Genomic DNA, 91,030 nt, shown 5'->3' with positions numbered 1-91,030 from the left:
CAGCTGCTGGTGGACAATTTGTTGCCAAAGAAGTAGAGTGGAAATGTTATCCTAGAGCGTATTGATAAGAGTAGGAATGTGTGGATTGCCTAAGGTTAAAATGTGTAAAATATAAAAATCTATATGGCATTCCATCCTAATTTAAGCCCATTATCTCCAAAAATATTTATAAAAACTGCTTTGAGTTTTTTTGAACATTCTGGGGATATCTGCAATACCACAAGTTTTGTCTTTAGATTTTGTTAATTCTACTTAAATTCTTGCATAGACATATTATAGATTTTAAGACTATAAGCTGGGTTTTACATGTTAAGTCTAGAAAGTCCAAAAATGTTGCTGTTTTAGTATGTTTGTATTTATAATTGAAACATTTGGCTTTAGCCCTTTTATAAAAAGTAATTATAAGGAACAATTTTATTGAAATTGAAGTATAATATCTAAATTCTTATTTAAAGGGGTCATTATGCCTAGATGGAATCAGTTTGACACACGTTGGATGCTTTCTTTATTTGGAACAGCCGTTGGTGCAGGAATTTTGTTCTTACCTATTCGTGCTGGAACGGGTGGATTCTGGCCTGTTGTTGTAATGAGTATTCTTATTTTTCCAATGGTTTGGCTTTCCCATCGTGCGTTAAGTCGCTTTGTGTTGGAGGCAAGTTCTGTAGACAATGATATCACTCATGCAGCCGAAGAATATTGGGGCAGGGGTGTGAGTATGGGTATTACACTACTTTATTTTTTTGCGATTTATCCAATTTGTTTGGCTTATGGCGTGGGAATTACTAATACTTTCGGGAGTTTTATTATTCACCAGTTGAATTGGACGGATTATCTTGAAGTTGTAAAGAATGCTAAAGGTGTGCCTGTGCTTGATGAAAAAGGTAATGAAGTTAAGCAACTTCTGCCTGGAGTGCGTGCAGTTTTGTCTATTGTTTTGGTAAGTGCGATGATGGCGGTAATGTTTTTGAAAGAAGAGTGGATAACAAAAGCTTGTAATGCGTTAGTGTATCCTCTTTGCTTTGTGCTTTTTGCTTTTTCACTTTATCTCATTCCGCACTGGAAAATTGAAGCTGTGCAAAGTGTGCCTAATTTGAAAGAATTTTTAACGGTTGTTTGGCTGACGCTCCCTGTTCTTGTATTTTCCTTTAACCATTCTCCAGCTATTTCAACATTCAGTATGAGTGTGCGACGAGAATATGGAGAATATGCAACTTATAAAAGTAATCAAATTTTATTTTCTACAGCAACAATGTTGCTAGTTTTTGTAATGTTTTTTGTGTTTTCTTGTATTTTATGCTTGAGTGCAACAGATTTTGAGGCAGCTAGGGTAGCAAATATTCCCATTCTTTCTTATTTTGCAAATCAGTTTGAAAACCCTATTATTTCTTATGGTGCTCCTTTGGTTGGATTTTTAGCAATAGTAAGTTCTTTTTTTGGGCATTATTTTGGGGCTTATGAGGGGCTTAATGGTATTGTAAGAAAGGGTATTAAGCTTGCAGGAAACGAGAATCCAAACCTCAAGGCAATCAATATTTTCAGTACATTGTTTATGTATATTACTATTGTTCTTGTGGCGTATCTGAATCCAAGCATTTTGGATTTTATTGAAAGCTTAGGAGGACCAATTATTGCAATGATTTTATTCGTTATGCCAATTATTGCGATTTACTCTATCTCAAAATTCAAGAAATATCAAAATAAAGCTTTGGATGCTTTTGTTATTATTACCGGACTTTTGACTATCGCTAGTGTTGTGTATAAAATGCTTCCAGAAAATTAAGGAGTTTTGATGAGTAATTTGAGTATTTTTAAGATTGGTATAGGACCTAGCTCTTCGCATACATTAGGACCTATGTTAGCAGCAAATTTGTTCTGTAAAAAGATAGAACAGCAACTACATTCTGTTTCGCGTATTCAAGTTACACTTTTTGGTTCTTTGTCTCTTACGGGCAAAGGACACTTAAGTGATAAGGCTGTGATTTGGGGGTTGAATGCTTTAGAAGCAAAACATATTACTGCAGAGATTCAAGAATCTATCCTAAAACAGGCTTTAGAGTCTCAGTGTTTGAATCTCTGTGGGCAAAAAGAAATTTCTTTTAACTATGAAAAAGATATTGTATTTAATAATGATTTTTTACCATTACATCAAAATGCGTTGCGTTTTTGTGCTTATGTTTCTGATGGACAGATTCTTTGTGAAGAAACTTATTATTCTGTAGGTGGTGGATTTGTATGCGATGAAGCACAAATGCAAGCAGGCAACAAAGAATCCACCCAAACAAGGGGTTTTAGTATTAATTCAGCAAGTGAGCTTTTAGAGATGAGCCAAAAAAGTGGCAAGCAACTTGCACAAATTTCTTATGAATATGAATTGCAATTTCATACAAAAGAACATATTCGTGACTATTGCTTGAGTATTTGGGAAGTTATGCAAGAATCTTATTATCAAGGTTGCTATCCTAAGCAAAGTAATTTACCAGGACCTTTAAATTTGCATCGTCGTGCAAAAGGGCTAAAGGAACGTATTCGCCCAACTGCTGATCCTTTTGGCATTATTGATTATATTAGCCTTTATGCCATTGCAATTGCTGAGGAGAATGCGGGTGGAGGTAGGGTTGTGACTGCACCAACAAATGGTGCTTGTGCCGTAATTCCTGCTGTAATGTTATATTTGAAGAACCATACTGTGGGCTTTAATGATGAATTAGCGATTGATTTTTTATTGTGTGCAATGATGATTGGTTCTTTTTATAAAAAAAATGCTTCTATTAGTGGAGCAGAGGCGGGTTGTCAGGCTGAAATTGGTTCGGCAAGTTCTATGGCGGCAGGAGCGATGGCTTCTGTTCTTGGTGCGGATACACTTCAGGCGTGCAATGCGGCTGAAGCAGCAATGGAACATCATTTAGGTTTGACTTGTGATCCGGCATTTGGGTTAGTGCAAATTCCATGCATTGAGCGGAATGCATTTGGTGCGATTAAAGCGATTTCTGCTGCAAGAATGACAATGAATCGCAAGAGTCAGCCAATCGTTAGCCTTGATGAAGTGATTATGACAATGTATCAAACAGGCAAGGATATGAATGCAAAATACCGCGAAACTGCGTTAGGGGGGTTAGCAAAAACCCTTAGCCAAAGCGTTTGCTAGGAGAAGTTATGGACTTCTGTTTAGAAGAATTGACTAAGCAGAAAGCTAACTGGTTGCATATACTTAAAATACACATTTGTGGTCAGCTAGGTTGTTGTTTATGCTGCAGCATAAAATGTGTAAATAGAAGAATCTGAAAAATCGTAGCAATTAGATTTAGAATAGGAATAAGGCTAATAAAATAGATGAGAAATAAAAAGAAATAAATATCTTTCTTATGTGATTGGAGAATTTGTTCTCTGCCTTGTTGAGAATAAACTGCATTTAAGATGTCTAACTTCATGCTTGCGGTAAATAAATAAAAAAGTGGGATAAAAAAAATAAAAATACCGATGACGGGAATAAAATAGAGTGGAATACAGCAAAAAAATAGAATAAAGAAAATTAATAAAGATTTAAGTGTGCCGAGCAATGAAGAAAGTAAATTATCGGCACTTTCTAATTGAATAGAGGGATAGTGTTTTTTATGTACAAAGGCGATAATAATGGGTGCATAAAAAACAGAAAGTAGCACTTGAACACTTAAAGAGGAGATAATGAAATAAATAACCATACCTACCCACTCTAAAAAAATACTAAAAAAACTTATTACTTTAGCAAGAATAGAAGCAAAAAAACCAGCATTCGCATCGATGCTAAGATAAGGTGTAATTAGCTCATTTATTTTTGAAAAAAGATAATCATAACTTAGAAAACAAATTAGCCCACCCACAAGAAAGGGAAGAATAGAGAGTAGAATCATTTTGCCTGTGATGGCATCTCTAAATGCACGTGTGAAAGAATTTTGTATTAGGGTGTAGTTGTTTTTTGCCGAAGATAGAGTTCCCATTATTGATGCCTTTAATTATTTATTCAATTATAGCATACTATCTTTAATGATTATGTCTGAGAACTTCATAAGAATTACTCCTTGCTATTGTGTGTAGGTAGTTTATATGGATTGATTTTAAGCAGTAATATTCAGTATTCTATTGTATCGCAATCTTTGCAATATTGATTGCAGAAATAAAAATCCTGAAGCTTGTTTGATATAAACAATGAAAATTCAATCGCCATAAATACAATTGCAATTAAAATAATCACTCCACAAATAATATATAATTGATTCGGCTTTAAAATTTAGTTTATCAAAAATAATCTTGACCAATTCGATTGCTTGAGTAATGATATTTGCAGGTGTAACATCTCTCCCCTGATTTACACCTGTAGCGAGTTGTGAGAATGATTGCCAAATGGGATCAACCCATAAATGTGTATTAAACAAAAACAAAAAAATACCAAAAATCATAATTTTTCGAATAAGTAAAATTAAAAAATCAGAAAACTCTCCGCCCCTAAGAGCAGAGAGGGAGAAGCTCCAAGCAAGATCAATGACAGCAAGAGTATAAAAGACCCATAAACAAGCACTTTTAATGCCACTTTCCCAAGATTCTAACCCAAATTGAAACAAGCTCATAATGCTTGTGGGTTGAAAATTATTCGCAAATGTTATGTTAAAAAAAATAATATTATTATGAAATAGCTATCCTTTAATGAAGTCACTTTTACGGTGATGATATGCACACTCCGCATTTTCACAATTTCTCTGTTGGCTATCGCTAAGATTACCTTCTTTAAGATATTGTTTAACCACTGCTTTAGTCTCTTCAAGATTTTTTGAATAGTATGTTGTTTTAATCTTTTGAAATAGAATGCTTTGTCTGTACATAATACCAGAATGTGGTGGCAAACGGCCGGTAGTTTATGTCTTTTAATAAGATTAATTCTGCCTGAATTTTTATTCAAGCAGAATATTTATAGCTTGTCCCTTTGCTTTTATCGTTTCAATCCAATCACGGTTTGCAACATAGAATCAGAGGTTTGAATGCTTTTTGAGTTTGCTTCATAAGCTCTTTGTCCTGTAATTAATTCTGTCATTTCCTCAACCAACTTCACATTACTTCGCTCTAAAACACCGTTAAGAACTTGTCCTCTTGATTCTTGGTTGGGTGCACCCACAACAGGATCTCCAGAAGCATCTGTATTAACAAAGAGATTATCTCCTAAAGAGTGTAAGCCAGCAGGGTTGATAAAGTTTGCTGTCTCAATTTGCCCAATCTCTTGTACTTGGTTATCCCCCGCTAAGGTTACTGTAACAATTCCATCTTTAGAAACCCCAATCGTCCCATCTTGCCATTCTTCAGGAATTGTCATATTAGGAATTAGTAAATAACCTTGAGAGTTAACAATATTCCCCTCACTATCAAGCTTAAACGAACCATCTCTTGTGTAAGCGATTGTTCCGTCGGGTAATTCAATCTGAAAGAATCCGCGTCCATCAATCATCATATCTAAAGGATTCTCTGTTTGCATAGGTGTCCCATTTGTCATGATTTTCTGAACAGAACTTGGGCGTACACCCACACCTACTTCAATTCCTGTAGGGCTTTGTGTTGTTTCTGAAGTGTTGCTCCCTGCATACTGCAAAGTTTGAGAGAACAAATCCTGAAATTCAGCCCTTTGTTTTTTGTAGCCATTTACATTCACATTTGAGATATTGTTGGAGACAACATCAATTTGCATCTGCATTCCTATCATTCCCGTTGTTGCGGTATAAAGTGATCTCATCATAGCTTATCCTTTAGTTTTTATTATGCTTTTTGAGCAAGTTTATTAATTGCCTCATTGTTGAGGTCATCCATATGCGTATTGATGACTTTAGAATACATCTCTACTAGCCTTTGTGTTTCAATGAGCCCTGTCATCTCAAGCACTGCATTCACATTACTTTTTTCTAGTGCGTATTGCATAACTGTCCCATTTCCTTCATTAAATGTTCTTTCTGCGTCTCTCTCCTCTGGGTACTTATATAAGTTTCCACCTGTTTTTTCTAGGTATTGAGGATTTTCAAATCCGACAACAGCAAGATTACCTAAAGGAATTGTCTCGTTCAATGTTTCATTCGTTAGGATTTTAACATATAAATTGCCATCTTTATCAGCATTCACAACGGCTTCCTCTGGAATGTCAATATATTGTGGTCCGTCAACATATTCTTTTGGCAAAACAGGAAAACCCTCTTTTGTAACAAGCCTTCCTTCATGATTGAGCGTAAAAGATCCATCTCTTGTGTAACGCACTCCTTCTGGAGTCTCAATCATAAAATAAGCATTTGGTTGCAATAGTGCAAAGTCAAAAACATTATCTGTTGTTTGCACTGCCCCTGCAGAAATGTCTGTATATTCTTCAACGACATGAGGAACACGTGTTAAGGCACGATTCAGATATTTTGCCGCCTCTTTGGTTTGGTCGTCGATGGGAAGCTCATTTTTCTTTGTTTCATATAGACGCACGAAATCACCAATCACGACATCATCGCGTTTAAAGCCACTCGTATTGAGATTTGCCAAATTATTGGAAATCACATCAAGGCGGTTCATCTGGGTTACCATACCGCCTGTTGCATTATAAAAGCCTGTTTGCATCTTTCATCCTTGATTAGGGTTCTATCCGCTATTCTTCTGCAGATAACTAGTGATGTTAAAGCAATTAATGTTCCATATTTCACTATTTCCCTATTTTAGGTGTGTAGAGGTAAATTTTACGAAAATAAAATGCTAGAATTTTATCGATAGATATCCAAATTCTAAAAATAGTTGCACAAGGGCAATTTACCGCCTCGTTAATGCCCCTGTTCATTTAAGAATTTATAGCCATCGCAACCTTTTTGTCTACCCATATCACAAGCCTTACCAAAGTATTCCTTTGCTTCTTCAAAGTTTTGTCGAACGCCTTGACCGGTAAGATATGAGTATCCTAAATTATGATAGCCTATACTATCACCCAAATCACAAGTTTCTTGAAATCTTCAATCTCACTCCCAAAGCCCACAGCAAAAAAACAGATCATCACGAGCAAAAAATTTAAGATTTTCATGAAACTCCTCACAGCATAAAAATATTGATACTAAACAGCTTACTCAGCCACTTTTTAAATCATTTTATAGCTACGATTTCTACTCTAAAAACTCTTGTTCTGATTCTTTTCGTCTGCTAATTTTGATACGTTGGATGCGGTTACCCTCCATTTCTAACACTTCAAAATGGGCGTGCGAGTCGCTGATTTTATCTCCAACACTAGGAACAGTTCCAATAAGGCTGAAGACATAACCACCAATACTGACTTCATCGCGATGTTCTTCAAATTCTATGCCAATTTCTTCTTCTAGCACGAAGATTTCATATTTGCCATCAACTTCAAAGTTGTCTTCATCAATTTTTGTCAAACCATCACTTTTCTTATCATCATGTTCATCGCTAATATCGCCCATCACTTCTTCAATGATGTCTTCCATTGTAATCATTCCGGAAGTTCCGCCGTATTCATCAATAACGAGGGCAGTGTGGATTTGATTTTTATTCATATTGGTAAGAATCTTTGCAATGGGTGCAGTTTCAGGTACGATAATCATTGGGCGGACAATTTTTTCAAAATCAATCTGTTCCTTTTTGTATGCAATCTCTAAAATATCGCGTATATGAATCATTCCTTTAATATTGTCTTTGCTGTCCACATAATACGGGAAACGTGTAAAACCTGAATGGATTATGGTATCCATATTTTCTTCCGCATCAGCATTTGCATTCAGACAAATCATATCTTTGCGAGGTGTCATTACTTCTTTAGCGATTGTGTCGGAAAAATCGACTGCATTCTTAATGATTTCACCTTCAAGAATGTTAATGTGCCCACCTTTGAGAGATTCCCCAACAATGATTTTTAGTTCCTCTTCTGAATGTGCAAGATCACTTTCCTTAGCAGGTTCAATTTTCATAAGCTTTAAAAAGAGGGAAGCAGTTAAGTCAAAAAGGCGGATAAGCGGATAAAATAAAAGCCAAAAAATATGCAACGGACGTGCGATGAGTAGCACAGCCCTTTCAGTTTTTGCGATGGCTAATGATTTGGGAACAAGCTCACCCAACACAACATGTAAGAATGTAATAATTACAAAAGTTATAACGACGCTAACCGCCTTAGCTGTTGCTTCATTACCACCTGAAAGAAAAGTGATGGGTCCAATTAATAAGTGTTCAATAGCAGGTTCTGCAATCCAGCCCAATGCAAGAGAAGCAAGGGTGATACCAAGCTGGTTTGCACTTAAGTAGGTATCTAAGTTGCCAGAGATTTTAAGGGCAAGTTTTGCGGTATTATTTCCCCTCTTGACTAATTCTTCAAGTCGAGACCTCCGCACTTTTACAATAGAAAATTCTGAAAGAACAAAAAAAGCATTCAATGCTACAAGCAAAAATGCTAAAATAAGCATCATTATACTATACGGGTCCAATAACCGCTCCTTTACTAATACAAAATTAAATGTGGGAATTCTAGCATTTTTGTATGAATTTTATCCTTAAGCTTAATCATTGGCCGTAAATTACTATTCTTAATGGGATTTTTACCAAAATGGGTTTAAAATACGATTTAAGAGATATAGAGAGAACTACAGATAAAGGCTAAAGAGATTATGAAAATACGATTAACGCATACGCCCTATATTGCTAATAAAATTGCCCTTGATCTTGTAAATTCGGGTTTTATTGAATTGGATTCTACATTAGAACATTTAATTGAAGTGGCAAGAAGTGTTTTGGATAAAAGTGTCCATGAGGAGGATTCTCTTGATGAAGAAGTTAGGGAAATTTTGGAAAATAAAATTGATGAGATTGAATTTTTTCGTGCCGATGAAAGGCAGCTTTTTTGGTTAGTAAAAAGAGAAATTGCACTTTCAAAAAATATTCCTCTCAATAAAGAAGATCGTTATAATCATATTTCGCATGCCATTTTAAACCAAATGAAAGAAGAGGAACTGTTTTACTTTGATGTTTCTGAAAATGTCTTAAAAAATACAATTTATAAAGCGATTAGCAATTATGCAAAAACCTATGAGTCATTAGAAGAGATTGTTGAAGAAAAAATTAAGGGCTATAAACGTCGCATTCTACCCGGCAGTGAAGAATATGACATTATTTTTGAAAAACTTTATGAAGAAGAATTACGCAAACGAGGTTTTCTATGAAGTCTGCATATCTTTATTTTGAGAATGGGCTATTTTTAGAGGCAAAGAGTTTTGGTGCCGATGGTTGTTGTGTGGGCGAAGTTGTCTTTAACACTTCAATGAGTGGGTATCAAGAAATTATAAGTGACCCTAGCTATGCTGGACAATTTATCACTTTTAGTATGCCAGAGATTGGCATTGTTGGCTGTAATCCACAAGATATGGAGAGTCGAGGTGTTTTTGCTAAAGGTGTTTTGGTAAGCCATTATAGTGACCACTTTTCTAATTTTCGTGCTCAAGAGAGTTTGAGTAGTTTTCTGAAACATTTTAATGTGATGGGGATTTGTCGCTTACCTATTCGCGATATTGTGAAGATGATTCGCCTTGAAGGGGCGATGATGATGGTTGCTTCAACAGAGATTAGCGATGTTGGGGAGTTGAAAAAAATATTACATTCTTCCTTGAGAATCGAGGAGATTAATTATGCACAAGATGTAAGCACAAAAGAATCTTATACTCACAAACAGGGTGTATTTAGCTTTGAGTGTATGGGTTACCCAACTCTCCATACACGCAAAAAAATCGTTGCGATTGATTTTGGCATTAAGCGCAATATTTTAAATAACCTAGTAGAGTCAGGTTTTGAAGTTGAGGTACAACCACATTCTTTTAGGGCTGATACCTTGATTCAAAGATTTAAAAAGGGTGAATTACATGCAGTGTTTCTCTCCAATGGGCCAGGAGACCCCAAATTTTTGAAATCTGAAATTGCAGAAATCAAAATTTTGGTGGAATCTGATATTCCGATTTTTGCGATTTGTTTGGGCCATCAGTTGCTTGCTATCGCACATGGATACCCAACATATAAGCTGAAATTTGGGCATCATGGCGGTAATCACCCCGTAAAGAATCTATGCAATCAAGCGGTTGAAATCACTGCACAAAATCATATTTATTCTGTTCCTGAGAATATCACAGAAATTGCTGATATAACCCATCAAAATCTTTTTGATGGAACGATTGAGGGATTACTTTACCATCGTCGCAAAATTTATTCTATTCAACATCATCCAGAATCTTCACCAGGCCCAAAGGAGGCAAATAGCATTTTTGGTGAGTTTGCCAGAATGATTGAGTGAAGGTTTGTTTTATGTGTTTTTAAAGATTTAAGAGTATAATTTGACTCTTTGTTTGGCTCGATAGCTCAGTCGGTAGAGCAAAGGACTGAAAATCCTTGTGTCGGCAGTTCGATTCTGCCTCGAGCCACCATTCCGAATACTCTACATATTATTTAATTTTATGCAATCTTGACCGACACATTTGAACTGATAAATTCCGTCTTCTTGCACAAGTCTGATTTCTCCTGTATATTGATTTAAACGGAATATGAGAGCATTATTTTTAAGTTTTAAGGCACAATTTTTTTCATCAAAAAGGGCATTTTGTGTTGATTTTGCAAAATCAATTGTGCCGTAAGAATTGAGCAAAAACTGTGTATTTTGTTGGTTGGCAATTTGTGAAGAAATCATAGATAAAGAGGCATTAATACGTTGTCGGCAAGTGTTCTGTGTGCTAACAAAAATTTGTGGAATAAAGAATGTGGCTAAAATTCCAAGTAACATAATGATGATAACCATTTCAAGCAATGTAAAGCCCTTGAGCGATTTAAAATGAAATGCCATAGCCTGAAAGATTGATGACTTGCGTGTAATCTGTATTGCTTGTGTGGAATAAGCGGTTAAGTTGTAAACAGGCAGGACGTGCAAGAATACTTAATTCTAAGATTTTATCGCCCATCTTGATATGTTCGCTTGGGCGATTCTGCGTTGCGTTTGTGTATTCAATTTTTACACATGGGCTGTTGTTATCGTGCAATACACTTGTGAGGGTTTGATTGTTTTGTATCCATCGGCTAGAGTCGACATTGATGGCTTGAGAAAAATCTTTCAGATTATCCCCTTGACTCATATATAAAGCTGGCATTGCTTGCATAATTGTTCCGATATCTGCTTTAAGCGATACGGCGATGGCATCATCTCGGCTTGCTGCGAGTCTTGGAATAGCGATAGATGCTAGAATGCCAATAATAACCAAAATAAAAACAAGTTCAATCATTGTAAAAGTCGGTAGCTTTCTTTTTTTCATTGCAACTTTCCTTGCAATTTATTGCTTAACTCTGTTTGATTGTAGCTTGCATTTAGGGCAGATTCTTGAGTGATAACCCCTTGCTGTAAAAGTTTTTTTAATGCATCATTTTGTGTTTGCATACCTAAAGCCATTCCTAACGACATTTGTGCCGGAATTTGGTGAAATTTTGCTTCACGAATGAGATTAGAAATCGCTGTTGTGTTGCAAAGAATCTCTAATGCACACACACGCCCACCACCATTTTTAGGTAGTAGAGTTTGTGCAATCACCATCAACAAGGAATCAGCAAGAGCAGAACGAATTTGGGCTTGTTCATCTCCTCTAAAAGACCCCACAATTTTCAAAATAGCACCTAAAGCTGAATTTGTGTGAAGTGTTGAAAAAACCAAATGCCCTGTTTGTGCAGCATGAATTGCTGATTCAAAGGTTGTGCAATCTCGCATTTCACCAATATGGATAATATCCGGATCCTCCCTTAGTGCGGCTTTAATTCCTGTTTGATAACTTGCTGTATCTTTACCGATACAACGATATGAAAAAAGGGATTGTTTTTGGGGGTGGATAAATTCTGTAGGATCTTCTAATGCGATAATATGCTTTTGCTGTGTTTGATTAATGTGGTCAATCATTGCTGAGATTGTGGAGCTTTTACCACTACCTGTTGCCCCGCAAACAAGAATTAAGCCACGATCTTTTTTTAGGATGTCGTAAAATATTTTGGGTAAATTTAAAGATTCTAATGTAGGTGGGGTGCTGGAGATGGCTCTAAAGGCAGCTGCAAAATGTTGTTGTGTATGGTAATAATTTGCACGAAAGCGTCCAATTTCTAGTAATTCAAAGGAGAAATCTACTTCTTTATTTTTTTCAAATTCAGCTTTTGAATGAGAGTCTAAAATATCCATACATAAGGAATGCATTTTTTCATAACTGATAGGAAAATTAAAGGTTTGGAGTTTACCATCAGTGCGAATGAAGAATGGAGAGTGATGTGTGATATGTATGTCTGTAGCATTGAGTTGTAAAGCATGGGAAAAGAATTCACTTAGGTGTTGTTTGGTTTCAATATTCATCGGTTATCCTTTGTATCCGCATTTAAGGCGTAATACTCGTGTCGCATTTTAACGCAGGGCTAATTAACTTTTCCTGATATAAAAGGGCTGAATCGTGGTGATTCAAGAGAGTTCCATTAGGTAATATAACATTAACATAGGTTTCAATACAAATCAAGAAATCAGAAACTTGCCATAAATTGAAGGAGATGTGATAGTTTGGTGTAAGGAAGGGTGTAAATAATGTATCGTTTGTTGTGGGAGTTTTTGTAGCCTTTAGAGTTTTATTTTGAATGAGTGCAACAATAATGCGTTGGCTACTTTTTGCATATTGGGCTAATTGTGCACTTGCTTGATTGCTGATATATTCTCCACTAATTCTGTGCGTAAGGTAGCGGGTTGTGAGTAGCATTGAGCTAAGAATGATAAAGGCGATAAGAATCTGTAAGAGCAAATAAGCATTCAGAGGTTTTGTTGTCATAAGTTTGTTGTCCACGCTCGGCATTGCCCTTGCGTGCAAATGGATAATGTTGGGTCTTCTTTGCAAAAGATTTTTTCAATATTTTTATCACGCATACAGAAAGAAAAAGAGAGTAGGTTTTGGTTTAGGGAGGCTTGAAACGATTGCAAGGGAGAAGTGAGAATGTAATTTGAATGTGGTGTTTGTAATTTTAGGCGTTGGTCAGAGGCATAGAGAATCTGGATTCTTTCTTGTGTGAGCAAATAACCGTATTCACATGATTGAGGTAGTGTTTCTTTTAATTGGAGTGAATGGGAAGTGATTTGTGTGATGCGATGATAGGTTTTTGTGTTAACGCAATAAAGCTGTGCGTTTATATTGGGTAAAGAATGTGGGTAGAGAATTGTCAATTCTTGTGAGGTTTGTGCTGGGTCAAAAACTAAGGGGTAGGGTAGGGCATATCGATAAAAGCTAAGCGTATTTGGTGTGATTTGTAGACTTGGGCGAAAAATATCCTTAATGTGTCTATCTACTTGTAGCATAATATTATTGAGAATAGAGGCATTAATTTCTATGGCTTTTTGTTGCGAAAAACGTTGGTATTCTGTGAAGGAGATTTGTGCAAATAATACAATAACTAAGGAGGAGATTGTTAAAGATAATATTAATTCAAGGAGTGAAAAGCAGGGGAGAATCCTATTTTTCATAAAAATTCTTTCTGTATGGTTGTGCTATAAGTTGTCAGCACGGATAAAAGCCTTTTGTCTTTAGTAATAAAAGCCTCTATTTTATAAATGGTTGTTGGATGGTGTTTGATGGGCGAGATTTTGTATGATAGTGAAAATGGAGGTTGGTTAAATGGTGGAGGTGTTATTGGAGATTGGGCATTGCTGATGTTTTCTGCAATTTGATTGAGAGTGGAATCAGCAATGAATAAAATCTCCTTTGAGGAAACCAGAGACTGGCTTTCTTGTTCGTTGCGTTGAAAAAGTGGCAATAACAAGACGATTGCACTCAAAAGCAACAATGCAATAATCGCTTCAAATAAACCAAAACTATAAAGATTCTTCAACCCATTCCTTTTTCCTAAAGAGGGTTTATGTTAGAGCCATCTGTTTTTTGGCATTACTCAACATTAGTTTAATACGATTCTCCTGGTTGACTTTTGTCGCACCTGGATCATAATCGATTGAAACAATATTGCTTTGTGGATTTTTCTCTTTGATGACTTTCATCATTCCTCGTCCAACAATGTGGTTAGGGAGGCAACCAAAGGGCTGTGTGCAAACGATATTATTTACACCTTGCTGAATCAACTCTAGCATCTCTGCAGTAAGCAACCATCCTTCACCCATATTCATTGCTTGGGAAACATAGTCGTTTGCAAGAGATTTTGTATGCTTAAAGCTGGAGGGTGCTTGGAAAAATCCATGTTTAACAATGGCTTTAATCATATCTGTTTGTCGCTTCAAAAAATAAGCATATACAACCTTGTAAATCATCATTGTTGTTAGTTTTCCGCCATATAAACGTCCCTCGACAAGGCTATCATTAATGCAATATAGACAAAAATCTAAGAATCCAGGAATGACAACTTCACAATTCTCACCTAATAAGAAATCTTCCAAGTTATTATTGCCAATCGGAGAAAATTTAATATAAATCTCCCCAACAATACCTACCTTTGTTTTTTGTTTGCGTTCCATAGGAATGGAAGCAAAATCTTCTAAAATAGCTTTTGTATCTTTTTTGAGGGCTTTATAGCTAATTAATCCATCGTTTGTGCCGGGTGTGGTGATTTTATCAATCCATTTACTGACCATCGCATCAGTATCTCCCGCATTTTTCTCGTAAGGTTTGCATTGATTAGAGATGTGCATAAGTAAATCGCCATAAATAACTGCTGAAAGCATATTTTGTAGCATTACACGACTCACGCTAAAACCTTGATCGTTCTCTAGTCCACTAAAATTCAGCGAAATAACAGGAATACTCCCATATCCCGCCTTATTTAAAGCTTTTCTTAAGAGGTAGATATAGTTACTTGCTCTGCAACCTCCACCAGTTTGTGTAATCATCAAAGCAACTTTGCTTAAATCCCACTTTCCACTTTTGAGTGCGTCAATCATTTGTCCAATAACAAGTAGTGCTGGATAGCAAGTGTCATTATGTACATTTCTCAAGCCCTCATCAACAATACCCTTGCCATCATTATGTAATAGTTCCGCCTTGTAGCCATGTAAATGTAAAATATTAACTAGAAAACGAAAATGAATGGGTAGCATCATTGGGACCAAGATAGTGTGCGTTTCTTTCATCTCTTTTGTAAAAGGAATTTTCGTTATCTCCCTTTCTTTAAATCCGATTTGTTCCTTTTGTTGTTGCGTTTGCTTCCAAGAAACAACATTTGCTGAGGTATATTCCATTTTTTCTCCTTAAGATATTGTTGAAGCAATGTCTGCTAATCTTTGCAGATTGACATTTTTAAAAATTAGACTATTTTCAAAACGTTTAGGGGTTTCTAGCCTTCTTTTTTCTACCATTTTTTCTTCCATTGCTGCTAGTAACGAACGGATTCTGATTTTTACTGCACCAAGATTGCTAATCTCATCAATCTTGAGTTGAGTATAGAATCTACCTTTAGATTCTAGAATAGAACGTACTTCATCGGTGGTAATGGAATCAATTCCGCAACCAAAACTGACAAGCTGGACAAGTTCGATATTTGGATAATTGCACACAAATTCTGCAGCATTATAAAGTCGTGAATGGTAGCTCCATTGATTGAGAATTTGTAAATCTTTTGCTTCTGTTAAGTGAGCAATTGAATCTTCACTTAAAACAACCAAGCCTAAAGAGTTAATGAGTTTATCAATGCCGTGGTTAATTTCTGGATCGATATGATAAGGTCTTCCGCAAAGCACGATTGCTTTCAGATTTTTTTGATGAATAATGTCTAAGACTTTTTCTCCATACGCTTTAATATCATCAAGCCATTGATGGCGAAATTCGTACGCTTTTTGCAAAGCCTCCCTAAATTCTTTCTCGCTTGCTTTAAGCCCTTTTGTGAAGAAATCTAAGGATTTAGAAATTAAATTTTGTTTATGTAGCGGATTCAATTCCTGTGTAAAAAATTTTACAGATTTTTTATAAAAATCATCTTTTTTATGTAGCCCCATATAAGGATACAAGAATCTGACATTTTTTAGTTTGTCCACATTTGCATTCAGAAGCTCTGGATAATAGGCAACAACAGGGCAATTATAATTGTTTGTGCTATTGTCTTGATGTTGGTCTGTGCTTTCAAAATTATAGCTCATACAAGGATAGAATAGAGTGTCTACCCCCTTTTCTAGTAGGTTTTCAATATGTCCATGCACAAGTTTTGCAGGATAGCAAACTGTATCGCTTGGAATGCTATATTGTCCTTTCGTAAAAGTGTCTCTTGTTGTAATATCTGAAACGACAACCTCATACCCAAGTTCACTTAAAAGCTTATGCCAAAAAGGGAGATTTTCATACATATTTAGGGCAAGGGGAATGCCGACTTTTCCTTTAATGTTTTTAGGCGGGTCATATTCTGCATATTCTGTTAAAGATTTGAGTTTATTGAGTTTATATTCATAGAGATTAGGTAGGAATGTGAGTGTTTTTAAACCTAGAGGTTTATCACAACGATTTCCAGAGATAAACTTCCTTTTGTTTCCTGAATCATCACTAAAACGATTGATGGTTAAGTTGCAATTATTGCCACAGATTTTACATACAGTCGCTTTTGCTTTATGTGAGAATTGTTGTAATGCTTCTTCTTGAATAATATTTGATTCAAAAAGATTTAGGCTTTTTGCGTGTAAAGCTGCACCAAAAGCCCCCATCAGTCCGCTAATTTTGGGGCGAATTACATCCCTGTTAATTTCTTTCTCAAAACTTCTCAATACGGCATCATTTAAGAATGTTCCACCCTGCACGACGATTTGTTGCCCTAAATCATCAGCATCTCTTGCACGAATTACTTTGTATATAGCATTTTTTACAACACTTATTGATAGTCCTGCACTAATGTCTTCAATACAAGCACCCTCTTTTTGAGCTTCCTTGACGGAGCTGTTCATAAAAACGGTGCAACGGCTACCTAATTCAACGGGGTGTTTTGACTTTAGCCCAAGCTTTGAGAATTCAGAGACATTATAGCCCATTGATTTTGCAAAAGTTTCGATAAAACTACCACAACCACTAGAACAAGCCTCGTTCAATAAAATGGAATCAATGCTGTTGTTGCGGATAAAAAAGCATTTAATATCTTGTCCACCAATATCGATGATAAAGTCTACGCGTGGGTTGAAATATTGTGCCGCTTTTAAATGTGCCATTGTTTCCACAATTCCCGCATCAAGCCCAAAACCTGCTTTGATTAATTCTTCCCCATAGCCGGTCACTGCACTGCCTCTGATATTGATTTTATCCCCAAGGTGGCGATAGATATAGTTTAGTTGGTCTTGAATTACACTTGTTGGGTTGCCTTGATTGGAGTTGTAGTATTGATAGAGAATATGGTTGTTTGAATCTAAGATAATCAGTTTGGTTGTCGTAGAACCACAGTCAATGCCGATGTAGGCGTCAAGTTTTTTGTACTGATTTTGAATAAATGCGACATCAATGTCAATTTCATCAACAGAGGCATTTTGATGACGTTTTGTGAATGCACTGAATTCTTGCTCATCCTTAAAAAGCGGTTCTAAATATTTATTACGCGAAGCAGCATTTTTAGATTCAATTAACTTTGTGATGAGACTATCGCAAGTGAATGTTTTTTCGCTCTCTCTTGCACATAGACTTACCCCAATAGCGACAGAATATTGTGCGTAATCTGGAAAAATAGCTGATGTTTTGTCTAGTTTGAGAGTTTGGGTGAATCTTTCTTGCAAACCCTTGTAAAAAAATAAAGGCCCTCCTAAAAACATTACCTTTCCACCAATCTCTCTTCCTTGTGCTAAGCCAGTGATGGTTTGGTCGACAACAGCTTGAAAGATACTCGCAGTGATATCTTCTTTATTAACACCTTGATTTAGGAGGGGTTGTACATCGGTTTTTGCAAAGACGCCACAACGTGAGGCAACGGGATAGATTTTTTTATGTTTTAAGGAGATAGCGTCAAATTCTTCAGCAGAAATAGCAAGTAGGGTAACCATTTGGTCGATGAATGCCCCTGTTCCCCCGGCACAAGATCCATTCATTCTTTCTTCAGTTCCTCCACTCAAAAATAAAATTTTTGCATCTTCACCACCCAATTCAATAACAACATCTGTACTTGGCTCTAAGAATTTAACAGCTTCTGCGGTGGCAAATACTTCTTGTACAAAATCAATACCTGCTACTTTGCAGATTCCAAATCCTGCTGAACCTGATAAAGAAACTTTAAACTCCCTATCTTGAATAATGTTTTTTAAACCTTCTACAATTTCAATACTTTTTTCACGCACTTTTGAATAATGACGTTCATAACGTTTGTAGATGATTTCGTCTCCATCAAGCAAGGCAACTTTTGCTGTTGTGCTTCCGATATCAATACCCAGCGTCAAGCCCATATCTATTCCTTAATATTTTAAATTATTGTAACTCTAGCAGAAAAATAGATTTCAGTCAACAAAACTATTCTTTACTGAAAATATAGCTAAACCATACAAGCGAGTTAATTTAAATTATTGTATAGTTTACGACAAAAACTTGACATTTTCTTTGCACTTCTTTGTTACACTTTTGTCAGTAATACTTAAGGAGTCATCAATGAAAAAAATATGTATTTTACTTTTGTGTGCAACAATGAGTCTTTTTGCAGATTGGGATATTAATGGCGAGATTATCGCAATTGATAACCAGGCAAAAACGATAACTTTAGGTGGCTGGGGAAGCTCTGTTGTTGTGAAGGTTTTACCTCATACGCGTATGGAAGGCGATGATTGCGGTTGGTTTGGGCTTTGGGATAGTAATGGTTCATTTAAGGATTTATATATTGGACAGCTTGTTGAAGTTGATGTTTTGCAGGGCTATGTGCCACCACAAGGGATGCAAGACCCAAACACTATACCGCAAATTCCGCAGGTAACTGCAAGAAAAATTGAATGGAAGTGTTATGGTAATCGTGCATATTAATTATCCTAAAAGTCTCTCTTGTCCTATGCGATAAAGGGCGAAGTCATATTTAATTGGATCGCTAGAATCAAGCTGCTTGAGATTGTGGCTGACTTCTAGCACAGCTTTTATGTCGTTACTTTTTCGTTTTAGCAAGCCAAGTTTTCTTGCTATACGTGAAGAATGTGTATCAAGTGGGAGTAAAAGCTCACTGCAAGGAATAACCCCTTCCCAAAAACCAATATCTAAGCAATCTTTACGCACTGCCCAACGCAAAAATAAGTTCCATCGTTTGAGTGGAGATTGACCATTAATCTGCCCAATTAAGAATGTAAACCCTCTAGTTGAGTAATGCGGTACAGCATCGTATAGGGATTTTTGCATATGAGAAATTCCTGTGAGAATATTGTGTGACTGAATTCCATGGATAAATGCTTGTTTGAGATTAATTTTTGAGAGTGCAATGAAAAGCATTTGAATGTCTTGTTGAGTTTGGAAGCGATAATAAGGAAATTTTGTGCTGAGAATCTTTTTATCAGATGCAACCAATAAAGAAAAATCTAAAGATTCAAGTGTGCGAAGAATCTGATGAACATTACCATAAGCGAGTAAGGCACAAACGAGGGCAATTTTATCAATATGCGGTTCTTTTTTGTATTGATGGACAATTTTTAAAGGGTCAGCTTTCTGTAATTCTTCTGTATGGTTTCGTTTATATTGTTCTTTTATGAGTTGTTTGATGGATTCAGAAATCATTAGCAATCTTTTGAAAAATGAAGAATAAAGCAATTAGAATGGGGAGTGGTTTGGACTTCTATTTGAATGTGGCATTCTTCACAAATGCTTTGAACAAGGTTTAGCCCAATCCCAAAACCACCTTGTGTATGGTCATATCGTTCATAACGTGTGAATATTCCTTGCGTATCCGTGATGGGTTGTCCACTATTCTCAATGCTTAAGATGTGTTCTTGAATGCAAATATGGATAAAACCATCTTTGTGATTATATTTAATGGCATTGCTGATGAGATTATCTATCAATTTGCTAATTTTTTGTCTATTAAGACACAGATTCAAGCTCTGTAAATGAGTTTGGATTTGAATATTTTTCTGTGCGATATGTAAAGCAAAGAATTCGAGACGCTCTTTAATGAGGGAATCAAGGCTGAAGTTTTGTATTTCTGTGGAATGTGTATGTGGAAAATTCAAGTATACAAGGTCATCGTAGATGTGGGCTAATGTTTTTGCTGCAAGTGTAATGTTAGTGAGTTTTTTACGATTCTTTGGGGATAACTCTTCTGTATCAAAACGTTCAATACTCATTATGATAACACTAAGAGGAGTGTTGATTTCATGGGTAGAATCTTTTAAAAAATGCTCTAACCATTGAATTTGGCTTTCTAAGCGACGTAGAAAAAGTCGTACTAGAAAATATGCAACAACTGCCATTAGCACCATTGCACAAAGAAAAAGTACAATATAAGTAAGAGTCAATTTGTGTAATTGTGTGGAGATGTTATTTCCTTCTAAAATAAGTAGGGTTTTTTTGGGTAGAATTTTCCTTATTTCTGGCGTGGGTTTAAAACGTAAATGAGAAAATAAAAATAAATGTCCATCTACAATATATGTTTCCTCCTGTCGTTTGGGTACTGGAAGTGATATAACTTTTTGATGAGAAAGATTAGATAAAAGTATATTTTTCGAAGAATCGATAAAGGCGATTCTAACGCCGTAATCTTCCGCTATTTCGATAAAATCCTGTAATGTGAGTGATTCTTTATGACGTGCCATAAAATGAATCGCACCCCTAGCATCATAAATTCTTTTTGTTTCTTCTTCAATAAGAATGCGTTTTTGGAGAGTATAGGTAACACTTAAGGTAATCATTAAAAAGAAGCCAGTACTGATTAAATAGAGTGTTAGAATTTTTAAAATTACTTTATGATTGAGCGTCATACAAATAGCCACTACCTCGTTGATTAATAATGCGTTCCTTGCCTAATAACTTACGCAGATTTTTAATATAGGCACGTAAGCTTAATTCACTTGGCGTTTCTTCATAAGCCCAAAGGCGTTCAAAAATTTCTTCAACACCGACAAAGCGATTTTTATTTTGCAATAAGAGAGTTAGTAACTCTAACTCTTTGTGGGGGAGAAGAATTTTTTCTTGGTGGCGAAAGAGTGCCTTTTGCTGATAAGAAAATAAAATTCCATTACCTAAATCCTCATAATCTTCATTTTGGTGTGAAAAATTTCTCTTGAGTAGCCCATTGATGCGAATTAAGAGTTCTTTGAGTTCAAAAGGCTTTCTAAGGTAATCATCGCAACCACTTCTAAAGCCCTCCTCCAAGTCTTTTATGCTACTTAAAGAGGTCGTGTAGATGGCAGGAGTATTTTTTCCTAGTCTCCTAATTTCTTTAAGGAGTGTAAACCCGTCCATAGAGGGGAGCTTAACATCTAAAATGTAAAGATCAAAACTCTCTTCATAAGCAAGTTCTAGTGCTTTTTTTGCATCTTCTTGTGCCTGAATGATGAAGCCCTCTTCACTTAAGAATTCTTCAATCATCTCTAGCAAAAGAGAATCGTCCTCCACCACTAGAATCTTGTAAGCCATCGTATCCTCCTAGCTTATCCTCTACTTTGGGTTTCACAACTACATATCGTGATGTCGATTGTGAGGTCCACCTTTTTTTGGGTGTTTGCCGTGCATTTTGCCACCCATCATTCCGTATTTTAGCACACCTTTTGCTCTTGCATCCTTAACAAGCATAGAATCGAGTTGGGTTTGCATTTGCGTCCTCACATCTTCTCTGTATTTTTGAAGTTCTGCTTTTGTCATTTTATCGTGATTTGCTCTCGCTTTCTCCCTTAATTGTTGGCGAAATTCTCTTGCCTCTTTGACCGTCATTTCTTCCATACGCTTATGGAGTTCCATACGATAATCCAATGCGTCTTGTGGTTTAACTTTTCCAGACATATTTTGCAAATCTGCCAAAGATGTTTTCGAAAAATCTGCCGCCGCTACAATACCTGTGCATAAAATTGCACTTGCACAAATTAAAGAGATAGTTTTCATTTTTGCTCCTTTTTGTTTATTTAAAACGATGGAAGTATATAAAAATTGTGTGAAGTATCTGTGAGTTTTGTTGAAAATATTTAAAATAATTGTTTAAATTTTAAATATTAATGTTTTATAATTCCCGCTTTCATAATTCAATCTTATAAGGATAACAGAATGGAATTCTTGGAGATACTTTTGGTGTTGATAGGTTTAATTATCATCATCAAAAAACCAGAGAAAGAGAAATTGGCTTTTGGCTTAGTGATGGTGTCTTGGGCTATTATGGCATTTTTGTTTGTGGGGCATAAATCTAGTGCATTACTCACAATTATGAATCTATAAGGAGTGGCACAATGAACGAGATGAATAAGGCAAGAAATTTTTATAGCTTGATGTGTTGGGCAGGGTTTTTGTTAATTTTGCTCCCTGTTGGTATTGCTAATTTTGTTTTTGGCTATATTTTAGGTGATAGCCCTTGTACGCTTTGTTGGGCACAGCGACAGAGTATGATTTTTATCGGCGTCATTGCATTTTTTATTGTACGTTATGGTTTGAACGGTAAGTACTTGGCAACATTGTTGGTAATGACGGCTTTTGGGTTGTATCAGAGTTTCGCTCATTATGGTAATCATGCCCATCGTGATTTAGATCAGGGCTTTAGTCTTCAAGTATTTGGTATTCATACTTATTTTTGGGCTGAAGTTGTTTTTTGGGCAGTGATTGTGCTTTTGGGGATTATCTTTCTTTTTGCACCGAAATTTAGCACTTTTGAAGAGGAAATGAAAGGTAAGAAAGTACGTGAAATGACAAAATTTACATTTATTGCTTTTGGAATTTCAGCATTTATTATTGCTTCTAATGTATTTCAAGCCTTTGTTGCGACGGGTGTTCCACCTTATACTGGACAAGGTGATCCCGTAAGGTTTACTTTGAATCCAAAATATATCATTTGGTCAACAGATGGTTGGAAAGGCACTTGGCAGAATATATCTTTTTTGGGTAAAAGAGATGTGAAGAGTCCAGATTATGCGTTTGCACCCAATGGTGCGAATCTCGGTATCCAATTTGAATCAGATTCTGCAAATTCTCCATTCAAGACTATTGATAGAAGCCTTGTGTTAACACAAACACAAAAAATTGAATATCCCTATCCAATCAATTCAATGAGATATATTAATGGTGAATGGGTTGTGAGTTCTAAATGGATAGTTTCTTTCTTGGATAACTCTTTTGCAATTAAGGGTGAATTTGAAATTGATCCTTATTTTTCAGCAACAATTGATCCTATTATTGGGGTTATTCCTTACATGGAAGATAAATATCTTTTGATGGGTTCAAATAAGACTTTTTTGCGTTTCAAGAAAAATGATGAAGCAGATGATGCGTTACAATTTGCTCATTTTGTGCGTGGGTATGACCGATTTGAGGGACAGGGCGATGGTTTAGGACGCGGAAGAATTGACACTGTTCGTTCTAAGTTCCATCATGTCGCAAGTATCACTAACGATGACGCCTATTTTTATATGGCGACCGTTCCAAATAATAAAGATAAGAAAACTTTTGTGATTAGTAAGTTTTCTTTGTATGACCGCATACTTTCAGGGGAATTCACACCTAAAGCAAACCTCAAAGAGAATCGTAGTTTAGGGGATTTATATATAACCTCTATGATGTATCATGATGGGCGCATTTATGCCTTAAGTAAGAATTACAATGTGATTGTTGTGATTGACATTAAGAGTGAAGAGGTTGTTGAGGTAATGAGCTATCCAAAAGAAATTCAAAATGCAAGAGCGATTTATTTTGATGGAGAAAAAATACAACTTGTTTCTTACCAAAACAATACAAATTTTCTCTATAGCGTTGAGTGATTGATTCTTTTAGGTGGGTATTTCGCCCACCATTAATCCTTCTTTTTCTATTTTTGCTTATTAAATATTAAGGGTAAAGGCAATTTTAATAGCAAGGAAATAAAATGATAACAACAGGTTACAACAATCATAATACTTTTGTAAGAGATTAAAACAACCACAGCAAGTAGAATCTTTTAAAGATACCTTTAATTTTACAACCAAAAAAAGGGAATAATGGACGAATTTTTAAGATGATTGACAAAAGTATTCAAACGAGGATAGACAACAAACAAGGACATTCCGCAGAAGTTGTAAAAGAAAAGGTGGTGACATTAACAGGTTTAAAAGATGCAGTTAAAGAAGTATATGGCAACAAGGATTATTTATGTTTGATTTAGTATCATTGCTTTCACAGTTATCAAAACCACCGATTGTGCTTTTCGGAGGCTCTTTTGATCCACCTCATAATGGACATTTCTTGATAATAAAGCATATTCTTGCTTATCCAATAGCGAAGTTGCTGATTGTTCCATCATTCTTGAATCCCTTTAAAACTTCCTCATTATTTTCTCCTCAACAACGACAAAGGTGGTTAGAACAAATTATTATGCAAGAAGAATTACAAAATGTGGAGATTCTTGATTTTGAGATTGAGCAGAATCGACCCACGCCGACAATTCTAACCGTAAAGCATACGCAAGGACTTTTTCCAAATATACCTATTTCATTGATTGTGGGTGAAGACCAGTTAGGGAGATTGTCAGAATGGAATCAGTTTGAAAAACTAAAAAAAGAGGTTAGTTTTATTATTTTTGGACGTTCAACAGGCTCATATGATGTAGGAATTTTAGAAGAAATTCAGTGTGCATTTGTGCCTTTTGAATGTGCCATCAGCTCTACAGATTTGCGTGAAAAAATCAAAAAGGATATAGATATCGCGTCATTTATTCCATTTGTTTTATAATGTATTTAAGGTAAAGGATCTATAACTAATTCTATGCACCGGATAGTTATGTGTCCGTATGTTTTTATGGTTTCCCAAAAGAGTTTGATTAATTTTGTTGTATTGCTAGAATTTCTAAAATTTCTGGGTAATGTGCTAGAAGTTGTTGTATTTGAATATCATTTGCTGAGTGATGGACATTTTCATAAGATAATGAAGTTTTTTGTGAAAGCATTGTGCCAATAGGGCGGTCATAGCGTCCCTCTATTCGTTTGATTTGGCGGTGTGCCAAAACTTCCATTCCCCATAACCATATATCATCGGCACTTGGGCAAATTTTGAGATACAAAGAAGAATCACAAATGTCTTTATAGAAGCAGTGTGGTGGATAGAGAACTCCGCCAATACCTGTCGCAAAATTAAAAAATGATGGATTAGGTTTACTGTCCTTGTCCAATAGAGCAAGATGCCATTGATTGTAAGGTAATAATTGCCTATTTTCATCAAAGTTAAGGTGATGAACGCGGTGAGCGTGGATATATTGCGGTTCTTTTTTGTGATTCGTGATTAATTTTTCTAGCCAATCTGAAGTGTAATAATGGTCGTCATCAGCGGTAATGATTGTTGCTTCTGGGTAACGGTTGAGAATCGGAATAATTTTGGCATATGAGCGATGGTTTTCGTTGACCCATAGAATTTCTAAACCCATCTCCTGAAAGTGAAATAATTCTTTAGGGAGTTGTTTTTCACCCAAAGGAAACTCTTCTCTCTTTAAGACAAGGATAATACGATTGGGTAATTGTGTTTGAATAAAGAACGATAGGAGTGTCCAACCAACAACATGGATACGTTCCGGAAATGTTGTTAGGGATAAAATATATTCGCTAGAAGTCGAGGGTTTAGGAAGTGTTACAGAAGAGGAAAGCAGATGTTGAAAATCCTTTCTAGCCTGTCTGATGTCGAAAAAAGGGACGCCACGCAATCTCGCACTGGCATTTTTTCTCCATCGCTTTAAGGAATCAATAAAGCCCTCTTTCACACTTCCATACTCCTTTAAAATTAATCCATCTGTTTTCTGAAAAACGAAGGTTGATCTAAATCATCGGGGTTAGTTTGAAAATAATCACTTCCACTGACACGTCTTAATTGCATGTGTTGCATAGGTGATGCAGAAAGACTTGCGGCGGTTTGTTCGCCACCACTGACCGGTTGACTAGAAAGTTGTTGCGTATTGTTTGAAATTGGTGTTGGGGATGTTACTGCAATACTCTGTTGTTCTTGCTCTTTTTCAAATCCTGTTGCAATAATTGTAACTTCAATCTTATCTTCTGGTAGTGTATCATCAGAATGCGTTCCAAAGAACACATCGGCATCTGTATCAAGACTATTGCAGATAGACTCCATAGCCGCACTAATCTCTTGAAATGGGTAATCGGGGTGTAGCCGAAAATTCACAAGCAAGCCTCTTGCACCGTTGATTGAGATATTATCAAATAGTGGCGATTCAATTGCACTTTTGATGGCTTCGTATGCTGCATTAGAGCCTGTACTCTCACCCATGCCCATCAATGCAGCACCCTGCCAACTCATTACCGTGCAAACATCTGCAAAGTCAACATTAATATCATTGCTTCCTGTTTGGAGAATGACACGACTCATTCCATCAACAGCCTTTGCTAAAACACTATCAACAATTTTGAAAGTTTCTTTTAGTCCTGCAGATTTATCAATAATGCTAAGAAGCTTATCATTTGGAATGACAACAATAGTGTCTGTCTCTTTTTTTAGCTCAACAAAACCTTCTTTTGCAAGCCTATCACGCTTTCCAGCTTCAAATTTAAAAGGCTTTGTTACAACTGCAATCACTAATGCACCCACCTCTTTCGCAGCTCTCGCAATGATAGGTGCTGCTCCTGTTCCTGTCCCACCACCTAAACCAGCAGAGATAAAAACAATATCTGCACCTTCCAAAACGGCTTTAATGTCCTCATAGCTTTCCTCTGCAGCCTTTCTGCCCTTTTCGGGCTTCATTCCTGCACCCAAACCTTTTGTTTCATTTAGTCCAAGTTGCATTTTTGTCGGTGCCGGAGACTTATGCAAAGCTTGTGCATCTGTGTTTGCAACAATTAATTCGATACTTTCGTCAATATCCATTTGCATAAGGTAGCTAATCATATTGCCACCCCCGCCACCTACACCTATAACTTTAATTTTTGCACCCTCTATTGGAGGTTGTGTCTCCATAATTTGAATGTCCATCATGCTTGTCCCCTTAGTTGAGATAGATTCACCCTTAAAATAGTTGCGTCAACCAACGCCAAAAGCGACTCATAAAATTTTCCGTTTCATGGTCGACTTGTTTCATATTTTTAAAACGACCCGAGTTTGTTTTTATCTCCTCGCTAGTCGTTTGATTTGGACTTTGTGTAGCCAAATCTTTCAAAGCATTCACTTCATGTGTTGGGTTTGCTAGTGAAATATTAACATCTTCATTATTAAATTTCCCCATTCTTACTAAAAGTTTTTTTTCTGAATCTATTTCATAGTTTGTGAAATGGCCTGCACCATATAAAATAAGCCCTACAACAGTTGAGTAGCTAGGGTCTCTCAAGGATTCAAATAGCCCAAGCACATCGTGAGGTTTTGCAATCCTAACAGGCATATTTGTAAAAATTGCACTTGCCAATTCTCTGATGCCTTCTAACTTAACCATTCCGCCTGTTAATACAACCCCTGCACCTAAATGGTCTTGTAGCGAGCTTTTTTCTAAAAACTTTGCTAAGAACATAAGTGTTTCTTCTGTTCGTGCGTAAATGATATTATAGACAACATCAGCTTCTGTTGTTTGAATGTTTTTTTCATCGTTTGTTGTTGGTAGCTCAATTTTATCCCCACTTTGAGAACTTTCTTTGCGTAAGGATCCAAAGCGAATCTTGACTTCTTCAGCTGCTGCTATGGGTGTGGAAAGAATCATAGCCAAATCATTTGTGATATGTTGAGAGCCTACGCCTAAAAAATCATTATAGCGAATTGAATTTCCAGCGTGAATGATTAAATCACAAGTGCTACCACCCATATCAATACACGCTACACCTTGTTCCCTTTCGTCATCATTCAAAACGGCAATGGCAGAGGCATAGGCTGAAAGTACAATATTGGCAACTTCCACACCTGATGAACGAACAGCTTTTTTAAGGTTGTTAAGGCTTGAACGTTGAGCACAAACAATATGAACAAATACCTCTATGCGATTTCCATTCATACCCATAGGATCATCGATAAAATCTTGGTCATCAACCTTAAAGCTATAAGGTAAAACATGAATTACTTCAGATTCTTGAGGGATTGTTGCATTGTACAATGCTGTCTGCATAACGCGGTTAATTTCCTGAGTCCCTATTTCGCTATTTGGAATATTTACAATCCCTGAACTATTGAAACTTTTTGTATACACACCCGAAATAGAAATAATTGCTTTGGAACAGTTTGTTCCAGCAACCCTTTTTGCATCATTGATGGCAGCTTTAATTGCACGACTTGCTAACTCAATATTTGCAATTGCCCCTTTACGCAACCCTTGAGATTTATGCAAACCCGTTCCAATTACATGAGGAATGCCATCTTTTACCTCTGCAATAATTGCACACACTTTTGATGTGCCAACATCAATACCCAGAATTGTCTCGTTATTCATAAACCATTACTTCCTTTAATAACTTTCTGCTCGAACAATGCGATAACGCTTTTGGAGATAGTTTAAAAAAGCATCCTCGACAATTTGTCGCTTCAGTTGTTTAAAATTTGCCATAAAAAAATCTTTTTGCTCTGGAGTTTCCCATTCTTTAAAAAGCTCTTGAGCTTTAATTTGATATAAAATCGCTTTTTCACCTTGCAAAATATAGCCTTTTGAATTTGTGCTATTGAATAAATCGGCTAAAAAATCTAAAGAATCTTCCTCTGAAAGGTTTTTGATTTTCGTGGACTCATCACGCATAATCCAACCAATTGAATCCCCACGAAAATCTTCCAGAGCCTTTTTTGCCGCATTCTCCAATAATGCCATTTGTTTTTGGTGTAAAACATCTGTTGCAACTCTTTCTTTCGCCATCTCAAACGAAAGAGGTGTTGCCTCAACTATTTCCATGAGCTTCAATGATACGAATGCATTCTTAGATTCTACCCACACGGGTTCCATAGCCGATTTAACTGACAAACCTAGTAGCTCTTGCATAAACTTATCTCCAAATTCTGTTTGTATTTGTCGCTCCGTGAATGTCTTTTCTTGTCCTTGTAGGTTAGAATTTTTCTTATATAAGATGAAACGTTCGCGTGCCTTGTTACGTGCTTCATTTGTACGATAATCTTCAATCACCCTGTCTTGAATTTCTTCCAAAGGAATTTGCCTTCCACTTTTGTCAATATAATTACTTTTAAAATCATCGTAATAACGTTCAATATCAGCTTGTGAAGTTTGAATCTCATCTTTTTTAAAAAGATCATAAATCACTTTATATTCTTTTTCTCCCATATATAAAGCTTGATTATTCTCCCAATACTTTTTAAGTTCTTCATCATTGATTTCAATAACAGATTCAGCCTGATGGTTGCGAGTTAAAATATCCATCAAGATTTGGTCTTTCATAAACAAAGAGGAGGCTGCACTCCGCTCTTCAAGGGGGGTCATAATCGGTTCTAAAATACTATCAAGTTTCTTAAGCAGTAAAGATTTGCGCAACGCTTCTTCGTAATCAGCTTTCTTTATGTTGTTTGCTTGTAGAATTTCCGTATACTTTTTTTGGCTAAACAAACCAAATTCATCATAAAAATCTTTGTCTTTGCTGATTTCTCTAGCAACTTCCTCATCGGTAGTAAACAAGCCTATATCGCTTGCATAATTAAGCATTAGGGTTAGATAAATTAAATTGTCCACTGCTCGTTTTTGAATATTCAAGAATTGGGCAGTTTTTTCATCAATATTGCTACCAGTGATTTTACTATAGACCTCGTGCAAACGACTATATTCACGGGCAAGATCACTTTTTGTGATTATAGAATCACCCACTTTCGCAACATAGCCCCCAGCACCGGAGAAACTGTAGACTCCCCAGCCAACAGAACCAGCACCTATAAAGGAAATAGCACTAATCCAAATTGTGACGACAAGATATTTTTTGTGTTTTTGCATCCATTGAATCATTCTAAAACACCCTTAGTATATTCTTCATTTATTTTATCAGACAAGGTTCTTGCAATAAAAGAACAATTATACTCAATTATAGATAAGAAAGGGTTTAAATCTTTTTTGATAGATTTATGACTTCTTTAAGCACAATATTTGTGGGATAGCTTTTAGTTTGCTTGTGTAATTTATCGCTATCCCCATAATAGGTTAAAAATTCCAGTCAGCTGAAAAATCATTAAATTTACTTTCTCCTGGTCGTTGTCCTTTGGGGTAAGCACTTCTTTCTCCTCCACTCATACCCTGCAATTCAGCAAGTTCTCTTTGCTTTGCTTCCCAGCGTTCGCGTTCGCGTTCTTGTGTTTGTATTCCGCGTGGAGAATCTGCCGGAACAGGTGTATAAAGATCATCATAAACATAAGGGTTGTGTTCCCCATATCGAGGGCGAATCTCATCATAATTAATGATATTTTTGGGGCAAGACTCATGATACATTCCTTGAGAGTCATAAAAATTTGTCATTTTTGCATTGTAATTATACGATAAGCCACATTCGTTAGGAATCATGCATCCACCCAATATAAACATTGTTCCAACCGATATTGCTAGAAGTTTAATTCGCATATTTTCTCCTTGAAATTGCCTCTCAATCCTTTGGGATTTAGGTGTTATGACAGTGTTCTAAGCACAAGGAGTTCCACTTTTGTAGTTTTATGTTAATTCTTTAATTTTCTTTGTAATGAGTTCTGTAATTCTTTCCTTAGATTCTGAAGATGAAATACATACACAAGGACAATTTAGCTTCTTTATGAACTTCTTGATTCTTGCTTGAATGTAAAGTAATTTTTCAACCCCACATTCTTCAATTCTATCAGGGATTTTCTGCGACAATCTTTGTCTTAGTTCCGCCTTATCTAATTCAAGTAAGATGACTAAATGAGGAATGTGACAGTGAATGGCGTATTGATTCATTTTTAATAATAATTCTTCATCAATATTATCTGCGTATGCTATTCCTGAAAAAAGGCTACGATCCGAAATAATTAGCTTGTCATTATGAGGGAGAATGATGCGTTCGAAATGTTCTGCACGGTCAGCAAGGAACAAAAAGGTGCGGCATAAAGGGGAAATCTGCCTATGTAAAGCGATTTCACGCAATTCTAACCCTACTTGTGTTCCACCAGGTTCCTTGGTAAAAATTGCATTTGGAAATTTCTGCTTTAAAGATTGAATTTGTGTGCTTTTTCCGCTTGTGTCAATGCCTTCAAGCACTACATACATAACCCTTCTCCTGTAAATAACGGCATACTTCAAAAGGTACTAAGTGGCAAATCTTACCTTGGTGGGTAAGAATGGAACGTACAACAGAGGAACTAATGAAAGCATTTTCTAAGCTAGGCATAAAATAAACTGTCTCTAAATCTTTATTTAATGAGGCATTGGCGTAACCGATTTGTAATTCATATTCAAAATCGCTAACCGCTCTTAAGCCACGCACAAGAACAACAACACCATTTTGTTTAGCAAAATTCGCCAGCAAACAATCAAAACTTTGTACGCTTATATTGCCATCCATGTGTTTTAATGCAATTTCAATCATTTCTTTGCGTTCTTGAAGTGAAAACATCGGTGATTTTGAAGCCGATTCAGCGACAGCAACAATCACTTCTTGAAAGATAGAACTTGCACGACGAATAATATCTAAATGCCCATTAGTGATGGGATCAAAAGTCCCCGGATAAATTGCTTTACGATACATTAACCTTCCCATCGATGAAATAAAGAATGCTCAATCCCTAAAATATCAAGCCATTTTCCAACCCAAAAATTTTCCATCTCCTCCAAAGTCTGAATACCCGCATAATATGCTGCTACAGGAGGGGAGATAATCACTCCAAGGTGACTAAGTTTAGACATATTCTCTAAGGCAATGGCTGAAAAAGGCATTTCTCGAGGAGAAAGCAGGAGTAGCCGTCTTTCCTTAATAAAAACACTTGCAGCTCTTGTTGTTAAATTATCTGCAATGCCATGTGCAATTTTTGCAAGAGTGTTCATGCTACAAGGCACAACTGCCATTGCTTGGCAGACAAATGAACCGGAGGCAACACAAGCACCGATGTCAGAATCATCAAGAAGTACATATTCACGCATAAATTCACGTTCTTTAACTTGTTTTGCACCATCAGTCTCTATGACGAGACATTCTATGTGTGGGGGAATAGCGGCAATGAGTTTACTTCCAAGCGTAACACCACTTGCACCACTTAATGCCACTAAGATTCTTTGTTTCAATCGTATTTCCTTAAGTTATCAATTCCGCTATTATAACACATTTTTTGGAGGGCTTAACATACAGAGATTAAGGAGATTATGTTACAATTACGCCGTATTTTTGTAGGATAATAAGGCTATAATGATGAAAACAATTTTTAGAGAATATGATATACGCGGGATTTATCCACACGAATTGTATGACAAAAGAGTGCAAGCAATTGGTTTTTTGCTTGGCGAACATATTGTAAATTATTTTAAGAAACCTGATTTAAAAGTTGCAATTGGTTATGATGCGAGAGTGCATTCAAAACAGCTTTTTGAGTGGTTGGCACAAGGGTTTGCAAAAGCAGGGGTGGAGGTTTTGAATCTAGGGTTAGTTGCTACGCCTGTTGCCTATTTTACTCTTTTTGAGGGGGGTAAGCAAATCGCTGCATCTGTAATGATTACAGGTTCTCATAATCCTAAAGAATATAATGGTTTTAAAATTACTCTTGATAAAAAACCCTTTTTTGGTGATGAAATTTATGCCTTAGGGGAGGAAGTTGAGAAAATCTTACAGGCAAAAATTTCTACGATTGCGATGACTCATATCACTGAAGTAAATTATTTAGAATGTTACATTCAGTACTTAACTCAAGCCTTTAAACATTTACAAGGTTTGCAAATCCCTTTAACTCTTGACTGTGGTAATGGGGTTGCTGGAGTTGGTATAGCACCCATTCTTAACCGTTTAAATATTGCCTATGATGGGCTTTATATGAATCCTGATGGGGAATTTCCTAACCATCATCCGGACCCAACAGAAGAAAAAAATCTTATTGAAATTAAGCAAAAAGTTACACAAAAAGGTGGTGTGGGTTTTGCTTTTGATGGTGATGGAGATAGGATTGCCGTCATTACACCTAAACGCGTGTTGAAAGGCGATGAGCTAGCGATTATTTTTGCAAAACATATTCCTAATCCTGTTGTAGTGGGTGAAGTGAAATGTTCTATGAATATGTATAACGAGATTAACCGCATAGGTAGGGCATATATGTATAAAACGGGGCATAGTAATATTAAAACAAAAATCAAGGAATTAAATGCATCTTTGGGGGCAGAGGTGAGTGGACATTTATTTTTTAATGACCGATACTTTGGATATGATGACGCAATATATGCTGCTTTACGGGTGCTTGAATTAATGCAAAAAGGCGTTGATTTAGATAGAGAAATAGAATCTCTGCCTGTTTTGTATTCAACTGATGAGCTGAAAATTCAGACTACAGAAGAATCGAAATTTTCTATTATTGCTACATTCAGAGAAAGATTGCATCATCCGCCCTCCTATTTTCCTCCATTTGAAGATGTTATTAATGTTGATGGTGTGAGAATTAATTTTGAGGAAGGCTGGGCGTTGATTCGTGCAAGTAATACGACACCCATGCTTGTCACACGTTTTGAATCTTATAAACAGGAGAATTTAAAAATTTATGAAAAAGCTATGCATCGCTTATTGCAAGAAATCAATAACTCAAGCCAATATAGTTAAATTAATAAATAAAGGAGAATAATTATGGATACAGTTACTCTGAATAGTCCGTGCGATATGCACTTACATTTACGCGATGGTGCAATGATGGAAGGGGTTATTGCCTTTAGTGTTTCGCAATTTTCCGCTGCTGTGATTATGCCTAATTTATTGCCACCACTTAAGAATACAAAATCTGTCAAAGAATATGAATCTCGCATTGTAACTGCTGCGAATTGTGCAGATTTTTTACCTCTAATGACACTTTTTTATCATGAAGGTTTAACTAAAGAAGAATTGACACAAGCAAAGACTGCAGGAATTAAAATTATTAAGCTTTATCCAAGAGGGCTGACAACAAATAGCGATAAAGGGCCAAAACAGCTTTTAAGTTCAAAGAATTTGAAAATTTTTAAGATGATTGAAGATGTTGGAATGATCCTTTCCTTGCATGGTGAAAGTAGTGGTTTTGTTATGGATAGGGAATTTGAATTCTTAGGCGTTTTTGAAGAGTTAGCAAAAATGTTCCCAAAATTGCGTTTAATTTTAGAACATGTCTCAGATGCACGTTCTGTTGATGTGATTGAGCGATACGCAAATACATTTGGAACAATTACGCTTCACCATCTCCTTTTTACGCTTGATGATTTGATGGGTGATAAACTCCAGCCTCATTTATTTTGTAAGCCTTCATTTAAATTGCCAAGAGACAGAGATGCATTAAGGGTTGCAGCATTTAATGCACATCCTAAGTTTTCATTTGGTAGCGATTCAGCTCCACATTTGAGAGAAGATAAAGAATGTCCTTATTGTGCTGCGGGCGTATTTTCAGCCCCTGTATTGTTGCCTGCTTTAGTAGAGTTATTTGAAAAAAATAACGCCTTGGAATTTCTGCAACCTTTTTTGTCTTTGAATGCAACAAGAATCTATCAGTTTAATCCACCTAAACGTGCCATTACTTTAGTAAAAAAGCCATTTAAGGTAGCTAGAGAATACGAGGGTGTTGTTAGTTTTTTGAGTGAAAAAGAGATAAGCTGGTCTATCCAATCATCATTTTAGTATGATTCAAAATATCGATATTGCTGAATATTCAAGTCTTGAATTTGATTGCATCCTTGATGTGCGTTCACCTTCAGAATTTGCTTATTCTCATATTCCAAAGGCAATTAATCTTGCGGTTTTAAGTGATGAACAAAGGTGTATTGTTGGTACGCAATACAAAAAAGACCCATTCTCTGCCCGTATTTTGGGGGCTTCTTATGTTTGTGAAAATATTTCAAAGCTTTTAAAAACTATCTCAGACCATATCCACCCTTCTAAAAAAGTGATACTTTATTGTGCAAAGGGTGGGCAGAGAAGTAACTCTTTAAGTGTGATTTTGAGTGAAATTGGATACAGAATCTACCGCTTGAGGGGTGGGTATAAAAGCTATCGCCAAAAGGTTTGTACTGCTTTGAATTCCCCACCAAACCTTTCTTTTATTACCCTCTGTGGTCCCACAGGTAGCGGAAAGAGCGAAATTATTGCTACTTGTGAATATGGCATCCACCTTGAAGAGTTGGCGTATCATTTGGGTTCTAGCTTTGGGGGTATTAAGGGAACACAACCCTCCACAAAAATGTTTCAAAATTCACTTTTTGAGGAGCTACATAGACAGGAAAGGACAAATGAAAAAATTGCCCTGATTGAATGTGAAAGCAAAAAACTTGGTACAATTATTTTACCCACTCCCCTTGTGGAAGCGTATCAATGCGGATTCAAGATTTATATTGAATCGCCGTTAGAAGATAGGGTTAAACGCATCGTTCAAGAATATGGAGTGATGAATCTTGAATTCTTCTCAAAAGCTATGTCCAAAATTCAAACCTATATGTCTAAAAATGCGTGGAATGCTTGTTATGAAGCTTTTAAGCGAGGGGACTTGGAATCTTGTGCAAGGATCTTATTGCTAGAATATTATGATAAAGTTTATAAGCCGAGTGATTTTCATCTTAAAATCAAGCATACAGACATACAAACAACTTTGCAAAAATTAAACCGGGTTAGGAAAGGAATCCTTAGAGAGTTAGAGCAAAGAGGATAGCGTTGCCTTGCTGTTTAGATTTTTAGTTTGCTTAATGAATAAAATAAAAAGATTCTTTGTGTTATCTAGCATTTTATCGCCGTTGATTCTAGCACAAAAATCATTTTTAGAACAAAAATATAAAATTTTAGCTAACAGAAGGCATACTATTTGAAATTTTGGATTAAGTGTACTCAATAAAGGTTCTAATTTGATAAGATGCAAGTTTGAGTCTGATCGTAAAGAACTTAGTAGACTCATATCTTTTGCTAAATTAATTGCCTAAAGAATATTTTTCTGGTGCGTAATGGCTGTGTAGCTACACAAAATGTTATTTTAAGAATCAATGAATTGTCCGCGATGGGTAGGGCTAGTTTTCTTTAAATTTTAGTTTTTTTCTGCTAGTATATTTTCACCCTTTATTTTAAGGTATCTTAAAAACAACAAGGAAGAAGGATGGAGTTAGCGTTAGAACTTATTGTTCTGTTTGGAGCAATTTTTTTGGGTGTCCGCTTGGGAGGTATGGCGATTGGCTATGCTGGTGGAATTGGCGTAATTTTGCTTTCTTTGGGGCTGGGGTTAAAGCCTGGTGCAATCCCTTGGGATGTTATCTTGATTATTATGTCCGTAATTGCAGCAATTACGGCAATGCAAGTAGCTGGTGGGTTAGATTATATGGTTCAGGTTGCAGAAAAGGTTTTGCGAAAGAATCCTAAGCAAATTAACTATCTTGCACCGACAGTAACTTATCTGCTAACTTTTCTTGCTGGAACTGGACATACGGCGTTTTCTATGATTCCTGTTATTGTTGAGGTAGCTAAAGAGCAAAACATTAAGCCCTCTGTCCCGCTTTCTATTGCAGTTGTTTCAAGCCAAATTGCGATTACTGCAAGTCCTGTGAGTGCAGCAGTTGTGTGGATGTCTGGAGAGTTGGAAAAGTATGGATGGAGTTATCCGATGTTACTTCTTGTGTGGGCAATTACGACTTATTGTGGTTGTATGATTACTGCTTTTATTGTGAGTAAGTTTTCCAATTTAGATCTTTCTAGCGATCCGGTGTATCAAGAACGTTTAAAGGCTGGTTTAATTCGACAAGTTGAAGGTGGAATTCACCAAGTTTCTCTACCTAAAAGTGCAAAAACTTCTGTGATGATTTTCTTAGCCGGTGTCGTATTGGTTGTATTTTATGCAACAAGCATTTCTAATGTAGTTAGAATTCCTATGCTGAATTTTGTGAATGATTTTGTGCCGGTGTATATGGATAAAGAATTAGAATCAGCACGTCTTAAGATTTTAGATAAAGTTCCATTAGGCAATGAACAAGGGATTGAGATTGTGAAGGCTGTGGACACACAAATTGCTTCTGCAAAGCAAAAGTTTTATGCGGCAGATTTCAAAAATGATTCCTCACAGATTGATGCTTATCAAGATGTTTTAAAGGAAACAAAAGCAAACTTGCTACCAATACTTTCAGAGAATGCTGAAGCCAGTAAGGTGATGGAAACTTCTTTAGATTATCTGATTACGAATTCTAATCAGTTTCTTACGGATTATGTGCAAAAAGATGGCATTATAGGAAGCCTTTTTGCAATTGTAAAAAGCTATATTGATCCTGTGCGCTTACCTAGAGATGGGGCAATTATGAGTTTTATGCTTGCTATTGCGACTTTGATTGTAATTTTTTGTAAAGTGGATACAACAAAACTACTTGATACAGGGACATTTAAGGCAGGGATGACAGCTTGTGTATGTGTTCTTGGTGTAGCATGGCTTGGAAATACTTTTGTTGGGGCACATGAAAAAGAAATTGGTCTTCTTGCTGGAAAAATGGTGCAACAGTATCCGTGGCTGTTGGCTGTTGCATTATTTTTTGCAAGTATGCTTTTATATTCACAAGCGGCAACTGCAAAAGCAATTATGCCAACAGTGATTGGTGCCTTGGGGATTACTGCGTTAAATCCTGGAGATTCTTACATTCTAGTTGCGTCTTTTGCGGCTGTTTCTGCGTTATTTGTGTTGCCAACTTATCCTACCCTTTTGGGTGCAGTGCAAATGGATGATACAGGAAGCACAAGAATCGGGAAATATATCTTTAATCATGCATTTATTGTGCCGGGTGTTTTAGCAATTGCAATTACAGTTGCGTTAGGATTTGTTATCGTGCCTTTCTTGGCATAATTTTTGATTGTTTCATTCTATAAATGGTCTTTTATAGAATGGGGCATCTATTTTTGTCTGCAAAATTATCTACTTATTAAAAAAGTTATTTCATTAAAGTTTAGGCGAATAAGCGTTACAATTTTAATTATTTTAATTTTGAAAGGAAAAATATGCTTCGTTTTGCTCCAAGCCCTACGGGGGATATGCATATTGGAAACCTAAGGGCAGCAATTTTTAATTATATTATTGCCAAACAACGCAATGAAGAATTTTTGATTAGAATTGAAGATACAGACAAAGAAAGAAATATTAAAGACGCAGATAGAGAAATTTTGCAGATTCTGACTCTATTTGGTTTATTATGGGATAAACTTGTTTATCAAAGTGCAAATTTGAATTATCATCACCAAATTGCCCATCATCTTTTGCAGACAGGTAAGGCTTTTCATTGTTATTGCACGACAGAATTTTTAAATTCTAAACGCGAAGAGGCACAAAAGCAAAAAAAGGCTTTTCGTTATGATGATTCATGGGCAGATTTGCAAAAAGATGCTAATCAACAACCAGTATTGCGCTTAAGAGGTGCAAATGAAGCGATTTGTTTTTCTGATGAGGTTAAGGGTGAATTGCGGTTTGAGCAACAAGAAATTGAAAGTTTTGTGATTTTACGTCCGGACGGAATGCCGACTTATAATTTTGCTTGTGCAGTTGATGATATGCTTTATGATGTGAGTTTTATTGTACGCGGAGAGGACCACACAACAAATACGCCTAAGCAAATTCTTATCCATAAAGCACTGGATTATCCTAAACAAATCACTTTTGCACATTTACCTATTATCTTGAACGAAGAGGGTAAGAAAATGAGCAAACGCGAGAAAAGTTCTAGCGTTTCTTGGCTTTTAGAAGAAGGGTTTTTGCCTCAAGCTATTGCAAATTATTTGATTGCGATGGGAAATAATCCTCCTACAGAGGTTTTTACATTGCAGGAGGCTATCACTTGGTTTGAGATTAAAAATATTGCCAAAGCCCCTGCAAAATTTGACATTAAGCGATTAAGATTTTTGAATCGTGAGCATTTTAAAAGAATTAGCAATCAAGATTTAGCGTTAATGCTAGATTGCAAAGATGCGGGTGTTGGCGAGTTAGCAAAATTTTATTTACAAGAAAGTAGCACTTTGAATGAATTGCGTGACCATATTCGGAAAATTTTTAGCAAAAAGCAACTAGATAAGCCCGAATGGGAAGAATTCAGAGATGATGCAAGATTGCTTTATTCTGCCTTAAAATCAATTATTGAAGAAAAGCATCTTTGTTTGGCGGATTTTGAGAGTTTTAAAGCAGAGGCGATGAATCGTACGCATCTTAAAGGGAAACGTTTTTTTAAGCCATTGAGAATTTTGCTTACAAATGATTTGAATGGACCGGAATTGAGTGATTTATACCCTTTGATATGGGGGTTTTTGAAAGACATTGTACAAATTGAGGATGAAAAATGATTGTTTTTGATTCATTAATTGTTGCTGTGATTAGCACAATCAGCATTTTGATTACAACCTATACTTGGATTGTTGTTATTTCTGCATTGTTAAGTTGGGTGCGTCCTGATCCTTATAATCCAATTGTGCAGATTCTAAGGAACTTGACAGAGCCTGTCTATAATTGGATTCGCACAAAAATACCAACAAATTTTGCTGGATTAGATATTGCACCCCTAATTGTTATTATTGCTTTACAGTTTATTAATACTTTTATAACATATATGGGAAGAAGTTTATGAGATTTTTTGTCTCTTTGTGCATATTTTGCGTTGTTCTATTTGCAGAAGAGATTATGCGTAACCCCTTATCATCACCACAAAAAAACACTTCTTCTTTCAATTCCAATGCAGTCCCACAACAAATTTTGGCGGACTCAAAGCATAGAGATTCTCGCTTAAGACAGAAACAAAGAATCACGCTTGATTTTTTACGTAATCAGCGCAAGGGAATCGTGCGAGATTTTTACATTTGGTTATTTTTAAAGCAAGATATTTCTAAGGCGGATGCGGATGCGGCACATAAGCTTGTTCATCGCCAAAATACACAACTTTTTGGCTTGTATTATAAAAAGGGCAGCAACCAAACATTAGGACGTAAAACGATTTGTGAGCGTATGACACTTAAAGATCTTTTAAGACAAGATGCAAAATGTATTAGTTATGCGTTGACTCTAAAAGATGCTGCAACACTCCCTAAAGGGGAGCTTGCTTCTCTTTCGCGTAAGGTTAAAAAAGTGAATCCAGAGCTTTCACAACAATTGGGTATTCTTGCTGCGAGAAATCCGATTCAGGCTTTATTAAATGCAGACCCTGCAATTTTCGCATCTGTTTTTGATGGTGTTCCGCTTGATTATCGTTTAAAGCAATTTGAAGCAAAAATCCCTGCCAATAAGATTAATCATCTTGCCAACCAAAAAAGCAAAAAATTTTGGCGACTTTTAAGAGTGATTATAATGAATCCACAATATCCAAAGTTACAGGCAAGTATTGCAGAGGTTAATAATATCACTGCACCTGATGCGATTACTCTTTTTTACTTGGGTTTGAATGCGTTTAAGCATCAGAGAAAACAAGCTGCTTTGACTTATCTGGAACGTTCTGCAAAGAAATCTCAAGACCCTATTATGCGTGATAGAATTAATTTTTGGTTTTATATGATAACACAGAATGTGGAGTATTTGCAGAAAGTTTCTCGTAGCGGTTATCCAAATATTTACTCACTGTATGCGACAGAAAAGCTGAATGTAGCACCTGCTTTTCGTATCGTATATGATATTTTACCGCCAAATGTTAAAGTTAAGAATACCCAATGGGATATTACCGACCCCTTTGAGTGGCTGAATATGCAAGAGAGAATTCGTGCTGGGGAAGATAGCCTAAAACGCATCAAAGCGACTTTGCAAACAAAAGAAACAGAGCCACATTTAGCCCTTGCTTTAAGGAGAGAAAATCAATTTAGAATTCATTATTATATTCGTCCGTATCGGGAATTGTTTGAGAGGTATAGCCAAGATAAACAAGCTTTGTTGTATGCTATTTCTTTGCAAGAGAGCTTTTTTATTCCTGCCTCTGTTTCTATATCCTATGCTTTGGGTATGATGCAAATTATGCCTTTTAATGTAGAATCCATTGCAAAAAAGTTGAATGAGACAAGATATTACACAGATATGTTTGATCCAGCGATTAATATTAAATACGCAGAATTTTTATTGAGGGATTTGGAGCAAGAATTCAAAGAGCCACTTTTTATTGCGTATGCATACAATGGCGGTTCTGGTTTTGCAAGAAGAATATTAAAGCAACCGATTTTTTCTAAGAAAAATCCTTTGGACCCCTGGTGGAGTATGGAGTTTGTGCCTTATGAGGAATCTCGAAACTATGGGCAAAAAGTGATGACAAACTATATTATTTACCAGCGGTTACTAGGAAAAAATATCACGACACAAGAAGCCTTGCAAAGGTTATTGCGATAAAATTAAGTCTTTTGTATAGCGTTGATTAAACCATTGTAAAGTTTTTTCTTATTCGTGTCTTGCTCCTGATTTCCTGTGCTTTTGAAATTTTTGAGTGTATCGTGTAGATACTCTAAAATTTCATTCTTAATTGCTTCTCGATTTGTGCCATTAAAGTAGTTTTGTGTAAATAATTGTTTATGTCCAGCAAAAGATTCTAATAACCCTTGTGCTTCTTGTAAGCTCTCTTTGACCTGCTTGAAAATAAAGGGGGTAACGATATTAATTGGTTTAATGCCCTGTCGTTGTGCCTCGTTTACCATTTCTTCAGCAATGTCCCCAGCACCTGCTTTTTGCATTTTTTCTTTCCAATCGTCAAGTAATTTATTTGATTTTTCTTGAAGTTGAATATCAATCAGAATATCGTCTTGATGTTCTTGTGCGGAGGCTTGTTGATAATGATGCTCTCTCATTGATTTAGCTCCTTTAATTGTTTGTGAATGCTTTAAAGCAAAAAATATACCAAATGATAAAATCTTTAAGGAAATTATGTCTATAATTAGAAGTAGTTTTATTATGTTAAGGAGTAGTTGTGAATTATATGATTAAAATTTTTGTGATTTGCCTTAGTGCAATGACGATGTTGTGGAGTGCTGCTCCAGAACCCAGTCATTCAAAAAAAGGAATGGTTGTGTCAAGTCACCCGTTAGCGGATAAAATTGGACAACAAGTTCTTGATGATGGTGGGAACGCTATTGATGCGGCGGTAGCTGTTGGTTACGCGTTGGCCGTTGTGCATCCTGCGGCAGGAAACATTGGTGGCGGTGGATTTGCATTGATTCATCTTGCAAATGGTGAAAGTATTGCTTTAGATTTTCGTGAAACTGCTCCTTTAGCTGCAACACGTGATATGTACTTGGATAAAAATGGAAATCCAATCGAAAATTCTAGTGTTTTTGGCTATCTTGCAGCGGGAGTTCCAGGGACAGTGGCAGGAATGAGTGCTATGCTTGAAAAATATGGTACGAAGGATTTGGGTGATTTAATCTCACCTAGTATTGATATTGCTAATGATGGGTTTATTGTTTCTTATCGTCAAGAACAGACAATGAAAGAAATGAAAAATGAATTTGCAAAATTTGAATCAAGTAAAAAATATTTTTTAAAGAGTAATGGGGAAACCTATAAAGATGGTGAGTTATTTGTTCAAAAAGATTTGGCAAGAACACTTAAACTTATTGCCAAGCAAGGTAGCGATGCATTTTATAAAGGTGAAATTGCAGATTTAATTGAAGCAGATATGAAGAAAAATCATGGAATTATCACAAAAGAAGATTTGGCACAATATAAAGTTTCCTGGAGGACGCCTGTAAAAGGAACATATAGAGGTTATGATATTGTTTCTATGCCTCCTCCTAGTTCTGGCGGAGTGCATGTTATTCAAATATTGAATGTACTTGAAAATGCGAATTTGAAAAAAATGGGCTTTGGTAGCTCTGATACTATTCATTTGATGACGGAGGCGATGCGACAAGCTTATGCTGATCGTTCTGAATATATGGGTGACCCTGATTTTGTGAATGTGCCTGTAGAAAAGCTAATAGACAAAGCATACGCAAAAAAAATCTATGCAAAAATTGGTAAAAAGGCGACCTCAAGCACAAAAATTAAACCCGGTTTGGGTAAAATTTCTTTGGAGAAGCCAAATACAACGCATTATTCTGTTGTTGACAAGGATGGGAATGCAGTGAGTGTAACTTATACAATTAATGGCTCTTATGGTTCTGCGGTGGCGGTAGATAAGGCTGGATTCTTACTTAATAACGAAATGGACGATTTTTCCATTAAGCCTGGTGTTGCAAATATTTATGGTTTAGTGGGTGGTGATGCGAATGCGATTGAACCCAAAAAACGTCCTCTTAGTTCTATGACACCAACTCTTGTTTTAAAGGATGGTAAGGTTGTTATGGTGGTAGGAAGTCCGGGTGGTTCTCGCATTATTACAACTGTTCTGCAAGTGATTGTGAATGTAATTGATCATGGAATGAATGTGAGTGAAGCAGTTTTTGCTCCTCGTTTTCATCACCAATGGCAACCTGATGAAATTCGTGTAGAGAAAGAAACCGCACCTAAAGATGTTGTAAATGCACTTAAAGCAAAGGGGCATAAGCTTTCTGTTGAACCTTATATGGGCGATGTTAACGCAATTATGTTAATGCCAGACGGGGAAACACAGGGAATGTCTGACCCAAGACGTGAATTTTAGAATATTGACGGGCAGGCTATTTATTGTCTGCCCTTCTAAGTAAAATTTCTCAAGAGGTTATATGAAAGAAGCATTGCAGGATATTATAGATTTACTAAAAAAATATAATTTTGAAGAACAAATAATCAATAATCAGGTGTATTTTTTCTTCCATCGTCGATATTATCGCTTTTTTATTGATGATTCATTTTTATGGATTCAGTGTGCAAATACGATTCAAGATTTAGAAAATGGGAATCTTGAAGAATGCGACCAGTATCAAATGAAGGGTATTTCAGCAGAGAAATTATTAGTAGAAATTAAAGAAGTGATTCTTAAAAAATATGTAATCCCTACCTTACCAGTTTACGGAAAGCGAAACCAAAGTTTTGCTAAGGCAGTGCACTTTGACAATTTTTGTCCACAAGATTATGTTATTTTGGACATTCGCCAAACGCAGGATTTTTTAGAACGACATTTACCTTATGCAGAGCACATTGATGGCTATGAGAAGTTGATAAAAGTTATTGAAGAGAATGTGGAGAAAAAGATTCTCTTGCAGTGTTACAGTGGACATACGGCATCACTTCTAGGTAATGATTTAGTGCTTTCTGGTTATAAAAATATTTATTTTCTTGATGAGTATTTGGAGGATTTTTGGACTTTATAAATTTCGATTAATGAATGCTTATTGTGCTTATGTTATAATTTAGCATTGTTTAAATCATTCAAACTAAGGGAATTAGATGAATATCGCGGTTGTAGGTAGCGGATACGTAGGGCTTGTGAGTGGAGCTTGTCTTGCAGAAATGGGCAATAGGGTCGTTTGTGTGGATACAAATGAGCAGAAAATTCAGGCTTTAAGAAAAGGGGAAGTTCCTATTTATGAGCCAGGCTTACAAGAAATGGTTGTACGTAACCAAAAACGTGAACAGATTCTCTTTACTACTTCTTTAAAAGAAGCATTGAGTCGTTGTGAAGTTCTTTTTATTGCAGTTGGAACACCGATGGGTGAGGATGGTGGTGCAGATTTGCAATATGTTTTGGGTGTTGCAAAGGAAATTGGTGTGTTGCTTGAATCCCCTTTGGTTGTTGTGAATAAATCAACTGTTCCCGTTGGAACAGCTGATAAGGTTGAATCAACAATTAGATCAGAGCTAAACAAACGCAATATAGATATTTCTTTTGATGTTGTAAGCAATCCAGAGTTTTTAAAAGAAGGTGCAGCGATTCAGGATTTTATGCGTCCAGACCGTATTGTGGTGGGGGCAAAAACAAAAGAAGCTTTCGCGTTGATGCGAGAAGTGTATGCACCTTTTATTCGTAACCATGATCGTTTAATTGAAATGAGTGTAAGAAGTGCAGAGATGACAAAATACGCGGCAAATGCGATGCTAGCACTTAAAATTAGCTTTATTAATGAAATTGCAAATATTTGCGAGGCTGTTGGTGCAGATGTGAATGAAGTTCGTATTGGCATTGGGAGTGACAATCGTATTGGCTATAGCTTTATCTATCCAGGTTGTGGTTATGGTGGAAGTTGTTTCCCTAAAGATGTAAAAGCTTTGGAGAAAATTGCTAAAGATGTGGGTGTAGAATCTAAAATGATTACGGCAACAAAAGAGACAAATCAAGCACAAAAACAGATCTTATTCCGTAAAATTCAAAGCCATTTTAAGCATTTAGAGGGACGATTGTTTGGAATTTGGGGTTTAAGCTTTAAGCCTGAAACAGATGATATGCGTGAAGCAAGTTCAATCGATTTAATCCATGCATTGTTGAATGCTGGGGCTAGGGTGGCGGTATATGACCCAAAAGCAATGAAGGAAGCACAGGAGTTTTATTTTAAAGGTTTGCAGGGCATTGAATACAAGAAGAGCAAGTATGAGACATTAGATTCTGCAGATGCGATGGTGCTTGTTACGGAATGGAAAGAATTTAGGAGTCCCGATTTTTATGAAATTAAAGCGAGATTGAAAAAACCGGTTATTTTTGATGGACGGAATCAATACAATCCGCAAAAAATGCAAAAATTTGGAATTTCTTACTATCAAATCGGCACAAAGGCAATTCTTCAAAAGGAGCATATGTGCGAATAGCTTTGTTTTGTTTTTGCTTGTTGTTTTTATCCGGTTGTGAGGTGTATCATAATGCTATGCAACCCGATGTCGTCGCAGAAAAACATATTCAATCAACGCGTAAAGGTGAAATTCTTAACGGCTTACAGACTGAGGCAGTTTTTTTGGTTACTTATTTGAATGAAGCTTACCCTAAACAGTTTGACAAGGAAGCAGAGTATTTTTTTGTGGATATTTATATCACAAGCGATTCTTTAGAATTAGATAAAAGGGGTTTAATGAACCCCTTATACTCTATTCGCCTTGATGGTATTGAACCCATTTCTATTCGACGTTTAAATCGGGACGATGTTGCACATTATGGTTTTGTAAATATCTCTCCATGGGGAGGGTATTTTCTTGTTACTTTTCCAACACAACAACAAAAAAATAAGCAACCTCTAACGTTAACGCTTTTTAAAAAGGGATTAAAGGAAAGCAATTTAATTTTTGATGTAACAAAAAACAATACTCTTAAATCCCTTAGAGGTTTATAGTGCGTTTAGACCTTTATTTAGCACAAATATATGATTTTTCGCGCCAAAAAGCAAAAGAGTTGATTGAGTCAGGTAAGGTTAAGGTATGTGGCAGAGTGGTTTTAAGACCCTCTTTTCAGATTCAAGATAAAAAGTCTGAAATTGAAATTGATGAATCTGATATCTATGTGAGTCGTGCGGCATTAAAGCTGAAAAATTTTTTACAGAATAATCCAATTGAAATTCTCAATAAACGTGTGTTGGATATTGGTTCTTCTACTGGAGGGTTTGCACAAATTTTGCTTGATTATGGGGCTTTGGAAGTGGTTTGTGTTGATGTGGGTAAAGAGCAGTTGCATAAGAATTTAAGAAATAATCCTAAAGTGTGCTTGTTTGAGCAAACAGATATTCGCCATTTTGATTCTAGCCCCTTTGAGCTCATTACTTGTGATATTTCTTTTATCTCTTTAGCTTATATTTTAGGAGATATTTATCGACTTTGTAGCCATGAGGCAGTTTTATTGTTTAAGCCACAATTTGAAGTGGGTAAGAATGTTAAGCGGAATGCAAGAGGTGTTGTGCAGGATAAACAATCCTGCTTAATTGCTTTAGAATCCATACAGAGGCAAATTTCTGCATTGGGTTTTAAGATATGTTGTACGCAATCTTCTATGTTAACAGGAAAGAATGGGAATGAAGAGACTTTTATCCATATCGCAAGATAGCTCAATTACCTCAATTGTAATTGGTAAATTCGATGGATTACATAGGGCACATAGGAAGCTTTTTTCGTATCTTGATGGGGGCGGTGCGATTATTGTTATTCATATGGCACAGGAGAATTTAACGCCCGGTGAGATGAAGCAGGAATTCACCTCATATCCTATTTTCACAATAGAATTTGATGCCATCAAGCATTTGAGCGGTGAAGATTTTTTTTCTCTTTTATTGCAAAATTTTCCTTGTCTTCAAAAAATTATTGTTGGTTATGATTTTCGCTGTGGTAAGAATCGGAGTTTTGGGGCTGAAGATATTCAAAGGGTTTTTAAAGGGGAAGTAAAGATTGTTCCAGAGATTCACTATAAGGGACGTGCTATTCATGCAACAGACATTCGCCAACTGTTAATGGAGGGCAAAATTTATGAAGCTAATGAACTTCTGGGACGTGCGTATTTGATTGAGGGAAAAATTATTCGTGGACAAGGGTTAGGTAAAAAAAAGCTGATACCTACAATTAATCTAGATATTCATACTTTTTTACTTCCTAAAGATGGCGTATATTGCAGTTATACGCAAATCAAAGATACTCTTTATTCTTCTATCACCTTCATTGGAAAACGTGTAACGACGGACCATCATTTTGCGGTGGAAACGCATTTGCTTGCACCAATGATTTTAGAAGAATTTTACCATCTTCCAGACAATGCGAGCCTATTTTTCTCTGAAGCACAATTATCAAGTTATGCAAGGGTGCATTTTCTGAAGTATTTACGGGCAAATCGTAAGTTTAGTTCTTTGAAGGATCTAAGGAAACAAATTAATGTTGATCTATTGGAAGCAAAGGTATTCCATAGGGAACATCGTTCTCTTTTTTATAATATTTGGTTCGCTAGAGAATATTAAACCTTTTCTTATGAATTTATTTTTGTTATAATAGGCTAAATTTTTAGAATCATTGGAGTTTTAATGCTAGATAAACAGCTTGTTAACTTATTGACAGACAATATGAATGAAATTTCTACTTATCGCGGTCGTTTTTATTCATTAAATTCTCTTTTGCGGAAGACAACTTTAACAGGGAAAATCAGTTCCTTAGATATTGCTGAAAATTTATTCCAATACATGGAAGAAACAGGCATTAAATTTTCTCAATTGCAAGATAGGCTTATTTCCACCCTAATGGATCAACACTTTAAAATTCTTTCAAGTGGTTTAGGTTTGACTGCATCGGTTATAGCAAGATCGATGGGGCGCGTGATTGATAACATTACTGCTACCTCAATAATTTTTCTTGAATCTTCTACTTTTAATGATCTGCTTTCTGGTATTTACACAAATGAACATAGTGTTTATCTGAAGAAATTTTTGGAAATTTTTGATTATTTTTTAGAAATCAACATTGTAAGCAAGGAGGGGGATATTATTTTCAGCACACAAAATCCGCAACCTAAAAATACTAAAACTTCTGTTGTTGCACGGGTGCTGAATGAAAAAAGTAAGATTTTTAACACTCTGGTTGCACCGGATTTTTCTGCTTGTAAAGACGCTTTGCATTTGTATATTGCGTATGATAAGAATGGGCAAAAGGGGGTTGTGCATTTTGCAATTAAGCTTGAATGCTATAGTGATTCTATCTTTAAAAGTTTTTATCATGCAAGCAATGCTTCTGTGATAATGGCGTTTTTGAATGAGAGAGATGAGGTAATCGCTAGTAGCCATCAACGTGTTTTGCCCTCATTCCAAAAGGTGGTTACCCAAAATATTGATGAACACTGGTTATTTTATATTCATAAGACTCCCTATATAGCGGAGATTTCCCCGTTACCCTATTTGAATTATGATTTGAAATGGAAAAGCTTAGTAGCAATTTCACTGAAGGGTGCTTTTGATAGTCGCCAACGAGAGAGTATTGATGCAACTTATCTGCAAGATACTGCCTTAATTACAGATGAACTTAAAGAGGTGATGGAGGAGGCGGATAATCTAAATGAGGATTTAAGCGATGTGGTGATTAATGGTGAAATTATTGCTTCAAAACGTCGTTCTTATGCCTTGAATCCAATTTTAAATAATATTCGGATTTTGAGCGAAGAAATTGGTGGGGTTTGTTTGCGATCCATTGAGGATTTAAAAATGAGCGTGTTTTCTTCTTTGTTGGTTCGAGTAGACTTTTATGCAAAGGCTGTTGTGAGCTCACTTGATGGGTTCTTGCGTAAAACAATGCGTGTTTTGTGCTGGTATGCGAATGATACGCAGTATTTAGAGTTAAAGAATTTATATGCAGATCATACATTAAAAGAATATATCGCGGCAAATGAGAGTTATATTACACTTTTTTCTTTTGATTATAATGGAATTACGCAGGAATTTTGTCGTGGAGATTTTTCTCATCAGGTGGGGGAGAGTATTCCTTTTGAACATTTGTTGAATGTTCGTTCTTTAAAAGGGGATAAAAGTGCTTATTTATCAAACTTTGACTTTTCGTCTCTCTATAAAGAAAAACAAACCTATACCCTTTATGCACCCACTTATAAACGACACGAAGAAAGAAAAGAGCTGATTGGTGGGTTAGGAATTTTGCTAAATGTTGAATCTTTATTGCATGATATTTTAAGTCAAGCTTTGCAAACTCATAGAGAAATGTTTTCCAGCCAAAGTGAGCTTTTCGGCATTGTGATTGAAAAAGGTGGTAAAATTATTGCTTCTAGCAATGAACATTTTAAGGCGGGGGAGATTTTAGAAATTGATAATCGCTACATTCTTAATCATGCAGGGGAATGCCTAAATGAAATTGCTTATTTTCAGGATAAACCTTATATGATTTCTGCACAAGCTGCACATTTTGGAGAGATTTTTAAAAGGGATAATTTGTCGGGTACAGTTGTCGCTTTAATTTTTTTGGCACTTTAATTCAGTATTAGTTATCGTATTTTAAGGAGCTAGAATGAAGTTTTATTTATTTTCTGTTATATCTTGTATTCTTTTTTTCTTTACGGCTTGTTCACAAACACAACCCCAAGCAGACCCAAATTTACCCATTGTTACTCAAGTGAAATCAATAGCGGATATTGATAGCATAGCGTTTGAGTGGCAGAGCATCAAAGAATCTGGTGTTGTACAAGGTTATTATATCTATCGTAAAGATTCAAAAGGGGGACAGTTTCATCGTGTAGCTGAAATTCCTTCGCGTTTCTCATCGCATTTTGTGGATACAGGATTATCTCCAAATACGACTTATATCTATCGCTTTGCAACCTTTAATGCACATGGCAGTCCCTCTATTGCTTCTGAACCTATTGTTGTAAAAACAGGCGTTCTTGATGCGGTTGAATATGCACAAGCGATGAGTAATTATCCAAGAAAAGTAAAGTTGCTTTGGTCGCCTCATGCCGACCCACGCGTGAATGGTTATTTGATTATGCGTGCGGAAGGGGCAAAGTTTGTTAGGGTGGCAAAGATTGAAAATCGTTTGCAGGTTGAATATATCGATGAGGGTTTGCGTGATAATACCCAATATCACTATATGATTTATGCGTTAAATGCGAATGATATTAAATCTAATCCAACATCGATTTTAACTGCAAAGACAAAACCTCTCCCTCTCCCTCCACAAGGGCTTACAGCATCAATGGACCTCCCGCGACAAATTAAAATTTCCTGGCAACCTAGCACACAACAAGATGTTGTCGGTTATAAAGTTTATCGCAAAATTTTGGGCGGAATTACAGAGACAGAAATTGCAAATTTAAATAATCATACACTGCACTTTATCGATACCACACAAGAAGATGGTGTGAGTTATGGTTATTTTGTTACAGCAGTGGATAAAGATGGATTAGAAAGCCAAATGCAACGCAATGCAATTGAGGGGCGAACACTTTCGCGTCCAGCTCCTCCAAATATTACGCGACTAGCTTATGAAAATGGGCGCGTGATGTTACAATGGAGTCCATCAGATTCAAGGGCGGTGCAGTATTCTATTTATAAACAAGAAGATAGTTTTTTTGGAAAAAGAGAGAAGTATATTTCTGTTCCTAATACTTATTTTTATGACAGCGAGGTGAGTGAGGGAGAGAGTTATTTTTATGGTGTTATTGCTATTGATAAGAATGGGCTTGAATCTGTGAGTAGTAAAAAAAGGACAATTAAAATTCCAGTGGAGGCACATTAATGCCACATATCTTGCTTTCTTCTGTTCGTCTGCCTAAAATGCCTTTTGAGCAAGAATCTTTTCAATTTTTGGGGCAATATTTTGATGAGAACACGCAAGATTCTTTGATTTTAGTCCAATATCAATGCAAGCGGTTTTTTTTGAGAATGCAACAGAAAAAGGAAGGTATTTTAGTTAAATGCGATAAACAAAGTCGTATTTCACCGGTTGGTATTTTGAAAAATGCTTTGATGCAGATTAGAAATATAAATGCAGATTTTTGCTTAAGGCATAATTTAAGCCCAAATAAGCCACGACAAGAAGAAGAGAATCCTTATTTTTACTATTCTGTACAAACGCTTTTGCAAGAGTTACACGACCATCACTTTGAGTCTGTAAATCTTGAAATTGGTTTTGGAAGTGGGCGTAGAATCTTGCAAACTGCTAAGCAAAATCCTTCTTCTTTATGGATTGGTTTGGAGATTCATATGCCTTCAATCGAGCAAGTTTTGCGACAAATAACACTCTCCCAGCTTGAGAATTTACGCATTCTTTCCATTGATGCACGTTTATTGCTGGAGGTTTTACCTAATCAGTTGCTTGATGAAATTGTTGTGCATTTTCCAATCCCATGGAAAAAGCTTCATCGTCGTGTAATTAATGATGTGTTTGTGGCGGAAGTCAAACGAGTTTTAAAGCCGTCAGGTATCTTGAATTTAAGAAGTGATGATGAGGAATATTTTAGGCAGAGTTTAGACCTGTTTTTGCAAGATTCTAAGAGCCATATCGAGATTTTTAAGAATCGTAAAATTGCGGTGTGTAGTAAATATGAAGAGCGATGGCTTAGGCAAAATAAAAATATTTTTGATATATTGTATCGTCCCGCGTTGGTCAAAATTGCACAAGAAAAAGCAGATTTTTCTTTTACAAAAGAGGAGGCACAAGGGCTTTATAAATATTTTCAAGGTTCTTTCATGCCTTTTAAACAATGCTTTGAGTCTGCTTTTTTGTCTATTCAGCAATTATTTAGTAATGCGGAATGCAAAGTAATTCAACTCTGTTTTGGTAGTGTTACACAGCCTCAAAGCAACTATTTGCTACTTTTTCCAGATTCAGCTGAATATTTTAACCCACCTTTAAATCTTGCTGCAAATCGGAGAATCCACCAGATTTTAAAGAAATATCATCAAAGTTTTATCCATTCTACTATATAATGAGAAACGGACAAAGAATTTTACAAAAAGGGGAGGAGAGTGAATAGTGTTATTGTAGCTGCAGAAAGATTAGCTTTAGGCTATAAGCGCCAAGAACCTGTAATTAAAGATGCCTCCTTTTCTATTTTGGAGAAAGAATTTATTTTTATTACCGGCCCTAGCGGTAGCGGTAAGAGCACGTTGCTCAAATCACTTTATGGCGAGATGGAAGTGTATGGCGGAGCATTGGAGATTTTGGGTATTGATATGCAATTACCTAAGGAAAAGGAGATTGAAACACTTAGACGACACATTGGTATTGTGTTTCAAGATTATAAATTGATTAAAGATTGGAGTGTGGAGCGGAATGTGATGTTGCCGATGATTATTAATGGTTTTTCAAAGGAATTGTGTCGTACGCAAACAACAAAACTTCTTAATCATATTAAACTTTCCCACAAAGCACATAACTATCCCTTAGAATTAAGTGGAGGAGAGCAACAGAGGGTAGCGATGGCAAGGGCATTAGCACATAATCCGATTATGATTCTAGCTGATGAGCCTACCGGAAATTTAGATGAACACTCAAGCGATATTATCTGGAATCTTTTGCGTGGAGCAAATGAGACTTTGGGAATTAGTGTTGTGGTTGTAACGCATATGAATCCGAAATTCTTAGGCATTCATTGTCGGCAGTTTCACATAGAAGAAGGAAGAGTCCATGAAGTCTCTTAAACGGCATATTGCATTAATTGTGCCTTTAATTGCGATTTTATTCAGTCTTGAATCTGTGTTAAGTATTATGCGTTTGCAAAGTTTGTATGAGATTAATCTAAGCAAAGCTTACTCCATTATCGTGGCTTCCTCTCGTCCATTAAAAGATGAAGATATTGCTTTAAAAATACCTGAATTTAAAAGTTTAAATGAAATTGATTCGGATATGATTGTGCAAAAACTTAAAGGGGAGGTACGCGAAGAAAATATTGAGCGTCTAAAAGGTGTTTTGCCTTATTATTACTCAATTACACTTTCTTATTTTCCAAACCAAAAAAGATTAGCACAAATTACAGAGCAGATTCAACAAATTAAGGATATTAAACGCGTAGAATCATTTAATAAAGCCCATGATCGTATCTATCGTTTATTACTTCTTTTGAAAACAACTATTATTTTTTTTGCAATTCCTATGTTCTTGGTTAGTTTGTTGCTGATGGTTAAGCAAATTGAAGTTTGGCACTTTGAGCATAGAGAGCGTATGGAGATTATGACTTTATTAGGTGCACCTAATTGGTTACGAAATGGGCTTTTGTTTCGCTTAGCAATTGTGGACTCCATTCTTGCAACATTTTTACTTACAGGTATTACAATTTATTTTGGTTCGCATGGGTTTTTGTTAACACTTTTTTCAGAGATTGGTGTGCATGGCCATGTTTTTTATCCACAGACGGATTTTTTTATTTTACTTGTTTCTTCTTTATGTATTTCAAATTTTTCTGTTTTAGCAGTTATTGCAAGAATTACGCGTGAGAGAAGAAAAGGTTTGCAATGATTAATGCAACTAAAAAGGTAAATTTATTTCTTTCCTTTTTTGCATTCCTTGTTGTCTTGAATGCCGCAAATATTGATCGTCAAATTGGCACAACAACGACAGGTATTTCAGATACAATCAGAAAAGAGAAAGCCTTACAAAGTCGATTGGAGAAGCTGGGTGTTGAGGTTAATCGCTATAATCGTCAAATTGCGGCTTTAGATAATCAAATTGCAACTTCAAGTGCTGCAATTAAACGCAATGAGAATCTCGTTAAGAAACGTATGGGTGATTTGGATATGCTTGATAAGCAACTTTTTAAATTTGAATCAGAACGTATTGAAATTGAAAGAGAATTGGTCAAATATTTATCTGAAGAATTAGCTTTAATGATTTTGCTTGATGAATTCAGTTTAGGTTCTGAAGAAGATATGATTCAGGAGGATATTTTTCGCCATTTGAGTGCGGATTCAAAGAAAAAAATTGAAGAGTTAAGTAAACAACAGGATAAGGTTGTAACACAGATTCAAGAAGCGGAGAAGAGTATTACATCCGTAAAAGAATTTATTGAGCAAGAAAATCAAAAACAAGTTAAACTTGATGAAGCAAAAAAACGACATAAAGAAACATTAATCGCGTTAAAAAGTGAATTAAAGGCTTATAACACAGAGTTAAGTTCTGTGTTGAATGAGAGAGAGAAGTTGCAGAATCTTCTTCAAGAATTAAATATTAAAAAAGAGGAAGAGGAAGATAAAAAGGCAAGAGAAAAAGAAAAGGCAATAGTGGCTGAAAAAATGAAAAGTATGCCAAAGATTGATGTGAGGCAAGTCTCGACAGCCTATCATAATGTGAAAACAACAAAATATACAGGAAAAAAGACAATCGCACCTTTAGATAAATATCGTATTGAGCAAAAGTTTGGGCAATATCAGGACCCTATCTATAATATGAAAATTTTTAATGAGTCTGTTACATTTGTACCATTGCAAAAAAATGCTATCGTTAAAAGTATTCTTGATGGTGAAGTGATTTACGCTAAAGAATCACCCTTCTTAAAAAAAGTTGTTATCATTAAACATAGTAATAATTTACATATTGCGTATGCGCAATTAGATAAAATTGCTCCTAATATTGCTGTTGGTAGAAAAGTACCTAAAGGTTATGGCATCGGAAGTGTTGATAATAAATTAATGCTTGAGGTAACGCAAAAGAATTTTCATATTGACCCTTTAGAGCTGATTAGTATTAAGTAATTTAAGTTTTTTGATTTTTAACCGATTGTGTGTTATTATACGCAATAATTGATGTAACTCTATTAAATCAAGGAGGATGTTGTTATGGAAATGACTAACTATGGAGCAGTAGGTACTATTAAGAGTTCCGTGAAAAATGGAGCTTCAGCTAATATGAGTAGTATTGATAATGGTAATTTAGCTAGGAGTGAGGGGAAAATTACAAATTTCCCTAAAGGTTTTTCAGAGGTTGCCGATATTAGTGATGAAGTCTCAGAGCAACAGCTTTCAGAGATGATTGACGAGATTAATGTAGAGTATGAGCAGTTCAATTTGAATGTTTCCTTTGCATATGATGAAGACATTGGTGCTTTATATGTTGAAGTCAGGGAGATAGATAGCGGTAGGATCATTCGTCAGATTCCTAGCGAAGAGGCGATTAACTTGATGGTTTCAATGCGAGATTTTCATCACTCACTTTTTGATTTTAATAAAGAGGTGTAGTCGTTCTAGAGTCATCATCTGAAGGGATAGCTTAAATTTAGGAGGACAAAATGGCAGGTACAATTAATGCCTTAGGGATTGGTAGTGGAATTTTAACAGGTGAATTGCTTGATCAGCTAAAAGATGCAGAGATTAATGGGATCATTAAGCCTTATACAGAAAAAATGCAAACAAATTTAAGTAAGCAAACAGCGTTAACAGAGATTGTTACATTGCTTAATACTTTCGGAAGTAGTTTTAAATCTTATTTGGATACGGATGCATACCTTAAAAGGACAGCAACTGTAACAGGTGAGGGTGTAACGGCAAACATTGGATCTGGTGTCGCAGAACAGGATATTAAAATTGAGACTCATCAGCTTGCAAAGGGCGATGTAACACAAGTAGGTAGAAAATTTGAATCGCGTGATTCTGTGTTCTCTTCTGTTGGTGGCAATATGAAATTTGTGCATGATGGGCAGGAGTATAATGTCAACATTAAGCCCGGACAAACCGTAGGTGAGGTTGCTCAAGCGATTACAGATGCAACTGATGGTAAGGTGATGGGTATTATGATGAAAACAGGTGGTGCACAACCTTATCAGTTGATGATTCAATCTAAGGATACAGGTGAAGCAAATCGCGTATATTTTGGAACATCGACGACAAGTGATATTGTCAAAGGTGGTGCAATCAAGGGTTCTTTTGATTTAACAGTTAAGGATGCGAATGGACAGGATAAAAAACTGACAATTAACCTTGATACTCCTAGCAATAACAGTTCACAGGATAATGCGGCTGCTGTGCAAAAAGCGGTTCAAGATGCCTTTAGTAGTGATCCTGATTTGAAGAGCCTTTATGATGATGGTACTTTAAGTATTGGTTTAACGGGTGATGGAAAGAAGTTTACATTGAATGACTCAAGAGGAAGTAAAATTTCTCTTGAAAATACTGACCCTAATGTGGATACTTTAAAAGATATTGGCTTAAAAGCGGGAGAGTTTGGTTCAGGGAGTGTCTTTGAATCTCAGACAACTGTTAGGGCTGGAACTGTTGGTGGAAAGATTACTCTTGGTGCAACGGGTGCAGGTAATAGTACGCTTACAATTGATCTTGATGCAGTAGTGAATCAGTCTTATACTGACCCTAATACAGGAACGGTTTATGCCGCAGGCTCAAGAGAAGCAAATCTCTACAATACAATTAATTATATTAATAATAATTCAAATGGTGAGCTGATTGCTTCTGAGAAGAATGGTCGACTTGTGATTGACACTAAAGATGGTTCGGATTTGCAGGTTACTTTTGACCAAGGCAATACAGGTAACCAAAATAATGCTATTCAAAATATTTTGGGGATTAGTGCAGGAAAACATTCTTCTAATGAATCCTTCTTGAAAGACACTTTACAACTTTCAAAGATTCAAACTGCACAGGATTCAAAGTTTAGCTGGAATGGTATGGAGGTTTCGCGTCCTACAAATACGATTGATGATGTTGTTTCTGGAATTAGTGTTGAATTAACTAAGGAGCATAGTGCAGATGAGTCGTCCATGATACGCATTAAGAGTGATACAACAGATATTTTTGACAAAATGGAAGAATTTGTTGAGTCTTATAATGCTCTAATGTCAAAGTTAGAGGAGCTTACAAAATATGACCCAGATACAAAAATTGGTGGGCTTTTTCAGGGTGATTCTGCTATACGTGATATTAAGTCGAGCCTCGCCAACATTATAAGCTATACTGCAGGCTCTGATGGGAGTTTATTGAAGTATGGAATTGAGGTTAATTCAGATGGCAAATTGACTTTAGATAAAGCGACACTTCAAAAGAAATACAAAGAAGATCCAGAAGCAGCTATGGCGTTCTTCAAGGGTGGTGAAGCATTGATTGGTGGAACAGAGATTATGACAGGTAGGGATGAAGAAGGTAATCCTGTTTATAAACGTGTGGGCGGTCATAAAGTTGAGATTGAAGGTATCTTTACACAGTTTGACAAACTCGTCAAGGGGCTATTTGATGAAAAGAATAGTTTCAGTACTCTTAAAGCTTATGAGCAATCCCTTAAGAGTGATTATGATAGACTTGACACAAACAAGAAAGCTGATGAAGAACGTATTAACAACCGCTATGAAAGCATGCAAGAGAAATGGTCAAAATATGATGCAATGATTAGTAAATATCAAATGCAGGGACAACAAATCAGCACGATGATTGGTGCTATGAGTGGTAACCAATAAGCGATAAAGTTAGGAATTTGTAAGGCAGCAAAGGAGTGGATATGCAAAAAGGAAAGGCTTATGGTGCTTATGCACAGAGTTCGGCATCTGTAGAATCGCCAGCAAAACTTGTTGAAATGCTGTATGAGGGCATTTTGCGCTTTAGTGCTTTGGCGAAAAAGGGTATAGAAGACGAAGATATCGAGAAAAAAATTTATTACATTAATAGAATTACCGATATTTTTGCGGAACTTCTAAGTTCGTTGGATTATGAGAGAGGTGGAGAGGTTGCACATTACCTCACTGGGCTTTATACGCATCAAATTAAACTTCTTACTCAAGCCAATGTAGAAGATGATGTTACAAAAATTGATACAGTTGTTCGTGTTACACGCGGACTTCTTGAAGCATGGAGAGAGGTTCATCCAAATGAGTTGTTGGGAAACGCAGTTTAAAGTCGCTATTGTAGAACGTGATCCTGAAAAGTTAATTGTAGCTTTTGAGGCATTGCCTCAAGAATTTGAAAGTCGAGAAAAAGCAGAGGAGGCTTTAAGTTATTTAGAGCAGGGAATTGAAATTTTTCAAGAAAGCAAGGGTGTTCTAAAAGAAAAGATGGATAATATTCGTAAGATTCGTCAATTTGTTAGGACTAACCCTTATGGACAATCTACTTTGCAGTTTTAGTTATTGAGAGACGATTGCCCCCGCTTATCAAAATCAAGCGATGGGGGGCAGTTATTATAGACTCTTTGCTTATCGAGTGGTGTTATTTGTAAGTCTCTTTAAGCACAATGTGCCATACAACCATTTTCACATTTAAAATTTAGCTCTTAAGCTTGGGGTATTGTTAGGTTTAGCGAAAAAAATAATATTTTAGATTATGCGAACTTGAGAGAACGACCAAACTTAAAGATAAAATCAACCCTACTGTTATTTAATCCATCACTTTTAAAAGAATCATATGTTACATTCCATGTCTACTTCTGTGGAAATAATCAAGATAAGTACTTGTTCTAAAGGCTAAAAATATTCGAGTAAATTTCAAAACATTAATCCCATCTTAGCAATAGTAAAGTATTCTAAACATTATTTGTTGGCTATATCCAAATAAGGGATTTTAAAAGGTATCGCCTACTACCCAATAGTATCCAAGTAGCTGACATTTAGGGATAAAAAAACCAACAAAGATGGATGTAGTGAAAAAGAGTGGCGGAGCGGACGGGACTCGAACCCGCGACCCCCTGCGTGACAGGCAGGTATTCTAACCAGCTGAACTACCGCTCCATAGATGGTGGTCGCTATAAGACTCGAACTTATGACATCCACCTTGTAAGGGTGGCGCTCTACCAACTGAGCTAAGCGACCAAAAAATACAGAAAATCAAATTTGCACTAACTTGGTGACCCCGAGGGGACTCGAACCCCTGTAGCCACCGTGAAAGGGTGGTATCCTAACCACTAGATGACGGGGCCACTAATTTAGCAAAAAGAATGGTGACCCGTGTTGGATTCGAACCAACGGCCCATTCCTTAAAAGGGAATTGCTCTACCAACTGAGCTAACGGGTCTAACGATTAAACAAGGATTGGATTATATCTGATTTTATTCTTTTTGTCAAGACTGCAGGTAAATTCTTCTAAAATACAAATATTTCAGAAGAATTCAGCCCTTTTATCGACTTCCTCCACCCACAAAATGCAATAATTCAATTTCATCATTTTCATGTAAAATTTTTTCTTTCCATGCATCTTTTTTCACAATTTCCATATTCACAGCAGCTGCTAAAACCTTAGAATCTACCCCCAATTTTTCAATAAGCTTTTGCAATGAAATACCCTCTTCATAGTTTGCTGATTGATTTCCGTTTACCTTAAGATTCACTTTTTCTCCTTATTAAAAAATGTATAAAAGAAATTTTCCTTATGATTTTGCTTTGTGCGAGAAATAGCCAAAGACCCTTGAGGAACATCAGTTGTAATTGTGCTTCCAGCTGCAATTAAAACATCATCAGCAAGATTAATGGGTGCAACAAGTTGTGTGTCGCTACCTACAAAAACATTTTTTCCAATTCTTGTTTGATGTTTTTGTTTGCCATCATAATTACAAGTAATCACACCCGCACCAATATTGCTCCCCTCATCAATCTCACAATCTCCAAGATAGCTTAAATGCCCGGCTTTTACACCTTTTAAAATACCTTTTTTGACTTCTACAAAATTTCCAATATGTGTATTAATCATTTGTGTTTGAGGGCGAATGTGTGCGAAGGGACCAATATCGCTATGGGCAATTTCACTGAATTCTACAACACTATGTGCCTTAATTATCGAGTCAATAATTTTGCAATTCCCAAAAATCTTTACACCCCCTTCAATTTCGCATTCCCCGATAAATTCAGCACGTTCATCGATATAAATACTCTCTTTTTGATGCATAATCACACCCTCATTTAACCAATAATTCCGAATACGTTCAAGCATAATTTCTTCTGCAATGCTTAAGTCAAGTTTTGTGTTAACACCCTTAAAATTCTCCTCTTTCACTTCTAGCGGTTGAAGTAAAATTTTTTTCTCTAAAGCTAAGCTCACAATGTCTGTTAAATAATATTCTTGTTGTGCATTGTTGTTGTTCAAGCAAGGTAGGAATCTCTGCAGCACCTCACAAGAAATAAGATACACTCCCGCATTTACAATATTGATTTTCTTCTGCTCTAATGTTGCATCTTTTTCTTCCACAATGCCCTTAACTTGCCCATTTTGCATAATAATACGTCCATAGCCATCACCTTTTTGCAAACGCAATACACTCATTACAATTTCTGCATTTGTATCTAAAAATTGTTGCAATTCTTCTGCTTGCACCAAAGGCATATCACCATTTAAAATTAACAAAGAGGGGTATCTAGGTGTATAAGATTTTAAAAAAGATATAATCGCACCACCTGTTCCGGGATAATTCTCATAATCTTGTCTGATGAAACGAATTTTTGGAAAATGTTGTTGCATAACTTCTTGTATTTTATCTGCTGAATGATAAAGTATAACGCTCACATCATCACTTATTTTTAATGCTTCTTTTAAGCTATAATAAAGCATTTCTCGCCCACAAATCTGATGCAAAACTTTAGGCGTAGAGGACTTCATTCGACTTCCCATACCTGCTGCTAAAATCACAATTGAACAATTACGCATATATTCTCCTTCTCGATAAAAAAACTCAAAAAAATTGCTCTTAGCTTTAGATGATTTTAACACAATTACCTATATAATTCCTAATTTTACACTATAATTTTTATAGAAAATTAAACCAAAGAGAGGTTTAGCGTATGGATATAGCATCAGTCATTGGTATGGTGGCGGTATGGATTCTTTTAGGTTGGGCGATGATGACTGGAGCTGGAATTGGACCCTATATTGATATTCCTTCCGTGTTGATTACTTTTGGAGGATCGATTGCCGCATTGTTGATTTCTTATAAGATGGAGCACATAAAAGGTACATTTAAGTTCTTTATGATTGCTTTTAAGCCACCACAAGTTGATGTTCCCGGACTTGTCAAAAAAATGGTGGACTATTCTACGCAAGCGAGGAGAGATGGAATCCTGTCACTTGAACAAAGTGCAAACCAAGAAGAAGATGAGTTTTTGCGCAAAGGGCTTGGAATGGCTATTGACGGTGCTGAGGCAGACACGATTCGTGAGCTTTTGGAATTAGATATGGACCAAACCCTTTCAAGACATAAAGAGAATGCAAGTATTTTTTCAACTTGGGGTGCGTTAGCAGGAGGATATGGAATGCTTGGGACACTTATTGGTTTGGTGGCAATGCTTTTGAATATGTCTGACCCTTCGGCGATTGGACCAGCGATGGCGGTGGCGTTGATTACAACTTTTTATGGTTCTTTGATTGGTAATGTTCTTGGTTCTCCGATTAATAGTATTCTTATTTTACGTGCAAATGATGAAGCACTTGTTAAGCAACTTGTTTTAGAGGGGATTATGTCGATTCAACGAGGTGATAACCCAAGAAATCTGGAAACAAAACTTCTATCTTTCTTGCCACCTTCGCAAAGAATTAGCCAGTTTGAATAATAAGGAGAAAGAATGGCAAAATGCCCGTCTTGTGATTGTCCAGATGTATTGCCTACTTGGTTAGGGACATTCGGAGACTTGATGAGTCTCCTTTTGACATTCTTCATTTTGTTGCTTTCAATGGCGTCTTTTGATGGTAAAAAGCTCTCTGAAGCAGAGGGGAGTATTGATGGTGCAATGAGCATTCTGCCAGGTGGCGTAAAAACAGAACCCGGCAAGAATCGTGTGCAAACACAAACAGAGATGATTCCATCGCCGGAATTTTCAGATGAGGTGCGTAGAGTAGAGACTCTGTATATTGAATTGCAAGAAATGCTACAAGTATCCGATGGAACTTCAGATATTAAAGGTGATGGTAGTGAGGGGTTTATTTTGCGTCTTCCTGCAGGATTGCTTTTTGATGCCGGTAAGGTAAATATTCGTAATGCTGATGGGGAGCAATTTGTCCGCAGAATTGCAGCCTTAGCAAAGAGATTTCCGGATAATGTTTATGTAGAAGTGCGAGGACATACGGATTTAAACCCATTACCCACAGAGGCGGAATATAATGACAAATTAACTCTTACTGCAATGCGTGCATTGAGTGTTTCACGCATTATCAAAGATCAAGGATTTGCTGCTGATAGAATATTTACATTTGGTCGTGGTGATAAAGATCCTCTCACTTATGCTAGAGATGCGAAAAGTAGGGAAGGTAACGAGAGAGTGGATTTGCATTTCTATCCTAAACGTCTTGATGAGGGACAAGATGTTAAGAATGTTATTCAGGAGAATATTTTACAAAAGACACTTCAAGGTTTCCAGCGATGACTATTGCAAAAAGATTCTTTAGAGTACTTTTGCTTAGTGCGGTGCTGATTAATATTTCTGTGTTTGCGGCTCCTGCTAACGCGAATCAACCAATTGTTACGCCACAGCCACCGCAACCTATTTCAGCAATGCAACAACAAGCACAGATGCGTGCACAAACTCCAGCAATGCCACCTATCGCCCCCACGCCTCCGAGTGTGAATTTAACCATCGGTGCACCAACTGACCCGGGCGATTTGGTAACAACATTAAACATTGTTGTTATTCTTACATTGCTTGTTTTAGCCCCTTCCTTAGTTCTTGTAATGACAAGCTTTGCACGGATTATCATTGTATTTTCTTTTCTTAGAACTGCAATGGGAACACAACAATCCCCGCCCACACAATTATTAGTTTCATTGGCAATGGTGCTAACTTTTTTTATTATGGAACCTGTGGCAAAGCAAAGCTATGAGGTGGGTATTCGTCCTTATTTGGATAAACAGATTTCATATGAAGTGGCTTTTGACCGTGCCGTACGCCCATTTAAGGAGTTTATGATTCGTAATACGAGGGAAAAAGATATTGCCCTTTTTTATCGTATACGACAAATGGATAATCCTCAAACAATTGATGATGTACCTTTACTCATTGCAATTCCAGCTTTTATGATTAGCGAGATTAAGACAGCTTTTCAAATCGGCTTTTTGATTTATTTACCTTTTTTGGCAATTGATATGGTTGTTAGCTCCATTTTGATGGCAATGGGTATGATGATGCTACCACCGGTGATGATTTCTCTACCTTTCAAGATTCTTATCTTTGTGCTCGTTGATGGATTTAATCTGCTTGCAGGAAACCTTGTCGCTAGTTTCAAATGACGGAATAAAGTAGAGTTCACATGAATTGTCTTCAATGGGAAACTTGTGGTGGTTGTTCTTTTAAGCATTTTAAAGGTGGGGATATTTATGAAAGGCAGTTTGCAGAAAAATGCAGAGATTTCAGAGAAATATTGTGCACATTCTTGCAAGATGTACATTTTACAGCTTTTTCTTCCCCTCACCATTCTTTTCGTGCAAGGGCGGAGTTTGGTATTTTCCATAAACAAGATAAAATTTTCTATACCTTGCGTGGTTTAGAAAATCAACCTGTTTTTATTCAGCATTGTGAAATTGTTTTGCAGCCCATTCAAGATATTTTTATGCCTTTATTGGAATATTTATCTCTTCAAAAGATACTTAGTCAACATTTATTTGGAGTCAATTTTCTTGCAACACAAACAGAAATTCTTATCACACTCCTGTATCATAAGTTTTTAAAGCCAGAGTGGGAAGAATCGGCAAAGCAGCTCCAGGTAAAATTGCAAAAATGTTGCTCACATCTACATTCCATTCATCTTATCGGAAGAAGTCGTAAACAAAAAATAGCTTTACAAAACGAATTTATTACACAGACACTACAAGTAAAATTAAACCAGCAAAGATATGATTTTGTTTATCGCTTGTATGAGGGTGCATTTTCACAACCAAATTCTTTTATGAATGTAAAGATGATTGAGTGGGTGGCGAAACAAATTTCCCAAACAATTCCCATTCAAAATTCAGATTTATTGGAATTATATTGCGGTTTAGGTAATTTTACTTTTCCGCTTTCAAGATATTTTCAGAAGGTTTTAGCCACAGAAGTTTCACGTGTAAGCCTTAAGGCTGCGATTGAAAATTGCCATTTAAATCATATTCAAAACACAACATTAGTGCGTATGCATGCTGAAGATTTACAAGCTGCCCTATTGCAAAAACGCATTTTTAAAAGATTCTCTGATATAAATCTACAAGATTTTCATTTTTCAACCCTTTTTGTTGACCCACCACGTGCAGGGCTGGGCAATAATATTGCTACATTTGCAACAACTTTTCCTTATATTGCCTATGTTTCTTGTAATCCTCGTACAATGTTGCAAGATTTAAAGATTCTTAGCCAAACTCACCGCATAATTAGCTGTGCTGTTTTTGACCAGTTTCCTTATACGCATCATTTAGAATCAGCTATTTGGTTGCAAAAAATAAAGGATTAGCAATGTTTACTGCCCTAGCTATTAAATATCGCCCAAGTGTCTTTAGTGAACTCATTGGGCAGGATTCCATATCCCAAACCCTTTCCTTAGCCCTTGATAGCGGAAGGTTGGGGCATGCATATTTATTTTCAGGGTTAAGAGGAAGTGGAAAAACATCAAGTGCTAGAATTTTTGCAAAATCTTTAAATTGCGATCAAGGACCAACAAGCACACCTTGTAATGAGTGTGCAAATTGTAAAGCGGCGGCAAACGGACGGCATTTAGACATTATTGAAATGGACGCCGCCTCTTCACGCAAAATTGATGATATCCGCGGGATTATCGAGCAAACCAAATATGCTCCTACAATGGGTAGATTTAAGGTTTTTATCATTGATGAGGTGCATATGCTTACGCGCGAATCCTATAACGCACTTTTAAAAACCCTTGAGGAACCGCCCAGTTATGTTAAGTTCATTCTTGCGACAACAGATGTCTTAAAAATTCCACCGACAATTCTTAGTCGTTCTCAACATTTTCGATTTAAAAAAATTCCACCAAGAATTGTTCTTAACCATCTGATTAATATTCTTAATAAAGAGAATATTCCTTATAAACAAGATGCTTTAGAAATGATTGTGCGTAGCGGTGGTGGGAGTCTTCGCGATACATTGACTTTGCTTGATCAAGCTATTATTTACTCTAAAAATAGTATTGAAGCGGCTTCTGTCGCACAAATGCTTGGGATTCTTGACCCCATATTGCTAGATTCTTTGTTTGAAGCATTACAAAAAGAAGATAAGGAAAATGTGTTTAAAATTGCAGAAGAGCTTGAAAGCTATGAATGTGAAATGGTTTTAGAGGAAATTGCAAACCATTTGAACGAATCATTGCGTAATGGGAACAATCTCTTTCCGCTTGTTACTATTGATAGATTTTTCCGCATTATTACAGATAGCAAACAACTTTTATACCTCAATGCTAATAGCTCCTTTGTGTTGACGCTTAGTCTATTAAAAATGCTTGAAGCACTGAAAACAATGAATATTGAAGAGATGATTAAGAATTTAGAGCATGAAATTTTTGGTAAAACAAATGCGATTAAAGCGGCAAATTCTCTGCCTACACCAGCATCTTATCAAGAATCTTCAAGTAAGAATGCAAAGCCAACACCCATCATTACCCTTCCTGTTTCAGAACCAGAAAATCTTTTTGCACAACTGAAAACAAAAATTTATGATCGCAACTTTGAGTTAGGTGAATGTTTTGAGAAGCACATTCAATTTATCTCTTTTATTGATGGAGTTTTATCGTGGCAAAGTTCTGCAACGGGGCAATGCAAGGAACGTCTTAAGAATAGCTATTCTATGATTAAGCATTTTGTGCAAGAAATTTATAGCAAAGCCAACAATGGACAGGAAGTTCGTATCCAGCTAGAACAAAATGATTCTTCCCATACAGAGTCAACAGCACAGCAAGAAGAATTTGTGTCGCATCCAGAAAAACTTATTCAAAAGATAGATTCTTCACAACAAAAGGAAATAGATAGACTCCTTAATATTCCAATTGTACAAGCCGCTAATCAATTCTTAAATATTAAAGATATTGTTATTAAGAAAGGGAAATTGGAATGAACAAAGAATATACAGAATTTGTTTTAAGTCAACAAGATTTGCAAAATCAAAACAATCCACTTTTCTTGAAAATTTTTGAATACTACCAACAAGAAGGGCGGGTTTTTTTGTTGCAGGGGGAAGTAGCGGCAGGTAAAACAACCTTAGTGCAATCTTTTGGAAAAATCTTAGGTATTGATTCCATCACTTCTCCTACATTTAATCTTCTCCAAACCTATCCTAGCACACATCAATCCATTTCCTTTTTGCATCATTATGATTTGTATCGCTATGAGCTAAATGATATCCTAGAATTAGGCATAACAGAGGAAATTCAGCAAAAAGGGATTCATTTTATTGAATGGGGTGATGAAAAAATAGAGACAATTTGTATGAAAATGGGTATAATATCATTAAAAGTTGGGATAGAAGCACTAAGGGATAAACGCAAATATCGAATAGGATTGGGGCAATGCACACTCTGAAGGCAGAGAATTTAACTAAGCAAATCAAAAAAACACAGATTGTTCGCGGTGTTTCTTTAGATGTTCATAGCGGGGAAGTTGTTGGATTGTTGGGACCTAATGGGGCAGGAAAAACAACAACATTTTATATGATTTGTGGATTGCTCAGGGCAACGAGTGGCGAAGTTTTTTTTGATGATGTTGAAATTTCTTCTCTACCTCTGCACGCAAGATCACTCAAAGGCATCGGTTATTTACCGCAAGAATCGAGTGTTTTTAAAGATTTAAGCGTAGAGGATAATCTTGCTTTGGCGGCTGAAGTTTCCTTGCCTAAACAAGAACGAGCACATCGCATTGAAGAGTTGCTGGAGGCTTTTAATATCGAGCCTATTAGAATGCGAAAAGGGATTAGTCTAAGCGGTGGTGAACGTCGACGTGTGGAAATTGCACGTGCTTTAGTGAAAAAACCAAAATTTATTTTGCTTGATGAACCTTTTGCTGGAGTTGATCCGTTGGCGGTTGGGGATATTCAACAAATTATTGAACAGCTTGTTGGATTTGGTATTGGTGTTTTGATTACTGACCATAATGTACGTGAAACATTAGGTGTGTGCCATCGTGCTTATGTGATTAAAGGAGGGGAATTGTTGGCACAAGGAAGCAGTAAGGAAATTTATAATAATGAATTGGTGCGTAAGCACTATTTAGGCGAGCATTTTAAGCTATGAAATTACGCACTTCTATTCAGAATAAAGCCAAGCTTTCTGCCACCCTTAAGAGTTGGTTGCCGATATTGCAAAGTTCTATTGATGACCTGGAAAGCACTTTGAATGAGGTTACAAGCGATAATCCCTATGTGCAAATTGATAATCCAAGACAAAATAGTCTGAATACGAAAACTAAACGCGAAAAGACTCGTAGCGGGAGTGGGATTTCTGATAGTATAGAACGTTTTTGCTTAGCTAAAAAAAGCCTCTATGAATTTTTGCTAGAACAAATTGCAGCTCCATTATTCCCGACTCCAAAGTCGTGTAAAATTGCAGAAATGATTATTGAGGATATAAATGATGAGGGTTATTTTGATGGTGATATGGAACAAATTGCCCAAGATTGCGGATGTAGTGTAGAAGAATGTGAAAAAGTCCGTAAAAGATTCTCTTATTTAGAGCCTCCAGGAATTGGTGCTTGTGACATTATGGAATCATTTTTGTTTCAGCTAGAGCAAGCAGAATGTAGTAGCGAAATTTACGCCCTCTGCTTGGAGATTGTGGCTGATTTACAAAATCATGCTCATTTCAAAAAACGCGTTCACTATGAGGAAGCCATGAAAGTGATTCAGAAATTTAAAAATCCTCCAGCAATCGATTATCTTGCCAGTGATAGAGAGGTTATCCCTGAAGTCTTTGTGCTGGAAGAAGGGGGGGAGATAGAAGTTAGTATCAATGATACTTGTTATCCCACTCTTATTATTGAAGATAGCAAGGTTAAATCCAAGGATAGTTATATACGCAATAAAATCAAGGAAGCAAAAGACTTAGTTGATGCTCTTGAGATGCGTAAAGCGACACTTTACAAAATTGGGCTAATGATTGTAGAATATCAATACGATTTTTTCAAAGGGGGGGAAATTCGCCCAATGAAACTTAAGGATCTTGCTGATGAGTTCAATCATGCACCATCAACAATTTCACGTGCTATTTCTGGAAAATATCTTGAATGCAATCGTGGAATTTTTTCTCTGAAAAGTTTCTTTGCAACAGCAATTGATGAAGATACTTCTAACGCCGCCATTAAGGATTTTATTGCTGATTTGGTAAAGAATGAAGATCGCAAACATCCTCTTAGCGATATGAAACTTTTGCAAATTGTTGAAGGGCATTTTGGCATTACTCTTGTAAGACGCACAATTACAAAATACAGAAAGCAGCTTAATATAGCTAGTTCAAGTGAAAGGAAAAAACTTTATGAAATCTCTTGTTAAACTTGTCATTCCAGCAACATTATTGCTTAGTGGTTGCTCATGGTTTGGCTTTGAAGGCGACCAGCCTCCAGCTAGTGACATCACACATCAAGAATCTAATCTCACAACGCAAGTTCCGTCTATGCAACTTCCCTCTATGCCCCCACCTAAAACGCAAGAGCCAAATCCCCCGAGAAGTTCTAATCACGCAGTTGGATTCACACGTACGGATCGTCCGTTGCGCATTAACTATGATAGCTATATTGGTTACATTCCAACATTGATTAGTATTGATTATGGAATGACACAAAACAATTATAACCGATTCGCACCTGTTGTTGAGTCTTATGCACGAATGAGTGTAGATGTTTTCAATCGAGATTTTCCGTCTTTGTTGGGGGAGAAAAGAATGCAGATTGTGAGCTATTATCCACAATACCCCATTAGCGTTGATGAGGCTAATCGTTTACCAGCAGTTTTTTATTCACGTGTTTATATTACGGTCAAAGAATTTCAAGGTACAACATTGAGTTATACGCCAGAGGAAATTGCCGCCATTGAGGCTGCAAATGCTCCACAACCTCTGCAACCTCCAAAACAACCCCAACCGCAAAATGTACAAAGCCAACAACAACAACCTAAAAAGCCAAATCCGAAGAATGCAGAGATGGAGAAAATAGCACAAAATGAAGCTACAAAAGGAGCAGATCCAGCGTTGGATTCTGCACAAAAACTCAATCATTCGCAAGCTGGACGCGGGTCAGGAAACTATAGCCAGAATCTACGCGATACGCAAGGGCAGAATTTACCGCAACAAGGGCAAGGGACTCCACAACAACAGCAAGGGCAAAATACACAACCACAACCTAATCCACTTAGAGGCATAGCCCTTCCTCCAAAAACACCCAATGCAATTACTATTTCTATGCGCGGGGAGATTTTGCTGATTGAGCCAGGTAGCGGGGAAGTGCTTTGGTCGGCAAATAGCTTGTGGAGAGAATTTACAGTCGATGTTGCACAAGGGCAATGGCAACAGGCTATTCAAGCTTATATCTATAATCATTCCATTGGTTTAAGGGACGAACTTTTGCAACATCTTATCCGTGCTTCAGCTGTGAATCTCAATGGATTTGTTGACGATATTCGATTAATGAAAGGCTTACCTAGAACACCAAATACACCTTTATGGTGAGTGTTTCAGCCTAAATTATTAGGCTAAGGATTCTTGATTATTCAGTAGTTTTTGGTAATCAAGAATCGTTTTTTGTATGTCATCTCTTAAGAGTTTTGGTTCTAAAACAATCACATAAGGTAACCAACGCAATATTTCTCCTTTAATTTCCTCAAGGCTCGATACGGCAAATTCTACAACGAGATTCTTGTTATCTTGCTCAATAATTGTTTGTAAATTTGTAAATTTTTTGTTTTTGAAGTAGTCTGCAATTTCGCTATTAATTTGTAATTTAACATTAATGCGGGATTCTTTAATGCAAAAAGATTCACCCACAATATCTTGAATATTTTTTTGCTGGGGAATATTTTGCCCCTTTTTGTCTTTTTTGGATTTTAGTTTAACGATGGAATTAATATTAATTTTGCAGATGCCATCTTGATTTGCTGCAATCAAATACCAAATACCATTTAAACATACAATCTGTATAGGCGTAACCACACATTCGATGGGCATATCGTGAAATTTATATCGAATTTTTAGAATAAAATTTTGAGTAATAGCATTCTCAATTTTATGGATTAGTGCACTTTTTGCACTAATATCATCAAGGAATAACTTTGTCGCATAAGAATCCCTTTGTGCAATCTTGAAAAGATCAAAAATTTCATCAGCTGTTTTTGAAAAATCTTCCCCAATGCCCTTACTTACCTCTTTAAGAATAGATATTGTGCGGTCATATCGGTTTTGGTGCTGGATTTGAGTATGGTTTAAAAGTTTGAAAACGCCATTTTGCTTTGTGATTTTATCCCCCAATCTTTCATACAAATCCCTCTGTAAAGTGCGTTCGCTCACACCAAATTTCTCACTCAATTCTTTGAGCGAGAACTCCTTACCCTCATAAAGTAACTCTAAAATTTTTCCCAAACGAATAGACAATTTTTCATAATTTTGCTGCATACTCCCCTCCCACTCTTATTATCAAATCATATCATATTTTATGATAAAAAAGATTAATAAATTGTGGCTAAATTAAAAAACCATCAAATTTTTCTACAAGATAAGCAGGGTGATAACTCATTTTTGCTTTTCTTAATCCTTCAATTCCTAAATCTTCTTCACGATTTACCCATTCATAATTCTGCCATTGCTTTTCTAAAAATAATTGATTTATTGCCTGATATGCACCATGATAAGAAATATTTGCTTTCTCAATATGAATCACAACACTATTGTGATTTAGCGGTTCCCCTAAACTAAAAGCAATAATTTCATCATTCACATATAAAATTCCGCATGTAAAATTCATATTTTCAAAATTTTCCAACGCATTTAAGATGCCAATATATTCATTTTTTAATCCTTGTGTTGGTTCTTGTGTATGGCTAAACCAATTATTCCATACCTCAATCAATTCAAAACGATTAGAAATGTTCAGAACTCGATAAGAAAAATTTGGATACTCCTCATAGAAACGATTAAGATGATTTTTTTTCTTATGGAATTTTCGCCCTTTTAGTTCAACTAATTCTTGAATGGAGTAGACATAGTCAGAGCGATCTCGATTATAAGTGAACGTAAAGCGATTAGGCATAATTTGTTCTAGCTCTTCTTTCATTTGTTGACTAAGAGAATGAATGGAAAAATGTAGATTTTGACTTTGATAAAAAGCAATAATTTCCTCTAAAGCTGCCTTTTTATCCCCCTTACCTAATGGAAGGAATAAAAAAGGTTTTTGTTGGGGGTAAGTGGTTTGAATGCAAAGGGTGTCGTGAATTTCACAAAAAGAGATAGAGCGCGAAAAACTCCATAAAAATAAATTTGTAAAAGAGATGTCGGATATTTCATAATCCGCCTCTTTTTGATACTTTTCAATCAAATCTTTATCTGCTAAAGAAATGGGTTTAAAATTCATTTTAACCTCGCCTGTATTTTGTTATTTGAAATTGTAGCAGGATTACACTATTTACACAATCTTATATGTGATAATTTATGAAACAAGATGACTAAGCTTGTAATAATTACACTTAAAGAGCGATAATTTTCGCAAGAAATGACCACAAACAAAAAATTAAGATAACAGATTAATAAAAATGAAAAAACCTCCTATTTCAGAATGGAGGAACTGGAATAGGAGGTTAAACTATTTAAAGGAGAAACGACGAAATTATACCAAAATATCTTGAAATATTTTTTAAATGAGGCATACATCTACTAAGCCAGAATGTCTCATAAAATACCCAAGAGGTGGCTAAAGCCCTAAGCCCTAGCCATTGAAAATTATTGCTTAAGCTGCAACAGAGTATTCAGAATTTGGTCTGAAGTTGTTACGGTTTTGGAGTTTGCTTGATAACCCCTTTGTATTACAATAAGTTGCGTAAGTTCCTCACTCAAGTCGGCTGTGGATTGTTCGCGTTTTGAGGGTTCTATATTTGCGTTTCCTGCTTTATTTGCCTCACCCACAACAATATCACCAGAGTTTGGAGAAACTCCAAAGAGGTTATTACCCCAGCTATTCAAACCAGATTCATTCGCTACCGTTCCGATAGCAACTTTTGCAAGTGCAAAATTCTTACCATTGTTGAATTCACCAATTAAAATACCATTTGCATCAAAGCTCCAATCTGTGAGTGTCCCTGATGCCCAACCATTTTGGTCGTGATTTCTCGCTGCACTTTCTTCATTTGTGCTTGTTACACCCTTGTAATCTGAATTAACTCCATTTTGTCCAAAGTCGATATCAACTTCTTGTGGAGAAGTTGCTCCTGAACGCGGATTGAAGATGAATTTGTTGGGTTGCACAGACTGAAGTCCACCATTGCGGTTAAAAGTAATGCTTCCACCTTCTAATACATTTGGCATATCAGGATTAGGTGGCGTGAATTCCGCAGGTTCTGGTAACTTAAGGCTGAATGTCCACTCTAAATCATCTTTCTTTCTAAATTCAACTGTTAGAGTGTGCTTATTTCCTAAGCTATCAAAGATATCGAAGGAAGTTGTGAGTTTAGGTACTTTAAAGCTTCCTGTTGAGCTTACTGGTCCAGCTTCTGTTAATGCACTTGTATTTAATCCTCCCATCATCTTACCAAATAAAACATTGCTTGGTACTTTCTTGCTTTGGTAATTCGCAATATTGATTTTCAAGTTGTTTGCACTATTTGGACCCGGTAGTTGTCCTGGATTTGGCACTTGTGTAATGTCTTCATCAAGCAATCCATCTTGATTGTTTTGCATAACAAATTGTCCCCATTCATTCATTGTTACACTGACAGAATTCAAACGTGTCCATGCTGAACTCTCTTGCGGGTTGGTTGCTGTCCCTTGCCCCCAAGGAGATAGTGTTCCTGCTGCTCCTGTTTGCCCCGGTGCAATAGAGTAGTTAGAGATAGTAATAGGGAAAAGTCCACCGGCAGCAGCTGCCATAGAAACAGCGTGAGAGTTCTTCTGGATATTTGCATCATATTGCATCCATCGACGCAAGTCTTCTGTAGAATTAAAGACTCTTCCTTGTGTAGAAGTCATTTGTAGGTTGCTTTGCGTTGTGTATTTGTAGTTAAATGCTGTTTCGCGTACAATATCACCATTTGGAAGCTCCTTAGCACCAAAAGAATCAAGCATAGTGACATCTTTAAAGAATGAGAACACACCATCAGCAGGTATAACAGCACCAATGCGGATATTTTTTGTGCTAGAATCCCCATCAATTGAGTTATCATTAATAAGCTGAATTCCTGTAGAACCGCTTGCATAAGCCCTAATACCTGTTTTGTCGGTATAATTATTGATTGCTTTAATTGCTGCTTCCACACTTGTTACATTTGTTGAGGTTGAGTTATTGACAAAAGAAATTTTTTGTCCGTTCAGTGTGATGCTTTGTGTAACAGTTGCAGTTGCTGATGTAATATAAGCTTGGTTGATACCTGCTGTAAGCTCTGTATCTCTATAACTGACCCAAATGCCTTGTCCATGTTGAAGTTTCATTGCATTTCCATCAGAAGAGAATAGAGTTCCCATATCATCTGGAACTTGCGTTCTATTACCTTTACTATCATAGATTCTATTATTGTCATTTGCGATGGTATGTCCACTGCTATCAAGCGCGTAAGAACAAGCTACATTATCTGTGTAGTCGCTTGAGGTTAAGCTTGCTGCAATTTTAACGCTATCTGTCATTCTTGCTGGCATAACCATTTTAGGATCGATACGAATGCCTGAAATAGGTCCGCTTGTATCCACTTGGTTTTCATTGATTGCACATGTTTTGCCAAAAGAAGAAATGTCTTTTGTCCAACCTTGCACAATATAACCTGCATTGTTTAAGAAGTTTCCTTGTGCGTCAAATCCAAATTGCCCATCACGTGTTAAGGCACGAGTGCGTCCGCCATCTCCACTAACAATAAAGAATCCTTGACCGCTTAAAGCAAGATCACCCTTCCAGTTTGTAGACTTTAAGGAACCTTGTTCGTGAACTCTTGTTGTAGAGTTAACGCTACCACCCAAACCGATTGTAAAAGCATTGAGCCCACCTAATCCACCTTGAGGAGTTGTTGCCCCCCTTCTTGGTTGATATATCATATCAGCAAAGTTTGCACGAGAAGATTTAAAACCAGTTGTATTTACGTTTGCAATATTGTTACTGGTAACATCAAGACCAACTTGGTGTGCTTGCATTCCGCTCACACCTGCCCATAGTGATTTTAACATCGTTCATCCTTTTTTAAGTTGAAATTTTAAAAGTATAAAGCAAGTTTCGTTCCAATTTTAAGAATTTTTATGAATAAAAAGGAGATTTCTGACTTTTTATCGCCAAACCCTAAAGGTTTAAGGTTATTTGAGGGGGTTTTAGTGTGGAAATTTTAAGGCAGGGTTAAATGGATTATGGTTTTTTAGCAAAAAGTATTCCAACTTGTATATTTTTAATTCTCTTTTAGCAAATCACTATTATCTAGCATTACTCTTCTGTGACAATTCGCTCTAAAATTTCTTCTTGAAAGAATGCGAAATGTGTTATTGAATACCTGCTTTCTTGCGGAGAATCTACCACCAGAATGAGGCTACTTCCGAGCCTATCGCCTTCAATGGCATTTCTACATTCTAATTCTTCTTCCGTGCTTGTTCCTGAAAATAATAATTCTGTAATGCTTGAATCTTTTCGCTTGAAGAAATGATTATAAAACTCTAAACTTAACATATACACCTCTGAATTGAGGCTACAAAAAATGCCATTTTTGAGTTTTATCATATCAACTTTTTGTGAACGCATTTTGTCTAAATTCCCGCAATAAGGAAATAAAGAATGTGTTAAAACATAGCAGGGTAGTTGATTCTTAAATTGGTCATACAGAATCGTGAATTGTGGATAATAAAACATTTTGCGTTGCTTAATTAAGCGGTAAGGGATTTGTTTTTGTTCTAGCTCCATACGTTTCTTGTAGAGTGCAAGGCGAAGGGGTATAGGAAATTCTGCATAATGTTTTTGAGAAATTGGGCAGAATAATTCTGTGGGTTGTTTGCTGCTTTTATCGCGTTGTTTTGTGAGGGCGTATAAACATCCACAATAATTTTGACGATAAAGTTTTGCCTCTTTTGCGAGAGCTTGTTGTCGTTGTGTGCCACCTGAAGAACGTGTATCAAGAGAAATGAAGCCAAGATTGTATTGTGTAGAAATTTTTTCTCCCAGCGCAAATAATTCTTCTTGAGGCTTCATCGGGCTTGTGAGAAGAGTTGTGCTGATAAATTTTAAATTGAGTTGTTTTGCTTTTTTTGCAGTTTTGTGCAGTCGTACAGAAAAGCAAATTTCACATCGCTCACCTTTTTCAGGTGCGTCTTCATAACCTTTTGTTTGCACTAGCCAATGATTAAAATCATATTCTTCATCAATTAATTCAATGTCAAGCAAATTGCAACTTCGTTCTACATCAAGTAATCGCAGTGTATATTCTTCAAAGGGATGAATGTTTGGATTGTAGAAATAACCGATTATTTTTGTTGTGGGGTAGAGTTTTTTTAATTCACTTAAAAAATGATGGCTATCTACAGAGCAACAAATATGAACCAAGATACTTTGCGATACATTTTGCATATTTATCTCACAAAAAACATTTGTAGTGCATCAAATGCAAGGGCAATTTCGCGTTTAAAATGCACCATAATTGCAGGAATAATCACGATAAGCACCATAAATGCAAGGCTAATTTTAACGGGGAATCCGATAACAAGAAGGTTGAACTGCGGGTGCGTTTTCATAATCATACCAAAAATAATATCTGATAGTAAAATCAAGGCAGCGATGGGAAATGCCATTGTAAAGCCGATTAAAAAAAGGTTTGTGAATGCCTTGACAATATAAGGAACAATATGGGGGGAAAACACGAATCCGCCAAGCGGAATTTGCGTGAGAGAAAAAGCAACAAATTCTAAGATGAGGTGGTGAAAATTTGCTGCTAACAATATCAATAATGCAAGCATAACGATGATTTGTCCAACAATGGCTTTTTGCGTTCCAGAAACGGGGTCAAAAGCACTAGCCATCGTCAAACCCATACTAAAGCTAATAGTTTCACCTCCAAAATTAATCATTCCAAAGACAATTTGTAGAAATACAGAACTTAAGAATCCTAGCATAATTTCCGATAAACCACCCAGAATAAAGGCAATAGGTTCCATAGGTGGAATTTGATGAGGTACAATAGGATAGAAAAGCAAAGTCATATAAAGCGTTAATGCTCCACGAACACTAACAGGAATGAGTTGATTTTCAAAGAAAGGAAAGAATGTGAAAACCCCGGCGAAACGAAGCAAGAGGAATAAGAAATTTGCCACCCCAGCATCTGTAAGAAGTGAAACAAGTTGCATTCTGAATCCTAGCTAAGAATTAACTGCTGTTCTTTTAATTCATAACAATGAGAGCAACATTTAGCCAAACCTTTATCGTGCGTAACAAGCACCAAAAGGGCATTTTGTTCTTGAATGTAATCAAACAATGCTTCCATCACATTAAAAGCGGTTTCTTGGTCTAAGTTTCCTGTTGGCTCATCAGCAAAGATGATTTGAGGTTTTTTTGTGAGAACTCTTGCAATAGAAAGTCTTTGTTGTTCTCCTCCAGAGAGCTTACCTGCATAGTGGTTAAGTAAATGTAGGATTTTAAACTTCTCAAGTAAGGTTTTATCGATTTCTTGTTGTGTGAGTAAGGCTGCAACTTGAAGGTTTTCAATGGCGTCAAAACCCTTAAATAGATAGTGAGATTGAAAAACAACACCAACTTTATGTCGGCGAATTGCAAGAAGGTCATCAGTTTTTAGTCGATAAATATCCTGCCCAAAAAGATTTACACTCCCTTTTTGTGGACGCAAAAGCGTGGATAAGATATGCAAAAGTGTGCTTTTTCCGCTCCCACTCAAACCCACAATTGAAATGCTCTCGCCCGCCTTACCTTGCAAGTTTACAGAATGAAACAAAGGGTAGTCAAAAGTGTGTTCTAGCCCCTTTGCTTCTAGTAGCATAAACTCCCCTTAGCCCATTTGTGCAGCAACTTCAGCTGCAAAATCTGTTTTTTGCTTTTCAATACCCTCACCTAACTCAAAACGTATATAAGCGTGAACATGAATGCTATCTCCTAGTTTTTTGTTCTCTTCTGCTAAGATTTGGTCAATACGTTTTTTGTCGTCGACAATATAGAATTGCCCAAGAAGTGTAAGACGTTGGTCTAGCAAAGTATTATCTGCAATAAAACGTTCAATTTGCCCCGGGATAATACGTTCCCAAATATTTTCAGGCTTGTTTTGTGCCTTCAATTCTTCCTTTAACCTTTGTTCTTCTTCTTTGATAATTTCCTCTGTAATCTCTTTTTTGGAAACAAATCGAGGAATTTTATGTAAAGGCTTTTTGAGTCGTGCCAATTCTTCATTTTCTTTTTCCAATTCAGCAATTAATGCAATTTTTTCCTTTTGGATAAACTCATCATCAAATTCTTTATACGAAACTACTTGTGGCTTCATTGCAGCTGCATGCATTGCAAACTTTTTTGCAAGATCAATCGTAGCTTCCTTAGATTCCGGTTTTGTGCATGTAAGTGCAATAAGAACGCCTACGCGCTTATTGGTGTGGACATAACCATTGATGATTGTTAGCGGACAATCCGCCTTAAGTGTGTGCAATCGTCTTAAAACTAGATTTTCTCCGATTTTTGCAATATTAGCTTGTAAGAATTCATTGAAAGCGGTACCTTGAATATCTAAAGATGTAATGTCGTCTACCGTTGTAATCTCTTTGCTGAAAACAGCCTGTGTTGTTTTTGCGACTAAGTCTTGAAAGGTCTCATTTTTGGCAACAAAGTCTGTTTCTGAATTAATTTCAACCATTGCAGCTTTTGAGAAATCATCCGCAATTTGAATTGAAATTACACCCTCGCTTGCTACCCTATCAGCCTTTTTAGAGGCTTTAGAAAGTCCTCTTTCGCGCAAAAGGTCAATCGCTTTATCTAAATCCCCGTTTGTTTCTACAAGCACCTTTTTGCAATCCATCATAGGTGCGTCTGTTTTGGAACGTAATTCTTTTACGAGTTGTGCACTAATATCTGCCATCATTTTTCCTTTTTATTGCTGAACTTTATCGACAAGAGCCGCCATTTCTTGCATTTCTGATTCCGTTGCTTCATCGTCCAGTGAAGGTGTTTTTTGTTGCTTTAATGCCTCTTCTCCACCCTCAGCAAGTGCACGTCCCTCCAAGACAGCTTCAGCAATTTCTTTACAAAACAGTTGAATGGAGCGAATCGCATCATCATTACCCGGAATTGGGTAATCCACGCAATCAGGGTCGCAATTTGTGTCAAGTGGTGCAATTACTGGAATGCCTAATCGCCTCGCTTCAGCAACTGCAATTCTTTCTTTTGCCGCATCAATGACGAAAATCATATCGGGTGCTTTTTTCATGTGTCGCACACCACCTAAATATTTTTCAAGTTTTTCTTTTTTGCGTAAAAGCATCAATTTTTCTTTTTTTGTGAGTAGGTCAATTTGCCCATTTGCTTCAATTTCTTCAATATTTTCAAGCTTACGAATAGATTTGCGAATTGTCGAATAATTTGTGAGCATTCCGCCTAACCAACGATAATTAACATAAGGTGCATCAATTTTGTTTGCATATTCTTTAATGGTTTCACTGGCTTGCTTTTTTGTTCCAACAAACATAATGACTTTTCCCTCTGCTGCCGCATCCTGCACAATTTTATAAGTGTAGCGAAAATAACGCAAAGTTTTTTGCAAATCAATGATATGGATATTTTTTCTTACACCAAAAATAAATTTTTTCATTTTTGGATTCCAACGCCTTGTTTGATGCCCAAAATGCACACCGCATTCTAAAAGATCTTTCATTGTTACCATTTAAGGTCTCCTTGATTTGATTTTGCCGCCATACCTTCATAAAATGTCGTCCATTTCATCGCAAGGATTGAGGTATGTGTGAGCTACTTATTTAAAAATAAGGGCTCTCATTCTAGCAAAAAAGATTTTAAATTTCAATGAAGATTGGCTAGAGATTTTAAAAGGACTAGCCAATAGGTTGGATTTAGAAGGAGGGGAGAATCGCACCTTTATATTGATTGTTGATGAAACGTTTAATATTATCGCTTTGTAAGGCTTTAATTAATTCTTGAATATCCGGGTCATTCTCATTACCACTTTTTACGACAAGAATATTTGCGTAAGGGGATTCTTTGTCCTCAAGAGCAATAGCATCTTTAAGCGGATTGAGGTCAACTAAAAGTGCAAAGTTTGTGTTGATGACTGCGGCATCAACTTCATTCAAAACGCGTGGAAGTTGTGCACCTTCTAATTCCTTAAATTTTAGTTGTTTCGGATTTTCTGTGATGTCATAAATTGTAATCAAATCACCCTTTTTTAGTTTGATTAACCCTTCTTTTTCAAGTAATCGCAACGATCTTGCAGCGTTACTAGGGTCATTTGGAATGGCAATTTCACTCCCATTTTTCAACTCACTGATTTTTTTAATCTTATAAGAATATAGCCCAATGGGTTCAACATGGATTTTTGCAACGCTAATAAGTGCTGTTTTTTTATCTGCGTTGAATGCCTTTAAGTAAGGTTCGTGCTGAAAGAAGTTAGCGTCTAAAGAACCCTCATTAAGGGATAAGTTAGGAACGACATAATCATTAAATTCTTGAATTTCAAGCTTAATTCCTTTTTCTTTCAAGGGTTTAACAACTTGTTCTAAGATTAAGGCATGAGGTTCTGGAGAAGCTCCAACAACAATTTTGCCATCTTTTGCAAATGCTGGAATGCACACACTGGCCGCCAATAAGAATCCGCATAAAATTTGACTACACTTCATTTTGTATCCTTCAAGAGGTGAATTTTGGGGAATTATAGCCTAAAAAACTTAATCTATACTAAAAAGCAAGTTAATTAAAAATATTTGATAATCGTATTTATAGATAAAATTAATTTTAAACTTTATTGTTTTTATAATGTTATTTAATACTTAAAAGTTTTTCAAGTCGTTGACAGCTACTTAATTCTGGACGATCTTCTCTTTCGCAACCCTTTTTATAGTAGTATTTTGCACGATTCAAATCCTTTGAGATAGGCAAAGTTTTCCCATTCTCGTTCCAAATTCCATACATATAACCATCGCCCACACGTGTGCAAATCTGATAATTTTTGGAGAATTTTGCTAGTCCCTGTGGATAAAAAGGTGTGGAGCAACTTTTTGCAGCTACCTTAATAGCAAGCTCTGGTTCATTAAAAGTTGTATAAATTTGACTCAATATGTCACAAGATGCACCATAATTGCGTTGAAAACAATGAGGGGATAGTAAGACTTCTACGCTTTGAATGTCTTTTGTCATTAAGCCTTGTTCTGCTGCTAGAGTGCATGCAAGTGAAGAACCTTGTTTGCATAATGCGATGATAGTTTCTGGTTGTGCGAATCCACCAGCAATTTTGCAATCTTCGCTATTACAAATTAGATTCTCATTATCTAGCCCAAAATCAAGTAAAACCAATCGTGTTTGCTTTAAAATTTCTTGCTTATCTATGGGTTGGAGTAGGGTATCAAAAACCCCTGAATACAGGTTTTCATAAAAAGAACGGCAACCATTAATGTTGAGGTGTTCGCACGATTTTTTAAGAAGTGAGAATGCAGTTTGTTTGTCTTGCAAGCTGATAGCAAGATTCCCTGCCTTTTCACAGCCCGAATAATCTCCTAAATTACACGCTTTTAAGAATTGAATGGAGGCAAGTTGTCTAGCTTGTGAATGATTTTCTTGCAAGAATTCTTCGCCCAATAAAAAGCATGCCTTTTTACTTCCTTTTTCGCATAACATAAACCATTCTTCACGATTTTTAGAATTAAGAAAAAAAGATTCATTGCAAGCTGTAATGCTACCCTTTTCACACGCTTCCTGATAAACCTGCATTGTGCCAATAGAGCCAAGATTAGCTTGTAAAAACAAGCGATAACCCTCTGTTTGTAACTCTTCTAGTTCAGATTCTAGTTGTTTTTCTGTTTCTATATCAGAAAGTGAAGAAGTGGCACAACCACTAAAAATAAGGAGGAGAAAAATTAAAAAATATTGTTTCATTATTTATCTTTATGGTGATTTGAAGATTGAATAATCTTGATGCGTGCATTCCAAATATTTTGATTTGCACAATTTTCACCCATTCCTAAAAGTTCTGGGTCAAATCCTAATTTGCACGCGGCAGAATAAAATTGCTTTGCTTCTTGAATGAGTGGGGCATTAATTGAGGATTTTTTTATACGCAGGGAATGAATAATTGCCCATTCACCCGCCATATAACATAAAAATGGATCGCCTTGTTTGCATTCTTCTTTGAGTAAGCTAAGAATTTTTTGTGAGAACTCTAAGCCCGATTTGTCTTTTTTGCCCAAACATCCTTGCACCGAATCCAAACTACAAGCTTTTTGGTAAAATTCTTCTGCTTTATTTGTGTCGCGTTCGACTCCATCACCACGTTCATAAATCCCTGCAATAATTGTGCATTCGTTACCTATGTTGGCTTCACAATTTCGCATTGCAAAAGTTAAAGCAAGTTGATCCATCTTTTGCTGTTGTTTGTGAATGCTATCTTGCTCTGATTCAAAACGTTTTTTAACAAGTGCAGAATCTTCATTAATATTGCTGATAATAGGTTTCCCAAAAACACTAAATGCACAACCTTCACCAAGTCCTAAATTGCAGGCATCTAAAGCGAGTTTTTGAGCTTTATCTTGCTGATTAGGTAAAAAGACAATGCGGTGAAACTCACGCATTTTGGCCTGTGCTTCTTGAATTTGACTATCTGTGCGAGGTTGCGTTGAAATTTCGGGATATTGAGAGCAGCTTATCAAGCTAAATAATGCAAAGATAGAGATTATCACAAATTTCATTGAGACACCCCTTTAATGATAGAGTCAATTTGTTGACAAAAGACTTCTAGGCTATTTGCAATATGATAAATATTGTCTTCTCTAAATTGCTTGAAAGAATCTTGTGTGTCATGTTTATAGAGAGATTCTAAGTGTATTTTAAGCTCTAAAAGATTTTTAGCAACAGGAATAAGCTGTGTTTGTGTAGCGGTTTGGATAATTGTATTATTAAATTTTAAACTTGCTGGAGCAAATAAAATAGAAGGCTTTAAGGTGGTAAGCGAAAAGCTGAATGCTGAAGTGGAGCAATCCGAAAGAAAAACATCTGCTTGATTAATGTGTGTATTCGAAGAATCTTCATCAAAAATAATGCGCTTTTGTTGTGCAAATTTTACTTTTAAAATCTGATAGAATGTATGTTGGTTTTGTACGCATAGGGGGTGAGCACGATAAATAATTTTATGCGATGTGTTGTTTAGTAGCCATTCTAGCAACATACTTTCCACCCCTCCAATTTTATTAATATGGACAAAGTCTTGTTGATAACGTAAAGTAGGAGTATAGGCAATTGTGTTTGATGGCTTTTTTTGGGTTTTGTAGTTTTTAAGAGATTCATCAAATTTAGGATAACCCATTTCTAATAATCTAACTTTTTTACCCTTCAAAATTTTTTGATACTTTTCCATTGCAATTTTACTTGGAACAGCAATATAGTCAATCGTATCGGTGGCACCCACTGCCTCAATAAGGCTATGAGGCAAGTAAAGTCGCTTTGCTGTTTTACTTAAAAAGGTTCTATCAACTTTTCCTTGATTATAGGAAACTTGGTCTGGTGTAATGATTAAATCAATGCCATCGACATGCACATCAATAAAATCATATTGTCCTTGCTGATTCTGAACTCTCCAAGGAATGGTGAATGCGTAATGTACACTTTTTTCTAGTGCGTCTTGTTTTTGCTGTTGTGTGGCTAAGATAAGATTGTATTTTTTTTTCAATAGTGGAATAATTGGCAAAAATACACTCAAATGAGAGCGATAAGTTTCATAAAAAAGTAAAAAAACAATATTTTTCTTTTCCTTTGAAAGGATAGAAGAAAATGTATTAACAATCTGTGATGAAAGCTGTGCCTTACTCATATTATGCTCCCCTCCAAAAAGGTTTCGTATTCCTCTTTTTGGGCTACCCAAAATTTTTGTATTTGTTGTATCGTGTTGTTGAGTTCGTGATAAGAATAAACAAAAAAAGAACATTTTTTCAAAATTGCAAAAAGACGGTCGTTTTGAATATCTAATCCGGTAAATCCAAGTAATGCAAAAATAACCGGTTTTTGAAAATAAAGTGTGTAGGGTAGTGCAATATATGCACTATCTGTCAACATAAATGCTGTTTTTTGTGCTTCCTTTAAAGAAGCAATTTGTTGCACAGAATTTGTTGCTAAGGATTCAAGCACGATGTCTGAATGTGTTTGTGTGGTTTGTGCGTTAGGGAGATAGAGAATTTTTTTAACTTTTTGAATCCCCAAAACATTTTCTAAAAGCATAACATCAAACATTGCATCAATATTTTGATGGATAAAATCTGTTCCACATCTTTTTGTGGGAGCGTAGACAATATTCATCACTGCCTACCCAAAAGAGATGGTATCATTCTTTAAGAATTCAAGGTCCAAATCACCTTTTTGATTAACTAATGCCTCTTGATTTGCTGCTGCTTTTTTCTGCTGTGCCGCTAAGTAAATGCGTGAAATAGCTTCAATTTTGCTGATATTGGCACGCGAAAGAAGTTGAATGTAGGCAAGAGCTAAAGCACCACTATCGCGTAGTTCTACCAATTCTTCACCTTTAAGTTCGTATAGACGATTTTCGTTAATGGTGTATAGGTTGTTAATGCTTTGTTCTTGTCCGATTACATTTACTTTTAAATCCCATTTTGTGAATAGATCTTTTTCACCCAAAAGCTCAATGGCACGCTTACCAATCACCCTCATTTTTTGTATTTCTTGTAACATCTTCACTTTATTGTCTAATTCTGCAGAAATTTCATCGTTGTCGTAGAATGCAAAGCCCTCTGATTGATTCTCTGTTAAAAGCCCACTATTTTGGTCAAAACATAAAATTTGTTCCCCATTTTTTTCCATGTAAACCAAAAATGGGTAAGTGCGGTAAGAAACAGGAATGTATTGCAAGTGAAAGTTTCCGTTTGCATCAACAAAAGGATTAACACTCTCTAAAAAAGAGAGAATCCCAAACAATTCAAATTCATCTTCTTTTTTGAAAAAAGCAAGAGGTAATTCCAAAGAGACTTGATTGGCTTCATTGAAAAGCACAGGTGCAACAGAATCGTTAGTGGCGTGAAGATAGTTTTTTATAGGTAAGAATCTCTTGTTAGAAAATTCTTCTTTACTGATGGCAAGAACTTGTTTTTCCATAATAAATTATTACTCCTTTGTTGGCTTTGTTAAGTAATTATACTCTGCTTTACCAAAAAACTTTATAAAGCGATGAGTTTAAGATTAATACATTCTTAACTCTATGTGAGGTAAAATCCTAAAATATTCAAAGGAGCGATAATGGATTATAAAGAAACACTCATTCTTCCTCAAACTACTTTTCCTATGCGTGGAAATCTTCCCCAGAATGAATCAAAACGTTATGAACGATGGCAACAAGAAAAAAAGTATCATATAATGAAGAATAATCGCCAAACTATAACGCAAAAGTTTAATTTACATGACGGTCCTCCTTATGCAAATGGTGAATTACATATTGGGCATGCCTTAAATAAGATTTTAAAAGATATGATTATGAAAATTTACTATTACAGAGGCTATGCTGTGCGTTATTTACCCGGTTGGGATTGTCATGGGTTGCCCATTGAACAACAAATTGAGAAAAAATTAGGTAAAGACAAAAAAGATGGTATGCCTAAAGAAAAAATCCGTGAGCTTTGTCGCAGCCATGCAGCTGAATTTATTGAGATTCAAAAAAAGGGCTTTTTGGCCTTAGGTGTGTTGGGTGATTTTGAGAACCCTTACAAAACGATGGAATTTACCTTTGAGGCGGAAATTTATCGTTGTTTGTGTGCTATTGCAAGTAAAGGTTTATTGTGCGAGAGAGAAAAGCCAGTGTATTGGAGTTGGGCTTGTGAAACTGCTTTGGCAGAAGCGGAGGTAGAGTATAAAGACAAACAAAGTGATTCTATTTTTGTGGGTTTTGATTTACAAAAAGATGCGTTAGAATCTTTGGGTGTGAGTCAGGCGGCTTTGGTGATTTGGACAACAACGCCTTGGACGCTTCCCGCAAATTTGGGGATTGCATTGCGTCCAGATACACCTTATGTTTTGAGTAGCGATGGTAAAATTGTTGCAAAAGAGCTTTTTGCACAATGTAAGGAAAATGGTGTGCTACAAGGTGAAATTGTAAAAGAGTTTAACTCAACATTGCTAGAAAATAAATTGGCAAAGAATCCGCTGAATGGGCGAGATTCTAAGATTCTCTTGGGCGATCATGTTTTATTAACCGATGGAAGTGGTTGTGTGCATACTGCACCAGGGCATGGGGAAGATGATTATCTTTTAGGGTTGCGTTATCAGCTTGGCGTTCTTATGCCGGTTGATGATAAAGGTTGCTTTGATGAATCTGTCGTCCATCTTGGGCTTTTACCTAATCCCGAATCTTTTGTGGGTGTACATATTTTTAAGGCGCAAGAAAGAATTTTAGAATTATTGGGTGATTCTTTATTAAAGCAGACTAAAATTACACATTCTTACCCTCATTGTTGGCGTTCTGGAAAACCGGTTATTTTTCGTGCAACAAAGCAGTGGTTTATTATGATGGATAAGCCATTTACTCAAGAAGGCAAAACATTGAGACAGGTCGCAGGGTATGAATTGCAAAAGGTGAAGTTTTATCCGGAAAATGGCGTTAAACGTATCGGTTCTATGATTGAAAATCGTCCAGACTGGTGCATTTCTCGTCAAAGGGATTGGGGAGTTCCTATTGCATTCTTACGCGATAAAGCAAGCAAAGAAGTTTTGCTAGATCCAGTTGTTTTGGACCATATTGCACAAATTTTTGAAAAAGAGGGTTGTGATGCATGGTGGACACATTCTGTTGCTGAATTGCTCCCTGATTCGTATAGCGATAAGGTAAGCCGTTTTGAGAAAATTAATCATATTTTAGATGTGTGGTTTGATAGTGGTAGCACTTGGGCTGCTGTGTTAAAATCTCCACATTATGATGCTGGGGATTATCCTGCTTCCTTATATCTTGAAGGGAGCGACCAGCATCGTGGTTGGTTTCAAAGCTCCTTGCTTGTGAGTTGTGCCATTCATGAACAAGCACCCTTTAAAAGCATTATCACGCATGGATTCACGATGGATAAGAATGGTGATAAGATGTCTAAAAGTAAGGGAAATGCGATTGTTCCAAGTGAAATTACGAAAGAATTTGGAAGTGAAATTCTGCGTTTATGGGTTGCAATGAGTGATTATCAAAATGACCAAAATATTTCATCAGACATTTTGAAGCAAAGTAGTGAATCTTATAAGAAAATCCGCAATACACTGCGTTTTCTTCTTGCAAATACAAATGATTTAGAGGTGTTGGAGCTTGATTCTTTTAGTAGTATTGATTTATGGATTTTAAATTTAGCGAAAAATGTGTTTGCACAAACAGATGAAGCATTACTGAATTATGATTTTTCTAAGGCTTGTGCGTTGTTGAGTCACTTTATTGTGAATGAATTAAGTGGAATTTATATGGATTTGTGTAAAGATATTTTGTATTGTGAATCTAAAACAAGCAAAAGGAGACGTTCTGCCCAAAGCGTGATGGCATTGATTACACAAAAACTTTTTGAGCTTCTTGCACCAATTTTAACCTATACGATTGATGAAGCTATTGAGCATTGTGGCGGATATTTAAAGTCTATTAATAGCGATGCATTCTCTTTATGTTATACGCCTATTACCCTCAATATTGAATTAAAAGAGGATTTTGATTCTTTGTTGGAGATTCGTTCTTTGTTTTTGGAGAAAATTGACATTCTAAAAAAAGAAGGGCGGATTAAATCTACATTAGAAGTTAGCCTGAAAACCCCTAAAAATACCTTTAAAGATTTGAATGTGTGGTTGATGATTAGTGAAGCAAGCGAGAATCTTGAAGCAAGCGAGATTTTAGAATCTTTTGAATATCAAAATGAATATTTTGAAATCCATCAAGCTAGATGGCATAAATGTCCACGTTGTTGGCAGTTTTTGAGTGACAAGCCTGAAGAGCTTTGTGGACGTTGTGCGGAAGTGATGCGAAATGTTTGATTTATATGCACCCGTAACCTGGAAAGAGATTCTTATTACAAGTATGATTATTTGGGTATTGATGGGAGTCTCTTATTTTTTATTCAAGAAAAAACACTAAATTTACATTTGTAAACTACCTATTAATCGATATTTTGCAAAAATAGCGGAATATTTTACAAAAATTCCTTCAGTTTTTTTAGGGGAGGACGATATAGAGAATGTAACACGGGTAAGGATACCCAATCTGCTTCATTACATTGAATGCTCACACAATGGTAAGGATACCCCCCAAATCTTATAAAAGGGGTCGAAAATGGCTTTTAACATCAACACAAACATTCATGCATTGAATTCGCATGCACAAGGGACTTTTACACAGCATGCGTTAATTGGAACACTAGAAAGACTTAGTTCTGGTCTTAGAATTAATAAGGCAGCAGATGATGCTTCAGGTATGGCGATTGCCGATTCATTGCGTTCTCAAGCAAATTCTTTGGGACAAGCAATGAGAAATGCGAACGATAGTATCGGTATTATCCAAATTGCTGATAAAGCAATGGATGAGCAAGTAAAGGTTCTTGACACAATCAAGACTAAGTCTATTCAAGCTGCACAAGATGGACAAACTACTAAGACAAGAGTTGCAATTCAAGCAGACATTAACCGCTTGATTGATTCTTTGGATAATATTGCGAATACAACAAGCTATAACGGCTTGACTTTATTAGCAGGTTCTTATACAAACAAGAAATTCCAAGTTGGTGCTTATTCTAACCAAACTGTTAATATCTCTATTGGTGCAACAAGCTCTGATAAGATTGGACACGCAAGGTTTGAAACAGGTTCAATTGTTAAGGGACCTGGTGCAGCTACACTTGGAACTGTTGCATTGGAATTTCAAGGACTTTCAGGGAATAAATCTCAACCTCTTGAATCTGTTGTTATTTCTACTTCAGCAGGAACAGGACTTGGAGCTTTAGCAGAAGTGATTAACAAAAACTCTGATTCACTCGGTGGAACAAAAGCAACATTTAATGTTCAAGCTACAGGTTCTTCAACTGTTACAGCAGGTGATATTTCTAACCTCACAATCAATGGTGTATGGATTGGTGATGTAACAGGTATTCAAGATAATGACAGAGATAATAAGCTTGTTCAAGCAATTAACTCTAAGAAAGAAGAAACAGGTGTTCAAGCTTCTATTGATGTGAATGGTCGTTTGAATTTAACTTCTACTGATGGTCGTGCGATTATGGTTACAGGAAGTATAGCTGGTGCTGGTGGTACTGATGAAGCATTTATGGGTATCTTTGGTATCTCTAATGGTGGTGTGCATGTTGGTCGCTTAAGCTTGAATCGAACAGATGCAACAGATATTAAAGTAAGTGGTCTTGGTTTGAGTTTGATTGGCTTTGATGTTGCGACTGCAGTTGCACAAACAACACAAAACTTAAGAGGAACTAAGAATGCTTACAGTAACGATGTCGCTTCAGCGATTGGTGCAAATGCAAACGCAGTCATTGGTGCAGACAACGCAAATGGTATCACTGCTGGTGTAACAACACTCTTTGGTGCAATGGCGGTGATGAATATTGCTGAATCTGCGATTAGACAACTTGATGCTGTTCGTGCAGACTTAGGTGCGGCTCAACAACAAATCCAAAGTACGCTCAACAACATTACAATCACTCAAGTGAATGTGAAGTCAGCTGAGTCTAACATTCGTGAAACAGACTTTGCTGAAGAAAGCTCAACTTATAGCAAGTTGAACATTCTTGCTCAAGCAGGTAACTATGCGATGAGTCAAGCGAATGCAACACAACAAAATATCTTAAGATTACTCCAGTAGTCTTTTATTGAATGTGTTGGATTCCTAATATTCCAACACTGGTTTTTGGATTTTTCCAAAAACCACTATTTATTCAATACTTACAATATAACCCACGACATTAGTATCCCTAACCAAACAAAATATCAAAAGAAGCGAAAACTCAATCAAGGAGTTTATAAAGAAACATACTATAGAATATAGAGTGATTTTTGAATAAGGATAGGAGGGGTCAATGAGTCAGTCAGATGCACATTTTTATATTAATCGAGAGCTTTCGTGGTTGCAGTTTAATACGCGCGTTTTGAAGGAAGCAGATAATTCAAAAAGTCCTCTTTTGGAACGATTAAAGTTTATTGCTATTTATGCAACAAACCTTGATGAGTTCTATATGGTTCGTGTAGCGGGGTTAAAGCGGCTTTATAGTGCAAGGATTATTGAAAGTGGTCCAGACCAGCTAACACCCTTGCAACAACTTAAAGAAATACGACGTTATCTTCATCAAGAGAAAGAGGAGTTAGAAAGATTATATTTTAGTGTGGTGGGTGAGTTAGAGAAAGAGGGGTTAAAGGTTTATAATTTCGCTACTTTAGATAAAAAGACAAAAATTAAAGTGAAGGAATATTTTGAAACTCATCTTTATCCGATGGTTACGCCCATTGCAGTTGATGCGACTCATCCTTTTCCACATTTAAATAATTTGAGTTTCGCTATTGCTGTGAAGTTACAAAATGATGAAAATCCAAGCGAAATTAAGTTTGGAATGGTACGTATTCCGCGTATGTTGCCTCGTTTTATAGAACTAGATGATAATGCTTATGTGCCGATTGAAACAATTGTTGGTGAATTTGTTAGTGATTTGTTCTTAGGTTATAGTTTGCTTGAATGTACGCCCTTTAAAGTAACCAGAAATGCGGATATGGAGATTGAGGAAGAAGAGGCTGATGATTTTATGGAGCTTATGCAAGAAGGCTTAAAAATGCGTAAAAAAGGGGAGATTACTCGTCTTGAAGTTGGCAGTAATGCAAGTGAAGAAATGCTTGGATTTTTAAATGCGCATTTAAAAGTTGAGGAGGGCGATACCTATGCTTCGAAAGTGCCGATTAATCTTGGTGCTTTATGGGAGGTGATTGGAAATAAGAATTTCCCACATTTGATTTTTCCACCCTATAATCCGCGTATTCTTGCACCGATGAGTGTTGATGCAAATATTTTTGAGATACTTGATGAAAATGATGTGATGATGTTTCACCCTTATGAGAGCTTTGAACCCGTTGTCCGATTGATTCAAGATGCTTCAAAAGATCCTGATGTCTATTCGATTCGTATGACTCTTTATCGTGTGGGCAAGAATTCACCCATTGTTAAGGCATTGATTGAGGCAGCTGAAAATGGAAAGCAGGTTAGTGTACTTGTTGAATTAAAAGCGAGATTTGATGAGGAAAATAATCTCCATTGGGCAAAGGCTTTAGAATCTGCTGGAGCACATGTCATTTACGGAGTACCC

Annotated in this window: 87 protein-coding genes and 5 tRNA genes (1 of these 92 running past the window's edge); 45 read left to right on the top strand and 47 right to left on the bottom strand. The window is 36.3% G+C overall.

Annotated features, from left to right (window positions below):
* The first annotated feature begins 463 nt into the window (after positions 1-463).
* A complete protein-coding gene (locus CCZ01_RS02600) occupies positions 464-1,780 on the top strand; it encodes an SLC5/6 family protein (protein WP_112051675.1) in 1,317 nt (438 codons plus the stop codon).
* A 9-nt stretch (positions 1,781-1,789) separates the two neighbouring features.
* Positions 1,790-3,145, top strand: coding sequence for an L-serine ammonia-lyase (locus tag CCZ01_RS02595; protein WP_112051674.1), 1,356 nt, complete (start codon positions 1,790-1,792; stop codon positions 3,143-3,145).
* Between the two features lie 82 nt (positions 3,146-3,227).
* Here the strand turns inward: CCZ01_RS02595 and CCZ01_RS02590 are convergent, their stop codons facing one another.
* The 6 genes from CCZ01_RS02590 to CCZ01_RS02565 all read right to left on the bottom strand — a co-directional run bounded on the left by CCZ01_RS02590 (position 3,228) and on the right by CCZ01_RS02565 (position 8,468).
* The gene (locus tag CCZ01_RS02590; RefSeq protein ID WP_112051673.1) at positions 3,228-3,974 is read right to left on the bottom strand and encodes an EI24 domain-containing protein; all 747 of its coding nucleotides are present in this window, start codon (positions 3,972-3,974) and stop codon (positions 3,228-3,230) included.
* Between the two features lie 216 nt (positions 3,975-4,190).
* Positions 4,191-4,601, bottom strand: a complete 411-nt coding sequence (locus CCZ01_RS02585; protein ID WP_146745205.1) for a hypothetical protein — start codon at positions 4,599-4,601, stop codon at positions 4,191-4,193.
* Positions 4,602-4,960: 359 nt separating this feature from the next.
* On the bottom strand, positions 4,961-5,755 hold the full coding sequence (gene flgG, locus CCZ01_RS02580; RefSeq protein WP_112051671.1) for a flagellar basal-body rod protein FlgG: 795 nt from the start codon (positions 5,753-5,755) through the stop codon (positions 4,961-4,963).
* Between the two features lie 20 nt (positions 5,756-5,775).
* Positions 5,776-6,609, bottom strand: coding sequence for a flagellar hook-basal body protein (locus CCZ01_RS02575; RefSeq protein WP_112051670.1), 834 nt, complete (start codon positions 6,607-6,609; stop codon positions 5,776-5,778).
* Positions 6,610-6,806: 197 nt separating this feature from the next.
* Positions 6,807-6,971: an SEL1-like repeat protein gene (locus tag CCZ01_RS02570; protein ID WP_258436438.1), complete on the bottom strand. Its 165-nt coding sequence runs from the start codon at positions 6,969-6,971 to the stop codon at positions 6,807-6,809.
* A gap of 168 nt (positions 6,972-7,139) precedes the next feature.
* Positions 7,140-8,468 (bottom strand): hemolysin family protein, encoded by a 1,329-nt coding sequence (locus CCZ01_RS02565; RefSeq protein WP_112051669.1) that lies wholly within the window; start codon positions 8,466-8,468, stop codon positions 7,140-7,142.
* Positions 8,469-8,648: 180 nt separating this feature from the next.
* On the opposite strand from CCZ01_RS02565, the gene CCZ01_RS02560 reads away from it, so the two are divergent.
* The 3 genes from CCZ01_RS02560 (at position 8,649) to CCZ01_RS02550 (ending at position 10,448) form a co-directional block, all read left to right on the top strand.
* On the top strand, positions 8,649-9,200 hold the full coding sequence (locus CCZ01_RS02560; RefSeq protein WP_112051668.1) for a DUF507 family protein: 552 nt from the start codon (positions 8,649-8,651) through the stop codon (positions 9,198-9,200).
* Positions 9,197-10,318 (top strand): glutamine-hydrolyzing carbamoyl-phosphate synthase small subunit, encoded by a 1,122-nt coding sequence (gene carA, locus CCZ01_RS02555; protein WP_112051667.1) that lies wholly within the window; start codon positions 9,197-9,199, stop codon positions 10,316-10,318. The genes CCZ01_RS02560 and carA overlap by 4 nt, the downstream gene beginning before the upstream one ends.
* A gap of 54 nt (positions 10,319-10,372) precedes the next feature.
* Positions 10,373-10,448, top strand: a tRNA-Phe gene (locus CCZ01_RS02550).
* 11 nt (positions 10,449-10,459) lie between these two features.
* Here the strand turns inward: CCZ01_RS02550 and CCZ01_RS02545 are convergent.
* From CCZ01_RS02545 to CCZ01_RS02510, 8 genes are read right to left on the bottom strand one after another with little or no spacing between them, the layout of a single operon-like run.
* Positions 10,460-10,825 (bottom strand): hypothetical protein, encoded by a 366-nt coding sequence (locus CCZ01_RS02545; protein ID WP_146745203.1) that lies wholly within the window; start codon positions 10,823-10,825, stop codon positions 10,460-10,462.
* A gap of 19 nt (positions 10,826-10,844) precedes the next feature.
* The gene (locus CCZ01_RS10800) at positions 10,845-11,324 is read right to left on the bottom strand and encodes a type II secretion system protein (RefSeq protein WP_258436435.1); all 480 of its coding nucleotides are present in this window, start codon (positions 11,322-11,324) and stop codon (positions 10,845-10,847) included.
* Positions 11,321-12,397, bottom strand: coding sequence for a type IV pilus twitching motility protein PilT (locus tag CCZ01_RS02535; RefSeq protein WP_112051665.1), 1,077 nt, complete (start codon positions 12,395-12,397; stop codon positions 11,321-11,323). Before CCZ01_RS02535 ends, CCZ01_RS10800 begins: the two co-directional genes overlap by 4 nt.
* Before the next feature lie 22 nt (positions 12,398-12,419).
* Positions 12,420-12,857 (bottom strand): hypothetical protein, encoded by a 438-nt coding sequence (locus CCZ01_RS02530; protein WP_112051664.1) that lies wholly within the window; start codon positions 12,855-12,857, stop codon positions 12,420-12,422.
* A complete protein-coding gene (locus tag CCZ01_RS02525; RefSeq protein ID WP_112051663.1) occupies positions 12,854-13,543 on the bottom strand; it encodes a PulJ/GspJ family protein in 690 nt (229 codons plus the stop codon). Before CCZ01_RS02525 ends, CCZ01_RS02530 begins: the two co-directional genes overlap by 4 nt.
* A complete protein-coding gene (locus CCZ01_RS02520; protein WP_112051662.1) occupies positions 13,540-13,908 on the bottom strand; it encodes a hypothetical protein in 369 nt (122 codons plus the stop codon). The genes CCZ01_RS02525 and CCZ01_RS02520 overlap by 4 nt, the downstream gene beginning before the upstream one ends.
* Before the next feature lie 25 nt (positions 13,909-13,933).
* On the bottom strand, positions 13,934-15,262 hold the full coding sequence (locus CCZ01_RS02515; RefSeq protein WP_112051661.1) for a 2-hydroxyacyl-CoA dehydratase: 1,329 nt from the start codon (positions 15,260-15,262) through the stop codon (positions 13,934-13,936).
* A 9-nt stretch (positions 15,263-15,271) separates the two neighbouring features.
* The gene (locus tag CCZ01_RS02510; RefSeq protein WP_112051660.1) at positions 15,272-18,421 is read right to left on the bottom strand and encodes an acyl-CoA dehydratase activase; all 3,150 of its coding nucleotides are present in this window, start codon (positions 18,419-18,421) and stop codon (positions 15,272-15,274) included.
* Between the two features lie 199 nt (positions 18,422-18,620).
* Here CCZ01_RS02510 and CCZ01_RS02505 point away from each other — a divergent pair, with 199 nt between their 5' ends.
* Positions 18,621-18,986 (top strand): hypothetical protein, encoded by a 366-nt coding sequence (locus CCZ01_RS02505; RefSeq protein WP_112051659.1) that lies wholly within the window; start codon positions 18,621-18,623, stop codon positions 18,984-18,986.
* On the opposite strand, the gene CCZ01_RS02500 is transcribed toward CCZ01_RS02505, so the two are convergent.
* The 4 genes from CCZ01_RS02500 to CCZ01_RS02485 are packed head-to-tail and all read right to left on the bottom strand — an operon-like array spanning position 18,987 to position 22,040.
* The gene (locus CCZ01_RS02500; protein WP_112051658.1) at positions 18,987-19,721 is read right to left on the bottom strand and encodes a TIGR02757 family protein; all 735 of its coding nucleotides are present in this window, start codon (positions 19,719-19,721) and stop codon (positions 18,987-18,989) included.
* Positions 19,721-20,932, bottom strand: coding sequence for a sensor histidine kinase (locus tag CCZ01_RS02495; RefSeq protein WP_181566282.1), 1,212 nt, complete (start codon positions 20,930-20,932; stop codon positions 19,721-19,723). Before CCZ01_RS02495 ends, CCZ01_RS02500 begins: the two co-directional genes overlap by 1 nt.
* Positions 20,904-21,578, bottom strand: coding sequence for a response regulator transcription factor (locus tag CCZ01_RS02490; RefSeq protein ID WP_112051656.1), 675 nt, complete (start codon positions 21,576-21,578; stop codon positions 20,904-20,906). Before CCZ01_RS02490 ends, CCZ01_RS02495 begins: the two co-directional genes overlap by 29 nt.
* Before the next feature lie 39 nt (positions 21,579-21,617).
* Entirely contained in the window at positions 21,618-22,040 is a 423-nt protein-coding gene (locus CCZ01_RS02485) for a DUF1104 domain-containing protein (protein ID WP_112051655.1), read from the bottom strand.
* Positions 22,041-22,199: 159 nt separating this feature from the next.
* Here CCZ01_RS02485 and dba point away from each other — a divergent pair, with 159 nt between their 5' ends.
* The 4 genes from dba (at position 22,200) to nadD (ending at position 24,842) form a co-directional block, all read left to right on the top strand.
* Positions 22,200-22,367 carry a disulfide bond formation protein Dba gene (dba, locus tag CCZ01_RS02480; RefSeq protein WP_112051654.1) on the top strand — a complete coding sequence of 56 codons (168 nt, stop codon included), beginning with the start codon at positions 22,200-22,202 and terminating at the stop codon, positions 22,365-22,367.
* A gap of 11 nt (positions 22,368-22,378) precedes the next feature.
* Complete coding sequence (dsbI, locus tag CCZ01_RS02475; RefSeq protein WP_112051653.1) at positions 22,379-23,896, top strand: disulfide bond formation protein DsbI; 1,518 nt, start codon at positions 22,379-22,381, stop codon at positions 23,894-23,896.
* A 233-nt stretch (positions 23,897-24,129) separates the two neighbouring features.
* Positions 24,130-24,276, top strand: a complete 147-nt coding sequence (locus tag CCZ01_RS10295) for a hypothetical protein (RefSeq protein ID WP_181566281.1) — start codon at positions 24,130-24,132, stop codon at positions 24,274-24,276.
* A complete protein-coding gene (gene nadD, locus CCZ01_RS02470) occupies positions 24,264-24,842 on the top strand; it encodes a nicotinate (nicotinamide) nucleotide adenylyltransferase (RefSeq protein ID WP_112051652.1) in 579 nt (192 codons plus the stop codon). The genes CCZ01_RS10295 and nadD overlap by 13 nt, the downstream gene beginning before the upstream one ends.
* Positions 24,843-24,930: 88 nt before the next feature.
* Here nadD and CCZ01_RS02465 read toward each other — a convergent pair whose 3' ends face one another.
* From CCZ01_RS02465 to CCZ01_RS02430, 8 genes are all read right to left on the bottom strand, one after another.
* A complete protein-coding gene (locus CCZ01_RS02465) occupies positions 24,931-25,860 on the bottom strand; it encodes a hypothetical protein (RefSeq protein ID WP_112051651.1) in 930 nt (309 codons plus the stop codon).
* Positions 25,861-25,880: 20 nt separating this feature from the next.
* Complete coding sequence (gene ftsZ, locus CCZ01_RS02460) at positions 25,881-27,083, bottom strand: cell division protein FtsZ (RefSeq protein ID WP_112051650.1); 1,203 nt, start codon at positions 27,081-27,083, stop codon at positions 25,881-25,883.
* 31 nt (positions 27,084-27,114) lie between these two features.
* Entirely contained in the window at positions 27,115-28,515 is a 1,401-nt protein-coding gene (gene ftsA / locus CCZ01_RS02455; RefSeq protein ID WP_112051649.1) for a cell division protein FtsA, read from the bottom strand.
* A gap of 15 nt (positions 28,516-28,530) precedes the next feature.
* Positions 28,531-30,018: a peptidylprolyl isomerase gene (locus tag CCZ01_RS02450; protein WP_112051648.1), complete on the bottom strand. Its 1,488-nt coding sequence runs from the start codon at positions 30,016-30,018 to the stop codon at positions 28,531-28,533.
* Positions 30,019-30,210: 192 nt separating this feature from the next.
* Entirely contained in the window at positions 30,211-30,624 is a 414-nt protein-coding gene (locus CCZ01_RS02445) for a hypothetical protein (RefSeq protein ID WP_112051647.1), read from the bottom strand.
* Positions 30,625-30,711: 87 nt separating this feature from the next.
* Positions 30,712-31,281 carry a dTMP kinase gene (gene tmk / locus CCZ01_RS02440; protein WP_112051646.1) on the bottom strand — a complete coding sequence of 190 codons (570 nt, stop codon included), beginning with the start codon at positions 31,279-31,281 and terminating at the stop codon, positions 30,712-30,714.
* Positions 31,265-31,759, bottom strand: coding sequence for a pantetheine-phosphate adenylyltransferase (coaD, locus tag CCZ01_RS02435; protein WP_112051645.1), 495 nt, complete (start codon positions 31,757-31,759; stop codon positions 31,265-31,267). The genes tmk and coaD overlap by 17 nt, the downstream gene beginning before the upstream one ends.
* Positions 31,759-32,292, bottom strand: a complete 534-nt coding sequence (locus CCZ01_RS02430; protein ID WP_112051644.1) for a UbiX family flavin prenyltransferase — start codon at positions 32,290-32,292, stop codon at positions 31,759-31,761. Before CCZ01_RS02430 ends, coaD begins: the two co-directional genes overlap by 1 nt.
* Before the next feature lie 124 nt (positions 32,293-32,416).
* Here CCZ01_RS02430 and CCZ01_RS02425 point away from each other — a divergent pair, with 124 nt between their 5' ends.
* The 7 genes from CCZ01_RS02425 to CCZ01_RS02395 all read left to right on the top strand — a co-directional run bounded on the left by CCZ01_RS02425 (position 32,417) and on the right by CCZ01_RS02395 (position 41,519).
* The gene (locus CCZ01_RS02425; RefSeq protein WP_112051643.1) at positions 32,417-33,805 is read left to right on the top strand and encodes a phosphomannomutase/phosphoglucomutase; all 1,389 of its coding nucleotides are present in this window, start codon (positions 32,417-32,419) and stop codon (positions 33,803-33,805) included.
* 24 nt (positions 33,806-33,829) lie between these two features.
* Positions 33,830-34,843, top strand: coding sequence for a dihydroorotase (gene pyrC, locus CCZ01_RS02420; RefSeq protein ID WP_112051642.1), 1,014 nt, complete (start codon positions 33,830-33,832; stop codon positions 34,841-34,843).
* A gap of 1 nt (position 34,844) precedes the next feature.
* Positions 34,845-35,867, top strand: a complete 1,023-nt coding sequence (gene mnmH, locus CCZ01_RS02415) for a tRNA 2-selenouridine(34) synthase MnmH (protein WP_112051641.1) — start codon at positions 34,845-34,847, stop codon at positions 35,865-35,867.
* Positions 35,868-36,302: 435 nt separating this feature from the next.
* Positions 36,303-38,024, top strand: a complete 1,722-nt coding sequence (locus CCZ01_RS02410) for an anaerobic C4-dicarboxylate transporter (RefSeq protein WP_112051640.1) — start codon at positions 36,303-36,305, stop codon at positions 38,022-38,024.
* Positions 38,025-38,176: 152 nt separating this feature from the next.
* Positions 38,177-39,505 (top strand): glutamate--tRNA ligase, encoded by a 1,329-nt coding sequence (gene gltX, locus CCZ01_RS02405; protein WP_112051639.1) that lies wholly within the window; start codon positions 38,177-38,179, stop codon positions 39,503-39,505.
* Positions 39,505-39,786 (top strand): YggT family protein, encoded by a 282-nt coding sequence (locus CCZ01_RS02400; protein ID WP_112051680.1) that lies wholly within the window; start codon positions 39,505-39,507, stop codon positions 39,784-39,786. Before gltX ends, CCZ01_RS02400 begins: the two co-directional genes overlap by 1 nt.
* The gene (locus CCZ01_RS02395; RefSeq protein WP_112051638.1) at positions 39,783-41,519 is read left to right on the top strand and encodes a lytic transglycosylase domain-containing protein; all 1,737 of its coding nucleotides are present in this window, start codon (positions 39,783-39,785) and stop codon (positions 41,517-41,519) included. The genes CCZ01_RS02400 and CCZ01_RS02395 overlap by 4 nt, the downstream gene beginning before the upstream one ends.
* A gap of 2 nt (positions 41,520-41,521) precedes the next feature.
* Here CCZ01_RS02395 and CCZ01_RS02390 read toward each other — a convergent pair whose 3' ends face one another.
* Positions 41,522-41,971 carry a hypothetical protein gene (locus tag CCZ01_RS02390; protein ID WP_112051637.1) on the bottom strand — a complete coding sequence of 150 codons (450 nt, stop codon included), beginning with the start codon at positions 41,969-41,971 and terminating at the stop codon, positions 41,522-41,524.
* 128 nt (positions 41,972-42,099) lie between these two features.
* Here CCZ01_RS02390 and ggt point away from each other — a divergent pair, with 128 nt between their 5' ends.
* From ggt to CCZ01_RS02310, 16 genes are all read left to right on the top strand, one after another.
* The gene (ggt, locus tag CCZ01_RS02385) at positions 42,100-43,764 is read left to right on the top strand and encodes a gamma-glutamyltransferase (protein ID WP_112051679.1); all 1,665 of its coding nucleotides are present in this window, start codon (positions 42,100-42,102) and stop codon (positions 43,762-43,764) included.
* 61 nt (positions 43,765-43,825) lie between these two features.
* Positions 43,826-44,413 (top strand): rhodanese-like domain-containing protein, encoded by a 588-nt coding sequence (locus CCZ01_RS10795; RefSeq protein WP_258436419.1) that lies wholly within the window; start codon positions 43,826-43,828, stop codon positions 44,411-44,413.
* 76 nt (positions 44,414-44,489) lie between these two features.
* A complete protein-coding gene (locus CCZ01_RS02375) occupies positions 44,490-45,842 on the top strand; it encodes a UDP-glucose dehydrogenase family protein (protein WP_112051636.1) in 1,353 nt (450 codons plus the stop codon).
* The gene (locus CCZ01_RS02370) at positions 45,833-46,357 is read left to right on the top strand and encodes a hypothetical protein (RefSeq protein ID WP_112051635.1); all 525 of its coding nucleotides are present in this window, start codon (positions 45,833-45,835) and stop codon (positions 46,355-46,357) included. The genes CCZ01_RS02375 and CCZ01_RS02370 overlap by 10 nt, the downstream gene beginning before the upstream one ends.
* On the top strand, positions 46,357-47,061 hold the full coding sequence (tlyA, locus tag CCZ01_RS02365) for a 23S rRNA (cytidine-2'-O)-methyltransferase TlyA (protein WP_112051634.1): 705 nt from the start codon (positions 46,357-46,359) through the stop codon (positions 47,059-47,061). Before CCZ01_RS02370 ends, tlyA begins: the two co-directional genes overlap by 1 nt.
* Positions 47,030-47,959, top strand: a complete 930-nt coding sequence (locus tag CCZ01_RS02360) for a bifunctional riboflavin kinase/FAD synthetase (protein WP_181566280.1) — start codon at positions 47,030-47,032, stop codon at positions 47,957-47,959. The genes tlyA and CCZ01_RS02360 overlap by 32 nt, the downstream gene beginning before the upstream one ends.
* A 63-nt stretch (positions 47,960-48,022) precedes the next feature.
* Positions 48,023-49,966 carry a cache domain-containing protein gene (locus CCZ01_RS02355; RefSeq protein WP_112051632.1) on the top strand — a complete coding sequence of 648 codons (1,944 nt, stop codon included), beginning with the start codon at positions 48,023-48,025 and terminating at the stop codon, positions 49,964-49,966.
* A gap of 34 nt (positions 49,967-50,000) precedes the next feature.
* Positions 50,001-51,227, top strand: a complete 1,227-nt coding sequence (locus CCZ01_RS02350; protein WP_112051631.1) for a fibronectin type III domain-containing protein — start codon at positions 50,001-50,003, stop codon at positions 51,225-51,227.
* The gene (gene trmB, locus CCZ01_RS02345; protein ID WP_112051630.1) at positions 51,227-52,420 is read left to right on the top strand and encodes a tRNA (guanosine(46)-N7)-methyltransferase TrmB; all 1,194 of its coding nucleotides are present in this window, start codon (positions 51,227-51,229) and stop codon (positions 52,418-52,420) included. The genes CCZ01_RS02350 and trmB overlap by 1 nt, the downstream gene beginning before the upstream one ends.
* 39 nt (positions 52,421-52,459) lie before the next feature.
* Positions 52,460-53,134: a cell division ATP-binding protein FtsE gene (locus CCZ01_RS02340; RefSeq protein ID WP_112051629.1), complete on the top strand. Its 675-nt coding sequence runs from the start codon at positions 52,460-52,462 to the stop codon at positions 53,132-53,134.
* On the top strand, positions 53,121-53,948 hold the full coding sequence (locus CCZ01_RS02335) for a cell division FtsX domain-containing protein (protein ID WP_112051628.1): 828 nt from the start codon (positions 53,121-53,123) through the stop codon (positions 53,946-53,948). The genes CCZ01_RS02340 and CCZ01_RS02335 overlap by 14 nt, the downstream gene beginning before the upstream one ends.
* A complete protein-coding gene (locus tag CCZ01_RS02330) occupies positions 53,945-55,180 on the top strand; it encodes a murein hydrolase activator EnvC family protein (RefSeq protein ID WP_112051627.1) in 1,236 nt (411 codons plus the stop codon). Before CCZ01_RS02335 ends, CCZ01_RS02330 begins: the two co-directional genes overlap by 4 nt.
* 84 nt (positions 55,181-55,264) lie before the next feature.
* Complete coding sequence (locus CCZ01_RS02325; RefSeq protein WP_112051626.1) at positions 55,265-55,663, top strand: flagellar protein FlaG; 399 nt, start codon at positions 55,265-55,267, stop codon at positions 55,661-55,663.
* Positions 55,664-55,713: 50 nt separating this feature from the next.
* A complete protein-coding gene (fliD, locus tag CCZ01_RS02320) occupies positions 55,714-57,885 on the top strand; it encodes a flagellar filament capping protein FliD (RefSeq protein WP_112051625.1) in 2,172 nt (723 codons plus the stop codon).
* A gap of 41 nt (positions 57,886-57,926) precedes the next feature.
* On the top strand, positions 57,927-58,319 hold the full coding sequence (gene fliS, locus CCZ01_RS02315; RefSeq protein ID WP_112051624.1) for a flagellar export chaperone FliS: 393 nt from the start codon (positions 57,927-57,929) through the stop codon (positions 58,317-58,319).
* Positions 58,294-58,548, top strand: a complete 255-nt coding sequence (locus CCZ01_RS02310; protein ID WP_112051623.1) for a hypothetical protein — start codon at positions 58,294-58,296, stop codon at positions 58,546-58,548. The genes fliS and CCZ01_RS02310 overlap by 26 nt, the downstream gene beginning before the upstream one ends.
* Before the next feature lie 523 nt (positions 58,549-59,071).
* On the opposite strand, the gene CCZ01_RS02305 is transcribed toward CCZ01_RS02310, so the two are convergent.
* The 6 genes from CCZ01_RS02305 to glmU all read right to left on the bottom strand — a co-directional run bounded on the left by CCZ01_RS02305 (position 59,072) and on the right by glmU (position 61,054).
* A tRNA-Asp gene (locus tag CCZ01_RS02305) sits at positions 59,072-59,148 on the bottom strand.
* A 5-nt stretch (positions 59,149-59,153) separates the two neighbouring features.
* Positions 59,154-59,229: transfer RNA gene (locus CCZ01_RS02300), tRNA-Val, on the bottom strand.
* Positions 59,230-59,261: 32 nt separating this feature from the next.
* A tRNA-Glu gene (locus CCZ01_RS02295) sits at positions 59,262-59,336 on the bottom strand.
* Positions 59,337-59,355: 19 nt separating this feature from the next.
* Positions 59,356-59,431, bottom strand: a tRNA-Lys gene (locus CCZ01_RS02290).
* A gap of 103 nt (positions 59,432-59,534) precedes the next feature.
* Entirely contained in the window at positions 59,535-59,744 is a 210-nt protein-coding gene (thiS, locus tag CCZ01_RS02285) for a sulfur carrier protein ThiS (RefSeq protein WP_112051622.1), read from the bottom strand.
* Positions 59,741-61,054, bottom strand: a complete 1,314-nt coding sequence (glmU, locus tag CCZ01_RS02280) for a bifunctional UDP-N-acetylglucosamine diphosphorylase/glucosamine-1-phosphate N-acetyltransferase GlmU (RefSeq protein WP_112051621.1) — start codon at positions 61,052-61,054, stop codon at positions 59,741-59,743. The genes thiS and glmU overlap by 4 nt, the downstream gene beginning before the upstream one ends.
* A 134-nt stretch (positions 61,055-61,188) precedes the next feature.
* On the opposite strand from glmU, the gene CCZ01_RS02275 reads away from it, so the two are divergent.
* The 9 genes from CCZ01_RS02275 to CCZ01_RS02235 all read left to right on the top strand — a co-directional run bounded on the left by CCZ01_RS02275 (position 61,189) and on the right by CCZ01_RS02235 (position 70,024).
* Positions 61,189-61,953 carry a motility protein A gene (locus tag CCZ01_RS02275; RefSeq protein WP_112051620.1) on the top strand — a complete coding sequence of 255 codons (765 nt, stop codon included), beginning with the start codon at positions 61,189-61,191 and terminating at the stop codon, positions 61,951-61,953.
* A 12-nt stretch (positions 61,954-61,965) separates the two neighbouring features.
* Positions 61,966-62,763: an OmpA family protein gene (locus CCZ01_RS02270; protein ID WP_112051619.1), complete on the top strand. Its 798-nt coding sequence runs from the start codon at positions 61,966-61,968 to the stop codon at positions 62,761-62,763.
* A gap of 146 nt (positions 62,764-62,909) precedes the next feature.
* Positions 62,910-63,623, top strand: coding sequence for a flagellar type III secretion system pore protein FliP (fliP, locus tag CCZ01_RS02265; RefSeq protein ID WP_258436450.1), 714 nt, complete (start codon positions 62,910-62,912; stop codon positions 63,621-63,623).
* A 20-nt stretch (positions 63,624-63,643) separates the two neighbouring features.
* Positions 63,644-64,816 carry a tRNA (uridine(54)-C5)-methyltransferase TrmA gene (trmA, locus tag CCZ01_RS02260; RefSeq protein WP_112051618.1) on the top strand — a complete coding sequence of 391 codons (1,173 nt, stop codon included), beginning with the start codon at positions 63,644-63,646 and terminating at the stop codon, positions 64,814-64,816.
* Between the two features lie 2 nt (positions 64,817-64,818).
* A complete protein-coding gene (locus CCZ01_RS02255; RefSeq protein WP_112051617.1) occupies positions 64,819-66,429 on the top strand; it encodes a DNA polymerase III subunit gamma/tau in 1,611 nt (536 codons plus the stop codon).
* Positions 66,426-66,893 carry a tRNA (adenosine(37)-N6)-threonylcarbamoyltransferase complex ATPase subunit type 1 TsaE gene (gene tsaE / locus CCZ01_RS02250; RefSeq protein ID WP_112051616.1) on the top strand — a complete coding sequence of 156 codons (468 nt, stop codon included), beginning with the start codon at positions 66,426-66,428 and terminating at the stop codon, positions 66,891-66,893. The genes CCZ01_RS02255 and tsaE overlap by 4 nt, the downstream gene beginning before the upstream one ends.
* Positions 66,881-67,600 carry an LPS export ABC transporter ATP-binding protein gene (lptB, locus tag CCZ01_RS02245; RefSeq protein ID WP_112051615.1) on the top strand — a complete coding sequence of 240 codons (720 nt, stop codon included), beginning with the start codon at positions 66,881-66,883 and terminating at the stop codon, positions 67,598-67,600. Before tsaE ends, lptB begins: the two co-directional genes overlap by 13 nt.
* Positions 67,597-68,853 (top strand): RNA polymerase factor sigma-54, encoded by a 1,257-nt coding sequence (locus CCZ01_RS02240; protein ID WP_112051614.1) that lies wholly within the window; start codon positions 67,597-67,599, stop codon positions 68,851-68,853. The genes lptB and CCZ01_RS02240 overlap by 4 nt, the downstream gene beginning before the upstream one ends.
* Complete coding sequence (locus tag CCZ01_RS02235; protein WP_112051613.1) at positions 68,837-70,024, top strand: hypothetical protein; 1,188 nt, start codon at positions 68,837-68,839, stop codon at positions 70,022-70,024. The genes CCZ01_RS02240 and CCZ01_RS02235 overlap by 17 nt, the downstream gene beginning before the upstream one ends.
* 18 nt (positions 70,025-70,042) lie before the next feature.
* On the opposite strand, the gene CCZ01_RS02230 is transcribed toward CCZ01_RS02235, so the two are convergent.
* The 14 genes from CCZ01_RS02230 to CCZ01_RS02170 form a co-directional block, all read right to left on the bottom strand.
* Positions 70,043-70,963 (bottom strand): helix-turn-helix transcriptional regulator, encoded by a 921-nt coding sequence (locus CCZ01_RS02230; protein ID WP_112051612.1) that lies wholly within the window; start codon positions 70,961-70,963, stop codon positions 70,043-70,045.
* A 67-nt stretch (positions 70,964-71,030) separates the two neighbouring features.
* Positions 71,031-71,918, bottom strand: a complete 888-nt coding sequence (locus CCZ01_RS02225; RefSeq protein WP_112051611.1) for a DUF2156 domain-containing protein — start codon at positions 71,916-71,918, stop codon at positions 71,031-71,033.
* Positions 71,919-72,283: 365 nt separating this feature from the next.
* Entirely contained in the window at positions 72,284-74,707 is a 2,424-nt protein-coding gene (flgE, locus tag CCZ01_RS02220) for a flagellar hook protein FlgE (protein ID WP_112051610.1), read from the bottom strand.
* Between the two features lie 247 nt (positions 74,708-74,954).
* Positions 74,955-76,085, bottom strand: coding sequence for an epoxyqueuosine reductase QueH (locus CCZ01_RS02215; RefSeq protein ID WP_112051609.1), 1,131 nt, complete (start codon positions 76,083-76,085; stop codon positions 74,955-74,957).
* 2 nt (positions 76,086-76,087) lie between these two features.
* Entirely contained in the window at positions 76,088-76,858 is a 771-nt protein-coding gene (gene fliR / locus CCZ01_RS02210) for a flagellar biosynthetic protein FliR (protein WP_112051608.1), read from the bottom strand.
* A gap of 8 nt (positions 76,859-76,866) precedes the next feature.
* Complete coding sequence (locus CCZ01_RS02205; RefSeq protein ID WP_112051607.1) at positions 76,867-77,505, bottom strand: ABC transporter ATP-binding protein; 639 nt, start codon at positions 77,503-77,505, stop codon at positions 76,867-76,869.
* A gap of 9 nt (positions 77,506-77,514) precedes the next feature.
* Positions 77,515-78,585, bottom strand: coding sequence for a translation elongation factor Ts (tsf, locus tag CCZ01_RS02200; RefSeq protein ID WP_112051606.1), 1,071 nt, complete (start codon positions 78,583-78,585; stop codon positions 77,515-77,517).
* A 12-nt stretch (positions 78,586-78,597) separates the two neighbouring features.
* The gene (gene rpsB / locus CCZ01_RS02195) at positions 78,598-79,386 is read right to left on the bottom strand and encodes a 30S ribosomal protein S2 (protein ID WP_112051605.1); all 789 of its coding nucleotides are present in this window, start codon (positions 79,384-79,386) and stop codon (positions 78,598-78,600) included.
* A 184-nt stretch (positions 79,387-79,570) separates the two neighbouring features.
* Complete coding sequence (locus CCZ01_RS02190) at positions 79,571-80,353, bottom strand: MetQ/NlpA family ABC transporter substrate-binding protein (RefSeq protein ID WP_112051604.1); 783 nt, start codon at positions 80,351-80,353, stop codon at positions 79,571-79,573.
* Positions 80,354-80,492: 139 nt separating this feature from the next.
* Complete coding sequence (locus CCZ01_RS02185; RefSeq protein WP_112051603.1) at positions 80,493-81,605, bottom strand: SEL1-like repeat protein; 1,113 nt, start codon at positions 81,603-81,605, stop codon at positions 80,493-80,495.
* The gene (locus CCZ01_RS02180) at positions 81,605-82,414 is read right to left on the bottom strand and encodes a tetratricopeptide repeat protein (RefSeq protein WP_112051602.1); all 810 of its coding nucleotides are present in this window, start codon (positions 82,412-82,414) and stop codon (positions 81,605-81,607) included. The genes CCZ01_RS02185 and CCZ01_RS02180 overlap by 1 nt, the downstream gene beginning before the upstream one ends.
* Positions 82,411-83,532: a CDP-glycerol glycerophosphotransferase family protein gene (locus CCZ01_RS02175; RefSeq protein ID WP_181566279.1), complete on the bottom strand. Its 1,122-nt coding sequence runs from the start codon at positions 83,530-83,532 to the stop codon at positions 82,411-82,413. Before CCZ01_RS02175 ends, CCZ01_RS02180 begins: the two co-directional genes overlap by 4 nt.
* Positions 83,529-84,014: a hypothetical protein gene (locus CCZ01_RS10210; RefSeq protein ID WP_146745202.1), complete on the bottom strand. Its 486-nt coding sequence runs from the start codon at positions 84,012-84,014 to the stop codon at positions 83,529-83,531. The genes CCZ01_RS02175 and CCZ01_RS10210 overlap by 4 nt, the downstream gene beginning before the upstream one ends.
* Positions 84,015-84,020: 6 nt before the next feature.
* On the bottom strand, positions 84,021-84,824 hold the full coding sequence (locus CCZ01_RS02170) for a SapC family protein (protein ID WP_112051600.1): 804 nt from the start codon (positions 84,822-84,824) through the stop codon (positions 84,021-84,023).
* Positions 84,825-84,965: 141 nt separating this feature from the next.
* Here CCZ01_RS02170 and ileS point away from each other — a divergent pair, with 141 nt between their 5' ends.
* From ileS to CCZ01_RS02155, 3 genes are all read left to right on the top strand, one after another.
* Positions 84,966-87,713: an isoleucine--tRNA ligase gene (gene ileS / locus CCZ01_RS02165; RefSeq protein ID WP_112051599.1), complete on the top strand. Its 2,748-nt coding sequence runs from the start codon at positions 84,966-84,968 to the stop codon at positions 87,711-87,713.
* A gap of 295 nt (positions 87,714-88,008) precedes the next feature.
* Positions 88,009-89,544 carry a flagellin B gene (locus CCZ01_RS02160; protein ID WP_112051598.1) on the top strand — a complete coding sequence of 512 codons (1,536 nt, stop codon included), beginning with the start codon at positions 88,009-88,011 and terminating at the stop codon, positions 89,542-89,544.
* A gap of 214 nt (positions 89,545-89,758) precedes the next feature.
* Positions 89,759-91,030, top strand: partial view of an RNA degradosome polyphosphate kinase gene (locus CCZ01_RS02155; RefSeq protein WP_112051597.1) — the 5' portion only. It continues 816 nt past the right edge of the window; the window shows 1,272 of its 2,088 coding nt (coding positions 1-1,272); it begins with the start codon at positions 89,759-89,761; the stop codon falls past the right edge of the window.

It is taken from the genome of Helicobacter monodelphidis (assembly GCF_003288845.1).
GTDB lineage: Bacteria > Campylobacterota > Campylobacteria > Campylobacterales > Helicobacteraceae > NHYN01.
This window is presented reverse-complemented; position numbering and strand designations above follow the sequence as displayed.

What these genes read in the sequence shown, in the direction of transcription:
- tsf (WP_112051606.1), bottom strand. Translation starts at nt 78,585, where the DNA reads ATGGCAGATATTAGTGCACAACTCGTAAAAGAATTACGTTCCAAAACA.
- CCZ01_RS02325 (WP_112051626.1), top strand. Translation starts at nt 55,265, where the DNA reads ATGGAAATGACTAACTATGGAGCAGTAGGTACTATTAAGAGTTCCGTG.
- flgG (WP_112051671.1), bottom strand. Translation starts at nt 5,755, where the DNA reads ATGATGAGATCACTTTATACCGCAACAACGGGAATGATAGGAATGCAG.
- CCZ01_RS02490 (WP_112051656.1), bottom strand. Translation starts at nt 21,578, where the DNA reads ATGGCTTACAAGATTCTAGTGGTGGAGGACGATTCTCTTTTGCTAGAG.
- CCZ01_RS02360 (WP_181566280.1), top strand. Translation starts at nt 47,030, where the DNA reads ATGAAGAGACTTTTATCCATATCGCAAGATAGCTCAATTACCTCAATT.
- CCZ01_RS02335 (WP_112051628.1), top strand. Translation starts at nt 53,121, where the DNA reads ATGAAGTCTCTTAAACGGCATATTGCATTAATTGTGCCTTTAATTGCG.
- CCZ01_RS02275 (WP_112051620.1), top strand. Translation starts at nt 61,189, where the DNA reads ATGGATATAGCATCAGTCATTGGTATGGTGGCGGTATGGATTCTTTTA.
- lptB (WP_112051615.1), top strand. Translation starts at nt 66,881, where the DNA reads ATGCACACTCTGAAGGCAGAGAATTTAACTAAGCAAATCAAAAAAACA.
- CCZ01_RS02160 (WP_112051598.1), top strand. Translation starts at nt 88,009, where the DNA reads ATGGCTTTTAACATCAACACAAACATTCATGCATTGAATTCGCATGCA.
- coaD (WP_112051645.1), bottom strand. Translation starts at nt 31,759, where the DNA reads ATGTATCGTAAAGCAATTTATCCGGGGACTTTTGATCCCATCACTAAT.
- CCZ01_RS02530 (WP_112051664.1), bottom strand. Translation starts at nt 12,857, where the DNA reads ATGACAACAAAACCTCTGAATGCTTATTTGCTCTTACAGATTCTTATC.
- trmA (WP_112051618.1), top strand. Translation starts at nt 63,644, where the DNA reads ATGAATTGTCTTCAATGGGAAACTTGTGGTGGTTGTTCTTTTAAGCAT.
- flgE (WP_112051610.1), bottom strand. Translation starts at nt 74,707, where the DNA reads ATGTTAAAATCACTATGGGCAGGTGTGAGCGGAATGCAAGCACACCAA.
- fliP (WP_258436450.1), top strand. Translation starts at nt 62,910, where the DNA reads ATGCGTGCACAAACTCCAGCAATGCCACCTATCGCCCCCACGCCTCCG.
- dsbI (WP_112051653.1), top strand. Translation starts at nt 22,379, where the DNA reads ATGAACGAGATGAATAAGGCAAGAAATTTTTATAGCTTGATGTGTTGG.
- CCZ01_RS02175 (WP_181566279.1), bottom strand. Translation starts at nt 83,532, where the DNA reads ATGAGTAAGGCACAGCTTTCATCACAGATTGTTAATACATTTTCTTCT.
- CCZ01_RS10795 (WP_258436419.1), top strand. Translation starts at nt 43,826, where the DNA reads ATGAAAGAAGCATTGCAGGATATTATAGATTTACTAAAAAAATATAAT.
- CCZ01_RS02355 (WP_112051632.1), top strand. Translation starts at nt 48,023, where the DNA reads ATGCTAGATAAACAGCTTGTTAACTTATTGACAGACAATATGAATGAA.
- nadD (WP_112051652.1), top strand. Translation starts at nt 24,264, where the DNA reads ATGTTTGATTTAGTATCATTGCTTTCACAGTTATCAAAACCACCGATT.
- fliD (WP_112051625.1), top strand. Translation starts at nt 55,714, where the DNA reads ATGGCAGGTACAATTAATGCCTTAGGGATTGGTAGTGGAATTTTAACA.
- CCZ01_RS02390 (WP_112051637.1), bottom strand. Translation starts at nt 41,971, where the DNA reads ATGAGAGAGCATCATTATCAACAAGCCTCCGCACAAGAACATCAAGAC.
- CCZ01_RS02505 (WP_112051659.1), top strand. Translation starts at nt 18,621, where the DNA reads ATGAAAAAAATATGTATTTTACTTTTGTGTGCAACAATGAGTCTTTTT.
- CCZ01_RS02330 (WP_112051627.1), top strand. Translation starts at nt 53,945, where the DNA reads ATGATTAATGCAACTAAAAAGGTAAATTTATTTCTTTCCTTTTTTGCA.
- CCZ01_RS02445 (WP_112051647.1), bottom strand. Translation starts at nt 30,624, where the DNA reads ATGCGAATTAAACTTCTAGCAATATCGGTTGGAACAATGTTTATATTG.
- CCZ01_RS02240 (WP_112051614.1), top strand. Translation starts at nt 67,597, where the DNA reads ATGAAATTACGCACTTCTATTCAGAATAAAGCCAAGCTTTCTGCCACC.
- CCZ01_RS02310 (WP_112051623.1), top strand. Translation starts at nt 58,294, where the DNA reads ATGAGTTGTTGGGAAACGCAGTTTAAAGTCGCTATTGTAGAACGTGAT.
- CCZ01_RS02190 (WP_112051604.1), bottom strand. Translation starts at nt 80,353, where the DNA reads ATGAAGTGTAGTCAAATTTTATGCGGATTCTTATTGGCGGCCAGTGTG.
- ftsZ (WP_112051650.1), bottom strand. Translation starts at nt 27,083, where the DNA reads ATGATGGACATTCAAATTATGGAGACACAACCTCCAATAGAGGGTGCA.
- CCZ01_RS02410 (WP_112051640.1), top strand. Translation starts at nt 36,303, where the DNA reads ATGGAGTTAGCGTTAGAACTTATTGTTCTGTTTGGAGCAATTTTTTTG.
- CCZ01_RS02515 (WP_112051661.1), bottom strand. Translation starts at nt 15,262, where the DNA reads ATGGAATATACCTCAGCAAATGTTGTTTCTTGGAAGCAAACGCAACAA.
- CCZ01_RS02270 (WP_112051619.1), top strand. Translation starts at nt 61,966, where the DNA reads ATGGCAAAATGCCCGTCTTGTGATTGTCCAGATGTATTGCCTACTTGG.
- glmU (WP_112051621.1), bottom strand. Translation starts at nt 61,054, where the DNA reads ATGCGTAATTGTTCAATTGTGATTTTAGCAGCAGGTATGGGAAGTCGA.
- CCZ01_RS02585 (WP_146745205.1), bottom strand. Translation starts at nt 4,601, where the DNA reads ATGAGCTTGTTTCAATTTGGGTTAGAATCTTGGGAAAGTGGCATTAAA.
- CCZ01_RS02425 (WP_112051643.1), top strand. Translation starts at nt 32,417, where the DNA reads ATGAAAACAATTTTTAGAGAATATGATATACGCGGGATTTATCCACAC.
- CCZ01_RS02525 (WP_112051663.1), bottom strand. Translation starts at nt 13,543, where the DNA reads ATGAAAAATAGGATTCTCCCCTGCTTTTCACTCCTTGAATTAATATTA.
- ileS (WP_112051599.1), top strand. Translation starts at nt 84,966, where the DNA reads ATGGATTATAAAGAAACACTCATTCTTCCTCAAACTACTTTTCCTATG.
- ftsA (WP_112051649.1), bottom strand. Translation starts at nt 28,515, where the DNA reads ATGAATAACGAGACAATTCTGGGTATTGATGTTGGCACATCAAAAGTG.
- CCZ01_RS02500 (WP_112051658.1), bottom strand. Translation starts at nt 19,721, where the DNA reads ATGATTTCTGAATCCATCAAACAACTCATAAAAGAACAATATAAACGA.
- trmB (WP_112051630.1), top strand. Translation starts at nt 51,227, where the DNA reads ATGCCACATATCTTGCTTTCTTCTGTTCGTCTGCCTAAAATGCCTTTT.
- CCZ01_RS02575 (WP_112051670.1), bottom strand. Translation starts at nt 6,609, where the DNA reads ATGCAAACAGGCTTTTATAATGCAACAGGCGGTATGGTAACCCAGATG.
- CCZ01_RS02485 (WP_112051655.1), bottom strand. Translation starts at nt 22,040, where the DNA reads ATGAAAACTATCTCTTTAATTTGTGCAAGTGCAATTTTATGCACAGGT.
- CCZ01_RS02225 (WP_112051611.1), bottom strand. Translation starts at nt 71,918, where the DNA reads ATGAATTTTAAACCCATTTCTTTAGCAGATAAAGATTTGATTGAAAAG.
- mnmH (WP_112051641.1), top strand. Translation starts at nt 34,845, where the DNA reads ATGATTCAAAATATCGATATTGCTGAATATTCAAGTCTTGAATTTGAT.
- CCZ01_RS02230 (WP_112051612.1), bottom strand. Translation starts at nt 70,963, where the DNA reads ATGCAGCAAAATTATGAAAAATTGTCTATTCGTTTGGGAAAAATTTTA.
- CCZ01_RS02590 (WP_112051673.1), bottom strand. Translation starts at nt 3,974, where the DNA reads ATGGGAACTCTATCTTCGGCAAAAAACAACTACACCCTAATACAAAAT.
- dba (WP_112051654.1), top strand. Translation starts at nt 22,200, where the DNA reads ATGGAATTCTTGGAGATACTTTTGGTGTTGATAGGTTTAATTATCATC.
- pyrC (WP_112051642.1), top strand. Translation starts at nt 33,830, where the DNA reads ATGGATACAGTTACTCTGAATAGTCCGTGCGATATGCACTTACATTTA.
- rpsB (WP_112051605.1), bottom strand. Translation starts at nt 79,386, where the DNA reads ATGGTAACAATGAAAGATCTTTTAGAATGCGGTGTGCATTTTGGGCAT.
- CCZ01_RS10800 (WP_258436435.1), bottom strand. Translation starts at nt 11,324, where the DNA reads ATGAAAAAAAGAAAGCTACCGACTTTTACAATGATTGAACTTGTTTTT.
- CCZ01_RS02205 (WP_112051607.1), bottom strand. Translation starts at nt 77,505, where the DNA reads ATGCTACTAGAAGCAAAGGGGCTAGAACACACTTTTGACTACCCTTTG.
- fliR (WP_112051608.1), bottom strand. Translation starts at nt 76,858, where the DNA reads ATGCAACTTGTTTCACTTCTTACAGATGCTGGGGTGGCAAATTTCTTA.
- CCZ01_RS02600 (WP_112051675.1), top strand. Translation starts at nt 464, where the DNA reads ATGCCTAGATGGAATCAGTTTGACACACGTTGGATGCTTTCTTTATTT.
- CCZ01_RS02395 (WP_112051638.1), top strand. Translation starts at nt 39,783, where the DNA reads ATGAGATTTTTTGTCTCTTTGTGCATATTTTGCGTTGTTCTATTTGCA.
- CCZ01_RS02375 (WP_112051636.1), top strand. Translation starts at nt 44,490, where the DNA reads ATGAATATCGCGGTTGTAGGTAGCGGATACGTAGGGCTTGTGAGTGGA.
- CCZ01_RS10210 (WP_146745202.1), bottom strand. Translation starts at nt 84,014, where the DNA reads ATGAATATTGTCTACGCTCCCACAAAAAGATGTGGAACAGATTTTATC.
- CCZ01_RS02535 (WP_112051665.1), bottom strand. Translation starts at nt 12,397, where the DNA reads ATGAATATTGAAACCAAACAACACCTAAGTGAATTCTTTTCCCATGCT.
- CCZ01_RS02180 (WP_112051602.1), bottom strand. Translation starts at nt 82,414, where the DNA reads ATGAAATTTGTGATAATCTCTATCTTTGCATTATTTAGCTTGATAAGC.
- gltX (WP_112051639.1), top strand. Translation starts at nt 38,177, where the DNA reads ATGCTTCGTTTTGCTCCAAGCCCTACGGGGGATATGCATATTGGAAAC.
- ggt (WP_112051679.1), top strand. Translation starts at nt 42,100, where the DNA reads ATGATTAAAATTTTTGTGATTTGCCTTAGTGCAATGACGATGTTGTGG.
- CCZ01_RS02170 (WP_112051600.1), bottom strand. Translation starts at nt 84,824, where the DNA reads ATGGAAAAACAAGTTCTTGCCATCAGTAAAGAAGAATTTTCTAACAAG.
- CCZ01_RS02595 (WP_112051674.1), top strand. Translation starts at nt 1,790, where the DNA reads ATGAGTAATTTGAGTATTTTTAAGATTGGTATAGGACCTAGCTCTTCG.
- CCZ01_RS02215 (WP_112051609.1), bottom strand. Translation starts at nt 76,085, where the DNA reads ATGCAAAATGTATCGCAAAGTATCTTGGTTCATATTTGTTGCTCTGTA.
- CCZ01_RS02235 (WP_112051613.1), top strand. Translation starts at nt 68,837, where the DNA reads ATGAAATCTCTTGTTAAACTTGTCATTCCAGCAACATTATTGCTTAGT.
- CCZ01_RS10295 (WP_181566281.1), top strand. Translation starts at nt 24,130, where the DNA reads ATGATTGACAAAAGTATTCAAACGAGGATAGACAACAAACAAGGACAT.
- CCZ01_RS02560 (WP_112051668.1), top strand. Translation starts at nt 8,649, where the DNA reads ATGAAAATACGATTAACGCATACGCCCTATATTGCTAATAAAATTGCC.
- tmk (WP_112051646.1), bottom strand. Translation starts at nt 31,281, where the DNA reads ATGTATGTAGTGCTTGAAGGCATTGACACAAGCGGAAAAAGCACACAA.
- CCZ01_RS02450 (WP_112051648.1), bottom strand. Translation starts at nt 30,018, where the DNA reads ATGATTCAATGGATGCAAAAACACAAAAAATATCTTGTCGTCACAATT.
- tsaE (WP_112051616.1), top strand. Translation starts at nt 66,426, where the DNA reads ATGAACAAAGAATATACAGAATTTGTTTTAAGTCAACAAGATTTGCAA.
- carA (WP_112051667.1), top strand. Translation starts at nt 9,197, where the DNA reads ATGAAGTCTGCATATCTTTATTTTGAGAATGGGCTATTTTTAGAGGCA.
- CCZ01_RS02185 (WP_112051603.1), bottom strand. Translation starts at nt 81,605, where the DNA reads ATGAAACAATATTTTTTAATTTTTCTCCTCCTTATTTTTAGTGGTTGT.
- CCZ01_RS02510 (WP_112051660.1), bottom strand. Translation starts at nt 18,421, where the DNA reads ATGGGCTTGACGCTGGGTATTGATATCGGAAGCACAACAGCAAAAGTT.
- CCZ01_RS02350 (WP_112051631.1), top strand. Translation starts at nt 50,001, where the DNA reads ATGAAGTTTTATTTATTTTCTGTTATATCTTGTATTCTTTTTTTCTTT.
- fliS (WP_112051624.1), top strand. Translation starts at nt 57,927, where the DNA reads ATGCAAAAAGGAAAGGCTTATGGTGCTTATGCACAGAGTTCGGCATCT.
- CCZ01_RS02255 (WP_112051617.1), top strand. Translation starts at nt 64,819, where the DNA reads ATGTTTACTGCCCTAGCTATTAAATATCGCCCAAGTGTCTTTAGTGAA.